Origin of the sequence: Kitasatospora sp. NPDC001261, from assembly GCF_042896795.1 — a bacterium.
Lineage (GTDB): Bacteria > Actinomycetota > Actinomycetes > Streptomycetales > Streptomycetaceae > Kitasatospora.
Genome location: NZ_JBIAXP010000023.1, coordinates 1 through 98,822, shown reverse-complemented (window position 1 = coordinate 98,822; position 98,822 = coordinate 1). Strand labels below are relative to the sequence as shown.

Here is a 98,822-nt window from a genome sequence, read left to right as displayed (position 1 = left end):
ACCCACCCCCCCCCCGGCCCGGTGGGGTAGTTTGGGGTGCGCGGTTCCGGGCGACGCGGCTCCAACCTCATTGCGTGCGTGGGAAGTCGGCCCCGCCGACTTCCTACGCACGCTGTCCTCCCGATCGGTTTGGCGGCTCCTGGGCCCCACGGCTGCGAGCAAGGTGCCCCTATTCGTCAGTGTGACGCAAACGGGTTGGAAGCCGCTTGCCCAGCCTGCGGCGTCTGGCATGCTGATGGTCCGTCGAGAGGGGTCGCAGCGATGCAGTGGAAGATCCACGGGGAACGTCCGATCTACGAGAACCCTTGGGTGAACCTGTGGTTGGCCGACGTCGAGCAGCCTGACGGGCGCCGCTGGGAGTACCACGTGGTCAAGCTGCGGCACCTGGCCGTGGCCGCCATCGTGAACAGCGAGAAGCAGGTCCTCATGATGTGGCGGCACCGCTTCATCACCGACACCTGGGCCTGGGAACTCCCGATGGGCCTGGTCGAGCCGGATGAGACCCCGGCGGAGGCTGCGGCCCGTGAAGCACTGGAGGAGACCGGCTGGAAGGTCTCGGACGTGAAGCCGCTGATCTACGCGCAGCCGGCGAACGGGATCACCGACTCGGAGCACTTCGTCTTCCGGGCCGACGCCGCGGAGTACGTGGGACCGCCGACCGAGCGCAACGAGTCCGACCGGATCGAGTGGATTCCCCTGTCCGATCTGCGCGGCATGATCAACCGTCGCGAGATCGTCAGCAGTGGCACGCTCGTGGGCGTGCTCCACCTGCTGCTGGACGAGGCTGGCCTTTGATCAGCCGGCCGCACTGGTGATCCGGTCGGCCAACGTCGCTACTGAGGCATTGGCCCGGTAGGGCCTGAGCAGGTGGCGGAACTCCTGGAGGTGGGCGACCACTCGGGGGGACTCGATCACTGCCGCGAGATCGGCGGCTTCCGTGGCGGTCGCGCACGCCAACTCGACCTGCCGCCCCTGAAACCCGCTCCTTGTTCCCACCGCTGACAAGTGATCCGGCCGTTTCCCACCCCCCCGCCCCCACGCCCACCCCTCCGCTGCGGAAGCCCGCGTTCTACTCGTAGTGCCCTGCGCCGACAGCCATCGCGTTGGCCAGTGCAGGCCTGCGAGTGATCCATTCCGTGTCACCGGTCTCCACCGAGCGCCGTACGGCTTCGATGATCTCCTCATCGACGTCCACGGGTTGGGCCAGGTGCGCGCGCATGTAGTGCTTGAAGAGCGCCGGGAGCTGGTCCGGCCGGGTCACGGTCCTGGCCCGGAGGGAGAAGAGCGGCAGGAACCACGATTCGAAGCCCGCCCTGAGCGCCCGCGTGGATCGGTACGCCTCGTACAGCGGTTGGAGACCCGCCATGTGGTCGTACGGGAGGTGGCCGTGGAGGGTGTACTGGAGGCGGGTGCCGTCGTGTTGGCGGAAGTGCCGGCCGTGGGCGGCGATGTGGTTGGCGGCGTTCTGGGTGATGGTCATGACGGCCACCTCTGCCCGGTGCCTTTGGGCTGCGGCGAGGACGGTGGTGTGGACGCCGACCCGTGGGTCGAGGACCAGGCCGTCGAGGCCGAGGGGCGAGAGGTCGATGCCGTGGTCGCGGGTTCGGGAGAGGACCAGCCGCTCCGGGAGGTTGGCGGCGGTGTGCAGGAGGTGCCTGGGCTGCTGGCGGTGGTTGGCGTGGATGTCCGAGCGGTCGAGGACGGGGCGGTCCTTGGCGGGTTCGGCGACGAGCTGGAGACCGGTGCGGTTCAGGGTGTCGGTGCCGCCGCAGGCCTTGCAGGGGTGGCTGCCGCTGCCGGTCATGTGTCCGCAGGTGCGGCAGACGGGGACGGTCTCGGGGCTGATGGTCAGGGTGCCCGCGCGAAGGTTCGTCTCGATCATTTCCAGTGCGAGGGCGGCGACTTCGGCGTCGGCATCGGTCGTGATCCCACCGGCCGGGGATCGACCGTGGCTGTACTTGGCCTCGATCAGGTCGGCTTCGAACCGCTGACGGGGGATCCTCGGCCCGGCGGCTTCGCGGTGCCGGAGGTCTCCGGCGAGGGTGACGGTGTTCCACAGGTGGGGCGCGGGCGGCGAGCCGAGGATGGCGTTGAGGGCGGCGGCCAGGTGGATGCCCACGGCCTTGCCGGGGCGGGTGTCGAAGGTGAAGGGGCCGTTCTGGACGGGCCCGTTGAGGAACAGGTGCCGCACGGGTGCCTCCTAGATCGGCGGGGTGGTGGTGCCCGTCCGGGTGAACCGGCCGCCCCGTAGCGCGTAGTGGAGGATCGCGGCGTTGGGCAGCTTGCCCTTTCGCTCCTCGGCGAGGATCTCGGGCAGCATGCGGGCTTCGAGCAGGGAACGGAGCGCCACCACGGTGGTCTGGTGGGTGAAGGCGATGACGGTGCGTGGTTCCTGGAGATCGGCCTGGGCGAGGGCGGCGAACTCGGCGGCGCGGTCGAGTACACCCGCGGCGAGCGACTCCCCTCCGCCCGGCGCGGTCCAGACGTGTTTGCGCAGGCGGCGGTCCTCGGCGAGTTCGGGATAGCTGTCGTAGAGCTCGCGCTTGGTCATGTAGGTGGCGTCGCCGTAGTGCTGTTCGTCCAGGAGCGCGGTCTGCCGAGGCCACCCGTCGGGGAGGCCGGGCAGGGCGATCGCGGCGGTGTCGACCGTCCTGCGGTAGGTCGAGGTGTAGACGTGCGGTTCCGGGCCGGTGATCTGCGGTAGGACGCCGGCCAGCCACTGGGCCTGGCGGAAGCCGCGCGGGGTCAGGCCGACGACGGTGCGGGAGATGGTGTGTGCGGCGGCTCCGCTGTACGGGCGGGGGTCCTGATAGAAGCCGCGGTACTTGTCGGCGTTCTCGACGGACTCGGCGTGCCGGATGACGAGCAGAGTCACGGTGCGGGTCCTATCCGGCGAGGTTGGCGACGTAGGAGCCGTTGACGGTCCAGGGGGTGAGTTCGATGCCGAAGCCGCTGTGATCGCCGTCCTGGGTGTGGACGAGCTTGCCGGACAGGTGCACGGTGTCGCCGGACCGGAAGGCACCGGTGTAGGCGCCGAGGTACGAGCGCATGTGGGTGATCCGGCGGGCGAAGGAGTCGGGCTCGTCGATGGTCGAGCTGAGGATGGTCCTGACCTTGATCCCGTAGACGGCCGGGGTGGTGAGGCCCTCGGTGTGGTCGGTGATCTTCGCGAGGAGGGAGATCTCGCCGATCTCCTTGGAGGACAAGCGGGCGAAGGTCCGGTCGTGGTCGGAGCGGAGGGGCTCGCAGTTGACGTGCGCGCCGGTCCCCGCGGTGAGCCCTTGGAGCTTGCGGCGTTCCTGCCTGATGAGCGTGTCGAAGGAACTGCCCTCCAGGTACTTGGCCCGGCGGAGGTACAGCCTGGTCAGGTCCTCTCCGTCGTACGGCCGGATCAGGTCGGTCCGCTGGAACAGTTCCTGGGCGGCCTGGTAGCCCTCCGGTCCGTAGCAGACGAGGTCGATGTCCGAGCGTTCGTTGAAGCAGCCGACGAGGAAGGAGCCCGTGACGCCGAGCAGACCCCGGGCGTCGGTCGAGGTGATCCACTCGGTGATCGCCAGGAGGTCCTTGCCCGCCGGATTGTCGGCGACCGCGCCGGGCGCCTCGTGGATGGCGGCGAGGGCTTGGCGGCAGGGGTAGTGGACGGCCACGTCCTCGCGGGGGATGCCGGTGATGACGCAGCCGAGGGTGTCGGAGTAGACGTAGCACTCGGGCCGGCCGGCCAGGATGCCGAAGGACTTCGACACCACGCTGTTCTGCCGGTAGGTCCGGCCGAGGAGCCGGCGGTCGCCCTTCTCGTCGGGGTGGTACTTGACGTAACCGAGGTAGTGGCTGCCCGGGTGGCTGTCGCCGATGACCTTGAAGACGACCCCGTGGTGGTCCATCAGGTAGTCGCGGTCACGGACGGAGGGCAACGGACTACCGGTGTTCGGCGGTGAACCGTTCGAAGGTGGGGAAGGTGCCGGTGTCGATCGTGCCGGACGACTCATACTGATCGAGTCCCATCGTGAACAGGGCGCGGCGGTACTGCCACTTGGTGTGCTTGTCGTGCCGCGTGGGGTCGGTGGGCCGCATGAGGGCGAGGAAGAAGAAGCACTTGACGAGCAGGAAGTCGCCCAGGTGCTCGCTCACCCGCCGGCCGATCAGGGATGTGGTGGTCCCGTCGAGTGCGGAGGTGTAGGCGGCGCGCTGTTCCGCGGTGATCGAGTAGCCTTTGCCGCCGCCCTTGAAGGCCACGATGTCGAGCGCGGGATAGACGTCGTAGCCGAGCGGGACGGGGCCGTGGTGCTGCCAGTCGATGACCCCGGCCGGGAGGATGTTGGGCAGGCCGTAGTCCAAGTGCCCGTGCACCACGGGGAGTCGGGCCAGCCGGTCGAGGGCGTGGTCGACCGCGTCATGGATTCGCGGGGTGTCGAAGTCCGGGTTCTCCGTGAGGACTTCGGTCGCGAAGGCAGCCTTCTCGAACCACGGCGTCGCGGGCAGGGGATGGCGCGCCTGGGCCTGGAGCAGCTTCGAGGCGACGGCAGCCGCCGTGCTGATGACCTGGTCGCCGACGCGCCCGTCGCGGTTGGCGTGTGCCAGCGCCTCCTCGTGCAGTGAGGCTTTGCCGATGGCCCGTTCGACGACGAAGTGGCCTCCGTCGTCGGACCCGCTGTCGACGATCTCCGGTACGGGATAGCCCAGGGCGACTGCCAGTTGCTGGAACTCGGCTTCCACCCGGAGGTCCTCGCCGCCGGTCCGCTTGTAGAACAAGCCATCGGCCGATCTCCAGACCGCCCCGTCAGTGGCGGTCCTGTTCTTCACGAAATCCCAGTCGTTCATCGATCAGTCCTTCCACCACGCAGCGGCGGCGTAACGCGAGCATCAAGCTAGACGTGTGGGGACGGCCCGACAACGGCATTCCTGTCAGTGAATAAAGATCACCGGCGATAAGCCGTCGACCACTCGCCGAGCTGAGCCCTGGCCTCGTCACCGTAGAGGGCAGATTCCTCGAACATGGCGAAGATCTCACGGTAGTGCCGGATGTCCCGAGGATCTCGAAAGACGATACGGCCGGTGAAGGACTCCGCAGTGGCGAGGCGGTCGTCGTACAGCGTGAACGTGTTCATCGGGCCCCGGGTGAGAGGCGCCCTGTACGGGACTACGCCGATTCGCACGGTCGGCAGATGACTCAGTGATGCGAGGCGGTCGATCTGTATGGCCATCGCCTGAGGAGGAACCAGGCCCCATGTCACTGCCTGCTCCGTGAGCAGGAACGTGAATGACTTCGACGTGTCGTAGAGCACCGACTGGCGCTCCAGCTTCCGGTCCATGACAAGCGTCTTGTCGCCGGGGGAGTGACTCAGACTGGCCCGGATGTAGTCGGGTGTGGCGAGGAGCCCCGTGATCATCGCGGGCAGGAAGTACCGCAGCTCGGTCGCATCCGCCTCCAACGATGCCAGCTCTGCCTGGCGCTTCTCGATCCCCCGTCTCCATGAAGCGCGCTTGTCCTGCCACTCGGTGTTCGCCAACCGAGTCAGCGATGAGATCTCCTGGACCAGCTCGGCCGACGCTCCGAGCGCTCTCAGAATCCGTTCGACGTCAACGAGGCTCGGTGTGATTCTTCCGGTCTCGATCTTGCTGATCTTGCTTTGGGATATGCCGCAACGCACCGAAAGCCGGTCTCCTGTGAGACCGGCTTCCAGGCGGAGCCTTCTGAGCGTCTCGGCAAGATCCGTCTTCGATCGGCCGAGCTGATCCGGGTCGAGTGTCACTCGAGCGTGTTCAGGAATTCGAGAAATGGCACGGAGTGGGCCAGGGCGAGCTCTTTCCACTCCTGGTACTGGTGCATGTCGCCGGTGACCAGTTCCCGGTTGATCTGGGTGCCGTCAGGGCGGAAGTTCAGGTGGACCGCCGAGGAGCCGTCGAACAGCCACCAGTCCTTGTCGGGGATCCCGAGATCCCGGTCGGTTGCGTCCAGGATCCGGATGTCCTCCCCCGCGGTGATGTTGCCGGGGATGCCCCAGGCGAACTGGTACCGCTGGTAGTCCGTGAGGGGTCGGCGCACCACGCGGACGCGCCCGATCGTCCGCCCGGAGGAGACGAAGCCGTGCACCCGCCGGTGCCACGCCGCGTTGTGCTCGGTCGGCTTCGGCTCCCCGCGCAGGAAACGTGCGAGGTTCTCTGCCTCCTTGGGCATGGTGTAGGCGGGCTGGGCCTCGAACCTGAAGGCATCGTGCTGGTAGCCGTCGAAGTGGGTGCGCCACTGGTCACCATCCAAGAGCACGGACGGCCTCCTCCAGGACGTGCCGGGGGATCTCGACGGCGGACTCCCCGGCGGGCACCTTCAGGGCCGTGAAGTGGTCGCCTTGGAACACGAACGTCTCTCGATCGGTGGCGTAGACGTTGGGACAGTCGTCATCGTCACAGGCCGGGCCGTTGAGTACTCCGGTGAGGCGCGTCAGTTGCGGGTTCTCAGTCATGGCGTCCCCTCTTGGGTCGAGTCCCTCCCGGTCCATCAGCGACGCTAGGGCTGCCGATGGTGCCTGTCCACGCAGCATCGGGCATATTCCTGATCCGGAATAAGAATCTTGCCTCCAACAGCGGCCATCCGGGGGACGGCGCCGAGGAGCCGTGGTCCTCGGCGGCCTCTTGCGGGGAGTAAGAGGCCGCCGTACAGGATCCGCTTCAGGAGTTGATGGTGATGTGATCGAACTCGCCGGCCTTGGCGCTGTGGAGCCAGGCGGCGAGCTTGGTGGGGGTGGTGGTGACGACGGTGGTGGGGTCGTCGGACTCGCGGAGGTAGATCAGCTCACTGTCGGAGGCGATCTCAAGGCAGTTGGTCGTGGTGCCGCTGAAGCTCGACTTCTGCCAGTTGAGCTGTTTCATGGCTACCTTCCCGGCGCTGTGTGACGGATGGCTGGAGCAGGTTCGGTACAGCCTCTGCCGTGCGTGCGCTGCTGCTGCCGCGACGGCCCGTGTCCCAGGATGCCTGGCGTAAGGGTCGAGAGGTTGCTCTCTGCGCGGGAAGTCGGCCCAGGCGACTTCCCGCGCGAGAGTTTAGGCGGTTGTTGTCTTGGGGGTGGGTGGGGAGATGGCTGGCGTCTTGGAGGGTTGGCGGTGTACCAGGGGGAGTTGGGGCTCCTGGACTGTGAGGTGCCGCAGGGTGGGGACGGCGGCTCGGTTCGGCGGGGACCACTCGTGACGGCTCTACCGGGCCGACGAGTTGGCCGACCGGCAGTGGGCAGAGGGGCTGGAGGGAGCGGGGAGTTGGAGGACGCGTCGCGGTTCTTCTACTTCGGGGAAGCCGCGTCGAACCCGCTGAGGGCTATGTCTGGTTCACCGGGAGCAGGGTCGAGCCTGTGGCGGGCAGCGTTGAGGAGTTCTTCTTCGATTGGATCGCAGGGGAGCGGTTCCGGGACCTGGCCGGGCGCTCGATGCGGAAGGTGTGGAGACGAGCCTTGCGCCGGGGCGGCGGGATCGTCCGGTTGGTGGGGAGAAAACCAGGGGGGCGGGCGCCGGCACGGTGCTACGGTCGGGCGCCATGAGCTGGCTACCCGATGACTTCGTCCACCCCGTCCACGTGCCGCTGCCCGGCGGGCGCCACCACCTGCGGCCGGTCCGGGAGGCGGACGCGCCGCTCGACTATCCGGCCGTGATGGGTTCGCGCGAGCGGCTGTGGACCGTCTTCGGTCCGGCCTGGGGCTGGCCCGCGGCCACCATGACCTTCGAGGCCAACCAGGCCGACCTGTTGCGGCACGAGAAGGAGATCGCCGCCCACCAGTCGTTCAACTACGCGCTGCTCGACGAGGCGGAGACGGCCCTGCTCGGCTGCGTCTACATCGACCCGCCCGCGAAGGCCGGCGCCGACGGCGAGATCGCCTGGTGGGTGGTGGACGACCTGGTGGGCAGCGAGGTCGAGCGGGCCCTGGACGCGCTGGTGCCGCAGTGGATCGCCGCCGACTGGCCGTTCGAGCAGCCGCGCTTCCTCGGCCGGGGGATCTCGTGGACTGACTGGCTCGCCCTGTCCGCACACCCCGACGCGTGAGCTGACCCGGAGGCCCCGTGCCCCGGCCCGGCGCCGGGCCGGGGCACGGGGAGTCAGGCTTCGATGAAGTGGTCGAACTCGCCGGCCTTGGCGCTGTGGAGCCAAGCGGCGAGCTTGGGGCGGGTGGTGGTGACGATGTGGGTGGGGTCGTCAGACTCGCGGAGATAGATGTGGTCACCTTCGGAGGCGAGCTCTACGCAGTCGGCCTTGTCGCCGCTGAAGCTGGACTTCTGCCAGTTGAGTTGGCTCATGGCTATCTTCCCTGGACCTTGTAGCGAACGTGCTGGATCAAGCCCAGCGAATCACGGTGGGTGGCTGACGGGGAAGGTGAGGCGGCGTGCAGGGGAGACAGGGCAAGGCCCCGGATTCGATCGAACTTCCTACGGAATGCCGCCACGTCCTCAGGGTCTCCCAAGAAGTACGAGCTGTGTGGCTGTTCCAGCAGAACGGTGTCAAGGCGCGCGTGAGCTCCATGCATCAGGACGAACGACGTCTCGGTCGATGAGTAGGTGGTGCAGTCGAACGGGAGGATCTGGACCGTCACATGCGGCAGCCTGCTGACTTCGATGAGATGGTTCAGTTGGTCGCGCATGATGGTCGGTCCCCCGTACATCATGTGCAGGGCTGCCTCATGGATCACGGTGCGGAACGGTGGAGCGTTCTCGACGGTCAGTATTTCCTGGCGACGCTGGCGGAACTCGACCTTCTTCTCCGCGTAGTCGTGGATCACCTCGCTGTACGCCTTGGTTTGTAGGAGCCCGGGGATCAGGAGCGTCTGGTAGCTGTCCAGGGCGGTTGCACTGGCTTCAAACTCCGCGAGATCGAGTGCGCTCGGGACGACATGGGGCTTGAACTCGGTCCACCAGCCCTTCCCGGTGCTCTCGCTCATGGATGTGAGACCGGCTCGGTACTCGGGGTCCGTCACCCCGCACAGATTGAGCCAGGTCGTCAGGCGCACAAGTGTGAGGCCGATCCTGCCAGCTTCGACGTGGCTGATGTTCGGCCCCTTCACGCCGAGGGCCTCTCCCACCTCTGCGGCTGAGAGCCCAGCGGCATCGCGAACTCGGCGAAGTTCCTCGCCAAGACGACGCTGCCGCTCGTTGATTCCGCTCCTGAAGCCCATGGGCGTGCCCTTCTCGCAGACCGTGACCTACGGAGAGTGTAGATGCATGCGCGGAGCGTGTTGCAAATTTCTGGTGGATCCACTTAAAGTGTTAACAAGCTGCGCACCGTGGGCAGTTCCGGTGTGCTTCCTCTACACCGCTGGGAGATTCCCCATGTGTGACCCCAACCTCAACTCCCCCTCCCTCACCGTGTCCCGCGAGGTGTTGCGCGACGCGATGGAGCGCGCCGGGTACCCCGGCCCGGCCATCGGGGACGCCGAACTCGCGCTCATGGAGCTGGTCGTGAACGCGTGGCGGCACGGGCTGACCGCCTCGCCGGTCGTCACGGTCGTCTACTCCGGCAGCACCCTCCGCGTCACCGTCGCCGACCGCAGTTCGGAGCTGCCGAAGCATCAGAAGTTCGGTCTGCTCGCCGAGTCTGGGCGGGGGTTGCAGCTGATCGAGGGGCTCATGCACCGCTGGGGTGTCGAGCCGCAGAAGCTCGGGAAGCGGGTCTGGTTCGAGCTGGACCTGGTCGCGTGAACGCCCTCTATCCCATCCGGCCGGCCGATCCCGCGATCCGGCACCTCACCAGTCGGCAGATCGCCGGCCTGATCGTGGAACTCCGCGCCGAGGGGCGCGAGTTCGGCCTGCTCTGGCCGTCCGCGCAGCCTGGGGAGACCGTCCTGAACGGGCAGGTCCTGGTCTCGCTCGGCAATGTTCCGGCCAGCACGCTGATCAACCTGCTCGCGCTCGTCCGCGAGTTCAGGCAGTACCGGTAGCGGGCGCACGCGGGCCCCGTCCGTCGGACGGGGCCCGCGCCCGTGCGGTCAGTAGCCGCCCGTGAAGCCGGTGGCGAGGATGTCGAGCCTGGCCAGCAGGGCATCGGCGAGCGGGCGGTCCGCGCCGGCGGCGAGCCAGCGGCCGAGGGTCGTGATGTAGGTGTCGAACACCAGGTCGGCGACGGATGCCGGGTCGAACTCCGGCCGGATCTCGCCCTGTTCGGCTCCCCGGGTGGTGGCGGTGACGAACGCCTGCGGCGTCGTGGTGCCGAGGGCGAAGGCGGCGTGGAGGACTCCGCTGTCGTGCAGGTCCTTGGCCAGCGCGTACTCCCGCTCGTTGAGCTCCGCGAGGGTGCGCAGGGCGTCGGCGAGCGCATCGATGACGGAGTCGCCGGTGGATGCGCTCGCCTCGTCCTGCCGGTCCAGCACCTCGTGCCGCTGCTGGACCCAGGCGGTGACGAAGTCCTCCTTGCGGCGGAAGTGGTTGAAGGCCGTCTGACGTCCCACGTCCGCGCGTTCGGCGATGTGGTCGTAGGTGGTGGCCGCGTACCCCTGGGTGGCGAACAGCTCCAGGGCTGCCGTCAGGAGCCGTTCCCGGGTCGCGGTGCGGCGCTGGTCGTGTCGGTTGGGAGGAGAGGTCACAAGGGGAGCGTACTTGAATCCATTGATGGACTGGAGTACATGTTGGTACTCCAGTCCAATCAGTGAGGAGGCCTGACGATGGCCGTCCCGTACACCCTCGGCCTGCACGAGATCGCCCCGGACACCTACGCCTACCTGCAGCCCAACGGCTCCTGGGGCCTCAGCAACGCCGGGCTGATCGCCTCCGGCGACGAGGCCCTGCTCGTCGACACCCTGTTCACCGTCCCGCAGACCCGCGAGCTGCTCGACGCCGTCGCGCGCGCCCTGCCGCACGTCACCATCGGCACGCTGGTCAACAGCCACAGCGACGGCGACCACTGGTGGGGCAACCAGCTCCTCCCGGACGTCGTGACCATCGCCTCCGAGGCCGCCGCGGCCGAGATGCGCGCCGACCACCTGCACGCGGTGGTCGCCGCGCCGGGTGACCTCCGGCTGCCGAAGGTCGTCCAGCGGATGCGGGAGACCTTCGACTTCGGCGGCATCACCCCGACCCCGCCGAACCGGACCTTCACCGGCGAGCTGGACGTGGCTGTCGGGCGGCGCACCGTCCGGCTGATCGAGGTCGGCCCCGCCCACACCCAGGGCGACATCCTGGTCCAACTGCCCGACACCGGTGTGCTGTTCGCCGGGGACCTGCTGTTCATCGGCGGCCACCCGGTGATCCACAGCGGCCCGATCGGTAACTGGATCGCCGTCTGCGACCGCATCCTCGGCCTGGACGTCGATACGATCGTGCCCGGGCACGGGCCGGTCGTCGGCAAGCCCGAGGTCCGCTCCTTCCGCGACTACCTGGAGCGGGTCCGCGACCATGCCGAGCGCACCCACCGGGCGGGCGTGCCGGTGCTGCGCGCCGCACGGGAGATGGACCTGATCGGCCTCGCCGACCTGGCCGACCCCGAGCGGCTGGTCCTCAACATCGGCGCCGTCCACCGCGAACTCAACGGCGACGGAACCCCGGGCGAGATGGAACTCCTGGGCCTCCTGGACGCGTACGAGCCCGCCCCGCTGCTGGCCCCGCGGGCCGGGGCCGAGGTCGCCGCCGAGGTCACCGCGCTGGCCGCGGGCCTGCCGGGCATCGTCCGGCAGCTGTTCCCGGCTGAGGGAGCCGGGCCGCTGGAGGGCTTCCCGGTGCCCAACGTGCTGGCCACCATCGGGCACCACCCCGACCTGCTGACCAGCCTGGCGCCGCTGCTCGCCCTGCTCAACCAGGGTACGATCCCGCCCCGCGAACGGGAGTTGGCCGTTCTGCGCACCGCGCACCGCACCGGTTCGACGTACGAGTGGCAGCACCACGTCCGGCTCGGCGGCCTCGCCGGGCTGAGCGGGCCCGAGATCGCCCGCGTCCCGGAGGGGCCGGACCACCCCGACTGGGCCGAGACCGACCGCGTCCTGCTGCGGGCCGTCGACGAGCTGCACGACGGGCACGCGCTCTCCCCGGCCACCTGGGAGGCGCTGGCGGACAGCTACTCCGCGCCGCGGCTGCTGGAGCTGCTGGCGCTGGTCGGGACGTACCGGATGGTGGCCGGAATCCTCAACTCCTGCCGGGTCCCCGTCGACGGCTGGCTCTCCGGGGCCGGCGCGTAGGGGCGGCAGCAGGAGCGGGCGCGTAGGGCACGTGCCCGGCGCGCGCAGGGAACGCGCACCCCGCCGTTGTCCGTGCCCGCTCCTACGATCGCCGCATGCCCGACGCCTTCACCGTCCTGTGGACCCAGCCGACCTGCCGCGCCCTGCGCAAGGCCGGCCACGTGGGTGCCCGGCCCCCGGTCGCCTTCAGCGGGGTGCACACCTCGCTGCCCGCCTGGTCGGGGGCCCGGGCCGGGGACGAGGTGTACGCGCTGCACGTCAACCGGTGCGAGGTGTTCGTGGTGAGCCGGATGCGGGTGGTCGACCGGGAGCGGGGCGACTGCTGCGGCGCCGCCGCCGCGAGCTGGGACGACCCGGCGTTCCCCGGGCACGAGGCCTGGTCGATGCTCGGCGCCGGCGGCTGCGGCGCCTCGGCGGTGCACGTGGACGCGACGCCGGTGCGCTTCGACCGGCCGGTGCCGGGCGAGCTGCTGGAGCGGCTCACCTGGCGCAACCGCCGCAACCGGACGCGGAACCTGAAGCACGTGGTGGACGGCCGCCTCGAACGGGCGGTCGGCCTCCAGGGGTTCTACCGCCTGGCACCGGAGTCGGCCGACGAGCTGGCGGGGCTCGTCGGCCCCTGACGGAGCGGGTGCGGCGGGGTGCGTCCGGCGGGCTACGGCGTGACGGGTTCCAGCCGAAGTCGCCGGGACGGCCAGGGGGCCGGCTCGGCGGGGCCGAACCAGACGCGGACGTCCTCGCCGGTGCGGACGGGCAGCCGGGGGAAGTCGTTCTCGGCGTGCTCGGTGCGGTGCAACGCGTGGGCCGGGAGCAGGTGTTCGGTGGCGAAGGCGTCGAAGGCGGCGGCGTCGGCCGGGTGGCAGACGGTGGCGAGGACCTCGCGGGCGCCCGCGGGCGGGGTGAAGCAGGGGCCGCGCAGCAGCAGGACGTCGTCGCTGTCGACCATGGTGGCGTTGGCCGCGTCGCGGTGCTCCCGCCAGACCGGGCCGCCGTAGAAGGCCTCCAGGGCGCGCCGCCGGCCGGCCATGTCGGGGAAGGCGCGCAGCCAGACGAAGCGGTCCGGGTCGTCCAGGTCGCGGAAGCGGCCGCCGACGGTGATGCCGACCGCCTGCTGGCCGGTCACGAACTCGCGCTCGAACAGCTCGATCAGGGTCTCCCGGGCGCCGGGGTGCAGGGTGTACCGGCGGAGTTCGACGATGGGGCTCATGCGGTGGCCGCCCCGGTGCGGGTGAAGTCGTTCATGGGCCGCAGCGTAGGAGCGCTCCCCTGACATCCCCTGTCAGTGGATACTGGGCGGCATGCGCGCGAGTCGGCTGGTCACCCTGCTCCTGCTGCTCCAGAACCGGGGCCGGCTGACCGCCGAGCAGCTGGCGGCGGAGCTGGAGGTCTCCGTCCGTACGGTCTACCGGGACGTCCAGGCGCTCGCCGCCGCCGGTGTCCCGCTGTACGGCGACGCCGGACACGCCGGCGGGTACCGGCTGGTCGACGGCTACCGGACCCGCCTCACCGGGCTGACCGCCGACGAGGCCCAGGCCGCCTTCCTCGCCGCACTCCCGGGCGCCGCAGCCCAGTTGGGCCTCGGCGAGGCGCTCGCCGCCGCCCAGCTCAAGCTGCGGGCGGCCCTGCCGGCCGAACTGCGCGAGCACGCAGGGCGGATCCAGGAGCGCTTCCTGCTCGACGCGCCCGGCTGGTACGGCGCGGCGGACGAGACCCCGCACCTGGCCGCCGTGGCCGCCGCGGTGTGGGAGCGCCGGGCGGTGGTGCTGCGGTACCGGCGCTGGCGGGCGCCGGAGGAGATCGAGCGGCGGGTGGAGCCGTACGGGCTGGTGCTCAAGGCGGGGCGCTGGTACCTGGTCGCCGCCGGGCCGACCGGGATGCGCACCTACCGGGTCGACCAGGTCGTCGAACTGCGCGCGCTGGACGAGGGGTTCGCGGTGCCGGACGGCTTCGGCCTGGGCGCGTACTGGGCGGACTACCTCGCCGACTTCCGGGCCCGGCTGCACACCGCGGAGGCGCTGCTCCGGCTCACCCCGGAGGGCGCCCGGCGCCTCGGGGTCGCCGCCGCGGCCGACGGCTGGACGGAGGCCCGGGTGCCGATCGAGTCGCTGGACCACGCGCACGGGGAGTTCCTGCGGCTGGGCGCCGACGTCGAGGTCCTGGAACCGGCCGAACTCCGCGACCGCATCGCCGCAACGGTCCGGACCCTGGCCGCCCGCTACGGGGGGTGACCCCCGGGCCCGGACAGCGGAACGCCCGACCGGCGGGGGGCCGGTCGGGCGGGGTCGAGCAGGCGGGCCCGGCGGGGTCAGGCGACGAAGTGGTCGAACTCGCCGGCCTTGGCGCCGCGGACCCAGGCGTTGAACTTGATGCGGGTGGTGGTGACGACGAGGGTGGGGTCGTTGGACTGCCGGATGTAGACGTGGTCGCCCGCGGAGGCGATCTCGATCCAGTCATCCTTGTCGCTGCTGGTGCTGGACCTCTGCCAGTCGAGGTGGTCCACGGATGCCCTCCTGGTGGTGCGTGGCGGCCGGAACGAGGGTACTGCTCCCTGTGCACGGGTGGCGGCATCGTTTCGGTCATGTCAATTCGTGCGAGACGTTGTGCTATTCCATTGGGGTGTCAGTCGTTCCTACACTGAAGCCCCGCCGCACGGGGGCTGCGGGAGGCAGGTTTGCCGACGGGCCCGGGGGAGGCGCGTGTGACTGACCGGGGCTGGGACGAGGACGACGCCCGGCCGTACTTCTTCCTCTCCTACGCGCACACCCCCAAGGCCGGTGCGCGGGGCGCGAGCGACCCGAACCACTGGGTCAGGCAGTTGTACCGGGATCTCTGCGAGGCGGTGCTGCAGCTCACCACCGTCCCGGACGGGGTCGCGGTCGGCTTCATGGACGAGTCCATGCACCAGGGCGAGTTGTGGGCCGAACGGCTGTCCGACGAGTTGGCGACGTGCCGGGTCTTCGTACCCCTGTACTCCCCGAGGTACTTCAACAGCGTCCCGTGCGGCCAGGAGTGGCACGCCTTCACCCGTCGGCCGGTCTACCCGGCGAACCTCGACTCCGAGCGCACCAGCGGCATCGTGCCGGTGCTGTGGGCGCCGATGAGCCGCTACCGGCTGCCGAACGTGGCCAGTGAACTCCAGTTCAACCACACGAGCTTCGGACCCGAGTACGCCACCGAGGGGCTCTACGCGCTGATGAAGCTCAGCTACTTCCGCTCCTCCTACGAGCTGGCCGTGCACCGGCTGGCGGCCCGGATCGTCCAGGTCGCCGAGGAGACGGTGATCCCGGTCGGGCGGCGGCTGGAGTTCAACACCCTCCCGAGCGCCTTCAACGTCACCGCCCCGACCAAGCAGCTGCGGATCTCCGTACTCTCCTACCACCAGAACGAGTTGCCCGCCGACCGCAGCCCCGACTACTACGGCGAACGGCGCACCGACTGGCACCCGTACCGGCCGGTCGGCTCGCCGATCGCCCAGCACGCGGCCCGTCTCGCACGGCAGCTGGGGTTCCAGCCGACCGTGCACGAGTTCGACGACGAGGTCGAGTCGATCATCGACGGCAATGCCGAAGCTCCCGGCCTGCTGCTGCTCGACCGCTGGGCGCTGCGCGACCCGCGCCGGCGCGAACTGGTCCGGCGCTTCGACCGCTCGGACGCCACCTGGGTGAGCATCCTGGAGCCGTTCAACGGCGACGACCCCGAGTGCGCCGAACGCTCCGACGAACTCGGCGACTTGAGCGACGATGCGCTGCGCATCACCCGGCGCGCGAGCCGGCCGAGCTTCCTCGGCGCGACCGGCCCGACCGGGCTGCACACGCTGGAGGACTTCGACGACGCGCTGCCCCGGGCGGCGATGAAGGCCAAGTACGCCTTCGAGGGCCGCACCCGGGCCGAACCGGAGGAACCGCCGCCACCGCGGCCGAGCCTGCGGGACGCGTTCCGGCGCCCAGGAGGCGGGTACGGGTCGGACGGAGCCCCGGCGGACCCCTTCGGGGACGAGCAGGGGGACGATCCCGCCGACAGCAGAAGCAACGGCAACGGCCGCACCCAGCACCGGAGTCGGAACAACGGCAACGACCCGCACCGCGAGCACGCACCGTACCGCGACGACGGCGATGAACCCGATGACGGGATGGCGCCCTTGGGAGGACGAGGACCACGATGAGCGATAACGTCACCAGGAACCTGCGCCTCGGCGGGCTCACCGCCGCCGACCTGGCCGCCCAGCGGGAGGCCGGGCGGCAGGCGGCGGAGCAGGACCGCAACGGCCGGATCATCACCTTCTACTCGTACAAGGGCGGCACCGGCCGCACCATGGCGCTCGCCAACACCGCCTGGATCCTGGCCGCCAACGGGTTCCGGGTGCTCACCGTGGACTGGGACCTGGAGGCTCCCGGCCTCGCCAAGTTCTTCCACCCGTTCCTCGACCAGGCCTCGCTGGCCGGGACCACCGGCATGATGGACCTGATCGCCGAGTACCGGGAGGAGGCGCTGCGCCCGGTCGAGCACGCCGAGGGCTGGCACCTGGACTTCGCCCGGGTGCACCCGCACGCGCTCTCGCTCATCTGGCCGCACTTCCCGGCCGGCGGCAGCCTGGACTTCCTCTCCGCGGGCCAGTTCAACCGCGACTACTCCGAGGCCGTCACCCACCTCGACTGGGACATCTTCTACGACCGCTTCGACGGCGGGCAGTTCTTCGACGCCCTCAAGGCCGACATGGCCAAGCGCTACGACTACGTGCTGATCGACTCCCGCACCGGCCTGTCCGACATCGCCGAGATCTGCACCGTCCAGATGCCCGACGACCTGGTGGTCTGCTTCACCCTCAGCGACCAGTCCATCGACGGCGCCTCCCGGATCGCCCAGCACATCCACGACCGCTACCGGGAGCGCGGCATCCGCATCCTGCCCGTCCCGATGCGCATCGACGAGGGCGAGAAGGAGAAGGCGGACGCCGGCCGCGCCCTCGCCCGGGTCCGCTTCGACGGGCTGCCGACCGGCTTCGAGGGCGAGGAACTCGCCCAGTACTGGGGCTCGGTGGAGATCCCGTACCGGCCGTTCTACGCCTACGAGGAGATCCTCGCGACCTTCGGCGACCAGACCGGCACGCCCACCTCCATGCTGGCCGCCTGCGAGCGGCTCACCTCCATGATCACCGAGGGCCGGGCGGCCGGCCTGCCGCCGATGGACGAGGAGGTGCGGCTGCGCTACGTGGACGCGTTCACCCGCCGCCGCCCGTCCGTGCCCGCCGACCTCTACCTGTCCTACGTCCCCGAGGACCGGATGTGGGCGGACTGGATCGAGTCCGTCCTGACCAGGGCCGGCTTCCGGGTGCTGCCGCGCGACCTCAGCGCCGGCACCGACCCGCGCGAGGAGACCGAGCGCGGCATCGACTCCGCGTACCGGACGGTCGCCGTGCTCTCGCCCGCCTACCAGCGCTCCCCGCAGGCGCGGGCGCTGTGGGAGTCGGTGGTCAGCTCCGACCCCTCCGGCACCCGGCGCCAGCTGCTGCCGGTCCGGGTCGGCGACGTCCGGCTCACCGCGCCGTTCAGCAACCGCAACCCGGTCGACCTGGTCGGCCGCGACGAGACCCAGTCGATCCAGAGCCTGCTGCGCGCGCTCGGCCGCGGCGACTCCCCGCTCGACGAGGCGCCCAGCGGCGGCCCGCGCTTCCCCGGCAGCAAGCCCTCGGTGTGGGACGTCCCGCCTCGCAACCCCTCCTTCACCGGCCGCGCCGCCGTCCTGGAGCAGCTGCGCAACCAGCTGCGCGGCGGCATGGCGGCCGTGCTGCCCACCCCGCAGACCCTGTACGGGCTCGGCGGCGTCGGCAAGACCCAGGTGGCCCTGGAGTACGCCCACCGCTTCATGTCCGACTACGACCTGGTCTGGTGGATCGACGCCGAGCAGATCGAGCTGGTCGCCCCGGCGCTCGCCGAACTCGCCCGCCGGCTCGGCCTGCGGGTCGGCGACTCGGTCACCGAGGCGGCCGAGGCGGCCCGGGAGGCGCTGCGGCGCGGCGTGCCCACCTCGCGCTGGCTGCTGATCTTCGACAACGCCGACGAGCCCGCCGAGATCCGCCGGTTCTTCCCCGGCGGCTCCGGCCACATCCTGGTCACCTCCCGGAACCAGGCCTGGACCGGGCACGCCGAGGCGCTGGAGGTCGACGTCTTCACCCGCGGGGAGAGCGTCGAGCACCTGTGCCGGCGCGCCCGCAGCCTCTCCCGCCCGGACGCCGACCGGGTCGCCGAGGCGGTCGGCGACCTGCCGCTGGCCGTCGAGGTGGCCGCCGCCTGGCTGGACACCACCGGCACCCCGGTGGAGACCTACGTCTCCCAGCTGCACGCCGAGGCCGCCCGCGCACTGGCCGTCGGCCGCCCGGCCGACTACCCGACCCCGGTCGCCGCGACCTGGAACGTGTCGATCGGACGGCTGCGCCAGCAGTCCCCGGCGGCCGTCCGGCTGCTCCAGCTCTGCGCGTTCTTCGCGCCCGAGCCGATCTCGATGAACCTCTTCTACAGCGACCAGATGATCCGGGCGCTGGTGCGGTTCGACGCCGACCTCAGCGACAAGTTCATGCTGGGCAAGGTGATCCAGGCGATCGGCCGGTACGCGCTGGCCAAGGTCGACGCCGGCAGCAACAGCTTCCAGGTGCACCGGCTCGTCCAGGCGGTGATCCGGGCCGGGATGACCGCCGACGAGCAGGAGGTCGCCGTCCACGAGGTGCACCGCATCCTCACCGGCGCCCGGCCCGTCCTCGGCGACACCGACGACCCGGCCAACTGGCCCGCCTTCGACGAGATCTGGCCGCACCTGTCGCCGTCCAAGGCGCACAACTGCGACGAGGCGGACACCCGCCAGCTGCTCATCGACCGGGTCCGCTACCTGTGGAAGCGCGGCGAGCTCGACCGCGCCCGCGACCTCGGCCACGCCCTGGACGTGGAGTGGACCGGCAAGCTCGGCGAGGACGACCGGCAGACCCTGCTGCTGCGCTTCCAGCTCGCCAACGTGCTGCGCTCCCAGGGGAACTACGGCGAGGCGCTGGCCCTGGACGAGGACACCCTGGAGCGCCAGCGGGCCCTGCTCGGCGAGCACCACCCGTACACCCTGATGACGGCCGGCTCGCTCGGCGCCGACCGCAGGGCGCTCGGCCGGTTCCAGGCCGCCCTCGACCTCGACCGCGAAATCCTCGACCAGTTCCGCGAGTTGTTCGGCGACGACAACCCGCGCACGCTGTCCATGGCGAACAACCTGGCGATCGACTACCGGCTGGTCGGCGACAGCGAGGCGGCCCGCGAACTCGACCAGGAGACCCTCGACCGGCGCACCGCCGTCCTCGGCCCCAAGCACCCCTACACCCTGTCCACCAAGTCCAACCTGGCCCGCGACCTGCGCGAACTCGGCGACTACCGCGGCTCGGTGGACCTGCTCCAGGAGGTCACCTCCGACCTCGGCGACGTGCTTGACCCGGACCTGCCGGAGAACCTGCGCAACGCCAAGTCGCTGGCCGTCTCGCTGCGCCGGATCGGCCAGCTCGCCGAGGCCCGCCGGATCACCAAGGAGACCTACGAGCGCTACCTGGAGCGCTACGGCGCCGACGCCCCCGACGCGCTCGCCTGCGCGCTCAACCTGGCCGCCGACCACAGCGCCTCCGGCGACAAGGAGGCCGCCCGCGACCTCTGCTCCACCGTCTTCGAGGGCCACCGGCGGCTGTTCGGCGACGAGCACCCGTTCACCCTGGCCTGCGCCAACAACCTCGGCATCTACCTGCGGGGCAGCGGCGACGTCCCGGGCGCCATCGAGCGCGGCCGGATCACCTTCGAGGGGCTGACCCGCTCGGTCGGGCCCGAGCACCCGTACACCCTCAACGCGATGATCAACCTGGCCAACGCCTACGGCGACGACGGGCAGCTGGACCGCGCCGAGCGGCTCGGCCGGGCCGCGTACCAGGGGCTCTGCGACCGCTACAGCGCCCAGCACCCGGACGCGGTGGCCTGCGAGGCCAACCTGGCGATCACCCTGCGGTCGGGCGGGCGGCACACCCAGGCGGCCGAACTGCGGGCCCGGGCGATCTCCGAGCTGATCCGGCAGTTCGGCGAGGAGCACCCCAACACGGTCGCCGCGCGCGGCTGGAAGCGGATCAACCGGGACCTGGAGCCGCAGCCGGTCTGACCGGGCAGGGGGCGGGGTACGCTGCCGGACCATGAGCACCCCGCCCCCGGTCCTGGTCACCCGGCGCCTCGCCCCCGGCGTCATCGAACGGCTCACCGCGCACCACGCCGTCACCTGCCACGACTCCGACCTGGCGATGGACCGGGCCGCCCTGCTGGACGCCGTCCGCGGCCGGCGGGCCGTGATCACCACCCTGGACGACCGGGTGGACGCCGAGTTCCTCGACGCGGCCGGCCCGGGGCTGGCGGTCGTCGCCAACCACGCCGTCGGCTACCACAACGTGGACGTGGCCGCCTGCGCCGAACGCGGGGTGCTGGTCACCAACACCCCCGGCGTGCTCACCACCGCCACCGCCGACATGGCCTGGGCGCTGCTGCTGGCCGCCACCCGCCGGCTCGGCGAGGGCGAGCGGCTGCTGCGCTCCGGCGCGCCCTGGACCTGGGCGCCGAACTTCCTGCTCGGCATGGAGCTGGCCGGCACCCCGCTGGGCGTGCTCGGCATGGGCCGGATCGGGCAGGCGGTGGCCCGCCGGGCCCGCGCCTTCGACATGCCGGTCGGCTACCACAACCGCCGCGAACTGCCGCCCGAGCAGGCCGGGGGCGCCGACTGGAAGCCGCTGGAGGAACTGCTCGCCACCTCCACCGTGCTGGTCGTCACCTGCCCGTTCACCGCCGACACCCGGCACCTGCTGGACGCCCGCCGGCTCGCCCTGCTGCCGCGCGGCGCGGTGGTGGTCAGCATGACCGCGGGCGTGGTGGACGAGGAGGCGCTGGCCGCCGCGCTGGAGTCCGGCGCGCTGTTCGCCGCCGCCGTGGACAACTTCGAGCGCGAGCCGGCCGTCCCGTCCGCGCTGCTCGCCCAGGAGCGCGCCGTGCTCGCCCCGCACCTGGGCAGCGCCACCGTCCGCACCCGGCAGGCGATGGGCGGCCTGGCGGTGGACAACGTGCTGGCGGTGCTCGGCGGTTCGGCGCCGCTGACGCCGGTGGTCCAGCTCATCTGACGGCGGCTCAGCGCCCCGGACGCCGGTGGAGGTCCGACCCCCCCGGGGCACCCCAGCCGGCCGCCCAGGCCAGCGCGGTGGTCATCACCCGGAACGCCCCGAAGTGCGCGGCGCCGGGCTCCAGGAACAGCTCGGCGTCCGGGATGTGGTCGGCCAGCCAGCGGGAGTGGTCGACCGGCGAGAACTGGTCGTCGGCGCCGTGCCAGAGCCAGGTCGGCACCCGGACCGACCCGACCTCGAACCCCCAGTCGGCGGTGAAGGCCAGCACGTCGTCGATCCAGCCGTCCGCGCCGTGCCGGAACGCCTCCCGGTAGTTGCTCTGGAGCATCCGCCGCAGCCCGCTGTCGGCCACCACCTCCCGGTCGGCGGCGGAGAGTTCGGTGCGCAGCCCGTTCAGCAGCCGGACCGGGTCGTCCTTGATCTGCCGGGAGCGGAACTCCATCGCGTCGGCGATCCGGCCGTGCCCGCGCTCGGCCTCCTTGTAGGCGCGGACGTTGGACGGGGTCATCCCCGCGTACCAGTCCAGACCGGTCGCGTTGCGCGGGGCCAGGCCGACCAGCACCGCCGCCCGGCTGACCCGCTCCGGCAGCAGCGCCGCGCAGGCCAGCGCGTGCGGGCCGCCGCCGGAGCGGCCGAGCACCGCGAAGTTCTCCAGCCCGAACTCGTCCGCGATGGTCCGCACGTCCGCGGCCGCCGCGCTCACCCGGCGGCCGAACAGCCGGGTCGAGTCGCCGTAGCCGGGCCGGTCGTACGAGATGAGCCGTACGCCCAGCCGGTACAGCACGGTGCTGCGCGGGTGCGGGCCGACCCGGCTGCCGGGCATGCCGTGCAGCAGGAAGACCGGACGGCCGCGCGGGTCGCCGAGGGACTCCACGGCGAGGGCGCGGTCGTCCGCCGTCTTGACCGTCCGTAACGACACCTGCGGCCTCCTCAGTGCTCCGGGTCGGTTGCGTGCTCCCGGTCGGTGGTGGTGCGCACCTCCCGGCGCGCCTGCCAGGTGGTGTGCTCGCGGGAGATCGCGTCCTCGGCGTCCCGGGCCAGGCGGGCCCAGACCTCCTCGGCCTCCATCGACTCCAGGTCCAGCTGGGCGAGTTGGCGCTGGACCTGCGCCAGCTCCTCGGCGGCCAGGGCGTACGCGGCGGCCAGCGGCCGGTACTGGCGCAGCTGCGCCCAGGCGGCGACCGAGGCGGCCACCGCCGACACCGTGCCCAGCGCGTCGTAGCCGAACGCGCCGAGCGCCCGCAGGACGGCGAGCACCAGGCCCAGCGCGGGCAGCAGCACGCCCAGCACCCCGGCCCAGTGCCCGGCGCGGGCGCAGTAGCGGGCCTTGGCGCGGTACCAGTCGTGCTGCAGCCGGATCCGCTCGGCCAGGTACACCTCGCGGCGCACCGCCAGCGGCTGCCCGCGCAGGTCGCGCATCGCCGGGGTGATCTCCACCCCGGCGTCCGGGACGCCCACCGGGGTCTCCCGGAACGCGCCGAGCACCCGGGAGAGCTGGAAGCGGTACAGCCCCTCGGCGTCCGGCAGGGGGCGCGGCGGGGGCTGGTAGGCGTCGGCCCGGACGGCGTACTTCCAGGCCAGCGTCTTCACCGACTCGGCGGCCGCCCGGCCCTCGTACCAGAGGCCCTGGGGGTTCTGCCGGCTGATCACCACGGCCAGCGCGATCGCGCCGAGGTAGGCGGCCGCCGCCGGCCAGGCCCAGGGCTCGCCGTCGGCGGAGCCGGTCGCCGCGGCGACCACCAGCAGGACCAGCTCCCAGGCGGAGAGCAGCACCGAGCGCCGCTGCCCGCGCAGTGAGGCCGCGTCGGCGGCCCAGAAGAACTCGGGCAGCAGGTCCCGCTCACGCACCCACCCGGTCCGTCCCGCAACAGACGCCATGTTCGGCCCCCACCAGTCGCTCCGGTCGCACCGCTCTCCTGCCCCGGGCGGCTCGCCGGTACGCCTGGTGACGGCCGGGGCGGCCGGATGTGGCCGGGAAGACCCGGTGGTTGTCCGGTACTCCCCGTGTTCGGTCCGGCACCCAGCGTGCGGGAGGCGGTGGGGGCGTGCGGCGGCCGACGGGTGTGCGCGGGCGACCTGCCGGTGCGGACCGGCGGGTTCACCCGGGCGGGAGTGCGGCTCAGTAGGTGTAGAAGACCCGCTCGGCGTTCTCGGCCATCTGCTTCGCGTTCCACTCGGTGCCGCCCGGGACGTTGCCGGAGCGGAACAGCGGCGGCGCGGGGCACTCCCCGGCGGCCGCCCGGTCGGCCAGCCGGCCGACCGCCGAGGCGACCACGGCCTGCATCAGCGCGCTGGTCACGATGGTGGAGACCGGGCCGAAGGTGGTCTCGGCGCCGGGGTGGGTCAGCTCGCCGTCGCCGACCGCGATCTTGCTGTCCAGCACCACGTCGCAGTGGTCCTTCAGGTAGGTGCCGGTCGGGTGCGCCGAGGGCACCTCCCGCGGGTACGCGAGCGAGGTCACACCGACGACCTTGAGACCGCGGTCCCGGGCGTACCGGGCCAGCTCGACCGGCATCACCTGGCGGCCGGAGAGCGAGATCACGAACAGCAGGTCCCCGGCGGTCGCCGGGGTCAGGTCCAGGGTGGCGGTGGCCAGCCCGGAGACCCGCTCCAGCGCGCTGGACAGCGGCGCGGGCATCACCGTCACCCCGGCCATCCCGGGCACGTTCAGCAGGTTCACCGGGACCAGCCCGCCGGCCCGGTAGACCACGTCCTGAGCCGGCAGCGCGGAGTGCCCGGCACCGAAGGTGAACACCCGGCGACCTTCGGTCATCGCCTCCGCCAGCAGCGCGGCGGCAGCCTCGATGGTGTCGGCCTCCTCCTCGCGGACCCGATGGAGGTGGGAGATCGCCGCGTCGAAGTACCGGCCGACCAGGTCGTTCATCTGCTGCCTTCGCTCTCTGCCGGTGGGGGATCCGGCCGGGTGGGGTGGTCCGGGTGGTCCAGACCGCCGGTGGAGAAAGCTTCGGCGAGCACGGTCGCGCCCCGGCGGCATCGTTGTCAACAGGAACAAAACGGGTCCCCGGAGCCCCGGGGCGGACCCGGTTGTCGGTCCGGTACGTCAGAATTGGCGGTGAGGACACCGAAGAACGGAGCCAGCGGCGATGTCTGGGCTGATCGACACCACTGAGATGTACCTTCGCACCATCCTGGAGCTGGAGGAGGAGGGCATCGTCCCGATGCGCGCCCGCATCGCCGAGCGCCTGGAACAGAGCGGTCCCACGGTCAGCCAGACGGTCGGCCGGATGGAGCGCGACGGGCTGCTCCAGGTCGCCGGGGACCGCCACCTGGAGCTGACCGAGGAGGGCCGCCGGCTCGCGGTGCGCGTCATGCGCAAGCACCGCATCGCCGAGTGCCTGCTCGTCGACGTGATCGGCCTGGAGTGGGAGCAGGTGCACGAGGAGGCCTGCCGCTGGGAGCACGTGATGAGCGAGACGGTCGAGCGCAAGGTGCTCGCCATGCTCGGCCACCCCACCCAGTCCCCGTACGGCAACCCGATCCCGGGCCTGGACGAGCTGGGCGACACCAAGGCCGAGGGCGAGGGCTTCGACGCCGGGCTCGTCCCGCTGGACACCGTCAAGCCGGGCGAGGCCGGGGCCGACGTCGTGGTCCGCCGGATCGGCGAGCCGATCCAGACGGACAGCGCGCTGATGAGCACCCTGCGCCGGGCCGGCGTCCGGCCGGGCTCCACGGTCAAGGTGAGCGCTGGCGTCGGCGGCGTGCTGGTCGGCACCGGGGACAACGCGGCGGAGCTGGGCAAGGACATCGCCCAGCACGTCTTCGTCGCCCAGGCCTGAGCCCGTACCGGGCCTGAGCCCGTACCGGGCCTGAGCCCGTACCGCGCCTGAGTACTCCGGTACTCCGGTACGCCGGGTGCTCCGGTACGGCGAAGGGGCCCGCTGCTCCCCGTGCAGCGGGCCCCTTCGTCCTCCCCATCCCCTCCGTCCCCTCCTGTTCCCTCCCGCTTCCCCTCCGTCGCCGCCGCCCGGCTTCCCCGTCCGAGCGCCCCTGCCGGCGTCCCCACACATCGCAATTCCTCCCCTCGGCCGATCATGGCAATCCTTGAGTGCTGTCACTCGTACGAGGGGCTTTGCCGGTTGACCAGCGGGTACACGGAGGCCTTATCCGGACATGCGTATGACGGGCCCCGTCCCCGGTGGGGGACAAGGCCCGTCACTCGCGCGCGTGGTGTCGCGCGGAGCGCGCCCTCACCCGATCGGCAGAGGGCGGCTGGTCTCGGGGGCGTCCGACACGCCCGGGGCCGAACGGAGCAGGCCGGATGGCGCGGGTCGGACGGAGCGGGTAGGGGGAGCGGTCCGGGCTCAGCCCACCGGCGCGGGCTGGGCGGCCCCGGCGGTGCGGACCGAGGGCGCCTCGCGGCCGCAGGCGTACGCGAGCGGGCTGATCAGTTCCGCGGCGTCCGGCAGCCAGCGGTTGAGCGCGGTGGGGGAGCGGGCCCACTGGGCGTACCCGAGAGAGCCGATCCGGGACGGCGGGGCGACGGTCCAGTCCCCCTCGCCGCGGGCGACCAGGTCCAGCCGGCCGGGCGGCCAGCCGAGCCGGCGGAGCATCTCCGGGAGTCTGGCCGCGACCCCGGGCAGCACCAGGAAGTGCAGCCGCCGTCCGATCCGCCCGGGCGCGGCGGGCTGGACCGCCACCGGGCCGAGCTGGAGGTCCATCCGCTCCATCCGGGCGAGCGCCAGGCAGCCGGCCGTCTCCGGGACGTCCAGGACGTCGAACGAGCGCCCGGTGGGCAGCAGGATCGACGCCTGCGACCGCTCGGTCCACCAGCTCCGCACCGCGCCGGGGCCGGCGCTCGCCTGCCGCGCCCAGTCCGGGTCCAGGGGGTGGGCGCCCGGCAGCGTGCAGCGCCGGTCGCCGCAGGAGCAGCGGACGCCGCCGTCGCCGTCGTCGACCAGCCAGGCGCCCGGGGCGACCTCCCAGTGGCGGGTCTCGGCGTAGCCGACGGCTTCGATGAGTAAGGGGGGCGGAGCGGCCTTCTCGTTCCGGTCCGCGTCGGGGATGTCTTCCACGGGGTGCTCAACTACCGTGCGTGAGGCTGGTTACGGCCCGGAGCCGCCCGGTTGGGTGCATCGCGGCAATGTCACCCGTTCCGGTTAGTCGACCGAGTTGAAGGGCCCGAGGGCAGGCGCAGCGGGGGCGCACAGGAGCATTTACCAGGGCGCAAGGGGGGTGCGGTTCGTCACCGTGGGTATCCCGCTGGCGTTGCTGATCGCTAACCTGGTGTCAGATTCCTTGGACGGTCGGACAGTCGGCAACAGATCAGCAGAATCGTCGCCCGCCGGCCGGGACCGGAGGGTGTGGGGAGGCGAAGCCCAATGGCCGCGAGACCACTCGTCGCACGACAGCCCAACGAGCGTCTGCAGCAACTGATCCAGGAGGCCAGCTGTTCCAATGCCGGCCTGGCCCGCAGGGTCAACCTCTGCGGCGCCGAGCACGGGCTGGACCTTCGGTACGACAAGACCTCCGTCGCCCGCTGGCTGCGCGGGCAGCAGCCGCGCGGGCAGGCGCCGGCCGTGATCGCCGAGGCCCTCGGCCGCAAGCTCGGCCGCAGCGTGTCGGTCGAGGAGATCGGCATGGCGGACGGCAAGAACCTGAGCTCCGGCATCGGGCTCCAGTTCGCGCCGACCATCGGCGCCGCCCTGGAGCAGGTGTGCGAGCTGTGGCGCAGTGACGTCGGCCGGCGGGACTTCCTGACCGGCGCGACGGTCGCCGCGTCCGCGCTGGTGGAGCCCAGCCGGGACTGGCTGATCACCCCGCCGGACCCGGTGGTGGCGCGGGCCGGCGGCCCCCGGGTCGGTCCGACCGACGTGGCCGCGATCAAGGCGACCACCGCGATGCTGGTCGACCTGGACCACCGCTTCGGCAGCGGCCACGTGCGCCCGGTGGTGGTGCACTACCTCAACTCGGTGGTCTCCGGCCTGCTCGGCGGCGCCTACCGGGAGGAGACCGGGCGCCAACTCTTCGCCGCCGTGGCCAGGTTGACCGAACTGGCCGGCTACATGGCGGTGGACACCGGACAGCCCGGGCTCGCCCAGCGCTACTACATCCAGGCGCTGCGGCTGGCCCAGGCCGCCGACGACCGCGGCTACGGCGGCTACGTGCTGGCCGCCTCGATGAGCCACCTGGCCGCCACCCTCGGCAACCCGCGCGAGATCGCCCAACTCGCCCGCGCCGCCCAGGAAGGCGCCCGCTCGGTGGCCACCCCGACGGCGATGGCGATGTTCTACGCCGCCGAGGCCCGCGGCCACGCCCTGCTCGGCGACGCCCGCTCCTGCGAGACGGTGTCGGCCAGGGCGCTGGAGGCGATGGAGAAGCGCCGCCCGGAGGACGACCCGGACTGGATCGCCCACTTCGACGACGCCTACCTCGCGGACGAGCTCGCCCACTGCCACCGGGACCTGGAGCAGGCCGGCCCGGCCGAGCACTACGCCCGGCGGGCGCTCGACCTGCACCCGCCGACCCGGGTCCGGCGCCGCGCGGTGGACCTCGTCCTGCTGGCCACCGCCCAGCTCCAGCAGCGGGACCTGGAACGCGCCTGCGAGACGGGCACCCAGGCGGTCCGGCTGCTGAGCGGGCTGCGCTCCAACCGGGGCGTGGAGTACCTGGACGAGTTCCGGCGCCGCCTGGAGCCGTACCGGGAGCAGCGGGTGGTCCGGGAGTTCCACGCCCGGGCCGACGCCGAGGCGGCTTAGCAGCGGCCCAGGGCCTGTCTCCTGGATCCTGGCGGACCCGGCGAGGATCCAGAAGACAGGCCCTGAGCCCGGGGCCGCCGCGGATCGTCTGTGCAGGGAGCGTGACGGATGTCCCGCCCACGTGGTCACCCGGTGAGGCGAACCGGTAGCGTGGGCGCGACGTCCAATGGAACTGTGATGCTCCCAAGAACCGACGAGATGTGGTCCGCCGTCAGTGCGCGGTCCTGCACAGGTGAGGAATCGCGTTGAGTCAGCGCCGCTCGTACCCGAACTCCGGTGACTTCAACCTGGACGACCTGTTCCGCCCCGAGCCCGGCCAGCCCCAGGGCCAGCCGGGCCAGCCGGGCCCGCCGCAGGCCCACTCGGCGGTGCCGCCGGTGGGACAGCCCTCCGGGCAGCCGGAGTACCTCGGCGAGGGCGCGCACGCGCTGCCGACCCAGGCCATGCCCGCGCAGCCGATGCCCGGCCAGTCGATGGCGGGCCAGCCGATGCCCGCGCCGAACGCCCCGTGGGGCGCGCCGCAGCCCGGCTACGGTGCCGCGCAGCCCGGGTACGGTGCGCCGCAGCCCGATCCGGCCCCGGAGACCCAGTACCTGCCGCCCTACCCCGGCGGCGACCCGCAGACGGCCGGCTACCCGGCGGCGCAGGCCCAGCCCGGCTACCCGCAGCCGCAGCCCGCGCCCGTCTACCAGGCCTACCCGCCGGCCGCGCAGCCGCAGCCGGCCTACCCGGCGCAGGACTACCACCAGGGCTACGCCCCGGAGCAGGGGCAGGACTACGGCCAGGGCTTCGACGCGACCCAGGCCGGTGGCTCGGGGCGGGGCGGGCGTCCGTCCAACAAGCTGATCATCGGCGGTGTGGTGGCGGGCTGCGCGGCGGCCGGCATCCTGGTCGCCGTCCTGATGAACGGCGGCAGCGAGCCCACGGATGACACCAAGAAGACCGGCCCGGTGGCCGCCACCGCCGGCGCCACCGGCACCGGCGCCCCCGGGACGCCGAGCGCGAGCGGCTCCGGCGCGGCCGTCGACCCGGACGTCAAGGCCCAGGCGCAGCCGCTGTCGGACCTGCTGGGCACCGCGAGCGACAGCCGCAGCTCGGTGGTCTCCGCGGTCGCCTCGGTGCAGAAGTGCGACAAGCTGCCCGAGTCCCAGCAGGCGCTGACTGCCGCGGCCGGCAAGCGGCGCGAGCTCCAGAGCAAGCTCGGCCAGCTGAAGACCGACAAGCTGCCCGGCGGCCAGCAGCTGGTCGACCAGCTCAACGCGGCCTGGACGGCCTCGGCCCAGGCCGACGACGAGTACGCGGCCTGGGCGCAGGACGCCCAGGGCGCCTGCGACGCGAAGAAGCAGGACAACCCGCACTACAAGAACGCCGTCCAGGCCAGCGGCACCGCGACCACCGCGAAGAAGCAGGCCGCCACGCTCTGGAACACGATCGCCGCCCAGAGCGGACTGCCCAACCGGAACGACGGCGACCTCTGAGCGACGGCGGCCCCTGAACGACCGGAGGGGACGGGCCCGAGGGCCCGTCCCCGCTCCGCTCCGGGCGGCGTGCGTCAGGCCGGCGGACGGCCTCCGGTGAGCGTCCAGCGGATGTCCACGAAGCCCGGCTGCTGCAGGGTCATCCGGCCGTTCCTGACCACCTGGTAGGTGACCCAGGTGTTCACCAGCCGCGGCGACCCGCTGCTGGGCAGCATGTTGGTGGTGCCCCAGTTCAGCGGCGGGGTGATCCCGACGTCGATGACCTCGCCGCCGTCCAGCAGCGAGGAGACGGCCTTCGAGGAGACCGGCTTGCCGGCCTCCGCCAGCTTCTGCACCGCCGTCCGGAACACCTCGTACGCGACCCAGGTGGTCTGCACGCCCGGGTCGGAGACGTCGATCGGGTGCCCGTTGGTGGTGTCGGTGCGCACCACGGCGCGCAGCCCGTCCCAGATCTTCGCCGACTCCGGCGGGTACCAGCTGGTGACGTAGGCGCCGCCGAGCGGGCCGGAGTCGCCGCCGGTGGAGTCCACCACCGACTGCTGGACGCTGCCGATGATCGAGGCGATCCGGGTGTTCTTCGGGTTCAGCCGCCGGTAGGAGTCCAGCAGGTTGCCGGTCGGCTCGGCGGCCAGGGCGCTGGTGACGCAGGTGCCCGGCTCGTCCTTGCCGATCGCCTTGCGGACCACCGGGGTGTAGTCGGAGGACTGCTCGGGCGCCTTGACGTCCGTCAGCCGGATCCCGGCCGGCCGCAGCGCGGTGCCCAGGTAGCCGAGCAGGTTGTCGCCGGCCGGGGTGTCCGGGCGGACCAGGGCGACGGACTTGCAGCCGGCGTCCACCAGCTGGCGGCCGTTGCCCGCGATCAGCGCCGGCATGCCGCCGTCCACCGGGTAGGACAGCGGGCTGGCGAACTCCGGCTGGGAGAGCCCGTAGCCGCCGATCAGCGGGATGCCGGCGCGCTCCAGCACCGGCATGAACGCCTCGCCCCACTGGCTGTACGAGCCGATCACGGCGACCGCCTTGGCGTCCACCGCCTGCTGGGCGCAGGCGCGGGCACCGTCCACGGTGTTGTGCTCGTTGCAGGTGATCACGCGCAGCCGGTGGCCGTTCAGTCCGCCCTTGGTGTTGACGTCCTGGCCGATGGCGGAGGCGAGCGCCGTCATGCCCGGGCGGTCGGCGGAGCCGGTGCCCGCCGGGGCCCAGGTCATCACGGTCAGGTCGCTGCCACTGGTGGAAGCATCGGCCGATCCGCCGCACGCGGAGGCCGAGAAGAGGGTGGGGAGCAGGACCGCGGCGGTGGCGGCGGCTGCGATCGGGCGTCGGCGGCGGCGTCGCACGATCGGGGGACGGGCCTGGAAGGAGTCCCTTCGGCTGGTCATCGGTTTTCCCTCTCTGGGGCGCCCTCCGGCGCACCGGAGCAAGCCAAGCCCCGGCGCCGCAAGCCGAGAGGGCCGAAGTGCGAACGGACGGCAAACGGACGCCGAAATCCGGGGCGGTACGCGTGTAGATCGCGAGTGGAGCACGAACAGACGGGGAACGTACGATCGTTCACCATGTCCGCCAGCACAGATTCTTCGTATCGGTCCACCCGAAACCCTTCTCGTCCGGGCCACCGCTCCAGCACGATGGGCGGCATGCCGCTCAACGACCTGCCCTGGTGGCGCTGGCGAGCCCGAATGCGCTCGGCGCTGCACATGCTGTCCGACCCCGGTTTCCAGCACGAGGCCTGGCTGACCGGCCGGGAGGGGTACGGCGACGTGACCGACGCCGTCTACCGGCTGGTCGAGGACACCTGGCTGGACCACTGGTCGGCCGAGAAGTACGTCGGGACGATCTTCCGCGACGCCGCCGAGGCCACACTGGTGGACGTCGCGGTGCTGCGGGCCGTGCAGATGCTGCACGAGGTCGGTGCGGACGCGCCGGCCTCGGCCTACCTCGGCCACCCCGGCTGGCCGGAGACCGTCCGGGCCGCCCGCGAGGCGCACGTCGCGATGGCCGTGGGCGACGGGGACGACCCGGACGCGCCGCCGAAGTCGTTGGACGTGCTGCGCATCCTCACCCGGGTCTGACCGCCGGGCGCCGCCGTCCCGCGGTAGCAGCCGCCCCGCGGCAGCAGCCGTCCCGCAGTACGGGCAGCGGGACGGCGCATGTCCGGGATGTGACACGCTGGACCGTCCACGCACGTCACGACCTAGAACGGGATACCCCCAGTGCAGCAGCCGGCCGGCGCCCAGTACGTCCTCACGCTGTCCTGCCCCGACAAGCAGGGCATCGTCCACGCTGTCTCCAGCTACCTCTTCATGACCGGCTGCAACATCATCGACAGCCAGCAGTTCGGGGACGGCGACAGCGGGCTCTTCTTCATGCGGGTGCACTTCTCCGCCCCCGAGCCGGTCACCGCCGACAAGCTGCGGGCCAGCTTCGCCGCGATCGGCGCCTCCTTCGGCATGGACTGGCAGATCCACCCGACCGAGCAGCGGATGCGGATCGTGCTCATGGTCAGCAAGTTCGGGCACTGCCTGAACGACCTGCTCTACCGCACCCGGATCGGCGCCCTGCCGGTGGAGATCGCCGCGGTGGTCTCCAACCACACCGACCTGAAGGACCTGACCGAGAGCTACGGGGTCCCGTTCCACCACATCCCGGTCACCAAGGACACCAAGGCCGAGGCCGAGCAGCGGCTGCTCGACCTGGTCGCCGAGGAGAACGTCGAACTGGTCGTGCTGGCCCGCTACATGCAGGTGCTCTCCGACCAGCTGTGCACCGCGCTGTCCGGCCGCGTGATCAACATCCACCACTCCTTCCTGCCGAGCTTCAAGGGCGCCAAGCCGTACCACCAGGCGCACGCGCGCGGCGTGAAGCTGATCGGCGCCACCGCCCACTACGTCACCGCCGACCTGGACGAGGGCCCGATCATCGAGCAGGAGGTCGCCCGGGTCACCCACGACGTCAGCCCCGACCAGCTGGTCGCGCTCGGCCGGGACGTCGAGTGCCAGGCGCTGGCCCGCGCGGTGAAGTGGCACAGCGAGCACCGGGTGCTGCTGGACGGGACCCGGACGGTCGTCTTCGCCTGAGGCGCGGGGCCGGGGCCGGGGCCCTGGGGCCTGCTACGGCCTGGAGAGCAGCGGGAGCGCGTGCAGCACCTCGCGGACGGCGGCCCGGTCGCCGTGGGTGCCGACCGGCAGCCGGTCCGGGTCGCGGTGCGCCGCGGCCAGCTGGCACAGCTCCAGGCCGTCCAGCACCATCGAGGCCACCGGCTCGGTGCCGTCTCTGCCGGCTCTGCCGTCGGTGCTGTCGGAGCCGTCGGTGCGGAGGCCGTCGCCGTCGAGGGGGACCAGCCACTCGCCGCCCGCCGGGCCGTCGACCATCAGCCGCACCCGCCGGGCCGCCTTGACCCCGCCCACCGGCGCGGCCGGCACCCCGGCGAACTCGGGGCGGGCCGCGCGCAGCCCGGCCAGCGCCCGGGGGAGCAGCCGGACCACCAGCTCCACCATCTGCCGCAGGTGCTGCGGCGCCGGCGGGTCGTACGGGTAGGCGACCGCCCGGGCCACGTCCTCGCCGTGCACGAAGCACTCGAAGGCGCGGTCCACGAAGGCGTCGCGCAGCGGCAGCACCGCGAAGCCGTAGTCGACCGGGGTGTTGCCCTGCGGTCGGAGCGCGGCCCCGCGCACCAGGTCGTGGGCCTGCCGCCGCCAGCGGGAGCGCACCGACTGCGGTGCCAGACCGCGCTGGTTGGCGACCAGCCGGGCGGTGCGCGCGGTGATCGCGGCGTACGGACCGCCCTGCGCCGGGACGCGCGGCACCGCCGGACCGGCGGCCGGCTCCTGCGGCGGCACCCGCCGCCCGATCCGCGCGGCGGGCAGGCCCGGGGCGGCCGGCACCGGGTCGGGCAGACCGAGCGCCAGCGCCAGGAAGCCGTCCACCGCGGTCAGGTGGCCGAGCACCTCGGCCGGGCGCAGCCACTCGGTGCCGCCGTGCCAGGGCAGTTCGGCCACCTCCTGCCACTCCTCCGGGCCGAGGTCGCGCAGCAGCGCGTCGAGCTTGGCGGTCTCCGCCGTGTACGGCATCCCCCAGGCGGGGACGGGCAGTTCGGCCGGGCGACGGGCCAGGCACCAGTCGAGCACCTGCTGGCGCAGCGAGCCGGGCTGGTCCAGCGGCTCGTCCAGGGAGAGCCAGCCGGCCGCCTCGCGCAGCCGGGCCGCCTCCTCGGCGCACTCCCGGCAGTCGCGCAGGTGCTGCTCCAACTCGGCCGCCTCGCGGGCCGGGCAGGCGCCGAGGGCCCACGCGCCGAGCAGCGAGCGCAGGGCGTCGTGCTGCTCCTCAGTGCTGCTCACGTCTCCCCGTCCCCGTGCCCGATTCCGTCCCCGGCTCCGTCCTGGCGGGCGCGCTCCTCGGCCAGTTCGGTGGCCAGCAGCTCCAGACCGAGCCGCATCCGCTGCTTGGCGACCTGTTCGCTGATGCCGAGCAGCCGGGCCGTCTCGTGGTAGGTGCGACCGTCGTAGTAGGTCACCGCGATGGTCTCACGCAGGGGTTGGGGCAGGGAGTCGACCACGTACTGCATCCGCGCGGCGGTGGCCACGGCGCGGATCTCGGCCTCCGCGCCCGGTCCGCGGTCGGCGGCCCGCCGCGCCCGCAGCCGTTCGACCGCGCGGTGGTGGGTCAGCGCGCCGAGCCAGGAGCGCAGCGAGCCCCGGGCGGGGTCGAAGTCCTCGGGGTGCTCCCAGACGTGGGCGAAGACCTCCCGGGTGAGCTGGGTGGCGGCGGCCTGGTCGGCCAGTATCCGCCCGGCCAGGCCGTGCACCATCGGCGCGAGCTGGTCGTAGAGTTCGCCGAGCGCCGTCTCCTCGCCGCGGGCGAGGCGGCGCTGCAACTGCTCGTCCCAGCGCGGGGTCCGCTCCGGGGTGGCCATCGGGAACCACCCTCCTGACGGGTTCGCTGGCGTACCCAACGGTATCCCGCGGCCGGGTGGCGCCGGGGGCGATTCCGGCAAGAACGGAACCGTTCCCCACGGATCGCCGTCCTCCTGGACGTGCTCCCCGGTCCGGGCCGCCGACCCCGGGGCCGGACCGTCGTCCTCCGGGACCGGGCCGCCGTCCTCCTGGACCGGACCGTCGGATGGTGCGACGGTCGGTCGATGTGACGGCAGGGTCGGCGGGGGCGTCCGTCGGCGCCGCCGTACGAGCACCGTCGGACACGCGCCGCACGGGTGGTTCGCGAGTGGCGGGCGGGGCGCCCGGGGCGCGCGGCGGTAGGTTCCCGACCGCGGGACCGGCAGGTCGGCCCGGGTCGGACGATCACCGGTACGAGGCTCGCGAGCGTGAGCGGGACAGTATGCACCGCGCTGTCGCCCGATCGCCGGAATATGCCCGAAGCGCTTGCTGCGTTCCGTCCCCCCGCCCATCCTGAGGCGTATTCGTGTCGCGGCCGGTGCCCGACCGACGAGACGGCGCGGACGAACGGGCGCGGGCGAACGGATCGCGCGGGCGCCCGGGCACGGCTCGGGCGGCACCGGGCGACGGGCTCGGGCCCGCCGGCCGGTCCGGCCCGACCGGGACTCAGCCGAACTGCGAGTGCGGGTGGTGGAGCGGTGCAGGTTCTTCAGGTACAGCTGGCGGTGCAGGCTGACCCCGCCGAGGTCGGTCGGGCCCGCCGGTGGGTGCGCTCGCGGCTGCTGAACCACGGGGTGGACCCGGACGCGCCGATGGCCGAGACGGTGGTGCTGGTGGTCTCGGAGCTGGTGACCAACGCCGTGGTGCACACCGGTTGTCCGGCCGTGCTGCGGCTCTGTCTGCCGGTGGCCGACGGCCCGCAGGAGGGCGGCCCGGCCGCCCCGCTGCGGGTGGAGGTCGCCGACGCGAGCCAGGCCCCCCCGGCCCCGCGGCACGCGGGCGCGGACGAGGACGCGACCAACGGGCGCGGCCTGGAGCTGGTCGAGCTGCTCTGCGAGCGCTGGGGCTGGTACCCGGACGGCTCGGGCAAGCGGGTCTGGTGCGAGATCGGCAGCGACGCCCGGCCGACCGAGCCGCTGGCCGATGTGGACTGGGCGGCTTTGGCGCAATAGCGGCTTTCGCGGCGGCCGTCCGCGGGTGCCGATCACCGGTGCTGATCACCGGCCGAAAGGTGACGCAACCATTCCGAATTTCGGACTACCCATTGACGTGACGTATCCGACTGATCACTCTTGGGTGCGGCGCTCCGTTGCGAGGGGACGCCGAGGGGACGTTCGTCCACCGTCGCGGTGCTGCTGTCCAGGGGATTCGTGCCAGCAGGGGGGATCGCGGACGGTCGGCCACGGGCCGCTCCTCGGCGAGTGCGGAGGGTGTGGCGCGGACTCAGGGCTCGCGCGCCGCGGTTGGATGGCGGCCTGCCGTGTCGCGCTCGCAGTGCGCTCGGCCTGCCGCCATCCAATGCGTCGCCCCCGTGCGACGGGATCCGGCCACCGGGCGGCCCGTTCCCAGACTTCGCTCAGGAAGCCCGCCGGACAGGACTTTCGGCGACGGCGGGGCTCCCGTGGCCGGTGCCGCTCTCGGGGAGGGCGCTGCTTTCGGGAAGGGCGCGGAAGGTGCGCCGGTAGGCGCTCGGCGCGACGTCGAGCCGGCCGCGCAGCTGGAGCCGCAGCGAGGCGGCGGTGCCGAAGCCGGACTCCCGGGCGACCTGGTCGATCGTCAGGTCGGTCCGCTCCAGCAACTGGCGGGCCCGCTCGGTGCGCTGGGTGGTGATCCACTGGCCGGGGCTGGCCCCGGTCTCCTCCCGGAAGCGCCGGGTGAAGGTCCGTACGCTCATCCCCGCCCGGTCGGCGAGCTGCCGCAGCACCAGCGGCCGGTCGAGGTGCTCCAGCGCCCAGGCGCGCACCGCGGCGGTGCCGCTGTCGCCGGGGTCCACCGGGCTCGGGGCCTCCACGTACTGCTTCTGGCCGCCCTCACGCCACGGCGGCACCAGGCAGTTGCGGGCCACCGCGTTGGCCACCGCGCTGCCGTGGTCGCGGCGCACCACGTGCAGGCAGAGGTCCACCCCGGCGGCCACCCCGCCGGAGGTGAGGACGTCGCCGTCGTCGGTGTAGAGCACGTCGGGGTCCAGCCGCACCCGGGGGAACAGCTGGGCGAAGCGCTCGGTGTAGCGCCAGTGGGTGGTGGCCGGGCGGCCGTCCAGCAGGCCGGCGGCGGCGAGCACGAAGGAGCCGGTGCAGATCGACATCAGCCGGGTGCCGGGCCGGATCCGGGCCAGCGCGGCGGCCAGTGCCGGGGTGAAGCAGGTGTCGGCGACGGCCGGGCTGGAGTCGGCGGAGGCCGGGATCACCACGGTGTCGGCCCGCTCCAGCAGTTCGGGCCCGTGGTCGACGACGATCCGGAAGTCGGCGCTGGTGGCGACGGGCCGCCCGTCCAGGGTGCAGGTGGCCACCTCGTACAGCGGCCGCCCGGCCGGGTCCTTGGCGCCGCCGAAGATGCGGGCGGGGATGCCGAGTTCGAAGGCGATCACGCCCTCCAGGGCGAGTACCGCGACCAGGTGTGCCATGCCGTCCCCTCGGATGTCGGTGGGTCCGGGCCAGCCTACGTCGGACCTTGGCCCGATTCTTGCGAAAGCTGTCATTCAGGCCACTCGTCCGGCGCCGGGCGGCCCGGAACACTCGTTCGCGTGACCGAACGCCGTGTCCTCGCCCCCGCCTCCCGCTCCGGACCGCCCGCCCCGGCCAAGCGCCCCCGGGTGCACTACGCCTGGGTGGTGGCCGCCGTCTCCCTGCTCGTCCTGCTCGGCTCGGCCGGCTTCCGCTCCACGCCGAGCCTGATGATGGACGCCCTGCACAACGAGTTCGGCTGGTCGCTCGGGACGATCTCCAGCGCCACCTCCGTCAACCTGACGCTCTACGGCCTCACCGCCCCGTTCGCCGCCGCCCTGATGGACCGTTTCGGGGTGCGCCTGGTGGTGGTCTGCGCGCTGCTGACCATCTCGGTCGGCGCCGGGCTGACCATGCTGATGCGCGAGCCCTGGCAACTGGTGCTCTGCTGGGGCGTGCTGGTCGGCCTCGGCAGCGGCTCGATGGCCGGCGCCTTCGCCACCACCATCACCGGCCGCTGGTTCCAGGCCAGGCAGGGCCTGGTCACCGGGGTGCTGACCGCCGCCGGGGCCGCCGGGAACCTGGTCTTCCTGCCGGTCGGCGCCTGGCTGGTCGAGCAGCACGGCTGGCGCTCGGCCGTGGTCGTGGTCTCGCTCGCCGCCAGCGCCGTCGCCGTCCCGGTCCTGCTGCTGATGCGCGAGCGGCCCGCCGACGTCGGCCTGCTCCCGTACGGCGCGACCGAGGACCCGCCCGCGCCGGTGACCGAGGGCCGCGCCCTGACCCGCTCGCTGAAGGTGCTCCGGGACGCCGCCCGCACCCGGGCGTTCTGGCTGCTGGCCGGCTCCTTCGCGATCTGCGGCGCCACCACCGCCGGCCTGGTCGGCACCCACTTCATCCCGGCCGCGCACGACCACGGCATGCCGGTCACCACCGCCGCGAGCCTGCTCGCCCTGATCGGCGTCTTCGACGTGGTCGGCACCGTGGCCAGCGGCTGGTTCACCGACCGGGTCGACTCCCGGCTGCTGCTCACCGTCTACTACGGGCTGCGCGGCCTGTCCCTGCTCCTGCTGCCGCAGCTGATGGCCGGCACGCTCCAGCCGCCGATCCTCGCCTTCGTGATCTTCTACGGGCTGGACTGGGTGGCCACCGTGCCGCCGACCGTCGCGCTGTGCCGCCGGCACTTCGGCGGGGACGCCCCGATCGTCTTCGGCTGGGTGCTCGCCGCCCACCAGATCGGCGCGGCCGTCGTCGCCGGACTGGCCGGACTGGCCCGCGACGCGCTCGGCAACTACGACCTCACCTGGTACGGGGCCGGCGGGCTGTGCGCGGTCGCGGTCGGGCTCTGCCTGGCGCTGCGCACCGGGCGGACCGACCGGGCGGTGCCGGCGCTGCCGTGACGGCCGGTGCCCCCGGTGGGCTCCGGTGACGGCCGGTGCTCCCGGCGGGGTTGTCGTACCGGAGGTCTAGGCTCCGGTCCATGGCCGCCCTGACCTTCACCCTGGACCCGAAGCCCGACCCGGACCTGCGGACGGACATCGTCCGGCTGTGGGTCGACGTCACCAACGCCGGCGGGGCGGTCGGCTTCGTGGCGCCGGTCACCGAGGAGGAGGTCTGGGACACCGCCGACCACCAGTTCGCCGGGATCGCGCCGGACGGTCCGGACCGGTTGCTGGTCGCCCACGAGAGCGGGACGGGCCGGCTGGTCGGCGTGCTGTTCTTCGAGTCGATGCGCTTCGACCTCATGGAGCACTGGCGGATGCTCAAGCGGGTCATGGTGCACCCCGACTTCCAGGGCCTCGGCCACGGCGCCCGGCTGCTCGCCGAGGCCGAGCGGGTGGCCCGGGAGTGGGGCCTGGAGTCGCTGCGGCTCACCGCGCGCGGCGGCCAGGGGCTGGAGCGGTTCTACGCCCGCAGCGGCTACCGGGAGGTCGGCCGGGTGCCGGCCGCGATCCGGGTCGCCCCCGGGGACGACCGGGACGACATCACCATGTGGCTCGACCTGCGCTGACGCCGGCCCCGGTCGGGCCGTCCGGGCCGGACCGGGTGCCCCGTGCCCCGTTCCGGCTGTCAGGCATGCTTGACTGGAGGACCGGCCCCAGCGCAACGAAGAAGGATGTGTCGAGTGACCAGCAACGGCCCGGAGAAGTCGCACGCCACGCTCCGCTACACCTCCATGCGGGTCAGCATCTTCCTCGGCTGCCTGCTGGTGGCCCTGCTGCTCGGGCACTTCCAGGTCATCCCGGTCAGCGGTGAGGCCGGCATGATCTTCCTCTTCCTGCTGGCCGCGGTCGCCTCCGCGCCGCTCAGCTACGCGCTGCTGGGCAGGCAGCGCGACGCGATGTCCGAGCAGATCAGCGGCAAGGTCTCCGGGATGCGCAGCCGTACCGCCGAGCGGATCGCCGCGCAGAACGCGGAGGAGGACGCCGCCGACGACGCCGCCCGCGCGGCCACCGCCGGCCAGAGCTGACCCCGGCCCCGCCCGCGAGCGCAGCCGCCGTGCCCGCCACCCGAGACTCCGTGCCGTCCGAGCCGCCTTCCGCTGAGCCGCCTTCCGCCGAGCCGTCCGAGCCGTCTTCCGCTGAGCGGCCGTCCGCCGGGCAGCCGTCCGTCGAGGCGGCTCTCGGCACCTGGCCGGCCCCCGTCCGCCGGCCCACCGGCCGGGACGTGGCCCGGCTCGCCGGGGTCTCCCAGGCCACCGTCTCCCTGGTCTTCTCCGGCGCCGAGGCCGGCCGACGGGTCTCCGAGGCGACCCGGGAGCGGGTCCGGGAGGCCGCCCGCAGCCTCGGGTACCGCCCGCAGGCGGCCGGCCGGCAGCTGCGGCTCGGCCGCAGCGGGATGATCCTGCTGGCCGTGCCGAACCTCCAGGGCCCGTTCTTCGGCCGGGTGCTGGAGGGCGTCCACGAGGAGGCCGGCCGCAACGGCCTGGCCGTCGTGGTCAGCTCCGGCTGGGGCAGCGCCACCCTCGCCGAGGCCGCCACCGCGGGCCGCTTCGACGGCCTGCTGATCTGCTCCCCGGACGACAGCCAGCTCGGCGAGCTGCCCGCCGACACCCCCGCCGTCTTCCTGGACGCCGACCCCGGCACCGACCGGGCGCGTCCGACCGTCGAACTCGACGTGGCCGGCGGGATGCGCGCCGCGGTCGAGCACCTGGCCGCGCTCGGCCACCGCAGGATCGGCCGGCTGCGCTCCAGCCACTCCGCGTACACCTTCCGGGTCCGGCAGGCCGCCTTCGAGCAGGCCGTCCGTGAACTCGGCCTGGAGGTGGTGGAGTTGGGCGTGAGTCTGAACGACGGACATCGGGCCGCGCGGGCCGTCGCGGGCCGGCTGCTGGAGCGGGCGGACCGGCCGCGCGCGGTGCTCTGCGACGACGACGTGGTCGCCTCCGGGGTCTACCAGGCCGCCGCGGAGCTTGGGTTGCGGGTGCCGGAGGACCTGTCGGTGGTCGGCATGGACAACGTCGCGGTGGCCGCGCTGCTCGCCCCGCCGCTGACCACCGTCGACCTGCCGGGCGAGGAGCTGGGCCGGGCGGGCGCGGCCGCGCTGGCGGCCCTGCTGCGCGGGGAGCGGGTGGCGCCGGTCGCGCCGCTGGCGACCTCGCTGGTGCTGCGCGCCTCCACGGCGCCGGCCGGTTCGGCTTCGACGGTCTGATCACGGTCCGTCACCGCTGGGTGGCGCCGCTCCGTCCGGATTGCCCCCGTATGGCCCTCAGGTGGCTCACAGAAGCCCCTCGGACGCGTTCAGAATTGCTCCAATCGGGTGAATAATCCTCATTTACTCTCGCGCCGTACCTCCATTCGGATTAACAGAGGGTGAGATTCCAGGATGCGGACGCTCCGATCAATACCCTCACCCTCGTCCAAGGCGGGCCGGATGGCCACCGCCCTGGGCCTCTTCGCGGGCACGCTGCTCACCGGCACCCTCACCGTCCCGACCGCCCAGGCGGCCGTCGGCTTCACCAAGACGGTGGACAAGCCGACGGCGGCGCCCGGCGAGAACGTCACCTACACCCTGCGCTACACCTGCTCCGTCACCGACTGCGCCAACGGCCGGATCACCGACACCCTCCCGGCCGGGATGGAGTTCGTCGGCTGGACCCCGGACGCGAGCACCGTCGACGTCGCGGGCTCGACCGTCCCGGCGGCCGGCACCGTCGGCGGCACCCTCGACATCAGGCTCCTCACCCTCACCCCGGGGACCACCGCGACCGTCAAGGTCGTCCTCAGGTTCCCCAACTTCACCACCCCCAACGGCACCAAGGCCGTCAACTCGGCCACCCTGACCGCCGACGGCGAGCCCGAGCAGTCCGGCTCCGCCACCACCGGCGCCGTCGTCCAGCCCGACTACAAGGTCACCAAGGGCGTCCAGACCAGCAGCCAGGACGGCCGCTCGGTCACCTACCAGTTCAGCGCCTGCTCCACCAGCGGCGTCCCCAACGTCGACCTGGACGCGAGCCGGCTGGTCGACACCCTGCCGCCCGGCGCCGTCGTCGACACCGGCCGCTCGCCCGGCTGGACCCAGGACCCGGGCAACCCCGACCGCTGGGTGTTCGACATCGGCGCCTTCCGGGCCGGCAACGGCCAGGCCGGCTGCCGCAACCCCGGCGTCCTGGTCGTCAACTACCCCGACCCGGCGTTCCCCAGCGGCACCACCTCCACCAACTCGGTGGTCCTGCAGGGCGACCCGCTCGGCCCCGAGGGCATGCGCGACCTGTCCGACGCCACCGCCGTGTCCCCGGTCTTCCAGCCGCCGACCACCGGCATCCAGGTCACCGCCTCCAAGGTCTGGCAGGACCAGGTGGTCTCCGGCGACATCGCCTCCTTCAGCCTCCACGCCGTCAACACCGCCGGCCCCGTCACCCGCCTGGTGATGACCGACCCGGGCGGCGGCACCACCACCGGCCTCTACAACTGGCTGATCCCCCAGTCCATCCAGCTGGAGGCCTGGAACCCCGCCACCATCGGCCTCACCCTCCAGTACCGGCTCGACGGCGACCCGACCTGGCGGACCTTCACCCCCGGCAAGCCGTTCGACGGTTCGGGCAGCCGCCGGATCACCTTCGCCGAAGGCGCCGGGAACCCGGCGAACGACGTGCTCGGCCTCCCGGCCGGCCGCCGGCTCGACGGGCTGCGCTTCGAGTGGAACGGCCCCGTCCCCACCGGCTGGAGCCCCGGCAACGCCGTCCAGGTGCTCTCCCAGGTGGTCACCCCCGGCCACGACGGCCGCACCGCCCCCGGCCCGCTGCACAACTGCGTGGACGTCACCGGCACCGACGCGGCCGGCGCCACCGCCTCGGCGAACGCCTGCGCCGACACCACCGTCTCCGCCGCCACCAACCTGGGCGCCGCCAAGACCACCGTCTCCGGCGAGGTCCTCGCCCCCGGCGGCATCGCGACCTTCCAGCTCACCCCGTACAACCGCACCGGCCGCACCCTGGGCACCCCGCTGGTGATGTACGACCTGCTGCCGCCCGGCCTCGTCTACCAGGACGGCAGCGCCCGGCGCGACCCCGGCTACCCGGAGTCCGTCGCCCCGAGCTCCGTCCAGGTGCTGCCCGGACCGGACGGCCGCCAACTGCTCAAGCTGACCTGGCCGGTCGGCGCGCCCGACATGACCTACCTCAACGACCACCGGGCCTACCGCACCCTGATCGACGTCCAGGTGGCCGGCAGCGCCAGGCCCGGGACCATCACCAACGACGCGTACGTCACCACCGAGGGCGCCGGGGAACCCGTCGCCTGCTCCTACTTCGGCACCGACAGCGGTGTCCCGGACACCCACGACCTCGACGGCGACGGCAACACCACCGAGACCATGTGCCACGCCTCCTCCCGGGTCGAGGTGCAGGTCCCGGCCGTGCTGCGCTCCTTCAAGGAGGTCAAGGGCGACCTCGACCAGGACTACGCCACCACCGGCACCACCACGCCCGGCGGCGGCCTCTCCTACCGGCTGACCGTCCGCAACGACTCGCCGGACCCGGTCACCGACTTCGTCGCGTACGACAAGCTGCCCACCCCCGGCGACTCCTACCTGCTGCGCCCGGACGTCCCGCGCGGCTCCGCCTGGACGCCCTCGCTCACCCGGCCGCTGACCTCCAGCGACCCGACCGTGGCGATCGAGTACACCACCTCGCCGAACCCCTGCCCGACCGGGCCGATCACCGTGCCCGGGCCGTGCGACGCGAACGCGAAGTGGAGCACCGACTTCCCCGGGCCGGGCAACACCACCTGGTTCAAGGTCAGCCGGCCGGGCACCCTGCCGTCCGGCGGACTGTTCACCCTGACCTGGCCGATGGTCGCCTCGGTGGACGCCGGCAACGCCGACTTCGCGTGGAACAGCTTCGCCTACACCGCCACCGACTCCACCGGCAGCCCGCTGCTGCCGGCCGAGCCCGCCAAGGTCGGCGTCGGCGTCCAGGCGCCCGCGCCGCCGGACAACGCGCTCGGCGACCACGTCTGGGCCGACCGCGACGGCAACGGCGTCCAGGACCCCGGCGAGAACGGGGTCCCCGGCGTCCGGGTCGAGCTGCTGGACGGGACCGGACAGCCGGTCCGGGACAAGCTGGGCAAGCCGGTCACCACGGTGACGGACGCGGACGGGAACTACCTGTTCGACAAGCTGCCGGACGGGGAGTACGCGGTGCGCTTCGACCTGACGACCGCTCCGGCGGGCGCCAGGGCCACCACGCGGCACGCGGGGAAGGACCCGGCGCGGGACTCGGACGCCGACCCGGCCACCGGGACCACCCAGACCGTACGGCTGTCGGGCGGGGCCCGGGACCTGAGCCTGGACCTGGGGCTGGTGCCGGCGGACGAGCCGACGCCGACTCCGACGCCTACGCCTACTCCGACTGCGACTCCGACGGGTTCGCCGACGCCGACCGGTTCCCCGTCTCCGACCTCGTCGCCGACTCCGACGAACTCGCCGTCCCCCACGGGTTCGCCCACGAGTACGCCCACCGGTTCGCCGGCACCGACGGACACGACCTCGCCGTCGGGCGGCCCCACCGGCGGTCCGTCGGACGGCCCCTCGAACGGCCCGTCGTCGAGCGAGCCCCCGAGCACGGGTGAGCCCGGCGCGCCGTCGCAGGATCCGCAGCGGCCGTCCCCGGACCGGGGCGGCGGCGAGCTGCCGCACACCGGTGGGCCCGGTCTGCTGCCGGCCGCTCTCGGCGCCGCTGCCCTGGGCCTCGGCGTGCTGTTCACGGTGGTCGCCCGGCGCCGTCGGGGCCGCCACAGCTGACCGGTCGTGGCTGATCACCCGTAGGTGAAGGACAGGAAGGACAAGACCGCGCCCGCCGGCCAGACCACCGGCGGGCGCGGTCGTTCGTGGGGGCGGGTCAGCCCACCGGGACGGGCTGCTCGGCGGGGGCGGCCGGCGCCGGGTGGAACCAGCGCCGGGCGCCGAACAGCAGCAGCCCGCCGAGCGCGATGCCGCCCACCGCGCACAGCGCCACCGGGCGCAGCGAGTCCTCGGCGAGCTTGCCGGAGACGGCGTAGCCGAGCGAGTTGCCGGTGGCGAACAGCGTCACCAGCCAGGCGAAGGCCTCGGTGACGGTGCCGGTCGGCGCCAGTTCGGCGACCAGTACGAACGCCGCCGCCAGCAGCGGGGCCAGCATGATCCCGGAGAGGAAGGCCAGCGCGGCCATCGGGTACGGCCCGGGCAGGGCGATCAGCGGCAGGTAGGAGGCGGCCATCGCGAGGGCCATCATCCAGGTGCGGGTGGCCGTGGTCTGCCGCCAGCTGACGGCGCCGTAGGCGAGTGCGCCGAGCAGGCCGCCGAGCGCCGCCAGGGCGAGCAGGGTGCCTCCGCCGCCGGGCAGCGCGCCGACGTTCCGTTCGGCGTAGGCGATGAACAGCACGTTCTGCGCGCCGACGGCCCAGCCGGCCCCGGCCAGTCCGACCAGCAGCAGCACCAGCCCGGGGGAGCGCAGCGGTCCGAGCAGTCCGGCGGACTGTTCCCGGGCCGGGGCGCGCCAGGACCGGGCGGGTCCGGTGGTGGCCACGATCAGCGCGCCGGCCAGTCCGAGTCCGGCGGCCACCCAGAGCGCGGCGACCGGGCTGAACAGTCCGGAGATGGCGGCGACGGCCAGCGGGCCGGCCACGTAGAGGATCTGCTGGGAGGCGGAGTCGAAGGCGTACGCGGTGTCGAGCTGCTTCTCCTCGACCACGTCCGGCCAGAGCGAGCGCAGGCAGGGTTCCAGCGGGGGCATGGCGAGGCCGGCGATCGCGGCCCCGACCGGCGCGCCGACCGCGGAGCCGGGGGCGAGGGCGAGCAGCGCGTACCCGCCGCCGGCCACCACGGCGGAGGCGAGCAGGACGCGCGGCTGTCCGGTGCGGTCGATGATCCGGCCGAGCACCGGCCCGCCGACGGCGGCGGCGATCGCGTAGCAGGAGGTGGCCAGTCCGACCCGGCCGTACGCCACTCCGGCGTCGCGCAGCGCGAGGGCGATGACGAGGGCGGTCATGCCGGCGGGCAGGCGGCCGAGCAGGGTGCCGAACAGCAGGCGGGTGACGTGCGGGGCACGGAGCAGGGCGAGGTAGCCCATCGGCGTCCTCTCCGGGTGGGCAGGCAGGGGCGGGGACGCCGCCAAAGTTATACGTATAACCGCTCAGCGGTCAATCGGACCACCGAGTCGATCTGATGGGGCGTCAGCTTCGTTCGTGTCCGGAGCGCGGGTTCGCGGCGGGGTTCGGGTGGGCAGGAACTCTCCGTGACCTCAAACAAGTACTTTGAACATCTCAAACCTTTGCTGCTAACGTATCGGCCATGACAGCCTCAGACGCACTGCGGATGCACGGCCCGGGCCCGCTGCCCGGCGCCGCCCGCCCGTGTGCTCTGACCGGTGCTGTGGACAGTCCGCGCCGTTGTCGCGCCATGGGCCGTTGCCGCGCCATGCGCTGTACCGCCCCGAGCTGTACCGCGGCGGCACGCCCCTGACCGGGGGCCGACCCCTTCGTCCGGCCCCGCGCCGTGCCGCCTGCTCCGCCCCCACCTCACCGTCAGCAACGCCCTCCCCCGGAGACGCTCCCCCATGTCCACAGCGCCCGAGGCGACCTCGTCGCCGTCCGTGCTCGCCCGCATCCGCAAGACGCCCTTCTGGGTGCAGATCGTCGCCGGCCTCGTGCTCGGCGTCGGCCTCGGCTACCTGGCCCGCGCCGCCGACATCTCCTGGCTGGCCACCACCCTGGAGACGATCGGCAAGATCTTCGTCCAGCTGCTCAAGGTCGCCGTCCCGCCGCTGGTGTTCACCGCGATCGTGGTGAGCGTCGCCAACCTGCGCAACGTCACCAACGCGGCCCGCCTGGCCACCCGCACGCTGCTCTGGTTCATGATCACCTCGCTGATCTCGGTCGGCATCGGCATCGGCCTGGGCCTGCTGACCAACCCGGGCGAGGGCACCAACCTGAAGACCGAGGGCCTCAAGGCGCTCGACTCCAAGGGCACCTGGATCGACTTCCTGACCGGGATCTTCCCGACCAACATCGTCGACTCGTTCGCCAAGGTGAACGTGCTCCAGATCGTCTTCCTGGCGGTCGTGGTCGGCGCGGCGATCATCAAGCTCGGCGCCAAGGCCGAGCCGGTCCTCAAGCTCAGCGAGTCCGTGCTGGAGCTGACCCAGACCGCCCTGTGGTGGGTCATCCGGCTCTCCCCGCTCGGCACCCTCGGCCTGATCGGCAAGTCCGTCGCCAAGTACGGCTGGGACCTGCTCAAGCCCTTCGCCACGCTGACCCTGGACATCTACCTCGGCTGCGCGCTGGTGCTGTTCGTCGTCTACTCGCTGGTGCTGCGCTTCGCCGCCGGGCTCAACCCGCTGCACTTCTTCAAGGGCGCCTGGCCCGCCATCCAGCTGGCCTTCGTCTCCCGCTCCTCGGTCGGCACCCTGCCGGTCACCCGCCGCGTCACCGAGCGCCTCGGCGTCCCGAGCGAGTACGCGTCCTTCTCCGTGCCGTTCGGCGCCACCACCAAGATGGACGGCTGCGCCTCGATCTACCCGGCCGTCGCCGCGATCTTCGTCGCCCAGGTCTTCAACATCGAGCTGGGCATCAAGGACTACATCCTGATCGCCTTCGTCTCGGTGGTCGGCTCGGCCGCCACCGCGGGCCTCACCGGCGCGATCATCATGCTGACGCTGACCCTGTCCACCCTGGGCCTGCCGCTGGAGGGCGTCGGCCTGCTGCTCGCCATCGACCCGATCCTGGACATGATGCGCACCGCGACCAACGTCGCCGGCCAGGTCGTCGTGCCGATCGTGGTCGCCGCCCGGGAGAAGATCCTGGACGTCGCCGCGTACAACAACCCGTCCGGGGACCTGTACGAGGAGGACGCCAAGCCGGCCGTCGTCGCCGCCCAGGGCGGAGCGGCCACGGCCGCGGCCTGAGGCTCGTTCGGCCTCCGGTCCGGCCGCTCAGCCGGAGGCCGAATGCCCGATCGGACGCCAGAGGGGACGTCCGATCGACCGGACGGAAAGGGCCCTCTCCCGGTGACGGGGGAGGGCCCTTTCCGCATTCCTTTTCTCCGCACCCGAACTTCCCGGCCCGAACCACCCGTTCGATGTTCGAGTGACGTTCGAGTGGAGTTCGGCCGGAAGGCGTTCGAAAAAAGGCAGGGGGCCCGCCGGACGGGCGGGCCCCCTTGGGTACTGCTCTTGTGCTCATGGTGGCGGCTGTCGGGAGCCGCCGGCGGACCCGTCGGGGTCCACGAGCGATCAGATCATCAGAGGATGGTCAGACAGCGGTGACGTTCTCCGCCTGCGGGCCCTTCGGGCCCTGGGTGACGTCGAAGGTGACCGCCTGGTTCTCCTCCAGCGAACGGAAGCCGTTCGCGTTGATGGCGGAGTAGTGGACGAAGACGTCCGGGCCGCCGCCCTCCTGGGCGATGAAGCCGAAGCCCTTCTCAGCGTTGAACCACTTGACGGTTCCCGTGGCCATGCCGTTCTCCTTGCGAGGCGTGTCGGGGGCCACACCGTGTGGCACCCGGTCCGCTGCGCTGATCGCCCTGCCTCCGGACGTGTCCGAAATTTTTCGATATTGCTGAAAAACTACAAAAAGCCTGCGGTTACATGCTCCGCAGGCTTCAAGTACTGCAAGGGGAATCAAACTGCAACTGAGGGCAACGCTAGCATGCGGCCGCTGTGACGACCAGAGGTCACTTACGGCGTGGAAGGCGCGTGTCGTAGGGCGGTCCTGAGGCGCTCACAGGGGCCGGGCGCAAGGCTGTTGCGGGTGTTCGCCGGGTCGGTTGCCGGGTGGCCGTCGGCCGGTCGGGAGGGTGTGCGTCAGGCCGTTCGTCAGGGTGGGGGCGGGCGCGGAAAGGCCCGCCGGCGGTGCGTGAAGGCGTGTCGGGTGGCCGGTGCGAGCCACCGCCGACAGCAGGCATACGCTGCGGGGAGGCACGAACAGCAAGGGAGCGGCGCAGTGGCAGCACCGGAAGCACGAACACCGGACGCGCGGACGCGGGAGCCCCGGCAGGACACCCCGGTCAGGCCGCGGGTCGGCCACATCCAGTTCCTGAACTGCGTCCCCCTCTACTGGGGGCTCGCCAGGACCGGCAACCTGCTCGATCTGGATCTCACCAAGGACACCCCGGAGAAGCTGAGCGACCAGCTCGTCGACGGCGCCCTGGACATCGGCCCCATCACCTGCGTGGAGTACCTGCGCAACGCGGAGGACCTGCTCGTCCTGCCGGACATCGCGGTCGGCAGCGACGGCCCGGTGATGTCCTGCCTGATCGTGAGCAAGGTGCCGCTCGCCGACCTCGACGGCCGCCGGGTCGCCCTCGGCTCCACCAGCCGCACCTCCGTACGGCTCGCCCGGCTGCTCCTGGAGGAGCGCGAGGGCGTGCGCCCGGACTACTTCAGCTGCCCGCCGGACCTCGGCTCCATGCTCGCCGAGGCCGACGCCGCCGTCCTGATCGGCGACCCGGCCCTGCGCGCCTACCTCGGGCAGGCCGCCGACCTCGGGCTGACCGTCCACGACCTCGGCGAGATGTGGAAGGAGTGGACCGGACTGCCCTTCGTCTTCGCGGTCTGGGCGGTGCGGCGCGAGTTCGCCGAGCGCGCCCCGGAGATGACCGCCGCGGTGCACCGGGCCTTCCTGGAGTCCCGCGACCTGTCGTTGGTGGAGGCCACCAAGGTCGCCGAGCAGGCCGCCCGCTGGGAGACCATCGGGGCGGACGTGCTGGAGCGGTACTTCAGCGAGGCGCTCGACTTCTCGCTCGGCGAGCGGCAGCTGGCCGGGGTCACGGAGTTCGCCCGGCGGGTCGCGCACGACAGCGGGTTCGCCCCGGACGTCGCGGTGCGGCTGCTGGAGCCGGCGGCGCTGCCGCTGGGGTCGTAGGGCCCGTCCTCGCCCCCGCCCGCGGGGCGACAGGAGTGTGACGACGGCCCCCCCCCGGGGGCGCGCGGTCCGGCTCCTGGCCCCGTTCCGGTCCGCGGGCCGGGCGGGGCCTGCCCGGGCCCGGTACGGTCTGCACCCGAGGCGCGTCCGGCTGACGGTCGGTCGGCTGGCCGACCGGACGGCCGACCCGGGTGGTCGGCCGTCCGGGTGGCCGCTCGGCCCCCGGCGGTCGGCGGTCGGCGGCGCGCGTGGCCGAGCGGGCGAGGGAGCGTACGGGGATGCGGGCACTGGGGTCGGACGATCCGCGCCAGGTGGGCGGCTACCGGCTGCTGCGGCGGCTCGGCGCGGGCGGGATGGGCCGGGTCTACCTCGGCCGGACGGCCGGCGGGCGCACCGTCGCCGTCAAGGTGGTGCGGTCGGAACTCGCGGACGACGCCGAGTTCCGCGCCCGGTTCCGGCAGGAGGTGGCCGCCGCCCGGCGGGTCGGCGGCGCGTGGACCGCGCCGGTCCTGGACGCCGACACCGAGGGCGGGCAGCCCTGGGTCGCCACCGGCTACGTGGCGGGCCCCGCGCTCGGCGAGGCCGTCCGGACGTACGGGCCGCTGCCCGAGCCGGCCGTGCGCTCGCTCGGCGTCGGACTCACCGGGGCGCTGGCCCACGTCCACGGGCTCGGCCTGGTGCACCGGGACGTCAAACCCTCCAACGTGCTGCTCACCCTGGACGGGCCCCGGCTGATCGACTTCGGGATCGCCCGGGCACTGGACGCCGCCGGCGGCCTCACCCGTTCCGGTTATGTGGTCGGTTCGCCCGGCTTCATGTCACCCGAGCAGGCGAACGGGCAGGCGGTCGGGCCGGCCGGGGACGTCTTCTCGCTCGGCGCCGTCCTCGCCTTCGCCGGGTCCGGCGTGCACCCCTTCGGAGAGGGGGTCAGCGCGGCCGTGCTGCTCTACCGGGTGCTGCACGAGGAACCGGACGTGGCCGGACTGCCCGAGCCGCTGCGGGGGACCGTCCTCGCCTGCCTGGCCAAGGACCCGGCCGCTCGCCCCACCCCGCGGCAGCTCCACGACCGGCTGGACCCGGACGGCACGGCCGCCACCCGGCTGTCGCACGGCGGCTGGCTGCCGGCGGAGCTGGCGGCGGGGGTGGGGCGCAGTGCGGTGGGGCTGCTGGACCTGGACCTGGACCTGGACTTCGACTTGGACCCGGACTCGGACCCGGAGGGGATTCCGGGGGCTTCGGGGGAGCCGGCTCCGGAGGCGGGTGCTCTCGGGGTGGTGCGGACTCCGACCGTCGCATCCGGGGGTGGGTCGGAGGGCGAGGGGGATCGGCAGCCGCTGTGCTCGGGTGTCTGGGACGAGCCGGCGGGGGCGCGGCCGCGGCGGGTCCGGACCGGGGTGGCGGTCGCGGCGGCCGTGGCGGCGCTCGCGGTGCTCGGGGGCGGCGGGTACGGGCTGTACGAGTGGCTGCACCGGGCCGAACCGGCGGCCTCGGGGCCGTCGCCGACGGTGGGGCCGCTGCCGGAGGTGTCGGTCGATCCGAGCCAGGCCGTCCTGCCGAGCGGGGCCTTCGGCTCCGGGGTGGCGTCGGCCTCCGGTGCTCCGGGGAGCGCGACGCCGTCCGCCCCGGGCGCGGTGCCGCCGGGGACGGGCGGGCCGAGCGTGGTGCCCGCCGCCTTCCTGGGCACCTGGAGCGGGGACATGGTCACCGACAAGGGGCTGCCCGCCGGGACCACCACGCTCACCGTCCGTCCGGCGGCGATCGGTCAGGAGAGCACCACCAGCCGCAACGCGGCCTCCGGGCTGATCTCGATCAGCTGCGAGGGCGCCTGGACGCTCAGGTCGGCCTCCGCCACCGCGCTGGTGTTCCAGTCCCGGCTGGTCCGCTCCTCGATCCCCGGCGCCTGCACCGGCGGCTCCAACGCGGAGACGCTCACCCTCCAGTCCGACGGGACGGTCCGGTTCACCTCCGCCGACCCGCCGGCCGGGAACCCGGCGGGCACGATGCGCAGGGCGAACGGCTGAGACGTGGTCCGAGCTGCTCGGGTGTGGTCCGGGGTGCTCCACGCGCTGTTCAGCGGGCTGACGCGGGCGGCGGAATGTGCTGGCGTAGGCTGGTTCGGCCGTACCCGAGTAGCACTTGAGAGAGAGAAGGCCGCCAGGTGACCGAGCTCGCAGCGACCACCCTCGATGCGTCCAGCACCGACCTGAAGGCCGTGCTCGACCGGGCCGCCGCCGGCGGCCGGATCACCCCGGAGGAGGCGCTGGAGCTCTACCGCTCCGCGCCGCTGCACGCGCTCGGCTCCGCCGCCGACGCGGTGCGCCGCCGCCGCTACGCGGGTACCGAGCACATCGCGACGTACATCATCGAGCGCAACATCAACTACACCAACGTCTGCGTGACGGCGTGCAAGTTCTGCGCCTTCTACGTGCCGCCGAAGAGCGACAAGGGCTGGTCCCGCGAGCTCGACGAGATCCTGCGCCGCTGCGCCGAGACGGTCGAGCTGGGCGGCACCCAGATCATGTTCCAGGGCGGCCACCACCCGGACTACGGCGTGGAGTACTACGAGCGCGCGTTCTCGGCGATCAAGGCCGACTTCCCGCAGCTGGTGATCCACTCGCTGGGCGCCTCCGAGGTCGAGCACATGGCGCGGATCTCGGGCGTCTCCGTCGAGGAGGCCATCACCCGGATCCACAAGGCGGGCCTGGACTCCTTCGCCGGCGCCGGCGCCGAGCTGCTGCCGGAGCGGCCGCGCAAGGCGATCGCCCCGCTGAAGGAGTCCGGCGAGCGCTGGCTGGAGATCATGGAGATCGCCCACGGCCTCGGCGTGGAGTCCACCTCCACCATGCTGATGGGCACCGGCGAGACCAACGCCGAGCGGATCGAGCACCTGCGGATGATCCGCGACGTGCAGGACCGCACCGGCGGCTTCCGGGCCTTCATCCCGTACACCTACCAGCCGCAGAACAACCACCTGAAGGGCTCGACCCAGGCCACCGTCTTCGAGTACCTGCGGATGATCGCGATCGCCCGCCTGTTCCTCGACAACGTCGCCCACATCCAGGGCTCCTGGCTCACCACCGGCAAGGAGGCCGGCCAGCTGTCGCTGCACTACGGTGCGGACGACCTCGGGTCCGTGATGCTGGAGGAGAACGTCGTCTCGGCGGCGGGCGCCAAGCACCGCTCCAACCTCACCGAGCTGATCCACCTCATCCGGGCCGCCGACCGCGTCCCGGCGCAGCGCTCGACCACGTACGAGCACCTGCGGGTGCTGGACGACCCGGCCAACGACCCGGTCGACCCGCGGGTCGCCTCGCACATCGCCTCCACGGCGATCGAGGGCGGCACCGCGCACCCCGAGCTGAAGATCCTGGACAACTGAGTCCTCGTTCCTCCTCCTTTCTTGTCGTGCCGGTGCCGGTGCCGCTGATGGCGGTGCCGGCGTCGGCGCTGTTGCCGTTGCGGTTGCACTTGCCGTTGTTGTCGAAGTCGAAGGCGCTGTTGTGCTGACTCTGCACCGGGCGGCGTTCGTGCTGCCCGACCCGGCCGATCCCACCGCCCCGTCCATCGCCGACGGGGCGGTGGTGGTGCGTGGCGAGCTGGTCGAGGCGGTCGGGCCGTACGGGGAGCTGGCGACCGGGTACCCGGGCGCGCGGGTGCGGGACTGGGGGGCGGCCGTGCTCGCCCCCGGGCTGCGCAATCCGTACGGGCACTGGCTGTTGGAACGCGCGTACCACCCGGATCCGCGGGAGGAGGTCGGCGTCGAACCGGTGGCGGACGGGCTGGCCGGGTCCACCGACGAGGCGCGGTGCGGGGCCAGTGCCCGGCGGGGGCTGCAGCGGATGCTCGGGTACGGGGTGACGGCGGTGGCCGGGCCCTTCGAGCGGGCCTCGGTGCGGACGGCGGTGGCGCGGTCGGGGGTCGTGGGGCTGCCCGGTTCCGCCGTGTCGTCCGCTGTGGCGTCCGCTGTGTCGTCCGGCGGGGTGGACGGCGGGCCGCAGGACGGCGGGCCGGAGGGCAGCGGGCCGCAGGACGGTGGCGCGCGGCCGTTGGACCCGCTGGCCGTCCTGCCGTTCGCCGAGGCCGTGTACGGGCGGGTGGCGGTCGGGGGCCGGGCGGACTTCGCGGTGTTCGCGACGGCCGGGGTCGCGGGGGACGGGAGCGCGCAACCGGTGGCCGGCGGGTGCCTGGCCACGGTGCTGGGCGGGCGGTTGGTGTACCGCCGACGCTGAGACGGGCGTCACGGCGAGTGTGACGTACTCGTCAGTAGCCGGATTTCCTTGTGGCGCACGGGACTTCCTTCGTGTGCACCCGAACTCCGGGGCCGGTACCGGAGAGTGATTGTCCCTTCATCGTGACCTGAGGGCCCGCCAGCGGATACGATCCCGGACAGCTCACCCACTCCGTACCCTCACCACACCACCGCCCGCGCCCGCGGGTGGCGGGGCCGTGTCCCCGGCCCCGAAGGCAAGCCAGGACAGGAACCATGCGAACCGCGACCGTTCCCCCGCCGCGCACCCCGCGGATGGGCCGTGGTTGGTACCTCGCCGCCGTGCTCAGCGCAGTGCTGGCCGTCGGCATGTGCCTGCTGGGTTGGCGCCAGGCCGACCAGGCCGACCGGATCGAGGCGCACCCGGTGAGAGTCGAAGGGGTCGTCACCCAGCTCCCGACCGGTGGCGGCACCTACAGCGCCGTCAGCTACCGGGCCGACGGGGAGCCGCACACCGCGGCCGCGCTGCCGCTCTCGGACAGCGCCAAGGTCGGCGACGCGGTCTGCCTGGAGCACGCCGCCGACGACCCGGGCGCGGTACGGATCTGCGGCGACACCTACCCGCAGCCGGTCGGCGTGGGCCTGGCCCGGTTCAGCGTGCCGGTGGCCCTCGTGTTCTTCGTGATCTGCGTGCTGCGCATCCGTCGGCACCACAAGGCCCTCGCGGTCCGCAGCGGGCAGGGGGCGCTGGCCGCCAACCTCGCGCTGGCGGCGGGGGCGCTCGCGGACGGGATGCCCGCGATAACCCACGGCAAGCGGTCCCGGCGGCGGCGCCGCGCGGGCGGGCGGCGCGCCCAGCACTGACGGGGGCGTGCGGGTACGGCCCGGCCGGTGAGGACCGTGGGGGGCGGCCGGTGAGGTCCGTGGGTGAGGCCGGTGAGGTCCGTGGGCGCGGCCGGTGAGGTCCGTGGGCGCGGCCCCGTTGGTCGGGGTGTCCGTGCGAGGGTGAACAATGGGGGGCGTGACCCGAGCCTCTCTGGACAAGCAGCCGCACGAAGTCGCCGCCATGTTCGACGACGTCGCGGCCAAGTACGACCGCACCAACGACGTGCTCTCCCTCGGCCAGGCCCGCGCCTGGCGCCGGGCGGTGGCCGAGGCGGTGGCCGCCGGGCCGGGGGACCTCGTGCTCGACCTCGGGGCCGGCACCGGCACCTCCTCGCTGCCCTTCGCCGAGGCCGGGGCGAAGGTCGTCCCGTGCGACTTCTCGGTCGGCATGCTCACCGAGGGCAAGGGCCGCCACCCCGAGCTGGCGCTCACCGCCGGCGACGCCACCCGGCTGCCGTTCGCGGACGACACCTTCGACTCGGTGACGATCTCCTTCGCGCTGCGCAACGTCCAGGACACCGACGAGGCGCTGCGCGAGATGCAGCGGGTCACCAAGCCCGGCGGCAAGCTGGTGATCTGCGAGTTCTCCACCCCGACCTGGACGCCGTTCCGGACGGTCTACACCGAGTACCTGATGCGCGCGCTGCCGCCGGTGGCGACCGCCGTCAGCAGCAACCCGGAGGCGTACGTCTACCTCGCCGAGTCCATCCGGGCCTGGCCGGACCAGCCGGGGCTGGCCGCCAAGCTCCAGGACAACGGCTGGTCGAAGGTCGCCTGGCGGAACCTGACCGGCGGGATCGTCGCGCTGCACCGGGCGTACAAGATCGCGTAGGCGGGCTCGGGGCTCGGCGGGCCCGCGGCCCGGTCGCTCGGCTGCCCGGCTGCTCGGCTCGGGTTGGTGGTTGGGGCGGTCGGGGCTGGCGGTCGGGGCTGACGGGCGGAGCCGGAGGTCGGGGGCGGGGGCGCATCCGGTGGCGTGAGCGGAACTAGACTGCCGGAGACAAAGCCGCCGTCCCCCGCCGCAGTTCCAGGAGTGTGTCCACGTGTCCGAGACCGCAGCCGATCTGACGAAGCCGGACAGCCCCGTCGAGAGCACGGCCGACGTCATCGTGGTCGGCGCGGGCCCGGCCGGCGCCACCACCGCGTACTACCTGGCCCAGGCCGGGCTGGACGTGCTGCTGCTGGAGAAGACCGCCTTCCCGCGCGAGAAGGTGTGCGGCGACGGCCTGACCCCGCGCGCCACCAAGCAGCTGGTGGACATGGGCATCGACGTCTCCACCGAGAACGGTTGGCTGCACAACAGGGGCCTGCGCATCATCGGCGGCGGCGTCCGCCTGGAGCTGGACTGGCCTGAGCTGTCCTCCTTCCCCGACTACGGCCTGGTGCGCAAGCGCGCCGACTTCGACGAGCTGCTCGCCCGTCAGGCCGAGAAGGCCGGCGCGCGGCTCTACGAGCGCTGCAACGTCAGCGGGCCGGTCCTGGACGAGCGCACCGGCCGGATCGTCGGCGTCACCGCCAAGCTCGGCGACGAGAAGCGGCCGGTCACCTTCCGGGCCCCGCTGGTGGTCGCCGCCGACGGCAACTCCACCCGGCTCTCGCTCGCCATGGGCCTGCACCGGCGCGAGGACCGCCCGATGGGCGTCGCCTACCGCACCTACTTCACCTCGCCGCGCCACGACGACGACTACCTGGAGTCCTGGCTGGAGCTGTGGGACACCCGCGACGGCGACCGCAAGCTGCTGCCCGGGTACGGCTGGGTCTTCGGCATGGGCGACGGCACCTCCAACGTGGGCCTCGGCATCCTCAACTCCTCGCCGGCGTTCGGCGAGCTGGACTGGCGCGAGGTGCTCAAGGCCTGGTGCGCCAACATGCCGGAGGAGTGGGGCTACACCCCCGAGAACATGACCGAGCCGATCCGCGGCGCCGCGCTGCCGATGGCCTTCAACCGGCAGCCGCACTACACCCGCGGCCTGCTGCTGGTCGGCGACGCGGGCGGCATGGTCAACCCGTTCAACGGCGAGGGCATCGCCTACGCGATGGAATCCGGGCAGATCGCCGCCGGGGTCATCGTGCAGGCCCTCGCCCGGGTCACCGACGGCGGCCGCGAGCGCGCCCTCCAGGCCTACCCGCGCATCCTCAAGGACGTGTACGGCGGCTACTACACGCTGGGCCGCGCCTTCGTGAAGCTCATCGGCAACCCCAAGGTGATGCAGATCGCCACCCAGCGCGGCCTCACCCACCCGATGCTGATGCGCTTCACCCTCAAGCTGCTCGCCAACCTCACCGACCCGCAGGGCGGCGACGCGATGGACCGCGTGATCAACGGTCTCGCCAGGGTCGCGCCGAACGCCTGACGGCTGGTGCCTGGCGCCTGGTGCCTGACAGCTGGTGCCTGACGGCTGGTCTCTGGCGCCTGATGCTTGGCGCCTGATGCCTGGCGGCTGACGCCGAAGGGCCGGACGCCGAACGCCTGGCGCGGACCGGGTGTTGGGGCCGGTGGGGATGTCCGTCCCCGCCGGCCCTACGGCTGTTCGGCCGCCCGGGGTGCCTCCGGCGCCCGGCGGGAGGCGGCGGAGCGCTGCTCGACGTAGGCGAGACGCTCGTCGAAGATCCGGGCCGCGTCGGGGGTGAGGGTCCTCAGGGCGACGAGGGCGGTGAAGACGACGTCGCAGAGCTCGTGCTGGACGTCCTCCCAGGTGTGGGTGACCCCCTTGCGCGGGTTCTGGCCGGTGGCGCCGATCACCGCGGCACCGACCTCGCCGACCTCCTCGGAGAGCTTGAGGATCCGCAGCAGTCGCTCCTCCTGGGGCGACTGCGTGCTCTGCTCGTCCAGCCGTGCGACCAGGTCGTCGACGCTCTCCCAGATCCGGCTGTCCATGCGGCGTTGCTCCTGCTCCCACGCGGTGTCGTTGGTGCTGCCACCGTACGGGAGCGGGGGCGGGCGGGAGCGGGCCGGGGCTGTCCGGCCCGCCGGGGACGAGCAGCCTCAGCGGGCGCTGATCTTCACGTTGCGGATGTTCACCGGGAGGTTGGGGAAGCCGTCGCCCGGGTTGTTCTGGTCGTCCTCGCCGCCGGCGGCGATCTTCTGGAGCACGTCCAGACCGCCGGTGATCCGGCCGAAGGGGGTGTAGGCGGGGGAGAGCTTGGTGTCCTTCCAGACGAAGAAGAACTGGCTGCCGTTGGTGTTCGGGCCGGCGTTGGCCATGGCCACGGTGCCGGCCGGGTAGGTGGCGCCGGTCAGGTTCTCGTCCGGGAACGAGTAGCCGGGACCGCCGCTGCCCGTGCCGGTCGGGTCGCCGCACTGGAGGACGTAGATCCGCTGGGTGGTGAGGCGGTGGCAGTGACTGCGGTCGAAGTAGTCGTGCTCGGCGAGGAACCGGAACGAGAAGGTGGTGCAGGGCGCCTTGTCGGTCAGGGCCTCGAAGCTGATCTGGCCCTGGCTGGTCCGCAGTGTCGCGCGGTAGGGCTTCGCCGCCTTCTTGGCGTCGAACACCGGGATGCCCTTGAAGTTGTCGGCCGGGACGGCCGGTGTGTAGGCGCAGCCGGTAGCGGGGGTCGCGGCCGCGGGGGTGTCCGCGATGGCGGTGCCGGTGCTCGCCACGAGCGGGAGGACGGTGGCGGCGACCAGCGCCCAGTGCTTGCGCTTCACGTGACGGGCCTTCCGGGGGGTGGTGGACGGCGGTGTTGTCATGGGTGCATCATCCACGGCCGGATGGGGATGCGGTAGGGGTTGGGGCGGCCGTGGCTCCCCGGGCGGCGACAGTGTGATGGTTTGTCAGTTCTGCTCCGGGGTGGTCGTGGTGGGTGTGAAGAGTCCCGCGCGGGCGGCCATGGCCGCGGCGTCGGCGGCCCGCTCGGCGGTGCGGGCGTCCAGTGGCTCGCCGGAGACGAAGAGGCGGTAGTAGAGCGGCGCGGTGGCGGCCCGGACCACCTCGGCGCCGTCCGTCCCGGCGGGCAGCTCGCCCCGGGCGACGGCCCTTTCGGCCACCTCGGCGGCCTGGCGGTGGCGCGCCGCGAAGAAGGCGCGCAGGGCGGCCGCGCCGGTGTCCGAGCGCTGGGCCGCGGAGATCAGCGCGGTGGGCGTGGGGCCGAGCTCCGGATCGGTGAAGACGCTGAACACCTCCTGGGTGATCCGGCGGAGGTCCTGCCGGAGGTCGCCGGTGTCGGGCAGGGGCCAGGGCTGGTCGGCGGAGGCGGTCAGGGCGTCGGCGACGAGGCCGTCCACTCCGCCCCAGCGCCGGTAGAGGGTCGCCTTGTGGACGCCGGAGCGGGCGGCGACCGCCTCGACGGTGAGCCCGTCGTACCCCTTTTCGGCGACCTCGGCGAGCGTGGCGGCGACCACCTCGGCCCGGACCCGGGTGCTGCGGCCGCCCGGGCGCGGGGTGGGGGTGCGGGGCTCCGGTGCGGGGTGGGTTGCTCCAGTCAAAGTCGACTCCAGTCGCATTAAGGCTTGCTGTGGGGTGGCGGCCGTGCCATGCTCATTGTAATGCGACTCACGTCGCATTACGAGAGGAGCCCGCGTGCCTGCCACTGCCGTTCCCGACCCCACCGCCCTCCACCCGCTCGCCGGCCACGACCGGGTCGTCCTGCTGCGCCCGCTCGTCACCGACCCGCGAATCGAGGTCGGCGAGTACACCTACTTCGACGACCCCGACGGTGCCACCCGCTTCGAGGAGCGCAACGTCCTCTACGCGTACGGCCCCGAGCGGCTGGTGATCGGCAGGTACTGCGCGATCGCCACCGGCACCCGCTTCCTGATGGCCGGCGCCGCCCACCCGACCGTCGGCGTCTCCACCTTCCCCTTCACGATGTTCGGCGGCAGCTGGACCGAGCGGACCCTCGACATCGTCACGGGCCTGCCCAGCCGGGGTGACACCGTGGTCGGCAACGACGTCTGGTTCGGCCACGGGGCCACCGTCCTGCCCGGCGTCCGGATCGGCGACGGTGCGATCATCGCGGCCGGGGCGATGGTCACCGCCGACGTCGAGCCCTATACCGTCGTCGGCGGCAATCCGGCCCGCCCGATCCGCCGCCGCTTCGACGACGCCGACATCGAGCGTCTGCTCCGTGCGGCCTGGTGGGACTGGCCGGTGGAGCTGGTCACCGAGCACGTCCGCGCCATCATGTCCGGCACCCCGGCCGACATCGAGGCGATCGCCGCGGCGAACGGTCTGTTCTCCGCCTGACCCAACCGTGCCCGTGGAGGGCATTGATCATCGGGGGCCCGGTGCGCGAAGATGGCGCCCCCTTGCTCCGCGCACCGCCCCGTCCACTGCCGGGCCTTCCGCCCGGCTCCTGGGTCCGTCCGACGCCGTACGGTACTCGCGCCCGCCGGTTCCGTTCGTTCGGAGGGATCTTTCGCATGCCAGCCTCCTTGTCCGACCCGTCCGAGGGTTCGTCCTCGTCGGTCCTTCGCGATCTTCCGGTCCTGCTCGTGGCCGTGGTGTGGGGATCGAGCTTCCTCGCCGTCCAGCGGGTGGCCGAGCCCGGGACGGTCGTGGCGATGCTGGTGCTGCGGTTCGGCCTGGTGCTGCCGCTGCTCGGGCTGGTCGCCTGGCGTGCCCTGCGGAGGCTGAGCCGCGCCGAGTGGCTCGGCGGCGCCGCACTGGGGCTGGTGCTCAGCGGGATCTTCCTGCTGGAGACCTACGGAGCCGTGCACACCTCCGCGACCAATGCCGGGCTGATCATCAGCCTCGCGATGGTGCTCACGCCGCTCGGCGAGAGCGCCCTCGCCCGGACCGCGCCGCCGAAGGCCTTCCTCGCCGCCGCCGGGCTGGCCGTCCTCGGCGTCGCCCTGCTCACCGGGGACGGCGGGCTGCGCCCTCCGGCACTCGGTGACCTGCTGGTGCTGGGCGCCGCCCTCGTCCGCTCGGCGTACGTCCTCGCGATGGCTCGCACCCGGGCCGTCCGCGACATCGACGTGCTCGCCGTCACCTGGGTCCAACTCGCGGTGGCCACCGGCGTGTTCGCCGCCGTCGCGTTCCTGGTCGGACCCGCGCCGTGGACGGTCGCGCGTTCGTACGGGGCCGGCCAGTGGGGCTGGCTGCTGCACCTGTCCTTGTTCTGCACCCTGTTCGCCTTCTTCGTCCAGATGTGGGCCGTGCGGGCCACGTCGCCCTCGCGGGTGAGCCTGCTGCTCGGGACCGAGCCGCTCTGGGCCGCCGTCTTCGGCATCACCGTGGCCGGGAACTGCATGGGACCGCTCGCCCTGCTCGGCGGAGCCCTGGTGCTGGTCGCGACCGAGTGGGGCCGGCGCACCGCCCCCGTACCCGCCCCCGCCCCGGCTGTCGCCCCCGCCCCGGCGCCGCGCCCGGCCGGGGGCGAGGACGAGAGCGGGGCCGACGCGGTGGGGCCGGGCGCGGAGCCGGCCGCGGTGTGACCCGTCGTCCTCGTCACCGGCGCGGCCGCAGCGTCCGGCGGGCGTAGTCGAGGGCGACCGCGCCGAGCAGCGGGCCCCAGGCGACCAGGGGCAGGTAGGCGAGCGTCATCACCACGGCGGCGAAGCCGTGCGGGGAATCCGGCTCGGCCAGGTTGTGCGCCCAGCCGCCGAGCAGTGCGGCCGTGCCGACGTAGGTGAGGACCGCCGAGCCCAGCAGCGCCGGGACGATCGCGGCGAGCGGCCGGACCCGACGGCCGCCTATCAGGGGGATCCACCGGGGCGCCACCAGCCCCCAGGGCCGGACCAGGCCCAGGGTCAGGAAGGCCAGCGCCTCCGCCAGGGCGCTCAGCGCCACGCAGTAGACCGTGCCCCAGCCCGGCTGGTGCGCGCCGTACGCCGCGGCCGTCGCGCCGGAGAAGCCGACCGGGACGCCGAAGCCGAAGGCGATCCGCCACAGCCCCGAGGGGATGGTGCTGAGGACTGCGGCCCCGGCGGCGAGCCGGGCCCAGCGCGGGGCGGGCGGGACGTTCGGGGCCGCCGCCGCGGCCCGGTGGGCGGTGCCGCGGGCGGTGATCACGAGCTTCGACATGGTGGTGGACTCCCTTCGGCTCCGGCCTCCGTGGCCGGTGCGATGACTCAAGACTGGAGGCCCGCCAGGGGTTCGCGGCAGATGCCGATCGGGCTGTTCCTCCTGCTCAACCGGCCTTTGAAATATGCCGATCGGCACAGGCGCGCCGCCCGGGCGGCGTCGTAGTGTGACGGCAGTCGAAGGGTCGAGAAGGGGTGATGACGATGACTCAGATCCTGTCCGGGATCGTCCTGGTCCTGGTGCCGCCGGCCTGGGTGGCGCGGGGGCGGTACGGGGCGGCGGCCGTCACCATGGCGCTCGGGGCGGCGTCGGTCGTGGTCACGGTCGCCGTCTGGCTCCTCGGCCGCTGGACGGAGGGGCAGCGGTGGGCCGGGCTGGCGGGCCTGGTCGAGCTGGCCGTCCTGCTGCTGTCGGTGGTCGTCAGCCTGCGCGCCGAGGACGGCCCGCGGTGCGCGGCGGCGGCCTGGACGGCCTGCGGAGCGGTCGCCCTCTGGCCGTCCCGGTTCGCGTTCGTCGAGGGGCCCGCGGACACGCTCACGCTCTTCGGGTTCGGATCGATGCTCTCCCTGCCGGCCGTCCTGGTCGGGCTCTACCTGCGGGGCCTGGACGAGGGGCGCCGCGAGGCGGTGGCCGAGGCCAGGCGGGCGCAGCGGCTCGAACTGGCCCACGACCTTCACGACTTCGTGGCGCACGATGTCAGCGGCATGGTCGCCCAGGCCCAGGCGGGGGCCTATCTGGCGGGGATCGATCCGGCCGGCGCGGCCGAGATGTTCCAGCGAATAGAGCAGGCCGGGCAGCGGGCGCTGGCCTCGCTGGACCGGACGGTACAGCTGCTGCGCAGCGAGGAGCAGGGCGGCCGCGGTCCGCAGCCCGGACTCGCCGAACTCGCCGAGGTGGCCGAGCGGTTCACCGCGACGGGCGGCGTGAACGTCCGCCTGGAGCTGCCGGAGGAGCCGGTGCCGCGCGAGGTGGAGGGCACCGTCCACCGGATCGTGGTCGAGTCCCTGACCAATGTCCGGCGGCACGCTCCGGCCGCGCGGGCGGTCGAGATCCGGGCCCGCCGCAGCGGTGGACGGCTGGAGCTGACCGTGACCAACGACGGTCGGGCACCGGGCCCGGCGGGGCGGCCGCGCCGGGGCGGCGGCAGCGGACTGCCGGGGTTGGCGGCCCGGGTGGAGGCCCTCGGCGGTTCGCTGGAAGCCGGTCCGTACGAGCGGGAGGCCTGGCGGGTGACGGCGGTGCTGCCGCTGGAGGAGGCCGGCACGGGGCCGGCGTGATAGGAGCCGACGAAGGTCGGCAACGGGGAGAGGTGCGGGACATGGGCAGTGGCACAGGGCCGGTTCGGATCCTGATCGCGGACGACCAGGCGGATGTCCGCAGCGCGTTCCGGATGATCCTGGACGTCCAGCCGGACATGGTGGTGGTTGCGGAGGCGGCGGACGGCGCCGCGGCGGTGGCGGAGGCACGGAGGCTGCGGCCGGACGTGGTGCTCGCGGACATCCGGATGCCGAAGCTCGACGGCCTGGAGGTCACACGCCAGTTGACCGACCAGTGCAAGGTGATCGTGGTGACCACCTTCGACCTGGACGAGTACGTGCACACGGCGCTGCGGCACGGAGCGGCCGGGTTCCTGCTGAAGCGCTCGGGGCCGGTGCTGCTGATCGAGGCGGTCCGGGCGGCGATGGCCGGGGACGCGTTGATCAGCCCGCAGGTCACCGTCCGGCTGCTGCGGCACATGGCACTCCCGGGCGCGGAGTCGAAGCCGGCGCTGAGGTCGGGGCCGGGCACGAAGGCGGCCACGGCGGCTTCGCAGCCGACAGCCGGGCCGACGGAGGAACTGACCACGAGAGAAAGGGAGATCGCCGAGCTGGTGGCAGACGGTGCGACCAACGCCGAGATCGGCGCAGGGCTGTTCATCTCACCGGGGACGGTGAAGAACCACCTCGCCAACGTCCAGCGCAAGATCGGCGCCCGCAACCGGGTGGGCATCGCGGCCTGGGTCTGGGAGCAGACGGCCGGCCGCCAGTAGCGGGCCCCGCCCCGGAGCACGAGGGCCCGCGGCCCCGGCGGGCACCGTCGGAGCGGGACGGCGGGCGCGCGGGAGAGGGGGAAGGGAACCCCGCCCGACGGCAGGCTCGCGCGCTTGTGAACGAAGGGTCAAGCGAGCGTTCGGGCCCCGCCACCCCTGCGAGTGAGCCGCTATAACACGTCAACATGACGTCTGAAAATTTGCTCCCTACGACGCATAGTTGATATAGGAACACGCCCCTGACCTGCCACTTCACAAGTAAATGCGACCGCTTGTGATCGTTTGACTGCTTTGCGTCGACAAATCTGGGCATGCTCACATTCGACCCCATTTACAGGGTGTCGTAGATCACAAAGATGGCGTTGAACTGCGTGTCGCAGATCACAAGCCGACGGGCATAAGATGCGCTCGTTCCAGGCTTTGTGAACTGCCTCACATGAGGTGGATCTCGGGAACCGGAACGCGGGTTCACCTCAGTGTGACCTGCCGGTTCCGATCTGCAGTCAAGGACGACTGGACGGAGGGAGCGGGGGCTATGAATGCCTACGCGCCGATCCTCGTACTCGGTGCCATCGCGGCGGCGTTCGCGGTCGGCTCCGTCGTGATGGCCTCACTCACCGGCCCCAAGCGCTACAACCGGGCCAAGTTGGAGGCGTACGAGTGCGGCATCGAGCCGACCCCGCAGCCCGTGGGCGGCGGTCGGTTCCCGATCAAGTACTACCTGACGGCGATGCTCTTCATCGTCTTCGACATCGAGATCGTCTTCCTCTACCCCTGGGCGGTGACCTTCGACGCCCTGGGGATCTTCGGGCTGGTCGAGATGCTCCTGTTCATCGCCACCGTCTTCGTCGCGTACGCCTACGTGTGGCGGCGCGGCGGTCTGGAGTGGGACTGAGCGCGGGGTGGTCAGAGCGCGGGGTGGTGGCCCACCCGTCCGCCGGCTGAGCACCCGCTTGTGAACGAGCGGACAAGCCAGAACCGGCCCACGTATCAGAGGACTTGAGGGCATTGAGAGGGATCTGATGGGAATCGAGGAGAAGCTGCCGAGCGGCTTTCTGCTCACGACCGTGGAGACGGCCGCCGGCTGGGTGCGCAAGGCGTCACTCTTCCCGGCCACCTTCGGTCTGGCCTGCTGCGCGATCGAGATGATGACCACCGGGGCGGGCCGCTACGACCTGGCCCGGTTCGGCATGGAGGTCTTCCGGGGCTCCCCCCGGCAGGCCGATCTGATGATCGTGGCGGGCCGGGTGAGTCAGAAGATGGCCCCGGTGCTGCGCCAGGTGTACGACCAGATGCCCAACCCCAAGTGGGTCATCTCGATGGGTGTCTGCGCTTCGTCCGGCGGGATGTTCAACAACTACGCGATCGTCCAGGGCGTCGACCACATCGTCCCGGTGGACATCTACCTGCCCGGTTGTCCGCCCCGTCCGGAGATGCTGATGGACGCCATCCTGAAGCTGCACGACAAGATCCAGCACGAGCCGCTGGGCGTGAACAGGCGCCGGGCCGAGGAGCTCGGCGAGGCGCTCGCCCTCAAGGCCACCCCGATCAGCGAGATGCGGGGGCAGCTGCGATGAACGAGCAGGTACCCGAGACCCGCCGCGAGCAGCCGGTCCGCGAGATCCCGGTCGAGGTGGTCGGCCGCCGCCAGGGCATGTTCGGTGCCGAGGGCAGTGGCGACACCTCCGGCTTCGGCGGTCTGGCCGCCCCGATCGTGCTGCCCGGTCCGAGTGAACGCCCGTACGGCGGCTGGTTCGACGAGGTCGCCGACGAGCTGGAGGGCGCCCTGGAGGAGCAGGGCCTGGACCCGGTCGAGGTGATCGAGAGGACGGTGGTCGACCGCGGCGAGATCACCTTCCACATCGAGCGCGACCACCTGCTGAGGACCGCCCGGATCCTGCGCGACGACCCGGCGCTGCGCTTCGAGCTCTGCCTGGGGGTGAGCGGCGTGCACTACCCCGGCGACAAGGGCCGCGAGCTGCACGCGGTCTACCACCTGCGCTCGATCACCCACGGCAGGCTGATCCGGCTGGAGGTCACCGCGCCCGACGCCGATCCGCGCGTCCCCTCCGTGGTGAGCGTCTACCCGACCAACGACTGGCACGAGCGCGAGGCCTACGACTTCTTCGGCCTGGTCTTCGAGGGCCACCCGGCGCTCACCCGGATCATGATGCCGGACGACTGGCTGGGCCACCCGCAGCGCAAGGACTACCCGCTCGGCGGCATCCCCGTCGAGTACAAGGGCGCCCAGATCCCGGCTCCCGACCAGCGGAGGTCGTACAGCTGATGAACACCCAGCACTATGGAGAGACCGAGGAAGCCGACGCCCGCGAGACCACCGAGGGCCGGGTCTTCACCGTCACCGGCGGCGACTGGGGCGAGGTGGTCGAGGCGGTCGGCCGGGCCGACGACGAGCGCATCATCGTCAACATGGGCCCCCAGCACCCGTCCACCCACGGCGTGCTGCGGCTGATCCTGGAGATCGACGGCGAGACGGTGAAGGAGGCCCGCTGCGGCATCGGCTACCTCCACACCGGCATCGAGAAGAACATGGAGTTCCGCAGCTGGGTCCAGGGCACCACCTTCGTGACCCGCATGGACTACCTGACCCCGCTGTTCAACGAGACGGCCTACTGCCTGGCGGTCGAGAAGCTGCTCGGCATCACCGGCGACGTCCCGGACCGCGCCAACGTCATCCGGGTGATGATGATGGAGCTCAACCGGATCGCCTCGCACCTGGTCTGCCTGGCCACCGGCGGCATGGAGATCGGTTCCACCACCCTGATGATCTACGGCTTCCGGGACCGCGAACTGATCCTGGACGTCTTCGAGCTGGTCACCGGCCTGCGCATGAACCACGCGTACGTGCGCCCCGGCGGCCTCGCCCAGGACCTGCCGCCCGGCGCGGTCGACCAGATCCGCGAGGCGGTCAAGGTCTTCCGCTCCCGGATGCACGAGTACGACAAACTCGCCACCGGCAACCCGGTGTTCAAGGCCCGCCTGGTCGACGTCGGCTTCCTGGACCTGCCCGGCTGCCTGGCCCTCGGCGCCACCGGTCCGATCCTGCGCGCCACCGGCCTGCCGCACGACCTGCGCAAGACCGACCCGTACTGCGGTTACCAGGACTACGACTTCGAGGTCGCGATCGCGGAGAGCGCCGACTCCTACGGCCGCTTCCTGATCCGCCTGGAGGAGATGAAGCAGTCGCTGCGGATCGTCGAGCAGTGCCTGGACCGGCTGCGGCCCGGCCCGGTCATGGTGGCCGACAAGAAGATCGCCTGGCCGGCCCAACTGGCCGTCGGCCCGGACGGGATGGGCAACTCCCTCGACCACATCCGCAAGATCATGGGCACCTCGATGGAGGCCCTGATCCACCACTTCAAGCTGGTCACCGAGGGCTTCCGGGTCCCGGTCGGCCAGGCGTACGCGGCGGTCGAGTCGCCCAAGGGCGAGCTGGGCGTGCACGTGGTCAGCGACGGCGGGACGCGTCCGTACCGGGTCCACTTCCGGGACCCGTCGTTCACCAATCTGCAGACGATGGCGGCGATGTGCGAGGGCGGCCAGGTGGCCGACGTGATCGTCGCGGTGGCCGGGATCGACCCGGTGATGGGAGGCGTGGACCGGTGACCAACGTCGAACTCGGACTGCCGGCACTGCCGGCCGCACCGTACCCCGAGGAGGTGCGTGCCCGGCTGGCCGCCGACGCAGCCGAGCTGATCGCCCGCTACCCGCAGGCCCGCTCGGCGCTGCTGCCGCTGCTGCACCTGGTGCAGGCGGAGGAGGGCTTCGTCAGCCCGACCGGGATCCGCTTCTGCGCCGAACAGCTGGACCTCACCACCGCCGAGGTCACCGCGGTCGCGACCTTCTACACCATGTACCGGCGCCGCCCGGCCGGGAAGTACCACGTCGGGGTCTGCACCAACACCCTGTGCGCGGTGCTCGGCGGCGACCAGATCTTCGCCGAGCTCCAGGAGCACCTGGGCGTCCGCAACAACGAGACCACCGAGGACGGCGAGGTCTCGATCGAGCACATCGAGTGCAACGCGGCCTGCGACTACGCGCCCGTGGTGATGGTCAACTGGGAGTTCTTCGACAACCAGACCCCGGACAGCGCGCGGCAGTTGGTCGACGACCTGCGGGCCGGCCGCGAGGTCCGCCCCACCCGCGGTGCCCGGCTGTGCGGCTTCAAGGAGACCTCCCGGATCCTGGCCGGCTTCCCCGACGAGCGCCCGGGGGCCAACGACGAGTCCGGCGCCGGCGGCGCGCCCTCCCTGGCCGGCCTGCGGCTGGCCCGCGGCGAGGCGCTGCCCGGCGCCCCCGGCACCAAGGTGGTCGCCCCGCGCCCCGAATCCCCGCGCTCCGACGCACCCCGCCCCGATGCACCCCGCCCCGAGGCCAACGGCCAGGCAGGCAACGGCCAGGCGGCCAACGGCCAAACGGGCAACACCCAGGCGGGCAACGGCCAGGAAGGGAGCGAAGCGTGATGACCTCCGCCGAGCCGGCCGAGAAGCTGCTCACCCCGGTCCTGTCCGACTCCTGGGACGACAGCCGTCCCTGGACGCTCGACACCTACCGCCGCCACCACGGCTACGAGGGCCTCAAGGCGGCCCTCGCCATGCCGCCGGACGACGTGATCGCCCTGGTCAAGGACTCCGGCCTGCGCGGCCGCGGCGGCGCCGGCTTCCCCACCGGGATGAAGTGGCAGTTCATCCCGCAGAACGACGGCAAGCCGCACTACCTGGTGGTCAACGCGGACGAGTCCGAGCCGGGCACCTGCAAGGACATCCCGCTGCTGTTCGCCAACCCGCACGCGCTGATCGAGGGCATGATCATCGCCTCCTACGCGATCCGCTGCGACCACGCCTTCATCTACCTGCGCGGCGAGGTCGTCCCGGTGCTGCGCCGGCTGCACGCGGCCGTCGCCGAGGCGTACGGGGCGGGGCTGCTGGGCCGGAACATCCTCGGCTCGGGCGTCGACCTGGACATCACCGTGCACGCCGGCGCCGGCGCCTACATCTGCGGCGAGGAGACGGCGCTGCTGGACTCGCTGGAGGGCCGCCGCGGCCAGCCCAGGCTGCGGCCCCCGTTCCCGGCCATCGCCGGCCTGTACGCCTGCCCGACGGTGGTCAACAACGTCGAGTCGATCGCCTCGGTGCCGCCGATCCTGTCCCGCGGCAAGGAGTGGTTCAAGGCCCTGGGCACCGAGAAGTCCCCCGGCTTCACGCTCTACTCGCTCTCCGGCCACGTCACCAACCCCGGCCAGTACGAGGCCCCGCTCGGCGTCACGCTGCGCCAGCTGCTCGACCTCAGCGGCGGCGTCCGCGCCGGGCACCGGCTGAAGTTCTGGACCCCGGGCGGCTCCTCCACCCCGATGTTCACCGACGAGCACCTCGACGTCCCGCTGGACTACGAGGGCGTCGGGGCGGCCGGCTCGATGCTCGGCACCAAGGCGCTCCAGGTCTTCGACGAGACCACCTGCGTGGTGCGGGCCGTCACCCGCTGGACGGAGTTCTACGCCCACGAGTCCTGCGGCAAGTGCACCCCCTGCCGCGAGGGCACCTACTGGCTGGTCCAGCTGCTCAAGCGGATCGAGGCGGGCCAGGGCGTCGACGGGGACCTGGAGAAGCTCCTCGACATCGCCGACAACATCAACGGCAAGTCCTTCTGCGCCCTGGGCGACGGCGCGGCCAGTCCGATCGTCTCCTCGCTCCAGCACTTCCGGGCCGAGTACGAGCAGCACCTGGCCGAGCGCCGCTGCCCGTTCGACCCGGCCGCCTCCACCGTCTGGGCCGACGGCCCCCGCCCCGGCCACCAGTCCGCCACCGAAAGGGAGGTGCACGCGTGACGATCACAGAGCCAACGGCCTCCGAGACAGCGGTCGAACTGGTCACGCTCACCATCGACGGCGTCGAAGTGCGGGTCCCCAAGGGAACGTTGGTGATCAGGGCCGCCGAGACCATCGGCACCCAGATCCCGCGCTTCTGCGACCACCCGCTGCTCGACCCGGCCGGCGCCTGCCGCCAGTGCATCGTCGAGGTCGAGGGCCAGCGCAAGCCGGTCGCCTCCTGCACCATCCCGGTGGCCGAGGGCATGGTGGTGCGCACCCAGCTCAGCTCGCCGGTGGCCGAGAAGGCCCAGCGCGGCGTGATGGAGCTGCTGCTGATCAACCACCCGCTGGACTGCCCGGTCTGCGACAAGGGCGGTGAGTGCCCGCTGCAGAACCAGGCGATGAGCAGCGGCGCCGCCGACTCCCGCTTCGAGGGGATGAAGCGCACCTACGAGAAGCCGGTGCCGATCAGCAGCCAGGTGCTGCTGGACCGCGAGCGCTGCGTGCTGTGCGCGCGCTGCACCCGCTTCTCGCAGCAGATCGCCGGGGACCCGTTCATCGACCTGGTGGAGCGCGGGGCGCTGCAGCAGGTCGGCACCGGCGAGGGCGACGACTTCGAGTCGTACTTCTCCGGGAACACCATCCAGATCTGCCCGGTGGGCGCGCTCACCTCGGCGGCGTACCGGTTCCGCTCGCGCCCCTTCGACCTGGTCTCCTCGCCGAGCGTGTGCGAGCACTGCGCCTCGGGCTGCGCGCAGCGCACCGACCACCGGCGCGGCAAGGTGCTGCGCCGGCTGGCGGGCGAGGACCCGGCGGTGAACGAGGAGTGGAACTGCGACAAGGGCCGCTTCGCCTTCCGCTACGCCCAGCAGCGCGACCGGCTGACCACCCCGCTGGTGCGGGTGGACGGCGAGCTGGTGCCGGCCTCCTGGCCGGAGGCGCTGGCCCGGGCGGCCGAGGGGCTGCGCGGGGTCCGGACGGGGGTGCTGGCCGGCGGCCGGGTGACGGTCGAGGACGCCTACGCGTACGGGAAGTTCGCGCGGGTGGTGCTGGGCACCAACGACGTGGACTTCCGGGCCCGCCCGCACAGCGGCGAGGAGGCGGACTTCCTGGCCGCGGCGGTGGCCGGGCGGGGCGTCGACGTGGACGGCACCGGGGTGTCGTACGAGGACCTCGACCGGGCTCCGGCGGTGCTGCTGGCGGGCTTCGAGCCGGAGGAGGAGTCGCCGATCGTCTTCCTGCGGCTGCGCAAGGCGACCCGGGCGACGGGCCTGAAGGTGTTCTCGGTGGCCGCGTTCGGCTCCCGGGGCCTGGCGAAGCTGCGCGGGGCGCTGCTGCCGGCCGCCCCCGGCACCGAGCCGGAGTGGTTCGCGGCGCTGGCGGCGGACGAGCCGCTGAACGACGACGCGGGCCGGGCGGCCGAACTGCTGCGCACCCCGGGCGCGGTGATCCTGGCGGGCGAGCGGCTGGCCGCCGTCCCGGGCGGGCTGACGGCGGTGCTGCGGCTGGCGCACGCGACGGGCGCGAGGCTCGCCTGGGTGCCGCGCCGGGCCGGTGAGCGCGGGGCCGTCGAGGCGGGCGTGCTGCCGGGCCTGCTGCCCGGCGGGCGTCCGGTGGCCGTTCCGGCGGCCCGGGCGGAGGCGGCGGCGGTGTGGGGCGGCGCCGAGCCGCCGTCCCGGCCGGGCCGGGACACCGACGGGATCCTGGCGGCGGCCGTGGCGGGCGAGTTGGACGCGCTGCTGGTCGGCGGCGTGGACCCGGACGACCTGCCGGATCCGGCGCTGGCGGACGAGGCGCTGGCGACGGTGCCGTTCCTGGTGTCGCTGGAGCTGCGGCCCTCGGCGGTGACGGCGCGGGCCGACGTGGTGCTGCCGGTGGCGGCGGTGGCGGAGAAGGCCGGCACCTTCCTGGACTGGGAGGGCCGGGTGCGGATGTTCGAGTCGGCGCTCAAGCCGGACCAGCAGATGGGCCGTCACCTCCAGCCGGACCTGCGGGTGCTGGGCATGCTGGCCGACGCGCTGGGCCACCGGCTGGGCCTGCCGGACGTCCGGGCGGCCCGGCTGGAGCTGGACCGCTTCGCCCCCTGGGAGGGCGACCGCACGGCCGACCCGGCGGCGCACCCGGGCCTGCTGCCCCGACCGGCCACCGGCCAGGCGGTGCTGGCGGGTTGGCGCCTGCTGCTGGACAACGGCGTGCTGCAGCAGGGGGACCCGCACCTGGCGGGCACCCGGCACCGGGCGGTGGCCCGGATCTCGGCGGAGACGGCCAAGGAGATCGGCGCCGAGGCGGCCGAGGAGCTGCGGCTGACCGGTCCGGCCGGATCGCTGACCCTGCCGCTGGAGGTCACCGACTCGATCCCGGACCGCACGGTCTGGGTCCCGCTCGACTCCACGCCGGGCGGCGCCCACCGCGCGCTCGGCACCACCGTCGGCCACCTGGTCACGATCGCCGCGGCCGAGTCGGAACCCGAGCCCGAACCCGAGCCCGAAGTCGGACCCGGACCCGAAGTCGGACCCGGACCCGAAGTCGGACCCGGACCCGAAGTCGGACCCGCACCCGGGGCCGGCTCCGAACCCGGGGCCGCGGACGAGACCGCCGGCGACGGCACAGGGGAGGACCGATGACGTCGCAGCCGTACGAGACGCTCCACTTCTTCGGGCAGGACCCGTGGTGGCTGGTGCTGCTGAAGGCGGTGTTCTGCTTCGCCTTCCTGGTCCTGACGGTGCTGATCGCGATCGTCTGGGAGCGCAAGGTGGTGGCCTGGATGCAGCTGCGCATCGGGCCCAACCGGCACGGCCCGTGGGGCCTGCTGCAGTCGCTGGCGGACGGCGTGAAGCTGGCGCTGAAGGAAGACCTGGTGGTCAAGGGCTCGGACAAGGTGGTCTACATCCTGGCCCCGATCGTCTGCGCCATCCCCGCGTTCATGGCCTTCGCGGTGATCCCGTTCGGTCCGGCCGGCAACGAGGTGTCGATCTTCGGCACCCGTACGCCGCTCCAGCTGACGGACTTCCCGGTCGCGCTGCTGTACGTCCTGGCGACGGCCTCGGTGGGCATCTACGGCATCGTGCTGGCCGGCTGGTCCTCGGGTTCGACGTACCCGCTGCTGGGCGGGCTGCGCTCGTCCGCGCAGATGATCAGCTACGAGATCGCGATGGGCCTGTCCTTCGCTGCGGTGTTCATCTACTCGGGCTCGATGTCGACCTCGGAGATCGTGGCGCACCAGCAGCCGACCTGGTTCGCGGCGCTGCTGCCGGTGTCGTTCATCGTCTACATCATCGCGATGGTCGGCGAGACCAACCGGGCGCCGTTCGACCTGCCGGAGGCCGAGGGCGAGCTGGTCGGCGGCTTCAACACCGAGTACTCCTCGCTGAAGTTCGCGATGTTCATGCTGGCCGAGTACGTGAACATGGTGACGGTCTCGGCGGTGGCCTCGACCCTCTTCCTGGGCGGCTGGCGGGCCCCGTGGCCGGTGACGACCTTCTGGGAGGGCGCCAACCACGGCTGGTGGCCGATGCTGTGGATCACGCTGAAGATCCAGCTGCTGCTGTTCTTCTTCATCTGGCTGCGCGGCACGCTGCCCCGGCTCCGCTACGACCAGTTCATGAAGCTGGGCTGGAAGGTGCTGATCCCGGTCTCGCTGGTGTGGCTGGTGCTGATCGCGAGCGTGCGGGCGCTGCGCAACGAGGGTTACGGCTTCGGCCAGGTGGTGCTGTACGTGGGCGCCCCGGTCGGGGCGGTGCTGCTGCTGGCGCTGCTGCGGGACTTCCTGAGGAAGCAGCCGGAGCCCGGGGAGGCCCCGCCAGGCGCGGGCCCGGCCCGGCCGAAGGACGGGGGGGAGTTCGACCCGATGGCGGGCGGCTACCCCGTCCCGCCGCTGCCCGGCCAGGTGCTCCCGCCGGTGCCGCGCCGCCGCAGCCGTGCCCCGAAGCAACTCCAGGACGCCCTCAACGGGGCCGACCATTCCGAAGGGAGCTGAACCGAGATGTCCGACCAGTCCGATCGAACGGGCCACGCCGAACGGGGCGACCGTCCGTCGATCCTCGGCCCGGCCGCCGGCTTCGGCGTGACCTTCAAGGCCATGTTCAAGAAGCGGCTCACCGAGCAGTACCCGGAGCAGAAGAAGCCCACCGCTCCGCGCTTCCACGGCCGCCACCAGCTGAACCGGCACCCGGACGGCCTGGAGAAGTGCGTCGGCTGCGAGCTGTGCGCGTGGGCCTGCCCGGCCGACGCGATCTACGTGGAGGGCGCGGACAACCGGGACGAGGAGCGCTACTCCCCGGGTGAGCGCTACGGCGCGGTGTACCAGATCAACTACGCCCGCTGCATCCTGTGCGGGCTGTGCATCGAGGCCTGCCCGACCAGGGCGCTGACCATGACCAACGAGTACGAGCTGGCCGACTCCTCCCGGCGGGACCTCATCTTCACCAAGGAGCAGCTGCTGGTGGGCCTGTCCGAGGGCATGGTCGACACCCCGCACGCGATCTTCCCGGGCACCGACGAGGGCGCGTACTACCGGGGCGAGGTCACCTCGGCGGCGCCGGGGACGGTCCAGCAGGAGCGCACCGAGCGGGACAAGGAGGTGCAGCAGTGATCGCGCGGCTGGCGGAGGCGACCGGGACGACCTCGACGGGCGAGGCCGTCCAGTTCTGGGTGCTCGCGGTGATCGCGGTCGGCGGCGCGCTCGGCATGGTGCTGATGCGCAAGGCCGTGCACAGCGCGCTCTGCCTGGCGGCCACCATGATGGCGCTGGCGGTCTGTTACATGGCCCAGGGCGCGGTGTTCCTGGGCGTGGTGCAGATCGTGGTCTACACCGGCGCGATCATGATGCTGTTCCTGTTCGTGGTGATGCTGGTCGGCGTCACCGGTGAGGACTCGCTGAAGGAGCAGCTGAAGGGCCAGCGGTTCGCCGCGGCGCTGTGCGGGCTGGGCTTCGGCGTGCTGCTGATCGCCGGGATCGCCAACGCGAAGCTGGACCACTTCACCGGGCTGTCCGAGGCGAACGCCGAGGGCAACGTGCCGGGCCTGGCCCGGCTGATCTTCACCCGCTACGTGTGGGCCTTCGAGGTCACCGGCGCGCTGCTGATCACCGCGGCGATCGGCGCGATGGTGCTGACCCACCGGGAGCACGTGAAGGCGCCGAAGACGCAGCGCGAGCTGGCCGCGCAGCGGGTCGTGGACAACATCCAGCTGCCGCCGCTGCCGGCGCCGGGCGTGTACGCCCGGCACAACGCGGTGGACGTGCCGGGGCTGCTGCCGGACGGCACGATCGCCGAGGACTCGGTGATGGCGACGCTGCGCGAGCGCGGCCAGGTCCGGGACGTCAGCCAGGCGATGCTGCGGCGGATGGCGGAGCTGGAGAACAGCACGGCGGACTGGCTGGGCCGTCCGTCCTCGGAGCGGCCGGCCGTGAAGGCCCCGCGCAAGTCGCTGGAGCCGGTGCCGGCCAACGGCGCCCCGCTGCCGGCCAACGGCGCCCCGCTGCCGGCGAACGGCGGGGCGGTGACGGCGAAGGGGTCGGCGAACGGGCCGGCGAACGGCGGGCCGGTGCCGGCGAACAACGTGAAGCACCCGGCCGACGAGGAGGGCGCGGAGTGAACCCGGTCAACTACCTCTACCTGTCGGCCCTGTTGTTCACCATCGGAGCGGCCGGGGTGCTGGTCCGACGCAACGCGATCGTGCTGTTCATGTGCGTGGAGCTGATGCTGAACGCCTCGAACCTCGCCCTGGTGACCTTCTCCCGGCTGCACGGGACCTTGGACGGCCAGATCATCGCGTTCTTCACGATGGTGGTCGCGGCGGCCGAGGTCGTGGTCGGCCTCGCCATCATCGTCTCCATCTTCCGGACCAGGCACTCCGCTTCGGTCGACGACAGCAACCTGATGAAGCTGTAGGCGGAGGGCCCTCGGTGAAATCTCTCATTCCGCTGCTGGTGGCGGCTCCACTGGCGGGCGCCGCCCTGCTGCTGCTCGGCGGCCGGGCGCTGGACCGCTTCGGCCACTGGCTGGCCACCGCGCTCGCGGCGCTCTCGTTCGGCTTCGGCCTGGCCCTGTTCTCGGACATGCTCGGCCGTGACGCCGAGCACCGGGCGGTCACCCGGCACCTGTTCAGCTGGATCCCGGTGAACGGCTTCCAGGCCGATATCTCCTTCCGGCTCGACCAGCTGTCGATGACCTTCGTCCTGCTGATCACCGGTGTCGGCACGCTGATCCACCTCTACTCGGTCGGCTACATGGCGCACGACGAGCGCCGGCGCCGCTTCTTCGCGTACCTGAACCTGTTCCTGGCCGCCATGCTGCTGCTGGTGGTCGCGGACAACTACCTGCTGCTGTACTTCGGCTGGGAGGGCGTGGGCCTGGCCTCGTACCTCCTGATCGGCTTCTGGCAGCACAAGCCGAGTGCGGCGACGGCGGCGAAGAAGGCCTTCATCGTCAACCGGGTCGGCGACATGGGCCTGTCCATCGCGATCATGCTGATGTTCGCCGAGTTCGGCTCCTTCGCCTTCGACCCGGTCTTCGGCGGTGCCCACCAGGCGAGCGAGGGCAAGCTGACGGCGATCGGCCTGATGCTGCTGCTGGCGGCCTGCGGCAAGTCGGCGCAGGTGCCGCTGCAGTCCTGGCTCGGGGACGCGATGGAGGGCCCGACCCCGGTGTCGGCGCTGATCCACGCGGCCACCATGGTGACCGCGGGCGTCTACCTGATCACCCGCTCCTCGGCGGTCTTCGACCTGGCGCCGGACGCGCAGACCGCCGTGGTGGTGGTCGGCGCGGTCACGCTGCTGTTCGGTGCGATCGTCGGTTGCGCCAAGGACGACATCAAGAAGGCGCTGGCCGGCTCGACGATGTCGCAGATCGGCTACATGGTGCTGGCGGCCGGGCTCGGCCCGATCGGCTACGCCTTCGCGATCATGCACCTGGTGACCCACGGCTTCTTCAAGGCCGGGCTGTTCCTCGGCGCCGGGTCGGTCATGCACGGCATGAACGACGAGGTGAACATGCGTCACTACGGCGGCCTGCGGAAGTACATGCCGGTCACCTTCGTCACCTTCGGCCTCGGCTACCTGGCGATCATCGGCTTCCCGGGCCTGTCCGGCTTCTTCTCCAAGGACAAGATCATCGAGGCGGCCTTCGCCAAGGGCGGCACCGAGGGCTGGATCCTCGGGGGGTGCGCGCTGGTCGGCGCGGCGGTCACCGCGTTCTACATGACCAGGGTCATGGTGCTGACCTTCTTCGGCGAGAAGCGCTGGCAGCCGGACGCGGAGGGCAACGCCCCGCACCCGCACGAGTCGCCGCGGACGATGACCGTCCCGATGGTCCTGCTGGCCTTCGGCTCGGTCTTCGCGGGCGGGCTGTTCGCCTTCAACGACTCCTTCCTGAAGTGGCTGGAGCCGGTCACCGGGCACGAGGAGGGCAACTCCCCGCTCGCCCCGCTGACCGTCACCCTGCTGACCACGGCCTGCATGCTGGCCGGCGTCGGCCTGGCGTACCTGGTGTACGGGCGCTCGCCGGTCCCGGTGGTGCCGCCGGTCGGCTCCCCGCTCACCCGGGCCGCCCGCCGCGACCTGCTGCAGGACGACTTCAACCACGCGGTGCTGGTGCGGCCGGGCTCGGCGCTCGCCGCGGCGCTGGTCTTCTTCGACAGCCGCGGCCTGGACGGCGTGGTCAACGGCCTGGCCGCCGGGATCGGCGGGCTCTCCGGCCGGCTGCGGCGGGTCCAGAACGGCTACGTCCGCTCGTACGCGCTCTCCATGTTCGGCGGCACGCTGGTGCTGGTCGCCATGACTCTCCTGATGAGGTCCACGTGATGACTCGTCCTGATATCCGTTGGGGGGCCAGGCCATGAGCTTTCTGTTGACCGCCACCTGCGCCGTCCCGGCGGCCGGTGCGGTGCTGACGGCCGCGCTGCCCGCCGGGTCCTCCGAGAGCCGGCGCAGGACCACCAAGGCCGTCGCGCTGGGCGCCTCGGCCGTCACCCTGGTGCTGGCCGCCGTGGTGGCGGCCCGGTTCGACCCGCACGGCGCCCGCTTCCAGTTGAACGAGTCGTACAGCTGGATCCGCTCCTTCGGCATCACCTTCTCGCTCGGCGTGGACGGCATCGGCGCGGTGCTCGCCCTGCTCACCGCCGTGCTCGTGCCGCTGGTGATCCTCGCCTCCTGGCACGACGCCGACCCGGCGCCGGCCGGGCCGGACGGCACCTTCGAGAACAAGCGCCGCACCCAGGCCTTCTTCGCCCTGATCCTGGCGGTGGAGGCGATGGTGGTCGTCTCCTTCTACGCCACCGACGTCTTCGTGTTCTACGTGTTCTTCGAAGCCATGCTGATCCCGATGTACTTCCTGATCGGCGGCTTCGGCGACCGGGCGGGCGGCCCCGAGTCGGCGCGTCAGCGCTCCTACGCGGCCGTGAAGTTCCTGCTCTACAACCTGCTCGGCGGCCTGGTGATGCTGGCCGCCGTGATCGGCCTGTACGTGACGGCGCAGGACCAGGGCTTCGGCACCTTCGACCTGCCGACGCTGACCTCGGCGATCGCCGACGGCCGGCTCCAGCTGACCGGCACCGCCGAGAAGGCGCTGTTCCTGGGCTTCTTCTTCGCCTTCGCGGTGAAGGCCCCGCTCTGGCCGCTGCACACCTGGCTGCCGAACGCGATGGGCGAGTCCACCGCCGGCACCGCGGTGCTGATCACCGCGGTGGTGGACAAGGTCGGCACCTTCGCGATGCTGCGCTTCTGCCTCGGGCTGTTCCCGAACGCCTCGAAGACCTTCGCCCCGGCGATCCTGGTCCTCGCGCTGATCGGGATCGTCTACGGCGCGCTGCTGGCGATCGGCCAGAAGGACATCAAGCGGCTGGTGGCGTACGCCTCGATCTCGCACTTCGGCTTCATCATCATGGGCGTCTTCGCCCTGACCAGCCAGGGCCAGAGCGGCGCGACCCTCTACATGGTGAACCACGGCCTGTCCACGGCGGCGTGGATGCTGGTGGCCGGCTTCCTGATCTCCCGTCGCGGCTCGCGGCTGATCGCCGACTACGGCGGCGTGCAGAAGGTCGCCCCGGTGCTGGCCGGGACGTTCCTGATCGGCAGCCTGGCCACCCTGTCGCTGCCCGGGCTGGCCCCGTTCGTCAGCGAGTTCCTGGTCCTGGTGGGCACCTTCACCCGCTACCCGGCGATCGGGATCGTGGCCACCTTCGGCATCGTGCTGGCCGCGCTGTACGCCCTGCTGCTGTACCAGCGCACCATGACCGGCCCGGTGAAGGACGGGGTGCGCACGATGCCCGACCTCAAGGCCCGCGAACTCGCCGTGGTCGGCCCGCTGGTGGCGCTGACCATCCTGCTCGGCGTCTACCCGAAGCCGCTCACCGACCTGGTCAACCCCTCGGTGAACGCGACGCTCTCGCAGGTCCACCAGACCGACCCGGCGCCGGCCCACCCGGTCGCCGCCACCTCAGGAGGTGAGCAGAAGTGAGTGCCACCGCAGTGCTCGCCGCCGCCGGCGGCAACACCCCCAGCATCCCGGCGCCGCACATCGAGTACGGCCAGCTCTCCCCGATGCTCGTGGTGTTCGCGGCCGCCGTGGCCGGCGTCCTGGTGGAGGCCTTCGTGCCCCGCCGGTACCGGCACTGGACCCAGGTGACGCTCGCCCTGGCCGGGCTGGTCGGCGCCTTCGTCGCCGTGGTGGTGCTGGCCGTGCAGAGCCACGGCTTCACCCGGATCGACCTGCTGGCCATGGAGTCCGTCGCGATGGACGGCCCGGCGCTGTTCCTCCAGGGCGTGATCCTGCTGGCCTCCGTGGTCGCGGTGCTCACCTACGCCGAGCGGAGGCTGGAGCCCAAGGCCGGCGGTCTGCCCGCCGACGCCTTCGCCGCCCAGGCCGCCGCGACCCCCGGCGGCGAGCAGGAGCGGGCCGCGGTCCGGGCCGGCTTCGCCACCAGCGAGGTCTTCCCGCTCACCATGTTCGCGGTCGGCGGCATGCTGCTGTTCCCCGCCGCCAACGACCTGCTGACCATGTTCGTGGCGCTGGAGGTCTTCTCGCTGCCGCTGTACCTGCTGTGCGCGCTGGCCCGGCGCCGCCGGCTGCTCTCCCAGGAGGCGGCGGTCAAGTACTTCCTGCTCGGCGCCTTCGCCTCGGCGTTCTTCCTGTTCGGCACCGCGCTGCTGTACGGCTACGCGGGCAGCGTGAAGCTCGGCGACATCGGGGACGTCATCTCCGGCAAGGCGATGACCACCCCCGCGCAGCTGAGCACCACCCAGAGCGACGCGCTGGTGCTGACCGGCCTGGCGATGCTGGCGGTCGGCCTGCTGTTCAAGGTCGCCGCGGTGCCCTTCCACTCCTGGACCCCGGACGTCTACCAGGGCGCGCCGACCCCGGTGACCGGCTTCATGGCGGCGGCCACCAAGGTCGCGGCCTTCGGGGCCTTCCTGCGGCTGTTCTACGTGGCCTTCCCGGGCCTGCGGCTGGACTGGCGGCCGGTGATGTGGGGCGTCGCGATCCTCACCATGGTGGTGGGCGCGGTGCTCGCGGTGACCCAGCAGGACGTCAAGCGCCTGCTGGCGTACTCCTCGATCGCGCACGCGGGGTTCATCCTGACCGGCGTGATCGCCGTCAACAAGCAGGGCATCTCCTCGGTGCTGTTCTACCTGCTGGCGTACTCCTTCGTGACGCTCGGCGCGTTCGCGGTGGTGACGCTGGTACGCGACTCCAAGGGCGAGGCGACCCACCTGTCCAGCTGGGCCGGCCTCGGGCGGCGCTCGCCGCTGGTGGCGGCGGTGTTCGCGCTGTTCCTGCTGGCCTTCGCCGGGATTCCGCTGACCTCAGGGTTCACCGGGAAGTTCGCGGTGTTCCAGGCCGCGGCCAGCGGTGGGGCGACCCCGCTGGTGGTGGTCGGTGTGCTGAGCTCGGCGGTGGCCGCGTTCTTCTACATCCGGGTCATCGTGCTGATGTTCTTCTCGGACCCCCAGCCGGGGGGCCCCACGGTGGCGGTGCCGAGCGCCTTCACGGCGACCGCGATCGGGGTGGGGGTGCTGGTCACGCTGGGTCTCGGACTGCTGCCGCAGTACTTCCTCGACCTCGCCTCCAAGGCCTCGCTGTTCGTGCGCTGACCTTTACGTCCACCGCCTCCGACCAGGGCCCCGTCCGGGCCGCGCTCAGCCCGCGCGGCCCGGACGGGTCTGTGTCGGGTACCGGGGCCGGGGGAGTTCCGGGGGCTCTCCCACCTTTATTACCAGCCGAATTCGCCCCCCACCGCCGTCCGGCCCGCGCAGCCGCCCTGACCAGGGCATCAAGCCCGATCATGACAGGATCCGCACGCCCGTGCAGTGATCCACTCGCGACCGGATACCCTGCCTGTATGGCCAGCGGCGGCACTCAGGGACCAGGCCGCTAGATCGACCAGGGACAGAGGAGTGGTCTTCGTGACCGTCGTGGAACCCTTCGGGCTCAGCGTGCAGGACCGCGACCTGACCCGGGACGTCCAGGCCGGACTGGACGCTGTGGAGGCGGCGCTCGGTGAGGCCGTCAAGAGCGACGTCCCCTTCATCACCGTCACCGCCAGTCACCTCCTCGAGGCCGGCGGCAAGCGTTTCCGCCCGCTGCTCCTGCTGCTGGCCGCCCAGTTCGGCGACCCGGGGGCGCCCGGCGTGGTGCCCGCCGCCGTGGTGGTCGAACTGACCCACCTGGCCACGCTCTACCACGACGACGTCATGGACGAGGCGCCGGTGCGCCGGGGCGCCCCGAGCGCCAACTCCCGCTGGGACAACTCGGTCGCCATCCTCACCGGCGACTTCCTGTTCTCCCGCGCCTCCCAGGTGCTCTCCGACCTCGGCCCGGAGGCCGTGCGGATGCAGGCCGAGGCCTTCGAGCGGCTGGTCACCGGCCAGATCCTGGAGACCCGCGGCCCGGGCCAGGACATGGACCCGCTGCTGCACTACCTGGACGTCCTGGAGGGCAAGACCGGCTCGCTGATCGCCGTCTCCTGCCGGATAGGAGCGCTGATGGCCGGTGCCGAGCGCGAGCTGGTGGACACCCTCGGCGAGTTCGGCGAGCGGATCGGCATCGCCTTCCAGCTGGCCGACGACGTGCTCGACATCGCCAGCGACGGCCACGAGTCCGGCAAGACCCCCGGCACCGACCTGCGCGAGGGCGTGCCGACCCTGCCGACCCTGCTGCTGCAGCAGATGCCCGCCGACCCGGCCGACCCGGACGACGCCCGGCTGCGCGAACTGCTCGACCAGGACCTCTCCGACGACGACCTGCACGCGGAGGCGCTGCGCCTGCTGCGGGCCCACCCCGCGCTGGAGCGCGCCCGCGCCGAGACCCTGCGCCGGGCCGAGGAGGCCCGGGCGTTGCTCGCGCCGCTGCCGGACTGCGCCGCGAAGGCCGCCCTGGAGGGCCTCTGCGACGCGGTGGCGATCCGCACGATGTGAGGCCCCGCTCCGGGTAGGACCCCGCTCCGGGCGGGACCGCCGGGAGCCGTCCGGGCCGGGCCGAGAGGTGGCCCGTCCCGGACCCTCCGCCCGCCCCGGGATGGGGGAGACTGACTTCCGTCAGCACACGCCTGCCCGGAAGGTCGTTATGCGTCGCGTCGTCATCGCCGAGGACTCCGTACTGCTCAGGGAGGGACTGACCCGGCTGCTCACCGATCGCGGCCTGGAGGTCGTCGCCGGGGTCGGTGACGGAGACGCCCTGGTGAAGACCATCCACGACCTGGCGGCCGCCGACGCCCTGCCGGACGTCGTGGTCTCCGACGTGCGGATGCCCCCGAACCACACCGACGAGGGCCTGCGCGCCTGTGTGGAACTGCGCGCCCGGTACCCGCAGCTGGGTGTGCTGGTGCTGTCGCAGTTCGTGGAGGAGCGCTACGCCTCGGAGCTGCTGGCCGGCTCGACCCGGGGCGTGGGGTACCTGCTGAAGGACCGGGTCGCCGAGGTGCGCGAGTTCGCCGACGCGGTGGTCCGGGTCGCCGAGGGCGGCACCGCGCTGGACCCGGAGGTGGTGCAGCAGCTCCTCAGCCGCAGCCGCAAGGGCGACGTTCTGGCCAATCTCACGCCGCGCGAGCGCGAGGTGCTCGGGCTGATGGCGGAGGGCCGCACCAACGCCGCGGTGGCCAAGCAGCTGGTGGTCTCCGACGGCGCGGTGGAGAAGCACGTCAGCAACATCTTCCTCAAGCTGGGACTGGCTCAGAGCGCCGAGGACCACCGCCGGGTGCTGGCCGTGCTCACCTACCTCAACTCCTGACGCCCTCCGGTTCCGTCGCCCCGGCGCCCGGGGCGCGCCCCCGGGAGCGCATCTCGGCCATGCGCCCGTGAGGTGCTCGCGCCCGCCCGTCCGAGCCGGAATGATCTCCGGCGGGCGGGCGTTGACGTTCATGTGCGGTGCAGCCGCGGGCCGGTGAAATAACTGCCGTGCTTCCGGTCGCCGTCGGGTCGGCCCGCATAGGATGCGAGAGGTGCACCAGGCGGACGGGGCACGGGGCCGCGCCCGCGGTGGTGCGCCCACGAGGAGGTCCGCGGCAGTGACCAGTCAGGTCGATCAGTCAGAGGCAGTGGACGGCCCGGACGGCGACGAGGCCCGCGCCGGGAGCGGAGACGCGCACGCGGGTGCGGACGCGTCCGCCGGACCGCCCGGCCCGGGCGGCCCTCCGGTGAAGCCGGGCAAGCCCATCCGCAGACTCGATCGGGTGATCATTCGCTTCGCCGGCGACTCCGGTGACGGCATGCAGCTGACCGGTGACCGTTTCACCTCGGAGACGGCGTCCTTCGGCAACGACCTGTCCACGCTGCCGAACTTCCCGGCCGAGATCCGGGCGCCCGCCGGCACCCTGCCGGGCGTCTCGTCCTTCCAACTGCACTTCGCGGACCACGACATCCTGACCCCGGGCGACGCCCCGAACGTGCTGGTCGCGATGAACCCGGCCGCGCTGAAGGCGAACGTGCCGGACCTGCCGCGCGGTGCCGAGATCATCGTCAACACCGACGAGTTCACCAAGCGGGCGCTGGCCAAGGTCGGTTACCCGGCGGACCCGCTGGGCGACGGCTCGCTGGACGGCTTCCACCTGCACAAGGTGCCGCTGACCACGCTGACCCTGGAGGCGCTCAAGGACAGCGGCCTGGCCCGCAAGGACGCCGAGCGGGCGAAGAACATGTTCGCCCTGGGCCTGCTGTCCTGGATGTACCACCGGCCCACGCACGGGACGGAGTCGTTCCTGCGCACCAAGTTCGCCAAGAAGCCGCAGATCGCCGAGGCGAACATCACCGCCTTCCGGGCGGGCTGGAACTTCGGCGAGACCACCGAGTCCTTCGCCGTCTCCTACGAGGTGCCGCCGGCCAGGCTCCCGGCCGGGCGCTACCGCAACATCTCCGGCAACCTGGCGCTGTCCTACGGGCTGATCGCCGCCTCGCGGCGCTCCGGCCTCCCGCTGTACCTGGGCTCGTACCCGATCACCCCGGCCTCGGACATCCTGCACGAGCTGAGCCGGCACAAGGACTTCGGGGTGCGCACCTTCCAGGCGGAGGACGAGATCGCCGGTGTCGGCGCGGCGCTCGGCGCCGCCTTCGGCGGGGCGCTCGGGGTGACCACCACCTCCGGGCCTGGTGTCGCGCTGAAGTCCGAGACGATCGGCCTGGCCGTCTCGCTCGAACTGCCGCTGCTGGTCGTGGACATCCAGCGCGGCGGCCCGTCCACCGGCCTGCCGACCAAGACCGAGCAGGCGGACCTGCTGCAGGCGATGTTCGGGCGCAACGGCGAGGCGCCGGTGCCGATCGTCGCCCCGGCCACGCCCGCGGAGTGCTTCGACGCGGCGCTGGAGGCGGCCCGGATCGCGGTCACCTACCGCACCCCGGTGTTCCTGCTCTCGGACGGCTACCTGGCCAACGGATCGGAGCCCTGGCGGATCCCCGAGGTCGACGAACTGCCGGAGATCGACCCGGAGTTCGCCACCGGCCCGAACCGCGAGGACGGCGCCTTCTGGCCGTACCTGCGCGATCCGCGGACCCTGGCCAGGCCCTGGGCGCTGCCCGGTACGCCCGGCCTGGAGCACCGGATCGGCGGCATCGAGAAGCAGGACGGCACCGGCAACATCTCCTACGACCCGGCCAACCACGACTTCATGGTCCGCACCCGGCAGGCCAAGGTCGACGGCATCACGGTGAAGCCGGTCGAGGTGGACGACCCGAGCGGCGACGCCCGGGTGCTGGTGCTCGGCTGGGGCTCGACGTACGGGCCGATCACCGCCGCGGTGCGCCGGGTGCGCGCGGACGGCGGCGAGGTCGCCCAGGCGCACCTGCGCAACCTCAACCCGTTCCCGGCCAACCTGGGCTCGGTGCTGCGGAGTTACGAGAAGATCATCGTTCCCGAGATGAACCTGGGGCAGCTGGCCCTGCTGCTGCGGGCGAAGTACCTGGTGGACGCCGAGTCCTACAACCAGGTGCGCGGACTGCCCTTCAAGGCGGCCCAGTTGGCGGACGTGCTGTGGGCCGCGATCGGCACCCTGGACGAGGAGGACAACCGATGAGCGAGAGCGGCTTCCCGTCCCTGCGACTGGTGCCCAAGGCCGAAGGCCCGCAGAGCGCCCGGGACTTCAAGACCGACCAGGAGGTGCGCTGGTGCCCGGGCTGCGGGGACTACGCGATCCTGGCGGCGGTGCAGTCCTTCATGCCGGAGCTGGGCATCAGGCGCGAGAACACGGTGTTCGTCTCCGGCATCGGCTGCTCCTCGCGTTTCCCGTACTACATGAACACCTACGGGGTGCACTCGATCCACGGCCGGGCGCCGGCGATCGCGACCGGGCTGGCCACCTCGCGCCAGGACCTGAGCGTCTGGGTGGTGACGGGTGACGGCGACGCGCTGTCGATCGGCGGCAACCACCTGATCCACGCCCTGCGGCGGAACGTCAATTTGAAGATCCTGTTGTTCAACAACCGTATCTACGGCCTCACCAAGGGCCAGTACTCGCCCACCAGCGAGCTCGGCAAGATCACCAAGTCCACCCCGATGGGCTCGCTGGACGCGCCGTTCAACCCGCTGTCGCTGGCGATCGGCGCCGAGGCCACCTTCGTCGCGCGCACCATCGACTCGGACCGCCAGCACCTCCAGTCGGTGCTGCGGGCGGCCGCCGAGCACCAGGGCACGGCGCTGGTGGAGATCTACCAGAACTGCAACATCTTCAACGACGGCGCCTTCGAGGTGCTGAAGGACCCGGGCAGCCGGGACGAGGCGCTGATCCGGCTGGAGCACGGGAAGGCCGCCCGCTTCGGCGCGGACCTGGCGAACGGCGTCTTCCGGGGCCCGGACGGCGAGCTGTTCACCGCCCCGGTCACGGCGGACAACGAGGCGGACGTCCTGGTCCACGACGCGCACGCGGCCAGCCCCGCCACCGCCTTCGCGCTCTCCCGGATCGCCGACGCGGACACCCTGCACCACACGCCGATCGGCGTGCTGCGCAGCGTCGAACGGCCGGTCTACGACGAGCTGATGGCGAGCCAGCTGGCCACCGCCACCGACGGGCGCGGCCCGGGCGACCTGGCCACGCTGCTCGCCGGCCACGACACCTGGACGGTGGACTGACCGTCCGACCGTCCGTCGGAGCGAGCGACGCCCCCTGTCCCGACCGGGACAGGGGGCGTCGTCGTCGCCCGCTCCTACCGCTCCTGCCGCTCGGCCCACTCGACCAGTTCGACGACCACCCCGTTCGGGTCGACGACCTGGAAGAGCTTCTCGCCCCACGGCTCCTCGCGCAGCGGCAGGGTGATCACGACCCCCTCCTCGCGCAGCCGCCGCTCCTCGGCGGCGATGTCCTCGACGACGAACGCCAGGATCACGCCGTCCGCGATCCGGTGGCGCTGGTCCTCGGGGAGGACTTCGAGGCCGCGCCGCAGGTAGACGACATTGACCCCGCCGCCCGGGTGCGCGAGCGAGACGAAGCCGTCGGCCGACATCTGCTCGGTGTAGCCGAAGTGCCGCTGGAGGAAGGCGGCGGAGGTGGTGACGTCCTCGACGGTCAGGGAGACGGCGGTCGTGGTGATCTGCAAGGCGGAGAACCCTCTCGTCGGCATCGCACGGTTATCCCGTACGCAGTACACTATACATAGTACGGAGAATTGCGCCAGGGGTCTCCGCGGAATCCGGGACGGGGCCGGAAACGACGGAGGGAGGCTCCCCGGGCGGGGGAGCCTCCCTCAGGAGGTCGGCGAGGCCGGTGCGGCGCGCGTCAGTAGACGCAGGGGATGCCGCCGTCGGACTGGGCGTCGACGGCCGGGCCCTGCATCGGCAGGTTGGCGGCCGGGTCGGTCGGGGCGCCGCCGGCGGGGGCGGCGGGCTTGTCGGCGGCGACGCCGGTGAAGCCGGTGCCGAGGGTGACGACGACGTGGTCGGCGGCGGTGGCGGCGGACGCGGTGGCGGTCACGCCGTAGCGGGCCGCGACCTGCTCGGCGGCCTCCTTGGCGCCCTTGCCGTAGGTGACGGTGGTGGTCTTCGGCCGGGTGGCGGCCGAGCCGGTGCGGCCCTCCTTGAAGCCCAGGCCGGCCAGTGCCTTGGCCTCCTCGGCGGAGGTGACCCCGGCCGCGGAGGAGGCGTTGAAGACGTCCACGGTGACCGGCCCGGCGGCGGCCGGGGGCGTGGTGGCGGCCGGCGGGGCGGCGGGGGCCTGGGTGGCGGGCGCGCCGGAGGCGGCGGCCGGGTCGGCCGGCGCGGGGGCGGCGTCGGCGTAGCCGAAGAGCTGCTTGACCACCTTCTGGACCTTCGCCGGGGTCACCAGGTTGACGTCCTGGCCGTTCTTGGTGCCGAACCCGTCGAAGGTCAGGGTGTTGAACTCGACGTTGCCGCCGGTGAGGTTGGGGGCCTGCTGGGCGAAGTCGAGCACGTTCCACTCGTTGTCGATCACCAGGTCCTTCTGCATCACCCCCATCAGCTCCTGCATCTTGCCGAGGTCGCCGATGACGCCCTTCTGCTTGAGGTTGTGCACCACCGAGGAGATGAAGGCCTGCTGGCGGTGGGTGCGGGCGAAGTCGCCGGTGTTGCCGTCCGGGCCGTCGAGGTTGTGGCGCTGGCGGACGAAGGAGAGCGCCTGGGAGGCGTTGAGCTTGTTGACGCCCTTGTGGAAGTCGGCCCCGGAGCCCTGGCCCTCGATGGCCGGGTCCTTGGTGTCGTGGGTGAGGCAGACCTCGATCGGCTGGAGGGCCTTGGCGATGTCGTAGAAGCCCATCAGGTTGACCTCGGCGATGTGGTCGATGGGCTGGTCGAGGAACTTCTGCACGGTGCGGATGGTGGCCGCGCGGCCGATGTCCCGGCCGGCCTTCTCCAGGTCGGCGCCCTTGAGGCCCTTGGCGCGCAGACCGGCGTCGGCCTTGTCCTTGGCCGCGCCGTAGGCCTCCTTGATCTTGGCCATGCCCATCTGGGAGCCGTTGGCGTCGTAGGTCATCACGTAGTCGTCGCGGGGTATCGAGACGGCCTGCACCTTGCCGCCGTTCGCCGGGATGTGCAGCAGGATCAGCGAGTTGGTGTTGTAGCCGCCGATGTCGGAGCTGTGGCCGGCGTGCAGCTCGTCCTGGACGAACTCGGGCGGGAGGTCCGTGCCGTCCATGTTCTTGCGGCTGTCCAGGCCGATCAGCAGCAGGTTGACCGAGTTGTCGAGGTGCTTGGGGGCGTCCTTCTTGGTCTCGGCGATGACGCCGGAGGTGGTCATCCCGTCGGTGAGCTGCTTGTACTCGTACCAGACCACCCCGCTGGCGGCGAACACCGCCAGGCCGACGGTGCAGGCCACCACCCGGCCCGCGACCAGGGCGGGTGAGGGGCGGCGGGGGCGGCGGGCCTCGGCGCCGCCGTCGGTCCCGGGGTTGTCAGCCATGCTGCCTCCTCCTCGCCCGGACCAGCCGGACCGCGATCACGATGACGGCCGCGGCCGCGGCCTCGGCCATCACGGGAAAGCCGTGCACCACCCACTTCGCGGCGCCGGTGGCCAGGCCCTTGCCCTGGTACCGGTCGCGGTGGGCGGTGAACTCGACGACGGCCGTCACGCCCAGGACCACCAGCGGCGAGGTGGCGAGCACCCACCACCAGCCGTTGCGGCTGCTCAGTGCCGCCGCCAGGCCGGTGCCGAGCACCGCGGCCACGGCGAAGACCAGGCCCATGCCGGGGCCGGAGAGCTCGTCGACCGCGGCGCCGGCCAGCGGTAGTCCGAGGGCGAGGGCCGCCGGCAGCGCGGGGCCTCCGGGTAGCGGGCGTATGTGCCCGGCCGGTTTGTCCGCCGCCCGTCGGCGCGTCCGCTGGTCGGCCGACCGTCCTCGCTGCCCCGCCACGCCCTCACCCCGGTGTTCCCGTGTTCCGCGCGCCATGGTGGCGCCTGCGCCGCGTGCCGTCCGTCGGTTTCGTCGGTCCGGAACTCTGTTCGTGGCGCTGCCAGTTCCGGACGCCGGTTGCCGGTCGGCCGGTTCCCGTGCGGGGGTCCGGCCACCCGTGATCGGGGGAGGCGCTTCCCAATGTCTTCTACACGGGTGTAGAAGTCGTACGCAGCATAGAGCACGTCCGTTCGGCGGGACGTCCGGGTCTTCCGTGGCCTGGATAAACTACACCGGGCAGTTTCTGAGAGGGTCGGCCGGTGCGCCGACGGAAGAGGAGAGGGCCGTGGCGACGACGGGCGGAGCGGGACGGCCGGAGAAGCGCGAGGCGATCACCCGGGCCGCGACGGTGGTGTTCGGCCGCGAGGGGTACGTCCGGGCCAGCATGGACGCGATCGCGGCCGAGGCCGGGGTGTCCAAGCGGACGGTCTACAACCACTTCGGCGACAAGGAGACCCTCTTCCTGTCGGTGGCCCTGCGGACCTCGGCGGAACTGACCGAACGCATCGACGGGTTGATGGCGACGTACCTCGGCCGGGTGGTGGACCTGCGCCGGGACCTGATCGACTTCGCCGTCGAGCGGGCCCGCGCCGTGCTGTCGGCCGGGGAGCACGGGGCGCTCGGCCGGGCGATCCGGGCCGAGGTGGCCAACATCCCGGCGGACGTCCTGGAGGCCTGGCTGGAGGCCGGCCCGGTCGCCTCCCAGCGCGCGCTCGCGCAGCACGTCGAGGCGCTCGCCGGGCGCGGGCTGCTCGCGGTCGAGGACGCCGCCCTGGCCGCCGAGCAGTTCACCCTGCTGACCTTCCACGGCGTCGCCGAGCGCTCCTTCTGGGGCGCGCTCCCGGTGGCGGACGAGGAGGTCGAGCGGATCGCGACGGCCGGCGTGGACGCCTTCCTGCGGATCCACGGCGCGGCGGAGGCGGCGGAGGCGTCCTCGGCGGCACGGGGCTGAGCCCGCCCGGGCGGGAGCGGCCGGCCGCCGCCCCCGCCCGGACCACCCGCGGATCACTTCCAGTTGAGGCCCTTGCCGAGGGTGTACGGCTCGCCCCAGTACTCGGCTCCCGCGACCTTGGAGGCCTCCGGGGACATCGCCACCGCGCAGGAGGTGGCGGACTGGCCGTTGGTGAAGCCCTTGGGCAGCGACTCGCTCTTGCACTTGGCGAAGGAGCCGATGACCATCAGCTCCTGCGCCTCGCTGCCGTCCGCCAGCAGGCCCTTCATGTGGCTGACGCTGGTGTAGGACAGGTCGGTGCCGCCGGCGTTGGTGACCTTGTAGTGGATGTAGTACGGCACCAGGCCCTTGGCCTTGTCGCCCAGGTTGAGCGGGGCGAGGTCGGCCGGGTCGCCCTTCTCGATCGAGGTGACCGCGAGCGCGATGGCGCCCTTGGTGCTGCCCGAGCTGAACGGGACGGTGGCGGCGTCGCCGAGCTTCAGCGTGGTCCCGGCCGCCGGGGCGCTGCCGGCCGGCGCGGGTGCGGTGGCCGAACCGGACCCGGCGCCGCCCGCCGGGACGGAGGCCGAACCGGAGGCGGCCGGGGTGGTGGCCGCGGTGCTCGGCGAGGCGGCCTGGGTGGCGGGCGCACCGGTCGCCGGCGGGGTCTTGGCGGTGTCGGACGACGAGGCGTCGTCGTTGCAGGCGGTCAGGGTGAGCGCGCCGACCGCGGCCAGTGAGGCCAGGGCCAGGGCGCGACGACTGCTGCGGATGGGCTTCACGTGATGTCCCCCGTGGTAGCGGACCCCCGGTGCCGGTGGTCCTCCTGAGGGACGTTCATAGCGCAGCGCGAACGAGCGGGGCCATGGCTTCGACGCGTCCTTGACACGGTCGTGACGAGTCCCTCGCGCCACCGTGACAAGGGATGCCGAGTCGTGATCAGCCGCCCGGACGGGGGCCGGCGAGGGGCCGACCGGCGTCGGCGCGGGGGGCCGTGGGGCACCCGGAGGAGACCGGGCCCGGTCCGCTCGGCCTGGAGAGCGGACCGGGCCCGGTGGTTCGTCAGCCGAGCAGCCAGCGCTGGGCCGGGGCGGCGGGGTCGCAGGAGGCCACCCCGGTGGCCTGGCCGCCGCCGTTGGAGGTGAGGCACTGCCCGGTGGCCGCGTTGCGGACCAGGTACCAGCCGTGGTCCTCGTCGGTCAGCCGCCACTTCTGGTTGGCGGGCATCCAGTCGCCGGCCGGCCGGTTGAGGCCGTCCAGTCCGCCGGGGGTGTCCCAGAGGTGGACGGCGCCCGAACCGGTGTCGAGGTCGATCACCTTGCCCTGCCCGTGCGCGATCGCCGTGGTGCCGTCGCAGTACTTCCAGAACGACCAGGTCTGCGCGGGCGACTGGTTGGCCGGCCAGACGATGATCGGCTGACCGTTGGCCTCGACGTTGTGGAAGAGGTCGAGCGCGCCGGCGCCGGAGCCGTTGTTCACGGCCGCGAAGGCTCCCACGGACGGCGACAGGTCGCAGGCGCCGGCCTGTGCCGCCTGCGCCGCCGGCGCGCCGGCCACGACCGCCCCCGCGACGGCAGTGACGGCCCCGAGCGAGGCGAGGAGCCTGCGGGTACGGGTGGTGGTTCTCATCGGGTCTCTCCTTCTGGTGTGGTGGGCGGGCCGGCTCAGCCGCGCGGGACCGCGAGCGCGGCCCACTGCTTGGGGCCGGGGACGCCGTCGGCGTCCGCGCCCGAGTCGCCGAGCTTGTGCTGCCAGTTGCGGAAGGACTCGCGGTCCGCGTCGGACCACTCGGGGCCGGGGCCCTCGGCGTAGGCGGAGCAGCCCTCGGCGACGAGGCGCTCGCCCATCCGGGTGATGACGTCGCTGTTCTGGCCGTCGTGGAAGAAGTCGGCGCCGGGGAAGGGCTCGTAGCCGTCGCCGCCGTCGCCGCCGTCACCGCCGCCGCTCGCCGGAGCGCCGCCGCCGGACGGGGTCCCGCCGTCGGGGCTGTCCTCCGCGGAGGCCTCCTGCCCGAAGTAGAGCGCCCCGGGCCGGTCCTTCCACTCCGGGTCGGCGAGGACCGCGCCCTCGGCGAAGTCCGGGATGCCGTAGCCGTAGACCCAGTCCGAGCGGCGCTCACGGGTCTTGAGGTAGACGCCGTCGCCCTCGGCGCTGCCGCCGTCGTTGGTGTTGCCCTCGACGGTGGTGATGGTGGAGCTGGTGTAGGCGATGCAGATGCCGGTGTGGCTGCCGCCGCCGGGCCCGAAGAAGACCTGGCCGCCGATCACCGGGTACTCGGTGAAGCGGTCGCGCTCCTTGAACCAGGCGACGCCCTCCGCGCAGGAGGCGGTCACCGGGAAGCGCCCGGCGTTGCCGGACTGCTCGGCGCACCAGGAGACGAAGGTGGCGCACCAGGCCTCGCCCTGGGACCACTCCAGGCCGGCGACGGCGGGGGAGAACTTCTGGATGTTGTTCCAGTGCCCGCCGCTGCGACCCTCGTGGTAGCCGACCTCGTCTCGGGCGATGCGGATCAGGTCCGCCGCGTTCGAGGACATGGGTGTGGACTCCTTGTTCGTGGAAGGGTGCCGGTCGGGGTCTCAGGCCTTGCCGAAGGTCTGCACGTAGCGGCCCCAGTTGCCGCGCTGGCGGGGCGCGTAGCCGATGCCGATGTAGTTGTAGTCGGGGTTGAGGATGTTCACGCGGTGGCCCGGGCTGTTCATCCACATCTGCATCGCCTCCGGCACGCTGTTGCTCGGGGTGACGTTCTCGGCGGAGGAGCGGGAGACGAAGCCGGCGGCCGCGATGCGGTCCCAGGGGGAGCTGCCGTCGGTGCCGTTGTGCTGGGTGAGGTCGTGCGAGGCCATGTCGTTGGCGTGGCGCTGGGCGGCCGCGCTGAGGCGGTCGTCCAGGCGCACCGGCGGGGCGCCGACCCGGCCGCGCTCGGCGTTGACGGCGTTCAGCATCTCGGAGCGGAAGTCACCGCCGCCGCCACCGCCGGGCTGGGGCTGCGGCTGGGGCTGGGGCTGCTGCTGGCCGCCGCCGCTGCTGATGCCCCCGGCCGGGACGAGCTGCCAGCGCTGCGCCGGGTTGCCGTCGTCCTGCCTGGAGAGGGTGAGCGGCGAGCCGGGGGCGGCCGCGGTGAGGTAGAGCATGCCCTCGTTGGTGCGGGTGGTGCGGACGCGGACCCAGTCGTTGTCGAGGGGCTCGAAGCACCAGTGCTGGTTGGGCTGGTTGTGCTCGTTGTACAGCCAGGCCTGGCCGGTGGAGTAGTTGAAGTCCATGACCATGGCCTGGCCGCCGACGTGCTTGCCGGTGGTGAGCTGGGTCTCCAGGAGGAAGCTGCCGTTCTCCTTGGCCCAGAAGGTCCAGCCCTGGGCGGTGGTGCCGTTGGAGCCCCAGGACTGGACGGCGGTGCCGGCGGCGGTCTGGCTGGAACGGACGTCGGCGACGGTTCCGTTGGCGGACTTGATCGTCCAGGTCTGGCCGTGCTGCGGGAGCGTGGGCATGGTGGCGCCTCTCGTCTGTGATGTCGCCCCGGGCCGCATCCGCTGCGGCCCGGGGCCTGACGGGAGAGACGTTCCTGCACGGCGGTAGACGGCCGGTCAACACGCGTGGCCGGTGCCGCCGTTGATGCCGTGTCTACCGCGCCAGAAGGGCCCTGACCTGCGCCGATTCCTCGGTGAGCCCCAGCCGCTCGTACACCTCCAGGGAGTCCGTCAGACAGGCCCGGGCCTGGCTCGGGCGGCCGAGGCCGGTGAGCGCGGTGCCGAGGGTGCGCAGCAGGGCGCCCTCCAGGGCGGGGCTGGTGCGCCGGGCGAGCGGGAGGACCGCCTCGGCCGCGTCGACGGCGAGCAGCCAGCGGCCGGCCTCGGCGTGGACGCGGGCGGCGAGGTCGCCGGACGCGGCGGCGAAGACGGTGACCTGGAGGGCGGTGAACTCGTCGCGGGCGCCGACCGCGTGGTCGAGCGCCGCCTCCGGGTCGCCGCACAGCCGCAGCACCCGGGCGAGGTAGTAGCGGCCGATCGCGGCGGAGACCGGCCCCGAGTCGCGCATCAGACGGGCGCTGCGCTCGGCGGCCTCCCGGGCCTCGTCGAGCCGGCCGGTCTGGGCGCAGCTGAAGGCGAACTCGCCGAGCGCGCTGCCCTCGGAACGTCCGGCCCCCAGGCGGTGGAACAGCCCGGCGGCCCGGCCGGCGTGTTCGGCGGCCTCGGCGTAGCGGCCGTGCACGCGGGCGTTGCCGCCGAGGGTGAGCAGGGCCTTGGCGAGCACCCGGTCGGTGCCGGTGGTGGTGCAGACCTCGACGGCCCGGCGGATCTCCTCCACGGACTCGGCGTAGCGGTTGACGTGCCAGAGCATGCTGCCGCGCACGTACCGGGCGAGGGCGAGCGGGCCGTGGTCGCCGCGTGCCTCGGCCTCGCCGGCCAGGCGTTCGGCGAGGTCGGCGATGACGGTGGTCTGGGTGCGTTCGGCGAGCACCGCGCCCATCCGGTCGGCGAGTTCGACGGCGCGGTCGAGCGGCAGGGCCGGGTCGGCGCAGCTCAGGGCGATGACGGCGGCGTGCACCTCGGCCTGCTCGCGCATCCAGCGCACGGCCTCCGTGCCGTCGGCGACGGGCCGGCCGGGGTGGGGCACCGGCACGTCGAGCAGGCTGAGTTCGACCGGGTCGGGCTTGCGGGCGGCGACGTCGGCGTTGCGGGCGGTGGCGAGGCAGAAGTCGAGCAGCCGTCCGGTGGCCGCGGTGCGTTCGGCGGGGCCGTCCTCGGCGGCGAGCCGGCCGCGGGCGTAGGCGCGGACCAGGTCGTGGTAGCCGTACCGGCCGAAGCGGGGGGACTGCAGGAGGTTGAGGTCGACGAGGGTTTCGAGGAGTTCGTCGGTCTCGGCCTCGGTGCGGTCGAGCAGGACGGCGGCGCAGGGCAGCGGGATGTCGGGGGCGTCGGGCAGGGCGAGCAGCCGGAAGGCGCGGGCCAGTTCGACGTCGAGGCGGTGGTAGGAGAGCGCGAAGCTGGCCTCCACCGTCCGTTCGCCGTCGCTGAGTTCGGCCAGCCGGTGCTCCCGGCGCAGGCCCTCGGCGAGGGTGGCCAGGGTGAGTGCGGGGTCGGCGGCGAGCCGGGAGGCGACGATGCGGACGGCGAGCGGCAGCAGCCCGCAGGCCCGGACGACCTCCTCGGCGGCCCCGGGCTCGGCGGCGACGCGGTCGGCGCCGACGATCCGGGTGAGCAGTTCCAGCGCCTGCCCGGGCGGCAGGGTGTCCAGGCGCAGCTGGTGGGCTCCGGCGAGGCCGGTCAGCCGGTGGCGGCTGGTGACGAGGACGGCGCAGCCGGGCGAGCCGGGCAGCAGGGGTTCGACGTGGCCGGGGGTGGCCGCGTTGTCGAGGACGACCAGGACGCGCCGCCCGGCCAGGGCCGAGCGGTAGAGCGCGCTGCGCTCCCCGGTGTCCGGGGGGATCTCGCCGGGGGCGACGCCGAGGTCCCGCAGGAAGCCGGCGAGCACCGTGCCGGGGTCGGGCGGGGTGCGGTCGGCGCCGCGCAGGTCGGCGAAGAGCTGCCCGTCGGGGAAGCGGTCGCGGGTCCGGCGGGCCACGTGCACGGCGAGGGTGGTCTTGCCGACGCCGCCCATGCCGTCCAGGGCGGAGACCACGACGGCCCGTCCGCCGGCGCCGGCGAGGCGGTCGGTGAGGGCCTCGACCTCCTCGGTGCGGCCGGTGAAGTCGGGCAGGCCGGACGGCAGCTGGTCGGGCGCCCGCCAGGTGTCGGCGGCGCCGGGGGCGTCGGCGGCGGGCCCGGCCTGGGCGGCGCCGGCGGGCAGCAGGGCGGCGTCCTCGCGCAGGATCCGCAGCTGGAGCTCGGCGGGGGCGTCCTCGCCGGGCGGGAGCGAGGCGCGGGCGTCCTCGTACACGGCGAGCGCCTCGGCCTTGCGCCCGGCCTGGTAGAGGGCGCGCATCAGGACGGTGGTGAGCCGGGGGCGGCCGGGGTGCTCCAGGGCGAGGGCGGCGATCGCCGCGGTGAGGTCGGTGCGGTCGCCGAGGTCGGCGTCCAGCTCCAGTTCCGTCTCCTTGGCCGAGACCCGCTGTTCGGTGAGGCGGGTGCGGACGGCCTCGGCGTGCGGCCCGGGCAGTCCGGCCAGCGCCTCGCCGACCCAGAGCCGGTGGGCGCGGCGCAGCACCTCCCGCACCTCCCGCGGTGGTGCGCCCGCCTCGCGCAGCCGCTCGGCCTCGGCCAGCAGGGCCTCCCAGGCGGCGGCGTCCACCTCGCTGCCGGGCGCCCTGAACGCGTAGCCGTCGCCGACGCGCACCAGCGGCATCCGGTCCGGGTCGTCCCCGGCGTACGGCCGGAACGCGGTGCGCAGCCGGGAGACGGCGAGCTGGACGGCCTTGCGCGGGTCGGCCGGCGCGGCCCCGCCCCACACCCCCTCGACCAGCACCGGGACCGACACCGTGCGCCCGGCGGCGGCCAGCAGCACGGCGAGCACGGCCCGCTGCTGCGGTCGGCCCAACTCCAGTTCCAGCTCCCCGTACCAGGCCCGCAGCGGTCCCAGCAGTCCGAACCGCAGCCCGGAACCCCCCATGTCACCCATCTACCCGTCCCCGAAAGTCGTCCTGCGCCGGGATCCCGCCAGTTCCGTCCGGACGGTGGGCCCCCATACCCCGGCGGCCTATGCTCTGTCACAGATTGTGCACCGGATCGTGCACAGGTTGTGCACCGGGATCGAGGGCTTCGAGGGGTGGGCCGTGGGGCTCGTTTTCAGCCTGCTGGGGCCGCTGCGGGCCCGACGCGACGGTCGTGAGCTCGACCTCGGCCGACCGCAGCAGCGGGCCGTGCTCGCGGCCCTGCTGGTCCCGCCGGGGCAGCTGGTGTCCACGGATCGGCTGGTCGAGGACCTGTGGGGGGCGGACGAAACCCGCTGGCCGAAGGATCCGGTCGGGCAGATCGGCACCCACGTCCACCGTCTGCGGCGGGCCCTGGGCGAGCCCGGGCTGCTGGTCGGGGCGGCGGGCGGCTACCGGCTGGAGGCGCCGCGCACGGCGGTGGACCTCTTCCGTTACGAGGCCGAGGTGGCGGAGGCCGTCGCGCTGCGTCACCAGGATCCCCTGCGGGCGCGCGAGTCGCTGGCGCGGGCGCTGGGCGCCTGGGAGGGGCACCGGGCGCTGGACGGGGTGCCCGGGGCGTTCGCCGAGCGGGTCCGGGAGCGGCTGGCGGCCGGGCGGTTCGCGGCGGTGAAGACCCTGCTCGACCTGGACCTGTCGCTCGGCCGGCACGCCGAGGCGCTGGAGCCGCTGGCCGGGCTGGCCGCCTCGCACCCCCAGGACGAGGAGGTGCACCGGCTGCACCTGCTGGCGCTGCACCGCTGCGGCCGGACGGCGGAGGCGCTGGCGGGGTACGAGGCGCTGCGTGAGCGGCTGGACGGGGAGCTCGGTCTCGAACCCGCCCCGGCACTGGTCGAGCTGGCCGGGCAGATCCGGCGCGGCGAGGCCCCGGTGCTGCTGCGGCGGCTGCCGAGGCCGAGCCAGCTGCCGCCGGACATCCCGGACCTGGTCGGGCGGGCGGCACAGGTGCGGGAGGCGGAGCGGGTGCTGCGGGCGGCCGGGGCGCCGGTCCTGGGGCTGTCCGGTCCGGCGGGCTGCGGCGCGTCGGCGCTGGCGGTGCACGTGGCGCACACCGTCCAGGACGCCTTCCCGGACGGTCGGCTGTACGCGGGCGGCGGCGGGGCCGGTGTGGTGCTCGCCGGCTTCCTGCGGGCGCTGGGGGACCGGCCGGCGGCGGGCGCGGACGTCGAGGAGCTCGGCGCGCGCTACCGAGGGCTGCTCGCCGGGCGCCGGGTGCTGGTCCTGCTGGACGGGGTGGCCGAGCCGGGCGTACTGCTGCCGTCGGTGCCCGGCTGCGCGGCGGTGGTGGCGGGCGCCGAACCGGGCACCCTGCCCGACGGCGCCGTACGGCTCGCGGTGGGACCGCTGGAGCCGCACGACGCCTATGAACTGCTGGCCCGGATCGCCGGCGCGGACCGGGTCCGGCGGGAGCCGGAGGCGGTGGCCGAGGTGGCCGCGCTCTGCGGCCACCTGCCGGTCCTGCTGCGCACGGCGGCGGAGCGGCTCGCCTCCCGGCCGCAGTGGTCGGTGGCCGACCTGGTGCGGTGGCTCGCCCTGCGGGCCGACGGGCCGGGGCGGGCCCAGTAACGCCGGCTCTCCCGGCGACCCTGGCCTTCTCGGTGACCGGGGCCGGTTCAGTAGAGGTCGGAGGAGAAGAGGACTGCGCCGGGGACGGGGCCGGGGTTGGAGGAGTGGGGGATGCGCGGGATGTCGTTGCCGCCCCAGTAGACGCCGGAGGTGCCGCTGGCGGTGACGGTCAGCTTGGCGTGCGGGTGGCCGTAGGTGCCGGACGACCAGCAGGCGGCGCCGTTGGCGGAGTAGACGACGAAGTTGCCGTCGACCTGCATGACGGCCTTGTAGCCGCAGCCGACGGTGCCGCTGGCCATCTTGACCTGGGTCCCGTACTGGTAGACGACGAAGTTGCCGTCGGGCTGCATGATCATCCGGGTGGAGCCGGACTCGATGTACCAGCCCTGGTAGAGCGGCTCGTCGTCCCAGATGGAGACGTGGTCGACGGCCCGCTCGATCGCGGCCTCCGCGGTACCGGTCGACGCCACGGTCCCGGCCAGGGCGAGCGCGGTGGTGGCGGTGGCCAGGGCGATCTGTCGGAGGGTCTTCGTCGTCTTCATGTACCCGTGCCTCGTGGTTCTCTCGTGCGTTCGCGCCCGCCAGGTCCTCGGGGCGCGGTGTGGCACGACCTTGGCGGAAGGCGGTAGACAAACGATGAACGCCGCCGTTTAACGGGGTCCGGGGGCCGGGCCGGCGGGCCGGGGCCCACGGCGGGACCAGGGGCATTTGGCTTGGGCCCGGAGTGGGAGTAGTGTCTCCTAGTCGCCTGACAGGGAGCACCGGACACGCAGCCGCGCGGACGGTCCCGGGGTGGCCAATCCTCTGAAACACCACTTCCCGGTTCGGGCCGGGTCGCTTCGTCGTTTTCGCGTCGCGGCCTGGTGCGCATTCGGTGTGCATGTTTATTGGGTTGCGGTCGGATTCGCTTTTCGGAGCGGGGATCGGCTAGAGTTTGAAACGTCGGACAGGGCGTCAAACCCCGGAAGACACCGGCGAGTTGGATGAACGAAGCCCCGGAAACGGAGCGGAAAACATCTGATAAGCTGGAAACACGAAAGAACGAAGCCCGGAGGGTCCGCTGGAAGGCGGTCCGAAGGAAGCGTCCGTTCCTTGAGAACTCAACAGCGTGCCAAAAGTCAACGCCAGAT

Annotated in this window: 89 protein-coding genes; 53 read left to right on the top strand and 36 right to left on the bottom strand. The window is 72.6% G+C overall.

Going from position 1 to position 98,822, the window contains the following annotated elements; genetic code table 11:
• The first annotated feature begins 261 nt into the window (after positions 1-261).
• Entirely contained in the window at positions 262-795 is a 534-nt protein-coding gene (locus tag ACFY4B_RS28705; RefSeq protein ID WP_074005475.1) for an NUDIX domain-containing protein, read from the top strand.
• Positions 796-1,069: 274 nt separating this feature from the next.
• Here the strand turns inward: ACFY4B_RS28705 and ACFY4B_RS28700 are convergent, their stop codons facing one another.
• The 8 genes from ACFY4B_RS28700 to ACFY4B_RS28665 all read right to left on the bottom strand — a co-directional run bounded on the left by ACFY4B_RS28700 (position 1,070) and on the right by ACFY4B_RS28665 (position 6,864).
• A complete protein-coding gene (locus ACFY4B_RS28700; protein WP_387972699.1) occupies positions 1,070-2,191 on the bottom strand; it encodes a hypothetical protein in 1,122 nt (373 codons plus the stop codon).
• Positions 2,192-2,200: 9 nt separating this feature from the next.
• A complete protein-coding gene (locus ACFY4B_RS28695) occupies positions 2,201-2,875 on the bottom strand; it encodes a histidine phosphatase family protein (protein WP_387972696.1) in 675 nt (224 codons plus the stop codon).
• Positions 2,876-2,885: 10 nt separating this feature from the next.
• Positions 2,886-3,911, bottom strand: a complete 1,026-nt coding sequence (locus ACFY4B_RS28690; RefSeq protein WP_387972694.1) for a hypothetical protein — start codon at positions 3,909-3,911, stop codon at positions 2,886-2,888.
• Between the two features lie 4 nt (positions 3,912-3,915).
• Positions 3,916-4,818 (bottom strand): phosphotransferase, encoded by a 903-nt coding sequence (locus ACFY4B_RS28685; RefSeq protein ID WP_387972691.1) that lies wholly within the window; start codon positions 4,816-4,818, stop codon positions 3,916-3,918.
• Positions 4,819-4,916: 98 nt separating this feature from the next.
• Positions 4,917-5,750, bottom strand: a complete 834-nt coding sequence (locus ACFY4B_RS28680) for a helix-turn-helix domain-containing protein (RefSeq protein ID WP_387972689.1) — start codon at positions 5,748-5,750, stop codon at positions 4,917-4,919.
• Positions 5,747-6,262 carry a DUF6879 family protein gene (locus tag ACFY4B_RS28675; protein WP_117489126.1) on the bottom strand — a complete coding sequence of 172 codons (516 nt, stop codon included), beginning with the start codon at positions 6,260-6,262 and terminating at the stop codon, positions 5,747-5,749. Before ACFY4B_RS28675 ends, ACFY4B_RS28680 begins: the two co-directional genes overlap by 4 nt.
• The gene (locus ACFY4B_RS28670; RefSeq protein ID WP_117491901.1) at positions 6,246-6,458 is read right to left on the bottom strand and encodes a hypothetical protein; all 213 of its coding nucleotides are present in this window, start codon (positions 6,456-6,458) and stop codon (positions 6,246-6,248) included. Before ACFY4B_RS28670 ends, ACFY4B_RS28675 begins: the two co-directional genes overlap by 17 nt.
• A gap of 205 nt (positions 6,459-6,663) precedes the next feature.
• Positions 6,664-6,864, bottom strand: coding sequence for a DUF397 domain-containing protein (locus ACFY4B_RS28665; protein WP_117489128.1), 201 nt, complete (start codon positions 6,862-6,864; stop codon positions 6,664-6,666).
• A gap of 655 nt (positions 6,865-7,519) precedes the next feature.
• On the opposite strand from ACFY4B_RS28665, the gene ACFY4B_RS28660 reads away from it, so the two are divergent.
• The gene (locus tag ACFY4B_RS28660) at positions 7,520-8,023 is read left to right on the top strand and encodes a GNAT family N-acetyltransferase (protein ID WP_049649944.1); all 504 of its coding nucleotides are present in this window, start codon (positions 7,520-7,522) and stop codon (positions 8,021-8,023) included.
• Positions 8,024-8,076: 53 nt separating this feature from the next.
• Here ACFY4B_RS28660 and ACFY4B_RS28655 read toward each other — a convergent pair whose 3' ends face one another.
• Entirely contained in the window at positions 8,077-8,274 is a 198-nt protein-coding gene (locus ACFY4B_RS28655; protein WP_387972685.1) for a DUF397 domain-containing protein, read from the bottom strand.
• A gap of 2 nt (positions 8,275-8,276) precedes the next feature.
• Positions 8,277-9,146 (bottom strand): helix-turn-helix transcriptional regulator, encoded by an 870-nt coding sequence (locus ACFY4B_RS28650; RefSeq protein WP_063780061.1) that lies wholly within the window; start codon positions 9,144-9,146, stop codon positions 8,277-8,279.
• A 154-nt stretch (positions 9,147-9,300) separates the two neighbouring features.
• Here ACFY4B_RS28650 and ACFY4B_RS28645 point away from each other — a divergent pair, with 154 nt between their 5' ends.
• Both ACFY4B_RS28645 and ACFY4B_RS28640 read left to right on the top strand, forming a co-directional pair.
• Entirely contained in the window at positions 9,301-9,669 is a 369-nt protein-coding gene (locus ACFY4B_RS28645; protein ID WP_387972682.1) for an ATP-binding protein, read from the top strand.
• Positions 9,666-9,908: a hypothetical protein gene (locus ACFY4B_RS28640; protein ID WP_375876465.1), complete on the top strand. Its 243-nt coding sequence runs from the start codon at positions 9,666-9,668 to the stop codon at positions 9,906-9,908. The genes ACFY4B_RS28645 and ACFY4B_RS28640 overlap by 4 nt, the downstream gene beginning before the upstream one ends.
• Before the next feature lie 48 nt (positions 9,909-9,956).
• Here ACFY4B_RS28640 and ACFY4B_RS28635 read toward each other — a convergent pair whose 3' ends face one another.
• On the bottom strand, positions 9,957-10,550 hold the full coding sequence (locus tag ACFY4B_RS28635) for a TetR/AcrR family transcriptional regulator (RefSeq protein WP_387972679.1): 594 nt from the start codon (positions 10,548-10,550) through the stop codon (positions 9,957-9,959).
• A 78-nt stretch (positions 10,551-10,628) separates the two neighbouring features.
• Here ACFY4B_RS28635 and ACFY4B_RS28630 point away from each other — a divergent pair, with 78 nt between their 5' ends.
• Both ACFY4B_RS28630 and ACFY4B_RS28625 read left to right on the top strand, forming a co-directional pair.
• The gene (locus tag ACFY4B_RS28630; RefSeq protein ID WP_387972676.1) at positions 10,629-12,134 is read left to right on the top strand and encodes an MBL fold metallo-hydrolase; all 1,506 of its coding nucleotides are present in this window, start codon (positions 10,629-10,631) and stop codon (positions 12,132-12,134) included.
• 95 nt (positions 12,135-12,229) lie between these two features.
• Entirely contained in the window at positions 12,230-12,757 is a 528-nt protein-coding gene (locus ACFY4B_RS28625; protein WP_380782604.1) for a hypothetical protein, read from the top strand.
• A gap of 32 nt (positions 12,758-12,789) precedes the next feature.
• Here ACFY4B_RS28625 and ACFY4B_RS28620 read toward each other — a convergent pair whose 3' ends face one another.
• Positions 12,790-13,341, bottom strand: a complete 552-nt coding sequence (locus ACFY4B_RS28620; protein ID WP_387972672.1) for an NIPSNAP family protein — start codon at positions 13,339-13,341, stop codon at positions 12,790-12,792.
• A gap of 91 nt (positions 13,342-13,432) precedes the next feature.
• Here ACFY4B_RS28620 and ACFY4B_RS28615 point away from each other — a divergent pair, with 91 nt between their 5' ends.
• Positions 13,433-14,362: a helix-turn-helix transcriptional regulator gene (locus ACFY4B_RS28615; protein ID WP_387972669.1), complete on the top strand. Its 930-nt coding sequence runs from the start codon at positions 13,433-13,435 to the stop codon at positions 14,360-14,362.
• A gap of 77 nt (positions 14,363-14,439) precedes the next feature.
• Here ACFY4B_RS28615 and ACFY4B_RS28610 read toward each other — a convergent pair whose 3' ends face one another.
• The gene (locus tag ACFY4B_RS28610) at positions 14,440-14,634 is read right to left on the bottom strand and encodes a DUF397 domain-containing protein (RefSeq protein ID WP_074005498.1); all 195 of its coding nucleotides are present in this window, start codon (positions 14,632-14,634) and stop codon (positions 14,440-14,442) included.
• Positions 14,635-14,832: 198 nt separating this feature from the next.
• On the opposite strand from ACFY4B_RS28610, the gene ACFY4B_RS28605 reads away from it, so the two are divergent.
• Genes ACFY4B_RS28605 through ACFY4B_RS28595 form a run of 3 tightly spaced genes read left to right on the top strand, consistent with a single transcriptional unit; the run spans position 14,833 to position 21,300 of the window.
• Positions 14,833-16,296 carry a TIR-like protein FxsC gene (locus ACFY4B_RS28605; protein ID WP_380777598.1) on the top strand — a complete coding sequence of 488 codons (1,464 nt, stop codon included), beginning with the start codon at positions 14,833-14,835 and terminating at the stop codon, positions 16,294-16,296.
• Positions 16,293-20,300, top strand: a complete 4,008-nt coding sequence (gene fxsT, locus ACFY4B_RS28600) for an FxSxx-COOH system tetratricopeptide repeat protein (RefSeq protein ID WP_079272748.1) — start codon at positions 16,293-16,295, stop codon at positions 20,298-20,300. Before ACFY4B_RS28605 ends, fxsT begins: the two co-directional genes overlap by 4 nt.
• A 31-nt stretch (positions 20,301-20,331) precedes the next feature.
• The gene (locus ACFY4B_RS28595) at positions 20,332-21,300 is read left to right on the top strand and encodes a D-glycerate dehydrogenase (RefSeq protein WP_074005500.1); all 969 of its coding nucleotides are present in this window, start codon (positions 20,332-20,334) and stop codon (positions 21,298-21,300) included.
• A 7-nt stretch (positions 21,301-21,307) separates the two neighbouring features.
• Here ACFY4B_RS28595 and ACFY4B_RS28590 read toward each other — a convergent pair whose 3' ends face one another.
• From ACFY4B_RS28590 to ACFY4B_RS28580, 3 genes are all read right to left on the bottom strand, one after another.
• Complete coding sequence (locus tag ACFY4B_RS28590; RefSeq protein ID WP_049649964.1) at positions 21,308-22,219, bottom strand: alpha/beta fold hydrolase; 912 nt, start codon at positions 22,217-22,219, stop codon at positions 21,308-21,310.
• Between the two features lie 11 nt (positions 22,220-22,230).
• Positions 22,231-23,148 carry a DUF4231 domain-containing protein gene (locus tag ACFY4B_RS28585; RefSeq protein ID WP_387972664.1) on the bottom strand — a complete coding sequence of 306 codons (918 nt, stop codon included), beginning with the start codon at positions 23,146-23,148 and terminating at the stop codon, positions 22,231-22,233.
• A 271-nt stretch (positions 23,149-23,419) separates the two neighbouring features.
• Complete coding sequence (locus ACFY4B_RS28580; protein ID WP_387972661.1) at positions 23,420-24,184, bottom strand: sugar isomerase domain-containing protein; 765 nt, start codon at positions 24,182-24,184, stop codon at positions 23,420-23,422.
• Positions 24,185-24,404: 220 nt separating this feature from the next.
• On the opposite strand from ACFY4B_RS28580, the gene ACFY4B_RS28575 reads away from it, so the two are divergent.
• Positions 24,405-25,097, top strand: a complete 693-nt coding sequence (locus tag ACFY4B_RS28575; protein WP_049649967.1) for a metal-dependent transcriptional regulator — start codon at positions 24,405-24,407, stop codon at positions 25,095-25,097.
• A gap of 525 nt (positions 25,098-25,622) precedes the next feature.
• Here ACFY4B_RS28575 and ACFY4B_RS28570 read toward each other — a convergent pair.
• Positions 25,623-26,333 carry a bifunctional DNA primase/polymerase gene (locus ACFY4B_RS28570; protein WP_053111970.1) on the bottom strand — a complete coding sequence of 237 codons (711 nt, stop codon included), beginning with the start codon at positions 26,331-26,333 and terminating at the stop codon, positions 25,623-25,625.
• Positions 26,334-26,639: 306 nt separating this feature from the next.
• Between ACFY4B_RS28570 and ACFY4B_RS28565 the strand changes: the two genes are divergently transcribed.
• Entirely contained in the window at positions 26,640-28,016 is a 1,377-nt protein-coding gene (locus ACFY4B_RS28565; RefSeq protein WP_049649968.1) for a hypothetical protein, read from the top strand.
• Positions 28,017-28,261: 245 nt separating this feature from the next.
• A complete protein-coding gene (locus tag ACFY4B_RS28560) occupies positions 28,262-29,494 on the top strand; it encodes a hypothetical protein (RefSeq protein WP_387972659.1) in 1,233 nt (410 codons plus the stop codon).
• 74 nt (positions 29,495-29,568) lie between these two features.
• Here the strand turns inward: ACFY4B_RS28560 and ACFY4B_RS28555 are convergent, their stop codons facing one another.
• Positions 29,569-30,870 carry an ABC transporter substrate-binding protein gene (locus ACFY4B_RS28555; protein WP_049649970.1) on the bottom strand — a complete coding sequence of 434 codons (1,302 nt, stop codon included), beginning with the start codon at positions 30,868-30,870 and terminating at the stop codon, positions 29,569-29,571.
• 174 nt (positions 30,871-31,044) lie between these two features.
• Here ACFY4B_RS28555 and ACFY4B_RS28550 point away from each other — a divergent pair, with 174 nt between their 5' ends.
• Together ACFY4B_RS28550 and purU are read left to right on the top strand one after the other, a co-directional pair.
• Positions 31,045-31,560, top strand: a complete 516-nt coding sequence (locus ACFY4B_RS28550) for a hypothetical protein (protein WP_387972656.1) — start codon at positions 31,045-31,047, stop codon at positions 31,558-31,560.
• Between the two features lie 141 nt (positions 31,561-31,701).
• The gene (gene purU, locus ACFY4B_RS28545) at positions 31,702-32,565 is read left to right on the top strand and encodes a formyltetrahydrofolate deformylase (RefSeq protein WP_181970649.1); all 864 of its coding nucleotides are present in this window, start codon (positions 31,702-31,704) and stop codon (positions 32,563-32,565) included.
• A gap of 33 nt (positions 32,566-32,598) precedes the next feature.
• On the opposite strand, the gene ACFY4B_RS28540 is transcribed toward purU, so the two are convergent.
• Both ACFY4B_RS28540 and ACFY4B_RS28535 read right to left on the bottom strand, forming a co-directional pair.
• Positions 32,599-33,825, bottom strand: a complete 1,227-nt coding sequence (locus ACFY4B_RS28540; RefSeq protein ID WP_387972653.1) for a zf-HC2 domain-containing protein — start codon at positions 33,823-33,825, stop codon at positions 32,599-32,601.
• Positions 33,822-34,400 (bottom strand): RNA polymerase sigma factor, encoded by a 579-nt coding sequence (locus ACFY4B_RS28535; protein WP_074005505.1) that lies wholly within the window; start codon positions 34,398-34,400, stop codon positions 33,822-33,824. Before ACFY4B_RS28535 ends, ACFY4B_RS28540 begins: the two co-directional genes overlap by 4 nt.
• A gap of 678 nt (positions 34,401-35,078) precedes the next feature.
• Between ACFY4B_RS28535 and ACFY4B_RS28530 the strand changes: the two genes are divergently transcribed.
• Positions 35,079-35,552: an anti-sigma regulatory factor gene (locus tag ACFY4B_RS28530; protein ID WP_049658191.1), complete on the top strand. Its 474-nt coding sequence runs from the start codon at positions 35,079-35,081 to the stop codon at positions 35,550-35,552.
• 404 nt (positions 35,553-35,956) lie between these two features.
• Here the strand turns inward: ACFY4B_RS28530 and ACFY4B_RS28525 are convergent, their stop codons facing one another.
• A complete protein-coding gene (locus ACFY4B_RS28525) occupies positions 35,957-37,003 on the bottom strand; it encodes a GlxA family transcriptional regulator (protein ID WP_387972650.1) in 1,047 nt (348 codons plus the stop codon).
• A 120-nt stretch (positions 37,004-37,123) separates the two neighbouring features.
• Here ACFY4B_RS28525 and ACFY4B_RS28520 point away from each other — a divergent pair, with 120 nt between their 5' ends.
• From ACFY4B_RS28520 to ACFY4B_RS28500, 5 genes are all read left to right on the top strand, one after another.
• Positions 37,124-38,440 carry an MFS transporter gene (locus tag ACFY4B_RS28520; protein ID WP_387972648.1) on the top strand — a complete coding sequence of 439 codons (1,317 nt, stop codon included), beginning with the start codon at positions 37,124-37,126 and terminating at the stop codon, positions 38,438-38,440.
• An 80-nt stretch (positions 38,441-38,520) separates the two neighbouring features.
• Positions 38,521-39,051 (top strand): GNAT family N-acetyltransferase, encoded by a 531-nt coding sequence (locus ACFY4B_RS28515; RefSeq protein ID WP_074005508.1) that lies wholly within the window; start codon positions 38,521-38,523, stop codon positions 39,049-39,051.
• 114 nt (positions 39,052-39,165) lie between these two features.
• The gene (locus ACFY4B_RS28510; protein ID WP_369808350.1) at positions 39,166-39,510 is read left to right on the top strand and encodes a DUF4229 domain-containing protein; all 345 of its coding nucleotides are present in this window, start codon (positions 39,166-39,168) and stop codon (positions 39,508-39,510) included.
• Between the two features lie 29 nt (positions 39,511-39,539).
• Entirely contained in the window at positions 39,540-40,691 is a 1,152-nt protein-coding gene (locus ACFY4B_RS28505; RefSeq protein ID WP_387972645.1) for a LacI family DNA-binding transcriptional regulator, read from the top strand.
• Between the two features lie 222 nt (positions 40,692-40,913).
• Complete coding sequence (locus tag ACFY4B_RS28500) at positions 40,914-44,282, top strand: SdrD B-like domain-containing protein (RefSeq protein WP_387972642.1); 3,369 nt, start codon at positions 40,914-40,916, stop codon at positions 44,280-44,282.
• A gap of 97 nt (positions 44,283-44,379) precedes the next feature.
• On the opposite strand, the gene ACFY4B_RS28495 is transcribed toward ACFY4B_RS28500, so the two are convergent.
• Positions 44,380-45,588, bottom strand: coding sequence for an MFS transporter (locus ACFY4B_RS28495; RefSeq protein ID WP_387972639.1), 1,209 nt, complete (start codon positions 45,586-45,588; stop codon positions 44,380-44,382).
• Positions 45,589-46,074: 486 nt separating this feature from the next.
• Between ACFY4B_RS28495 and ACFY4B_RS28490 the strand changes: the two genes are divergently transcribed.
• Entirely contained in the window at positions 46,075-47,421 is a 1,347-nt protein-coding gene (locus ACFY4B_RS28490) for a dicarboxylate/amino acid:cation symporter (protein WP_049655677.1), read from the top strand.
• 346 nt (positions 47,422-47,767) lie between these two features.
• On the opposite strand, the gene ACFY4B_RS28485 is transcribed toward ACFY4B_RS28490, so the two are convergent.
• Entirely contained in the window at positions 47,768-47,971 is a 204-nt protein-coding gene (locus tag ACFY4B_RS28485; protein WP_045692393.1) for a cold-shock protein, read from the bottom strand.
• A gap of 486 nt (positions 47,972-48,457) precedes the next feature.
• On the opposite strand from ACFY4B_RS28485, the gene ACFY4B_RS28480 reads away from it, so the two are divergent.
• The 7 genes from ACFY4B_RS28480 (at position 48,458) to ACFY4B_RS28450 (ending at position 56,824) form a co-directional block, all read left to right on the top strand.
• The gene (locus ACFY4B_RS28480) at positions 48,458-49,378 is read left to right on the top strand and encodes a menaquinone biosynthetic enzyme MqnA/MqnD family protein (protein ID WP_049655679.1); all 921 of its coding nucleotides are present in this window, start codon (positions 48,458-48,460) and stop codon (positions 49,376-49,378) included.
• A gap of 278 nt (positions 49,379-49,656) precedes the next feature.
• On the top strand, positions 49,657-51,399 hold the full coding sequence (locus ACFY4B_RS28475; protein ID WP_387972636.1) for a serine/threonine-protein kinase: 1,743 nt from the start codon (positions 49,657-49,659) through the stop codon (positions 51,397-51,399).
• Between the two features lie 137 nt (positions 51,400-51,536).
• Positions 51,537-52,757, top strand: coding sequence for a cyclic dehypoxanthinyl futalosine synthase (gene mqnC, locus ACFY4B_RS28470; protein WP_049651178.1), 1,221 nt, complete (start codon positions 51,537-51,539; stop codon positions 52,755-52,757).
• A 121-nt stretch (positions 52,758-52,878) separates the two neighbouring features.
• On the top strand, positions 52,879-53,607 hold the full coding sequence (locus ACFY4B_RS28465) for a hypothetical protein (RefSeq protein WP_387972633.1): 729 nt from the start codon (positions 52,879-52,881) through the stop codon (positions 53,605-53,607).
• 254 nt (positions 53,608-53,861) lie between these two features.
• The gene (locus ACFY4B_RS28460) at positions 53,862-54,449 is read left to right on the top strand and encodes a hypothetical protein (protein WP_074005515.1); all 588 of its coding nucleotides are present in this window, start codon (positions 53,862-53,864) and stop codon (positions 54,447-54,449) included.
• Between the two features lie 157 nt (positions 54,450-54,606).
• Positions 54,607-55,302 (top strand): demethylmenaquinone methyltransferase, encoded by a 696-nt coding sequence (locus ACFY4B_RS28455; RefSeq protein WP_049651181.1) that lies wholly within the window; start codon positions 54,607-54,609, stop codon positions 55,300-55,302.
• A 232-nt stretch (positions 55,303-55,534) separates the two neighbouring features.
• Positions 55,535-56,824, top strand: a complete 1,290-nt coding sequence (locus tag ACFY4B_RS28450) for a geranylgeranyl reductase family protein (RefSeq protein WP_049651180.1) — start codon at positions 55,535-55,537, stop codon at positions 56,822-56,824.
• A gap of 167 nt (positions 56,825-56,991) precedes the next feature.
• On the opposite strand, the gene ACFY4B_RS28445 is transcribed toward ACFY4B_RS28450, so the two are convergent.
• From ACFY4B_RS28445 to ACFY4B_RS28435, 3 genes are all read right to left on the bottom strand, one after another.
• Positions 56,992-57,348, bottom strand: a complete 357-nt coding sequence (locus ACFY4B_RS28445) for a MazG-like family protein (RefSeq protein WP_074005516.1) — start codon at positions 57,346-57,348, stop codon at positions 56,992-56,994.
• A gap of 108 nt (positions 57,349-57,456) precedes the next feature.
• Positions 57,457-58,161, bottom strand: a complete 705-nt coding sequence (locus ACFY4B_RS28440; protein ID WP_387972630.1) for a peptidylprolyl isomerase — start codon at positions 58,159-58,161, stop codon at positions 57,457-57,459.
• 84 nt (positions 58,162-58,245) lie between these two features.
• Positions 58,246-58,896 carry a TetR/AcrR family transcriptional regulator gene (locus tag ACFY4B_RS28435; RefSeq protein WP_387972627.1) on the bottom strand — a complete coding sequence of 217 codons (651 nt, stop codon included), beginning with the start codon at positions 58,894-58,896 and terminating at the stop codon, positions 58,246-58,248.
• A gap of 94 nt (positions 58,897-58,990) precedes the next feature.
• Between ACFY4B_RS28435 and ACFY4B_RS28430 the strand changes: the two genes are divergently transcribed.
• Positions 58,991-59,656: a CatB-related O-acetyltransferase gene (locus ACFY4B_RS28430; RefSeq protein ID WP_387972625.1), complete on the top strand. Its 666-nt coding sequence runs from the start codon at positions 58,991-58,993 to the stop codon at positions 59,654-59,656.
• 176 nt (positions 59,657-59,832) lie between these two features.
• Complete coding sequence (locus ACFY4B_RS28425; RefSeq protein ID WP_387972623.1) at positions 59,833-60,849, top strand: DMT family transporter; 1,017 nt, start codon at positions 59,833-59,835, stop codon at positions 60,847-60,849.
• Between the two features lie 13 nt (positions 60,850-60,862).
• Here ACFY4B_RS28425 and ACFY4B_RS28420 read toward each other — a convergent pair whose 3' ends face one another.
• Positions 60,863-61,438 (bottom strand): hypothetical protein, encoded by a 576-nt coding sequence (locus ACFY4B_RS28420; protein WP_387972620.1) that lies wholly within the window; start codon positions 61,436-61,438, stop codon positions 60,863-60,865.
• 197 nt (positions 61,439-61,635) lie between these two features.
• On the opposite strand from ACFY4B_RS28420, the gene ACFY4B_RS28415 reads away from it, so the two are divergent.
• The 20 genes from ACFY4B_RS28415 to ACFY4B_RS28320 all read left to right on the top strand — a co-directional run bounded on the left by ACFY4B_RS28415 (position 61,636) and on the right by ACFY4B_RS28320 (position 85,844).
• The gene (locus ACFY4B_RS28415; RefSeq protein WP_387972617.1) at positions 61,636-62,715 is read left to right on the top strand and encodes a sensor histidine kinase; all 1,080 of its coding nucleotides are present in this window, start codon (positions 61,636-61,638) and stop codon (positions 62,713-62,715) included.
• Positions 62,716-62,756: 41 nt separating this feature from the next.
• On the top strand, positions 62,757-63,467 hold the full coding sequence (locus ACFY4B_RS28410) for a response regulator (protein ID WP_387972614.1): 711 nt from the start codon (positions 62,757-62,759) through the stop codon (positions 63,465-63,467).
• A 535-nt stretch (positions 63,468-64,002) separates the two neighbouring features.
• Positions 64,003-64,362: an NADH-quinone oxidoreductase subunit A gene (locus ACFY4B_RS28405; RefSeq protein ID WP_030060100.1), complete on the top strand. Its 360-nt coding sequence runs from the start codon at positions 64,003-64,005 to the stop codon at positions 64,360-64,362.
• Positions 64,363-64,489: 127 nt separating this feature from the next.
• The gene (locus ACFY4B_RS28400; protein WP_074005520.1) at positions 64,490-65,044 is read left to right on the top strand and encodes an NADH-quinone oxidoreductase subunit B family protein; all 555 of its coding nucleotides are present in this window, start codon (positions 64,490-64,492) and stop codon (positions 65,042-65,044) included.
• A complete protein-coding gene (locus ACFY4B_RS28395; RefSeq protein WP_074005521.1) occupies positions 65,041-65,754 on the top strand; it encodes an NADH-quinone oxidoreductase subunit C in 714 nt (237 codons plus the stop codon). The genes ACFY4B_RS28400 and ACFY4B_RS28395 overlap by 4 nt, the downstream gene beginning before the upstream one ends.
• Positions 65,754-67,094, top strand: a complete 1,341-nt coding sequence (locus ACFY4B_RS28390; RefSeq protein ID WP_049651167.1) for an NADH-quinone oxidoreductase subunit D — start codon at positions 65,754-65,756, stop codon at positions 67,092-67,094. The genes ACFY4B_RS28395 and ACFY4B_RS28390 overlap by 1 nt, the downstream gene beginning before the upstream one ends.
• A gap of 17 nt (positions 67,095-67,111) precedes the next feature.
• Positions 67,112-67,951, top strand: coding sequence for an NADH-quinone oxidoreductase subunit NuoE (nuoE, locus tag ACFY4B_RS28385; RefSeq protein ID WP_387972778.1), 840 nt, complete (start codon positions 67,112-67,114; stop codon positions 67,949-67,951).
• A complete protein-coding gene (gene nuoF / locus ACFY4B_RS28380) occupies positions 67,951-69,312 on the top strand; it encodes an NADH-quinone oxidoreductase subunit NuoF (protein WP_049651165.1) in 1,362 nt (453 codons plus the stop codon). Before nuoE ends, nuoF begins: the two co-directional genes overlap by 1 nt.
• Positions 69,309-71,918: an NADH-quinone oxidoreductase subunit G gene (locus ACFY4B_RS28375; protein ID WP_387972610.1), complete on the top strand. Its 2,610-nt coding sequence runs from the start codon at positions 69,309-69,311 to the stop codon at positions 71,916-71,918. Before nuoF ends, ACFY4B_RS28375 begins: the two co-directional genes overlap by 4 nt.
• Entirely contained in the window at positions 71,915-73,270 is a 1,356-nt protein-coding gene (nuoH, locus tag ACFY4B_RS28370) for an NADH-quinone oxidoreductase subunit NuoH (RefSeq protein WP_117489177.1), read from the top strand. Before ACFY4B_RS28375 ends, nuoH begins: the two co-directional genes overlap by 4 nt.
• Before the next feature lie 6 nt (positions 73,271-73,276).
• Positions 73,277-73,885: an NADH-quinone oxidoreductase subunit NuoI gene (gene nuoI / locus ACFY4B_RS28365; RefSeq protein WP_387972607.1), complete on the top strand. Its 609-nt coding sequence runs from the start codon at positions 73,277-73,279 to the stop codon at positions 73,883-73,885.
• Positions 73,885-74,889 (top strand): NADH-quinone oxidoreductase subunit J, encoded by a 1,005-nt coding sequence (locus ACFY4B_RS28360; protein WP_387972775.1) that lies wholly within the window; start codon positions 73,885-73,887, stop codon positions 74,887-74,889. Before nuoI ends, ACFY4B_RS28360 begins: the two co-directional genes overlap by 1 nt.
• On the top strand, positions 74,886-75,185 hold the full coding sequence (gene nuoK / locus ACFY4B_RS28355; protein WP_049652557.1) for an NADH-quinone oxidoreductase subunit NuoK: 300 nt from the start codon (positions 74,886-74,888) through the stop codon (positions 75,183-75,185). Before ACFY4B_RS28360 ends, nuoK begins: the two co-directional genes overlap by 4 nt.
• Before the next feature lie 14 nt (positions 75,186-75,199).
• Positions 75,200-77,095 carry an NADH-quinone oxidoreductase subunit L gene (gene nuoL, locus ACFY4B_RS28350; RefSeq protein ID WP_049652555.1) on the top strand — a complete coding sequence of 632 codons (1,896 nt, stop codon included), beginning with the start codon at positions 75,200-75,202 and terminating at the stop codon, positions 77,093-77,095.
• 34 nt (positions 77,096-77,129) lie between these two features.
• A complete protein-coding gene (locus ACFY4B_RS28345) occupies positions 77,130-78,749 on the top strand; it encodes an NADH-quinone oxidoreductase subunit M (protein WP_074005526.1) in 1,620 nt (539 codons plus the stop codon).
• Positions 78,746-80,383, top strand: a complete 1,638-nt coding sequence (nuoN, locus tag ACFY4B_RS28340) for an NADH-quinone oxidoreductase subunit NuoN (RefSeq protein ID WP_049652549.1) — start codon at positions 78,746-78,748, stop codon at positions 80,381-80,383. The genes ACFY4B_RS28345 and nuoN overlap by 4 nt, the downstream gene beginning before the upstream one ends.
• A 312-nt stretch (positions 80,384-80,695) precedes the next feature.
• Positions 80,696-81,706: a polyprenyl synthetase family protein gene (locus ACFY4B_RS28335; protein ID WP_049652569.1), complete on the top strand. Its 1,011-nt coding sequence runs from the start codon at positions 80,696-80,698 to the stop codon at positions 81,704-81,706.
• A 148-nt stretch (positions 81,707-81,854) separates the two neighbouring features.
• Positions 81,855-82,517: a response regulator transcription factor gene (locus tag ACFY4B_RS28330; RefSeq protein WP_049652547.1), complete on the top strand. Its 663-nt coding sequence runs from the start codon at positions 81,855-81,857 to the stop codon at positions 82,515-82,517.
• Positions 82,518-82,794: 277 nt separating this feature from the next.
• Positions 82,795-84,792, top strand: coding sequence for a 2-oxoacid:acceptor oxidoreductase subunit alpha (locus ACFY4B_RS28325; RefSeq protein WP_049652544.1), 1,998 nt, complete (start codon positions 82,795-82,797; stop codon positions 84,790-84,792).
• The gene (locus ACFY4B_RS28320) at positions 84,789-85,844 is read left to right on the top strand and encodes a 2-oxoacid:ferredoxin oxidoreductase subunit beta (RefSeq protein WP_387830350.1); all 1,056 of its coding nucleotides are present in this window, start codon (positions 84,789-84,791) and stop codon (positions 85,842-85,844) included. Before ACFY4B_RS28325 ends, ACFY4B_RS28320 begins: the two co-directional genes overlap by 4 nt.
• A gap of 74 nt (positions 85,845-85,918) precedes the next feature.
• Here ACFY4B_RS28320 and ACFY4B_RS28315 read toward each other — a convergent pair whose 3' ends face one another.
• From ACFY4B_RS28315 to ACFY4B_RS28305, 3 genes are all read right to left on the bottom strand, one after another.
• A complete protein-coding gene (locus tag ACFY4B_RS28315; RefSeq protein WP_387972604.1) occupies positions 85,919-86,308 on the bottom strand; it encodes a VOC family protein in 390 nt (129 codons plus the stop codon).
• Positions 86,309-86,487: 179 nt separating this feature from the next.
• Positions 86,488-88,122: an LCP family protein gene (locus ACFY4B_RS28310; RefSeq protein ID WP_375876364.1), complete on the bottom strand. Its 1,635-nt coding sequence runs from the start codon at positions 88,120-88,122 to the stop codon at positions 86,488-86,490.
• Positions 88,115-88,573, bottom strand: a complete 459-nt coding sequence (locus tag ACFY4B_RS28305; protein WP_049656675.1) for a DUF6542 domain-containing protein — start codon at positions 88,571-88,573, stop codon at positions 88,115-88,117. Before ACFY4B_RS28305 ends, ACFY4B_RS28310 begins: the two co-directional genes overlap by 8 nt.
• Before the next feature lie 325 nt (positions 88,574-88,898).
• Here ACFY4B_RS28305 and ACFY4B_RS28300 point away from each other — a divergent pair, with 325 nt between their 5' ends.
• A complete protein-coding gene (locus ACFY4B_RS28300) occupies positions 88,899-89,564 on the top strand; it encodes a TetR/AcrR family transcriptional regulator (RefSeq protein ID WP_387972601.1) in 666 nt (221 codons plus the stop codon).
• Between the two features lie 53 nt (positions 89,565-89,617).
• On the opposite strand, the gene ACFY4B_RS28295 is transcribed toward ACFY4B_RS28300, so the two are convergent.
• The 5 genes from ACFY4B_RS28295 to ACFY4B_RS28275 form a co-directional block, all read right to left on the bottom strand.
• On the bottom strand, positions 89,618-90,325 hold the full coding sequence (locus ACFY4B_RS28295) for a hypothetical protein (protein ID WP_387972599.1): 708 nt from the start codon (positions 90,323-90,325) through the stop codon (positions 89,618-89,620).
• A 280-nt stretch (positions 90,326-90,605) separates the two neighbouring features.
• The gene (locus ACFY4B_RS28290) at positions 90,606-91,172 is read right to left on the bottom strand and encodes an RICIN domain-containing protein (protein ID WP_074005532.1); all 567 of its coding nucleotides are present in this window, start codon (positions 91,170-91,172) and stop codon (positions 90,606-90,608) included.
• Between the two features lie 35 nt (positions 91,173-91,207).
• Positions 91,208-92,077 carry a peptidoglycan-binding protein gene (locus tag ACFY4B_RS28285; RefSeq protein ID WP_387972596.1) on the bottom strand — a complete coding sequence of 290 codons (870 nt, stop codon included), beginning with the start codon at positions 92,075-92,077 and terminating at the stop codon, positions 91,208-91,210.
• Between the two features lie 42 nt (positions 92,078-92,119).
• Positions 92,120-93,028 (bottom strand): CAP domain-containing protein, encoded by a 909-nt coding sequence (locus tag ACFY4B_RS28280; protein ID WP_053112315.1) that lies wholly within the window; start codon positions 93,026-93,028, stop codon positions 92,120-92,122.
• Positions 93,029-93,161: 133 nt separating this feature from the next.
• Positions 93,162-96,095, bottom strand: coding sequence for a BTAD domain-containing putative transcriptional regulator (locus tag ACFY4B_RS28275; protein ID WP_387972593.1), 2,934 nt, complete (start codon positions 96,093-96,095; stop codon positions 93,162-93,164).
• Between the two features lie 154 nt (positions 96,096-96,249).
• On the opposite strand from ACFY4B_RS28275, the gene ACFY4B_RS28270 reads away from it, so the two are divergent.
• Positions 96,250-97,692, top strand: coding sequence for a BTAD domain-containing putative transcriptional regulator (locus ACFY4B_RS28270; protein WP_387972590.1), 1,443 nt, complete (start codon positions 96,250-96,252; stop codon positions 97,690-97,692).
• Between the two features lie 47 nt (positions 97,693-97,739).
• Here ACFY4B_RS28270 and ACFY4B_RS28265 read toward each other — a convergent pair whose 3' ends face one another.
• On the bottom strand, positions 97,740-98,234 hold the full coding sequence (locus ACFY4B_RS28265) for a hypothetical protein (RefSeq protein WP_049661190.1): 495 nt from the start codon (positions 98,232-98,234) through the stop codon (positions 97,740-97,742).
• Positions 98,235-98,822: the final 588 nt, after the last annotated feature.

Excerpts from the sequence above, each read along its gene's own strand:
- ACFY4B_RS28705 (WP_074005475.1), top strand. The coding sequence starts at position 262 with ATGCAGTGGAAGATCCACGGGGAACGTCCGATCTACGAGAACCCTTGG.
- ACFY4B_RS28685 (WP_387972691.1), bottom strand. The coding sequence starts at position 4,818 with ATGAACGACTGGGATTTCGTGAAGAACAGGACCGCCACTGACGGGGCG.
- ACFY4B_RS28670 (WP_117491901.1), bottom strand. The coding sequence starts at position 6,458 with ATGACTGAGAACCCGCAACTGACGCGCCTCACCGGAGTACTCAACGGC.
- ACFY4B_RS28665 (WP_117489128.1), bottom strand. The coding sequence starts at position 6,864 with ATGAAACAGCTCAACTGGCAGAAGTCGAGCTTCAGCGGCACCACGACC.
- ACFY4B_RS28660 (WP_049649944.1), top strand. The coding sequence starts at position 7,520 with ATGAGCTGGCTACCCGATGACTTCGTCCACCCCGTCCACGTGCCGCTG.
- ACFY4B_RS28655 (WP_387972685.1), bottom strand. The coding sequence starts at position 8,274 with ATGAGCCAACTCAACTGGCAGAAGTCCAGCTTCAGCGGCGACAAGGCC.
- ACFY4B_RS28650 (WP_063780061.1), bottom strand. The coding sequence starts at position 9,146 with ATGGGCTTCAGGAGCGGAATCAACGAGCGGCAGCGTCGTCTTGGCGAG.
- ACFY4B_RS28645 (WP_387972682.1), top strand. The coding sequence starts at position 9,301 with ATGTGTGACCCCAACCTCAACTCCCCCTCCCTCACCGTGTCCCGCGAG.
- ACFY4B_RS28630 (WP_387972676.1), top strand. The coding sequence starts at position 10,629 with ATGGCCGTCCCGTACACCCTCGGCCTGCACGAGATCGCCCCGGACACC.
- ACFY4B_RS28625 (WP_380782604.1), top strand. The coding sequence starts at position 12,230 with ATGCCCGACGCCTTCACCGTCCTGTGGACCCAGCCGACCTGCCGCGCC.
- ACFY4B_RS28620 (WP_387972672.1), bottom strand. The coding sequence starts at position 13,341 with ATGAGCCCCATCGTCGAACTCCGCCGGTACACCCTGCACCCCGGCGCC.
- ACFY4B_RS28615 (WP_387972669.1), top strand. The coding sequence starts at position 13,433 with ATGCGCGCGAGTCGGCTGGTCACCCTGCTCCTGCTGCTCCAGAACCGG.
- fxsT (WP_079272748.1), top strand. The coding sequence starts at position 16,293 with ATGAGCGATAACGTCACCAGGAACCTGCGCCTCGGCGGGCTCACCGCC.
- ACFY4B_RS28595 (WP_074005500.1), top strand. The coding sequence starts at position 20,332 with ATGAGCACCCCGCCCCCGGTCCTGGTCACCCGGCGCCTCGCCCCCGGC.
- ACFY4B_RS28580 (WP_387972661.1), bottom strand. The coding sequence starts at position 24,184 with ATGAACGACCTGGTCGGCCGGTACTTCGACGCGGCGATCTCCCACCTC.
- ACFY4B_RS28575 (WP_049649967.1), top strand. The coding sequence starts at position 24,405 with ATGTCTGGGCTGATCGACACCACTGAGATGTACCTTCGCACCATCCTG.
- ACFY4B_RS28565 (WP_049649968.1), top strand. The coding sequence starts at position 26,640 with ATGGCCGCGAGACCACTCGTCGCACGACAGCCCAACGAGCGTCTGCAG.
- ACFY4B_RS28555 (WP_049649970.1), bottom strand. The coding sequence starts at position 30,870 with ATGACCAGCCGAAGGGACTCCTTCCAGGCCCGTCCCCCGATCGTGCGA.
- ACFY4B_RS28550 (WP_387972656.1), top strand. The coding sequence starts at position 31,045 with ATGTCCGCCAGCACAGATTCTTCGTATCGGTCCACCCGAAACCCTTCT.
- ACFY4B_RS28535 (WP_074005505.1), bottom strand. The coding sequence starts at position 34,400 with ATGGCCACCCCGGAGCGGACCCCGCGCTGGGACGAGCAGTTGCAGCGC.
- ACFY4B_RS28525 (WP_387972650.1), bottom strand. The coding sequence starts at position 37,003 with ATGGCACACCTGGTCGCGGTACTCGCCCTGGAGGGCGTGATCGCCTTC.
- ACFY4B_RS28515 (WP_074005508.1), top strand. The coding sequence starts at position 38,521 with ATGGCCGCCCTGACCTTCACCCTGGACCCGAAGCCCGACCCGGACCTG.
- ACFY4B_RS28500 (WP_387972642.1), top strand. The coding sequence starts at position 40,914 with ATGGCCACCGCCCTGGGCCTCTTCGCGGGCACGCTGCTCACCGGCACC.
- ACFY4B_RS28495 (WP_387972639.1), bottom strand. The coding sequence starts at position 45,588 with ATGGGCTACCTCGCCCTGCTCCGTGCCCCGCACGTCACCCGCCTGCTG.
- ACFY4B_RS28490 (WP_049655677.1), top strand. The coding sequence starts at position 46,075 with ATGTCCACAGCGCCCGAGGCGACCTCGTCGCCGTCCGTGCTCGCCCGC.
- ACFY4B_RS28485 (WP_045692393.1), bottom strand. The coding sequence starts at position 47,971 with ATGGCCACGGGAACCGTCAAGTGGTTCAACGCTGAGAAGGGCTTCGGC.
- ACFY4B_RS28475 (WP_387972636.1), top strand. The coding sequence starts at position 49,657 with ATGCGGGCACTGGGGTCGGACGATCCGCGCCAGGTGGGCGGCTACCGG.
- ACFY4B_RS28460 (WP_074005515.1), top strand. The coding sequence starts at position 53,862 with ATGCGAACCGCGACCGTTCCCCCGCCGCGCACCCCGCGGATGGGCCGT.
- ACFY4B_RS28445 (WP_074005516.1), bottom strand. The coding sequence starts at position 57,348 with ATGGACAGCCGGATCTGGGAGAGCGTCGACGACCTGGTCGCACGGCTG.
- ACFY4B_RS28440 (WP_387972630.1), bottom strand. The coding sequence starts at position 58,161 with ATGACAACACCGCCGTCCACCACCCCCCGGAAGGCCCGTCACGTGAAG.
- ACFY4B_RS28425 (WP_387972623.1), top strand. The coding sequence starts at position 59,833 with ATGCCAGCCTCCTTGTCCGACCCGTCCGAGGGTTCGTCCTCGTCGGTC.
- ACFY4B_RS28420 (WP_387972620.1), bottom strand. The coding sequence starts at position 61,438 with ATGTCGAAGCTCGTGATCACCGCCCGCGGCACCGCCCACCGGGCCGCG.
- ACFY4B_RS28415 (WP_387972617.1), top strand. The coding sequence starts at position 61,636 with ATGACGATGACTCAGATCCTGTCCGGGATCGTCCTGGTCCTGGTGCCG.
- ACFY4B_RS28410 (WP_387972614.1), top strand. The coding sequence starts at position 62,757 with ATGGGCAGTGGCACAGGGCCGGTTCGGATCCTGATCGCGGACGACCAG.
- ACFY4B_RS28405 (WP_030060100.1), top strand. The coding sequence starts at position 64,003 with ATGAATGCCTACGCGCCGATCCTCGTACTCGGTGCCATCGCGGCGGCG.
- ACFY4B_RS28400 (WP_074005520.1), top strand. The coding sequence starts at position 64,490 with ATGGGAATCGAGGAGAAGCTGCCGAGCGGCTTTCTGCTCACGACCGTG.
- ACFY4B_RS28395 (WP_074005521.1), top strand. The coding sequence starts at position 65,041 with ATGAACGAGCAGGTACCCGAGACCCGCCGCGAGCAGCCGGTCCGCGAG.
- ACFY4B_RS28390 (WP_049651167.1), top strand. The coding sequence starts at position 65,754 with ATGAACACCCAGCACTATGGAGAGACCGAGGAAGCCGACGCCCGCGAG.
- nuoF (WP_049651165.1), top strand. The coding sequence starts at position 67,951 with ATGACCTCCGCCGAGCCGGCCGAGAAGCTGCTCACCCCGGTCCTGTCC.
- nuoH (WP_117489177.1), top strand. The coding sequence starts at position 71,915 with ATGACGTCGCAGCCGTACGAGACGCTCCACTTCTTCGGGCAGGACCCG.
- nuoI (WP_387972607.1), top strand. The coding sequence starts at position 73,277 with ATGTCCGACCAGTCCGATCGAACGGGCCACGCCGAACGGGGCGACCGT.
- ACFY4B_RS28345 (WP_074005526.1), top strand. The coding sequence starts at position 77,130 with ATGAGCTTTCTGTTGACCGCCACCTGCGCCGTCCCGGCGGCCGGTGCG.
- ACFY4B_RS28330 (WP_049652547.1), top strand. The coding sequence starts at position 81,855 with ATGCGTCGCGTCGTCATCGCCGAGGACTCCGTACTGCTCAGGGAGGGA.
- ACFY4B_RS28320 (WP_387830350.1), top strand. The coding sequence starts at position 84,789 with ATGAGCGAGAGCGGCTTCCCGTCCCTGCGACTGGTGCCCAAGGCCGAA.
- ACFY4B_RS28310 (WP_375876364.1), bottom strand. The coding sequence starts at position 88,122 with ATGGCTGACAACCCCGGGACCGACGGCGGCGCCGAGGCCCGCCGCCCC.
- ACFY4B_RS28290 (WP_074005532.1), bottom strand. The coding sequence starts at position 91,172 with ATGAGAACCACCACCCGTACCCGCAGGCTCCTCGCCTCGCTCGGGGCC.
- ACFY4B_RS28285 (WP_387972596.1), bottom strand. The coding sequence starts at position 92,077 with ATGTCCTCGAACGCGGCGGACCTGATCCGCATCGCCCGAGACGAGGTC.
- ACFY4B_RS28280 (WP_053112315.1), bottom strand. The coding sequence starts at position 93,028 with ATGCCCACGCTCCCGCAGCACGGCCAGACCTGGACGATCAAGTCCGCC.
- ACFY4B_RS28275 (WP_387972593.1), bottom strand. The coding sequence starts at position 96,095 with ATGGGTGACATGGGGGGTTCCGGGCTGCGGTTCGGACTGCTGGGACCG.
- ACFY4B_RS28265 (WP_049661190.1), bottom strand. The coding sequence starts at position 98,234 with ATGAAGACGACGAAGACCCTCCGACAGATCGCCCTGGCCACCGCCACC.